Genomic DNA, 115,343 nt, shown 5'->3' on the forward strand with positions numbered 1-115,343 from the left:
CATGGAGAGTTCGTCTTTTGCCTTTTGCTGCTGATGGTATAAGGTGACGATATTCTTTGAAATATCGCCCAGCTCATCATTTGGAAAGGTATAATCAGTCTCCGGTATCCGGTCTTTTTCAATATTCAGGGCAAAATCACGCAACTTGGAGATGGTCCGCCCGATACTGAAAGTGAAGCGGGAGAGGACGAAGAAAAAGATCAACGTCATCAGGATCATAAAGTATATGAAATCCTTGTCCGTCGATAAGGCACTTTGTACATACGGATCATAAGGAAGTGCCGAACGGTAGATATAACTACCGATGTTGCTGGCCGAATAGAAATACCGTCTGCCTGTCGATCCGGAAGTTCGGATGGCAAACCCTTCATTATACAAACGAGCCTTACGTACTTCGCTACGATCGTTATGATTATTGAATTCTTCTGTCCCGCTATTATCGAACAAGACTTTACCTTCGGGATCTATAATGGTTACACGTAACTCTTTCTGAGGAATCTCTTCGATAAATTGTTGTACGGTTTTGTCGATATCTCCCTCTTGCTGGGTACGGCTAAACAGTTGGTAATTATAGTTACTCAATACATTATTCAACTTTTCCTGCGAAAATTCCCGTTCCCGTTGATACTGAAACAACAGGAAACAAACCGTGAATCCAAGGAACATCACAAAAATAGACCAGAATAACCGTTGGCTGAACGGTATCCGGTTTTTCATCTTTTCTACTCTTACCATAATTCAAATAACAGGATTAGCATTCAAAACAATAACCGAAGCCGAGGCGGGTGACAATGTTTTTTCCGTAAGGGCCTATCTTTTTCCGTAACCGGGTAATATTTACATCAATAGTGCGATCCAATACATACACTTCGTCTTTCCAGATACGTGACAGTATCTCTTCGCGTGAGAAAACATTCCCTTTATTTTCCAGCAGTAATTTGAGTATTTCAAATTCCTTTTTGGTCAGCGGAACTTCCTGCCCGTCGACCGATGCTTTGATACGTTTGGTGTCCAACACTAATGTTTCATAGTCGAGACGCTCGTTTGTATCGATCTTTTCCTTTTCGGTTGTTCTTCGTAACACGGCCTTAACGCGTGCGACTACCTGGCGGATCGAAAATGGTTTTGAAATATAATCGTCTGCCCCCAGGTTAAAACCTGTCAGCATATCGTTTTCCGTATCTTTGGCTGTCAGGAAGATGATCGGGATGTCGGAGGTGCTTTCTTCTTTCCTTAAAATACTCGCCATCTTGAATCCGGAGATTTCTCCCATCATGACATCCAGTAAAAGCAGCTGATAAACAGACAGGTCCTTTTTCAATGCTTCTTCCGCATTGAAAGCCGTATCCACCTCGTAACCTTCAATTTCCAGATTAAATTTGAGGATTTCGCACAAGTCCTCTTCGTCGTCTACAACAAGAATTCGGGGCATATCCATAGTCTTTTTTATTTAATTGAAATGAAAAGCTCATTTCATTGTTTACAAAATTAATTATTTTCCTGCAAAGGAAGGCATTTGGTATTTCGGCAAAGTGAAATAACTGTTACATTTATGTTACAAAAGGGTCTTTTGATGGATGTTATATCGAAAAATATTATATATTTGTATGCATTTGCCATAAGTATAAACCACTATTGATGAGTAAGATGAAATACTATTTGACTTTTTTATCGGTGTTGTTTTCCTTTTTTCAGCTAAGCGCACAACGCATTGAATTACCGGATGAGCGTATATTCCTGTTATCGGATAAACCGGTATATAAGCAGGGTGATACCATACAAATTCATGGTCAGTTGTTAGCATCCGGCAGGCAGTATGACCGGTACAGCAATTATATTTATGCAGAACTGTTCGATGAGAAAGATTCTGTTCTTATCCGGCAAAAGACGAAATGTGATGTTGACGGCGCTTTTACCTTTCCCTTTCAGACGGAGTATGATTGGCCCGGCTCTGTTTATTATTTACGAGCCTACACCCGGATGATGCAAAACTTTCATTCGGCAAGCTTTCCGCAGATAGAATTACCCATTGGAATGGAGTTGTTTATTCCGGAAGCGAATGTCCCGGGTGTAAAATGTCTTTTCTTTCCGGAAGGCGGTCAGTGGGTGAATGGAGAGGTTCAGAATATGACAGTCTACCTGGCTGATAGTCATGGTACTCCTTTGCAGGTTCCTTTTTATATACTGAATAACACCGATACGATTATCAGTACGACATCCTTATCTTCCGGTTTACAAACGATCCGTCTTCTTCCGAAGGAAGGTGATCAGTTTGTTTTGTATGCAACGTATGAGGGGGAGAAAATCCTGTTCACTTTGCCGGAAAGGATACAGGGACACACATTGCAAAGCGCTATGAACCGAAACAAAATAAGCTATAGAGTGATTTCTGACGGAGCCGGGATCACCAGCGAGCGTCTTTTTGTTTTTCGACCGGCAAACGGTCTGGAAGAGATAAAGCTGACCGAACAGCTAAATACTGGAATCTTGAGCCTGCCACCGGAAGAGACAGGGTTATTCGTTCTCTTCCTGACAGATAAATCTGCCAATGTTATAGCTCAAACTGTTCATTGGAGAAATGACGAACGCCCTTCTTTGGGACTGGATAAAAAAGAATACTTAGTCGGCGAAACGATCTGTCTGCCGGCTGATTTTTCAACCGATAGTATTCGTTTATTCCACCGTATTGTAAAAAGAAGGCAGATCGCCAAGCCTGCCATTCTACAGGCGGAGTTGGAAAACGAACTCTTTTCGCCTGTCATTTTTCCCAAACATTACCTGTCGGATGAATCCGGTATGACTAAGCCGGATATAGAAGCATGGCTGCGTACCGCCCGTTTTATTCGTTTCAATCCGACGGAGATTGTCGATAAGAGATTCAGTTATCGTTTTCAACCTGAAATAATGAATATGTTTACGGGGCGGGTTACATATAAAAGCGGTAAGCCGTTAAAGGGTGGAAGTATTGTGGCGTACAATTCGGTGACGAATCAAGTCGATGCCGGTGAAATAGATTCGAAGGGGCGTTACCTTATTTCTATAACGGACTTTAAAGAGGGTGATTACTTCTTTCTGCAGGCACATCCGGCGAAAGGTACTGCCGGTTTTTACGAATATATTCCCGACAACGATACATTCCCGTCTGTTGTCAATCGTTTGCATTATTATCGTCTGGATCATAAATATGCTGAAGTAAGTGCAAGCTATCAGGATAGTTCCGGTTTTACTTACCGGGTAGACGAGTTCGGTAACAGGGATTATATCATGCCTGAAATAACTGTAAAAGCGAGGAGCAGACAAGACAAAGCCGTATCCACCGAGAAGTTCTATAATGTCACATATCTGGATGAAGAAGAACTGGATAGACGTAACTACGTGGATATGGAAAATGTCTTTATGGATATGCCCGGTGTCTCTTTCTTTTGGTCTACCGTGAAGGATGAACAGGGTATGGATAAAAGAATGCCCCGGTTAATTAGTTCGAGGGGATTCAGTACATTGAAAGGAGGTGACCTGGTCATATTGTTAGACGGACAAAGGATCCCTTTGGAAGAAGTAGTCAATTTGCTTTCAGTCCGGGATGTCTCATCCGTTGAGTTGCTTAAACCCTGGCAAACAAATGCTGTAACGTTTGGAGCAGTCAACGGAGCTGTACTGGTTACAACCAAAAAAGAAGGACGTTCTGCCGAAATCACCAGTAAAGGCTTCTATTATTATCCCCGTGGGCTTGTGCAAGGGAAGAAATTTTCCGATAAAACTATCCAGGCTCCGTCTACCCCCGGTTTATATGACTTGCTAATTGACTTGGTGACCAACAAAAGGGAGGTCCATTCCTACAGATTACCGTTCGTTGTCCGCTGATTTGTTCCATATTATTGGGGTTGGAACTTGAAATAATAGGGTGTAACAAGAAAAAAACTTGCATAGTTAAAAAAGATGTTGTACTTTCGCGCCGGTTTAGAAGGAGAGATGCTCGAGTGGTTGAAGAGGCACGCCTGGAAAGCGTGTAAACCCCTAAAGGGTTTCGCGGGTTCGAATCCCGCTCTCTCCGCGGAAAACAATAGTGGAAGGTTAGATATCTAAGGGATGCCTACAGGCTAGATGCTTGTAGGTTTTTTTATTTTCCGATACACATATATAAATGCAGGAATCAAAAACAAGTCTGCAGCCATCCATGCCGTTGCGTCACCGAAGCAGACAGCCAGAAAACCGAATGCCGGTACTGCATAGATACTGACCAATGTCCGGGCGATCATTTCGGATACGCCGGAAAGCATTGCCAGGTTGGTGAATCCGGCTCCCTGGATTGTGTAACGAAGAATACAGAGAATACCCAGGATAGGGAAGAAGGAGCAGGAGATATGCAGGAACTGGATCGCATCTTTAATAATTTCCGTTTCTGCCGGATCGACAAATATCAGGATCAGTTCACGTGAAGCCAGCATCAATATAAGGAATGAGAAGGCAGCATAGACAAGCATCATCAATCCGCTGGCTTTGATGCCCAGCCAGATACGTTCCGGTTTGCCAGCCCCGTAATTCTGCCCGGTATAGGTAGCCATAGCAATTCCGAGACTTTCGAAAGGACAAATAAAGAAGGATTTGATACGTACGGCGGACGCATAGGCTGCAATGCACGCTGATCCTAACGCATTATTGGCACTTTGCAACATGATACTGCCAATGGCTGTGATGGAAAATTGAAGTCCCATCGGGACACCGATCCACATCAGGTTTCCTGCCAGCTTAGACTGGAACTTCCTTTCTTCCCGCGTACTTCTCAATATATCGAAACGACGGTGCATATAAACGAAACAGAGGACTGCCGATATTCCCTGGGAAAGTAGTGTGGCTATGGCCGCTCCGGCAACGCCCCATTTAAATACCAGGATGCAAACCAGGTCGAGGATCACATTCAGAATGGTGGAAAAAAGTAGGAACCAAAAAGGTGTCTTGCTATCGCCCAGTGCCCGGATAATGCTTGACAGCAGATTATAAAAGAAAGTACAAGGTACGCCGATGAAAGTAACCAGTAAATAGAAATAGGCATCTTTAAAAATATTATCCGGCGTTTGCATAACCCTCAGAATATCTTTGCAATATATACTTGTAACGACCGCAATGATAACCGACATAACAGTCGCCAGTTGTAAACTGATGGAAACATATTTCCTCATCGTGCTGTAATCCCTGGCACCGAACTTCTGTGCCACCGGAATACCGAAACCTGCACAGCATCCGTTACAAAATCCTATAATAAGAAATATGACAGACGTACTTGCTCCGACAGCAGAAAAAGCATCGATTCCCAAAAATTTACCGACAATAGCCGCGTCTATCAAAGAATAAGTTTGTTGAAGCAGATTTGCCAACAGTACCGGCATAGCAAAACTGAAGATCAAGGGCAATGCCGCCCCCGATGTCATTTCTTTTGAAGTTCCCATAACAATTTCCCTAAACAATCGCCGCAAAGGTAACTATTTTATAGTAAAAAGGATTAAGATACACTTATAAAATCTATTGCTGAGTAACCCAATAAATCATATATTTGTACGAACAAAGCAATTCATCTTATATGCATAGTTTTACAAACGCGAAACAGTTGACCGGAATGATTGTCTGTGTTACCTTATTGTTTGCTTGTCAGCCTGATAAACAGACCGGATTAAACGAAAAAGAGCTACTGGGCAAGCAACTTTTCTTTGACGAGAATCTTTCGGAACCTACAGGGCAATCCTGTGCAACCTGTCACACGGCAGAGAAAGGTTTTGCAGATATATATTCCCGTGTCACTTCTGAAGGAGCAGTCAAGGGACGCTTTAGCAATCGTAACTCGATGACCTCTGCTTATGCTTGTTATGTCCCGCCGCTGCATTACAGTGATGAGGACGAAACCTATGTCGGAGGACTTTTCTGGGACGGTCGTGTCAACACGCTGGAAGAACAGGCAGCCCAACCGTTTACGAATCCGTTGGAGATGGGGAACAACGACAATGAAATGGTTTCAGAGAAAGTCCGTCGTGCCGGTTATTATCAGGATTTGGTTAAGATCTATGGAGAGCCAGTCTCCAACGATTCTCTCTTTTCATACATAACAAATGCCATTGCCGCTTATGAACGTTCGGCTGAAATGAATCCGTTCACTTCCAAATACGATGCTTGGGAAGCGGGTAAATGTGAACTGACAGCACAGGAGCAACTCGGATTGGAACTGTTCAAGGAGAAAGGGCTTTGTGCCGAATGTCATATTTTGGAACCCGATGAACGGGCAGGAAAGGTCTTGTTCACAGACCATACCTATGACAATTTGGGTATCCCGTCTAACCCGGATAATCCTTTTTTCACTACACCGGCTCCTTATAATCCTTGTGGGCGCGATACGGTCGATATGGGGCTGGGTAGTACTCTCAAGGATATTGCCGAAGCGGGAAAGTTCCGTGTCCCGACCCTGCGAAACATAACTTTGACAGCCCCTTACGGACACAATGGTTATTTCAATACGTTGGAAGAAATAATACATTTTTATAATGTCCGTGATGTGGAAGAATATCCACAGCCTGAATTTGCCGCAACTGTCAACAGAGACGAACTAGGCAACCTCGGTCTGACACCCGAAGAAGAAGCTGCTATTATTGCTTTCCTGTCGACGCTAACAGATGGATATCGGGCGGACTAGGTTATAATCTTTCTTCTGTTTTCAAAACATTTTGCATTCTGCCATAGTTCTTTTATAAAGCAAAACATAAAAGAAAAAAATGAATATCTTTGCTTTCAATAAATAAATTCTATATAGATCATGAAAGCAAAGATATTTTTATTGTCGCTTGTCGCGTTTTTTGTCCTGTCGGCACAGGCAGCAGTTGTCGATACCATAAACGTTCGCAGTGATGCGATGAACAAGGATGTTCAGACTGTCATTGTTTTACCGGGGAGCGGGAAGACTACGGTTCCGGTTATCTATTTACTACACGGTCATGGTGGGAATGCCAAGACCTGGATCAATGTCAAGCCGAATCTGCCGGAGATCGCCGACCAGTATGGGATCATGTTTGTCTGTCCGGATGGTAAGAACAGTTGGTACTGGGATAGCCCGGTCGATCCTTCCTATCGATATGAAACATTTGTTTCCAAAGAACTGGTCAGTTACATAGATACCCATTATCCGACTGTAAAAGACCGTAAAGGGCGTGCTATCACTGGTTTGAGTATGGGAGGACATGGTGCCATGTGGCTATCTTTCCGTCATAAGGATATTTTTGGTGCGGCAGGAAGTACAAGCGGCGGTGTCGATATCCGTCCTTTTCCGAATAACTGGAATATGAGTGAGCGTTTGGGAAAGGAGAGTGAGAACCAGGAAGTATGGGATAATCATACGGTGATCAATCAGGTAGACCGCCTGAAAAATGGTGATCTGGCGTTGATCTTCGATTGCGGTTACAGCGATTTCTTCTTTGAGGTGAATAATGATTTCCATAAAAAACTGTTGAAATATAAGATCGACCATGATTTCATTGTGCGACCGGGTGCGCATAACGGTGAATACTGGAATAATTCTATCGATTACCAGATATTGTTTTTCAAGAAGTTCTTTGACAGGAAATAAAGGACCGGATAAGAGGGATAACCACTAGCTTAATTGTTGATTACATTCTTTTCATAAAACTCCAATGCACATAGATTATCCGCTATGACCTCTATTGCTACCTGTCCGCCTTGCCAGGCATAAACAGAATCGATGAAGCTATCCGTCAGGCGGATAGCTTCCGTCATGTTCAGTTCATTCATCCAGTGTTTGAGATCCTCCAGTTTTTGGAGGGTGACAGGCTGTATGTTGCGTAAGCCGGAGAAGGCGATGTCGGAAAGCAGGAGTTCCAATTCGGCAAGGAGGTTTTTAAGTATCATTTCATTCGATTTTAAGAGTTAGAAATAGAAATTGTCGGTCTCTGAAGCTGTGACGATACTGACCGGGATCAATGTATCCGGACGTTTCAGGCAAACCATATACCGCTGTTTTGCTTCTGCGTACCACTGTCCCATCTGTTCCAATCGGCGGATGGCATTCCGGTTCAGCTCGTTATATGCCAATGAACCTTCTGTTTCGTGTTGTTCATCCGCCATCGTGAAGTACAGTTTCTGTTCGGCAGTATTGAAGCTCACTTCTGAAAGATGTGCGAACGGGACCAAGGCCAGTTGTTCCGGCTGCTTCTTGCGGAAATAATCGTACCGCTGTTCGGGGCGTATTGTCAGGTCGGATAACTCAGGGATGGCAAGTAAGGTATCCAGACTGCTGATCGTAACCTTGTCGTCTATTTCACATTGCGTCTGCGAGGAGGATGAGAGACGGTTCTGCCTGTTCATTTTGAAATTACGCAAAGTCAGCGTAGATGTCGATAGCCGGGCTAATGAGATGTTGCTGCCCCAGAAACTTTGTATTTCCAGTTGGCGTCGCATATTCTCCGGCGTGACAAGTGTTTGGGTATGCTCATAATAATCAGCCATACTCGAAGTCAGGGTACAGATACTCTGTTTCTCATGGTAGAAGAAATAGGCCGTAATACCGAAATATCCTGAACGGGTCTGCCACGGATAAGCTCCCAGACCTGTAAAATGCCCGATGGGGGTTGTATAATAATCCGACCGTGTCCCTTCGATCAGTTTACTGAGCATTTCGTTGTTCTGTGTGTTCCGTAAGATCAGCCTAAGTGTGTTATGTAGCCGTGACAATGTGGCAAAGGTAGTCAAAGGCTGGAAGCCGACATGCTTGGCGAGCATATTTTCGATGTCGGAAGAAAGTGAACGGAACAAACGTGCCAGATTGCCTATCCCGCATGTCTCCAGGCGGATGGAATATTGTATGGCTGTCTCCGCCTCATTTTCCCCGCAACCGATCAACCCTTTTTCGAATATGCCGGTAATGAAGCGGGAAGTTCCCCGTAAGACGTCTATCGTCTCTTCCGTCAGCAGGGACAGTTCGGGTTGGTTGCCGTCGGATTCGGAAGATAATATACCCTGGCTACTAAGGTATGACAGGATAGCAATCAGTTTGTGTTTACACAATCCGCTTTCTCCGCATTTGCATATAGAACGATTAAGGCTGTCATCTTTTGGGAAATAGACCGTTATATTTTCTGTGTTGATGGTCGCTTCGAGCATGTCGCTTTCGATGAAGTCCGCCGTCCAACCATCCTGGATAAGACGGAGCGTATCTTCAAATAGTTTTTTGCCTGCCTGCTTGCGGAGCTGTGCCAGGTCTACCTTCTTCAACTCTTCCCAATCGTTGGCTGATGACTGTCGGGATACAGTTTCCGAAACGGCTTCCTGCTTGTTCTCTTCGGTGGCGACTTCTTCTGTCTTTTCTTCTACTTCCTTCGCCGCATAATCAGCCGCAACAAGTATTCCCATCAGGATATGTTTGCAGACTGTTTTAGAGGGACAGCTACAGGTACTTTGGGATATATTGGGATTCAGGGAGACTGTTATCTCGTCCAACTGAACTTGCAGGTGGTCGCCTGCTACGACCAGTTTGACCTGTCCTGTTGTTTCCAGGTCTTTCAGGGCACGTTTATACAAACCTTTGTTTGCCAGCGTAACCAGGAAGGCTTCGTTGGCGTAGGGGACGAACTGTCCGGCGGATGAATGGCATCCGTCTCCTTTTATGATATAATCTTTCCTATCCATTCGGCTAACTCTTCAGGGGTTATTGCAGCTACATCGGCACCCATGCCCGCAATGGTACGGGCGGCTCGGGCATCGTAACAAGGGGTACCGGAATAGTCGAGTGCAGGCAATACAAACAACTTGCTTCCGGCTTCGATAATGTCGTGGCAGGAACGGAACATATAGCTGTAATTCGTTCCGTCATACAGGTCGCTAACCAGTACCACGATTGTTTTCTGTGGTGCGGTAATCTGTTTCTTTCCGTATTCCAACGCCTTGTGTATGTCGGTTCCACCACCTAGCTGTACTTTCATCAGGATACCGACCGGATCATCGAGATAGTCGCTCAAATCGACTACCGAAGTGTCGAATATCACCAGCTTGACCGAGAGGAACGGCATTTTGGCAAAGATGGAAGCCATGACGGCGGTATAGATCACCGAATCGAGCATACTGCCACTCTCATCGACCAGGATCACGATATGCCAGGGATTGTAACGGCGTACGTTCTGATTGAAATAGAGGCGATCGGGGATGATTGTACCGTGTTCGGGACTGTAATTCTTCAGATTTTTCTCGATGGTCTGCTTGAAGTCAAAGTTCCGGAATATCTTGTAACTTGAATTGGTGTGCGGCAGTTTCTTCCCGTAGAAAGCTTTCCGTACGTTTATTTCCAGTTTCTTTTGGATATCCCGGATGACCTGTTCCACGATCGAGTAAGCCAGTTTACGGACAGGTCCCGGCATCATATTGCGGAATGTCAGAATGTTTTTCAGCAAACCGAGGTTCGGTTCGAGTTGGCTCAGGACGGATTCGTCGGTCAGCAGTTGGGTCAGGTTGTATTTATCCAACGCCTGCTTCTGCATGATCTCGACGGTCTTTTTGGGGAATAACTTCTTTACTCTTCTCAGCCATCCCGGAACAGTCAGTACGGAACCTCCGCGGCCTCCCCGGTTCGGGAAGTCGTTGCGTATTCCCTGTTCATCGGTATATTCGCGGTTGTAAAGGAAATAAAGTGCGCCGTCCAGTTCTGTATTTTCCGGATCGAGGGGCAGGCTATTTTCTGCAAAGTCACCCAGTATGAGTCGCCAGCGGTTGACTATTTCCTGTTTGTTATTCGGGTTGTCCATCATGCGATCCTCCATGTTTTAAGTGCTTCTGCGGCAAGGCTGTCCAGGCGCATGGCTTCTGTTATTTCTTCCTGCGAGACGGTGATGCTTCCTGTTAAGCGGGCTTCCGATACCTGGTGATATTCCGCTACCTGTTGTCCCAGTCGGCTGATCTCTGCCGGAAGGAAACCGGTAAAGGCATAACGCAGGTTCGGCAGGATAGTGAGGAAAGTCTCCTGGTCGGCATTGGCTATGACCCGGTTTATAGCTTCCAGGATATGCGGGTCGACAAACAATACGTCGCGGGCGATCAGGAACAATCCGCAGATAAATGAAGCGGCCTGTTCCGGGTGGGTAATGCTGCTTTCGAGGTAGGCGGCTATCTGTTGGCAAAAAGTGGCTTGTCCGGTTCGCCCTTCTTTATAATGTATAGCGAGGCATAAACCGAAAAGACGGCTGTTGCTGAAACTGTCGTTCAATACTTTCTCTACGGCAGCGATGAAGGCGGCGGTGTCGAACCAGCCTTTCGCATCCATTGTGAAACTGTAAAGGTTACGCATCTGTTCGCAGATCTCCTGTTCCTCTTCTTCCGTCGTGCTTTTCAGAGAAGGGATCAGAACGACGGCTCCTTTGAATGCGGTCCGTGCCAGTTCGGCAATGACGGGCTGGATATTCCCGTCCATCAGCTGTTGCATGTTGGCAAGGTATAACAAGCTGTTGATCAGTTTGCAAAGGTTGATAAAATTCCCTTCGCTTTCCACCACCAGCCGGATAGTATCTTCGTATTGAAGATAGAAACCTTCTATACCCATAACCTGGACGGAGAGGAGCAGTTTTCCCAATTCCTCAGCCGTCATATTATCTTTGAAATTCTTTTCTATCAGCGAATTGCAGACCTGTGATAAGGTAGCCCCGTAGACAGACAAGTCGATCAGACGGGTTTCAACGCCCGTGGCATAGCGGCATATCCATTGTTCCCGTACAAGGTTTTTATTCTTCTGATTCACATAATCGGGACCCGACTGGAGTGTGGCGAAGCCTGTTTCCAGAAACTCCATCTGATGGAGGAAGCGGCTTTTCCTGTAATGAGCCGGGTTCTTGATAATGTCGAGCGTTACTTCCTGTCGCTCGATGGTAGATGTCTTTAACCGGTGGAGCGAACACAAGACACGGAACTCGTGTACGACGGGAGGGATGCAGTCATTATCTGCGATCTTTCCTGTCCCCATGCCGGAAAGAAGACGATACAGGAAGTCCACTTCGAAGGTCGAGGTGGCATTCAGGTCACCTTTCACGAAACAGCTTCGTACACCGTCCAGCAATTCGTAAACACCTGTACTTTGCTTGCCTCTTAATACGGCCAGTGAGCGTGCCATGTTGAGGGCATTGATCTCGTCGGGTAGCGAGATCATCTGTGTCTTACGGGCATACCGGGCTGTCTTGATGATATATTCGAGGACGGTAGAGGCGAACGGGTCTTTCTTCTGCTTTTCTATCTTTTCCCAGACTTCCTGGTAGAAAGCCGGAAAAGGCATGCCGGCAGCATAACCGCTTTTGCTGTCTGCTTCCTTGAAAGTATAAGGCATCAGGTAGGAAGCGACATGTTCCCGGTTACAGGTTTTGAGCGATGGCTTTTTGTCCGATTGCAGCGCTTCCATAAGTCCGGAGATATGGAAGGCACCGGCTATTACCAATATCTTTTTATTGTCGGGTAATGCTTTCCGTATTTCTTCTGCCATATAAGTTTCCCGTAATCGGTCTTCTTTCAGGGAGATCTCGTTTTCGGGCGTTGCTAGACGCATAAAGTAACCGAGGTGGAAGAGGTTGCGGACGAAAGCCTGCGTTTCCAGGTTGGCAGCGTCCAGTTCGAAGCGGCTTTCCCAGAACTCTGCAAAACTCCGGCATCCTGCCTTACGGGCAATCATAGCCGTATAGGTATTTACTTCGTATTCTTTATTTTCGTTGTAATAGAACTGTGTCTGCGGTTCTTCCTCGATCTTGTTTATCAGACGGAGCGCATAAGGCAGGTCGATGAAACGTACCGGCGTATGGCTTCGTGTCCCTTCACGAATGGCTACCAGTTCCGGCGAATAGGCCAGGAAAGGGTAATAGGCACGATACTTTTCTTTTTCCTCGTTTACTTTTCCATCCTTGTCGTCATAGCTGTAGTAGATACAGAAGGGAGGGACCGACTGCTCGTCGGCAATGTAAGGAAGCAGTTCTGCTGAGTCCGACGGACCTTCTATCAGGATCAGTTCCGGACGGAAACGCTCGATCGTACGTCGTAGATGCAACGCACAGGCCGGGGAGTGGTGACGTACCGGAAAGTACACCACCTGTCCGTCCATATCGAAACTACCGGTGAAGAGGCGGTCTATTTCAGCCAGGTCCGGTTGTCGTAGTATTCCTTCCATTTTCCTCCTTGTCTTTCGGCTTTCAACCGGACCACACCGTTAAAGTAATCTTTCAGTTTGGGCAGATCGTCTTTGTTCTCTTTCATCACGGCACCCAGCAGGTTCTGCACGAGCGAACGCATACTGACTGTCCCGTCCCCGTAATAATAGCCGTCCAGGGCGGACTGGTAATAAACGGATACAGCTTCCGCCGTGCTCATCACGCCCGACATCTTTTGTATCTTGGCTTTCTCGAAGGAGGTGCCGTTGCGCAACTCATTGAACGTGGAAGCGAGGATATCGACCACTTCTTCCTGCATTGGCATTTCAAGGCCGTTGGCGGCGAGCATGCCTTCGCACTGGTCGGTGATGATACGGCTTTCGAGTGCCACGCTCCGGATCGGCTCTACGGTCTCGAAGTTGAAACGGCGTTTCAGGGCGCTACTCATTTCATTGATCCCTTTGTCGCGGGTGTTGGCGGTCGCTATCACGTTAAAGCCGGAAGAGGCGAAGAGCAGTCCTTCTTCTCCCAGTTCGGGGATGTTCAATACCCGGTCGCTCATGATACTGATCAGGCTGTCCTGTATTTCCAGCGGACAACGGGTGATCTCTTCGAAGCGGGTGATAATGCCTCGTTTCATACCGATGTAGACGGGAGAGGGGACAAGTGCTTCTTTGACAGGACCTTTGGCCAGGAGGAGCGCATAGTTCCAGGAGTATTTGATATTGTCCTCACTGGTTCCCGCCGTACCTTGTACCGTGTTGGTACTGATACCGCAGATGGCGGCAGAGAGCAATTCGCTTAACATGGTCTTTGCCGTGCCCGGTTCGCCGACGAGCATAAGACCCCGGTTGCCAGCAAGGGTAATAATGGAGCGTTCCACCAGTGCATCGTCGCCGAAGAACTTCGGAGTGATGGTGATCTGTCGTCCGTCCAGTTCGATCGGTTCCTTCTGTCCGAGGATAAAGGCACGGACTGCACGTGGGGAGAGCTGCCAGTTGGTGGGTCTGGCTCCCGTATCTTGTTTGCGGAGAGCGGCAAGCTCGTCGGCATACCGCATCTCCATCAAGGGTTTTTGTATTTTGTTATCCATAGATTAATCTGTTTCTTTTTGTTTTATAACTGACGGGTTAGTCTTCCAGGGAGAAGGCTTTGACCAGGATATCCAGTATACTGCTGACAAACCGTTCCGGTATGGACGATATCGGCAGCCTTTCCTCTTTGGGTAACCGGATCGTGTTGATATCTTCTCCTTCCTCTAACGCTGAAAAATATAATTCGTTCAGATGGCAATTGCCCCCTTCTATTATATAAGAAAGTTGCGCCACGACATTGAACGATCGATCCAGTATATAAAGGATATTATTCTCCATCCGGGTGGTGACATCTGCCGTTTCGAAATCATAGATGTTACTGATATATACTTTCTTCCCGGAATAACGGAAGAGAGTGTCTCCCTGTTTTTCCTCTTCTTTCAAAGGATGGACCGGAGTATTTAACTGAGGAATGAGAGGGACGATCTCGTAGTCGTCCAGCTGTTCTTTCCAGCGTGCCAGTATTTCTTCCGTCAGGTCGATCGGATGCACCAGGGAAATGCCTGCATCGTCGGGGAGGATAAACTCTTCCTCGTAAGCAGTGGTAAATGTACCGTCTTCCATGTATCGGAAGGAGTTTTGAAGCTTCCTCTCTTTGTAGACACCCCAGATAAGTCCTTTTGCCAGATAACGCATGACTGGGTTTTCGATGAAAGTAGCCAACCAGGAATTTTTGGACCAACTCCGTCCGTTCTTCAGGGCTTGTTCCAGACGCTTTCTTTGGATATTGGTCTGTGTTTTGACCTGTTTCTTTAGCCCGGCAAGTTCAGCCCTGGCTTTTTCTGCTTTTTCCCGGTCATCTCTTTTAGTGGGGGCAGGGAGGGATTTGCTTACTTTCTGCTTTTCAACATCCAATACCGAGACAGTGAAGTCCGGCATCAATGTTACATGGAAAGTGCGTGTACCATAGTCTACCACTTTTTCACCCAGCCGGTCGAATCCGAAAGTCGGGATGATCTGGTCGGCCAGGACTTCGACGGGCAGTCTTTTCCGGACAGCCGCCTGCCGGAATGCTTCCCAGGCAGAACGTTTGTACGTGCCGCTCGGAGCAGTCTCCATCCATTCATTCAGGAGAATAAGAGCATTCGGACTGGCTTTTAATCCCAGCAGCTTCATCGTGAATCTGACAAGTTGTTTGCGGGCAGCCTTCGACCATGCTTTGATCCGCGGAGCTAACCGGGCGATCTGTTCTTCTCCCCCGTAAAAACAATAGGGGAGCAGGAGCATTCTTCTGCCGGCTTCCGCTCCGTCCGACAACCAATACTGATACAGTTCTTCCAAAGCTGCCTGCCATTCTTTTTCATCGAGGAAAGGAACGATCGCATCACAGGCATGCAGGCGGGTTACCTGGACAAGCGATGCGTATTCGCTTAAGATGTACCGGATCACATGACGGGGGACGAACTCGTCCACATCGGTTTCGTTCGCCCAATGAATCCTGGTATAAGGCTTTTGCGGTAACCAGGCTATTTGCTGCGTACAATACAGTTCGATATGTTCGCTGCAATAGTCGAGAACGGCTTTCTTGTTCCTGAACCTGATTTTAGCGGCGGAGGCATGTGAGTTATCCCAGTATTTGAATAGCTGTCTGCTCCAGTTCCGCAACTCTTCATCCAGTTCCGGATATAATTGTTCCAGCAGAGGGCGGGTTTTCTTTTCCTTGTTGAGGATGATCTTTTCGATTTTCCTGCGGATCAGCTTTGAGTTTTCTTTCAGTAGCTCCAGCAACTGTCCGTAGTCCTGCAAGCCGCAATCGGAAAACAGCTTATCCAACCAGATCAGTTTCTTTTTAAGTGGAATATCGCTATATAAATAGTCGTATGCTGCCTGTTTGTTTTTACGAATCAACTCGTCGATGGGGATCTCCCTCGCTGTGTTCAGAAGTTCCCAGTCGGAAGTACTATATGCTTCGCAATAGGTGTCGAATAATGCTGCTAAATCCGGTTGTTGCTTTTTCTTCATATCCTTTTTATTCTTCTTTCAATACATCAAAAATACCCAGTACGCTGCAAAGGAAACGGGCGGGAACGCTTTCGGGAGAGAGGATTACGTTGTTCTTCGGCTCGTCGTCGGTCGTTTGGTCTTCTCCCATACGGTACAAAATAACGTCTCCGAGCGTTACGTCATCGTCATACTCCTGTCCCATGTACATGTATTCGAAATTCAGCAGGGCTGCAATATTCAGAAACTTGTCCACGAGGTGATAACAGGTGTAGCTTCCTGCATCCCAGACTTCTCCGCGCACCATGTTGTGCTTCCTGGCAATACCGCTTATCTTTCCTGACTTGACAATCAGACCGTTGTAACGCGTGATCTTGTTGCCATTCGTCTCTTTTTCTCCTAAAACAATTATAGGAGCAGTTAGTTGCGGGATGGGCTGTACTATTTCATAATCATCCAGTTGTTCCTTCCAGCCGGCAAGAACATCTTCTTCCAGTTCAATGGGGTGAACGAGTGTGATAGCAGCCTTTTCGGGTAATGTATATTCTTCTTCATCCACCGTATTGAATGTGCCGTCTTCCATATAACGGAATGTACCGGTCAGTTTGTCCCCGTCGTACACACCCCATATCAACCCGGTAGCGAAGCGGTGCATGATCGGGTTTTCCACAAAGAGCGTGTTCCAGGAATCGACCGTCCAGCGGCGTCCGTTCATTAGTACTTTCTCCAGGCGGTTGGTTTGTGACTGTACGGTGGCTTTGATCTGTTTCTTTAATTCGGAAAATTCTTTTTTGGCAGCCGTTGCTTTTACTGCATCGTCGTTTGCTTCGGGAGCTGGCATGGACTTGATCGTCTTTTGTTTCTCGTTGTCGAAGATAGACAGCGAGAAGTCGGGCATCAGTGTAACCGTGAAGTTTCGCGGACCGTAATCGAGTATCTTTTCTCCTTCTTTGTTGAAACCCAACATGGGGACTATCTTGTCGGAGAGTTCGTCTTCCGGTATTTCCAGTGCTTTGGCGGCAAACGTAAAGGCGGCTTTTGCTGCATTCTTTACTTGGTTGTTCGGGAACTTGACAGAGATACCGTCGATCATAACCAGTGCTACGCTTCCTCCGTTCATGGCAATGGCATTGACAACGAAGGCAGCAATGGCACCGCGTGATGCTTCGGCCCAGTCTTTCAACTGTGTTTTCAAGCGAAGGATCTGTGTGTCGGAACCGTAGATGCAATACGGAACCATGATCATCTTCTTTTTGGCTTCCGCACCGTTCTCTTTCCAGAACAGATAAATATTTTCCATCATCTGTTGGAAGTCGGGGGCGTGCAATTGTTCTACCACTTTATCGCAGGCTTTGACCTTATAGGCTTCTTCCAGGCTCAGGTATTCGGAAAGGATATAACGAGTGACGATGGCCGGTGCTTTCTCCGCCATATCGGCAAAGCGGACATCGGTGAACATGTCTTCGGGTATCCAGGCGATGAACTTTTCATTGTCGTTGTCGAAGTTGTCGTTGCAGTATTCGACGACGCTTTCTTTCGTGAAGGTGAAGTCGGCACCGAACTTCCGTTCGTTATCCCAACGTTTGATGATGCGCTTTCCGGCAGCCAATGCGTCTCCTTTCAGTTTGGGCAGGCTTGATTCCAGCAATGGGCGGGTTGCTTCTTCGTGGCCGTTTATCAATTCTTCGGCTGTTTTGCGGAGTATCTTCGATTTATTGGATAATAATCCGATGAGCGGTTTGATATCGGTCAGTTTGCAGGTGCCGTAGATCATGTCGAGCCAGTTTTGTGTCTCTTCGATCGACAGTTCGCCGCTGTTTAATAGATCCAGTGCGGTTGACTGATTGTCGATGATATCTTCTTTTTCCAGAGTATCCTGCATCCGGTACGGGTTATAGGCATAGGCTTTGAAGACTTGGGCGTACGTAAAATTGCTTGCCGTGTTCAATAGAAGCTGCAGACTTTTACGGGATGGACGGTTCAGCCACTTTTTCCGTGTCTCAAGGAAAATATAAGCCGTAAGGATTGGATTGTTTACCGTGACACTTGTACGAATCTGGATCATTAATATATTGATAAATCGCTTGGCCAGTTCCGACTGTTCGTATAAAAGGGCCAAAGCTCCGATCATTAGGCCCGGAGCATTTCCTCCGTAGTTATATCCGAAGTTACTGCAAAGTTTTAATCGGTTTTCCCAGGCAGTCTGCGGAGTGGATTCATTCATGGCTGCCGAGATCAGGTTGTCGGCATTGCCTAAAGATTCTCCCAGAATATTCAGCATGCAACGGGCCTGCAGCTCCTTACTTGTAGCCAGTTCTTCCGTTCCCTCGCCATTCTCTAAAAGGATTGCCAATAGATAAAGGCTGTTTACCGCTTGCTGGACGGCAGTTGTTTCTGCCAACATCCGGTAGACAGTCATGAACAGTTCTTTGTTCTCTTTATACAATGTGTGAAACAGTGAGGGTTTGTCTATATCGTTATCTTCGGTCAGGACCAGATAGTAATATATGTCCAGCGGTGCCTCGATCGATTGCAGGAATGCGGGCATTTTATGCGGGTTGAGATGATAGAACAACGCGCGTGCCGAGATCTTATCTTTGAGGGAGTGGAGTAAACGCTCCTTTAATTCGGGGCTGAACTTATAGCTGAAATACAGGATATATGTAAAGCTCGGACCGGAATATTTGCCGGTTAAAGCTGTCAACACCGGCAGGTAACGGGCATATTTACCGGCATCCTGCTCCAATAACAGTATCATCAGATATAATGCCAGATACAGTTCGTGGTTGCTGTTTCGTTGTTCCTCCAGTTCTTTCAGCTTGTTGGAAAGAAGTTGGTCGGCAAAAGCCTCCGATTCTGCCGGGCAATATTTAAGCAATATCTCTGCTATTTCGTATAATTCCGGGCCTTGTGCTTTGTGACGGCTTACCGACTCTTTGATTAAGTTCTTGAAGTCGTGGCCGTAGCCGATACGCAGGCAGAGTTCCAACTCGTCTTTCAAGCCCCATTTATGGATAGGTCCGTCACGGCGTATCTTTGAGATGATAACTAGCATGCGGCGTGCCAGTTCTGCATTTTCTCCGTTCAACTCGTGTAGGAGCCAGCCGTCGTAACTGACATATATTTTGGGGCCCGAAATAATCACTTCGGGTACCTGATCGATCTTCTCTTCCAGATATTCATATACTTTAGGGGTAAAGGCGCATTTGTAATATCCTTGCTCATAGATCCTGGACCATTGTTCGAGCATTTGTTCTTTTGTCATGGTATCTTTAAAGTTTGCTTTGATTTAATATAAAAGCAAATGTATAAAAAATATTTTGTAATTTTGCACCTTCTAAACAATATGGGTGTGAGAGAAACAATGAATAAATATCTGAAATGGTTGTTACCGGTGATTTTTATCGCCTACTACAGCAGTATCACGTTGTTTATTCATGTCCATATCGAACATGGCACGACGATTGTCCATTCGCATCCCTTTGGAAAGCTGAAGGGCGGTGTCTGCCACCATCATGCTTCCTTATCTGAAATACAACTATTCCACATACTGACGACTCTCAGTGTGGAAGACGGAGCCGTACATGCCCTCTATCTGAATTTTAGCGCACAACAAATAGCTGAAATAGTTGAACAGCCGGTTTATCCGGACTATATGCTCCCCGACAAAGGGCTGCTTTCTCTTCGCGCTCCTCCCGTTTTCTGATAACAGATAGTAATACTTTAATTGATAAGGATAGGTGTTTCTAATGAAAACATACTCTCTTTTTAACTTTTTGACCTTGGTCGAAAATGTATTTGACCCAGGCCAAAAACATGTTTGACCAAGGTGAAAAATGTATTCGACCTGGGTCGAATATATAAAATGTCAGGTACTTTGGCTTAAAAAGTATTGTGCCTTACATTATAACATTACCTATTTATCAGAACAAATCGCAATGAATAAGATTTTTACTCTTATACTATGCCTGTGCTGTGTCTTTACGACTGCATGGGCTGATGATGCTCCGTCGCTGAACCCGTCGGATGCCAATATCGTAGGACATATATTGGACAAGAAAACAGGGGAGCATCTTTCTTTTATTAATGTATTCCTGAAAGGAACAACGATCGGTACGTCGACCGATGCAACCGGTCATTATTATCTGAAAAACCTGCCTGAAGGCAAGTTTACACTGGTGATGAAAACATTGGGTTTTAAAACTGTTGAGAAACCTGTTACTTTAAAGAAAGGAAAAACACTGGAAATAAATTTCGATGCGGAAGAAGACCTGGTGGCATTAGACGGGGTGGTCGTATCGGCAAACCGTAATGAGACAACGCGCCGTCTGGCTCCTTCGCTTGTGAATGTGCTCGACTCGAAAACCTTTGAAACAACGCATGCCACTTCCCTGGCGGACGGACTGAACTTCCAGCCGGGTGTACGTGTGGAAAACAACTGTCAGAATTGCGGATTCCAGCAAGTTCGTATCAACGGACTAGAAGGTCCTTACACGCAGATACTGGTGGATAGCCGTCCGATATTCAGTGCGCTGACCGGTGTATACGGGCTGGAGCAGATTCCGGCGAATATGATCGAGCGGGTGGAGATCATGCGTGGGGGAGGTTCTGCCTTGTTCGGTTCTTCCGCTATTGCCGGTACAATCAATATCATTACAAAGGAACCTTTGAGAAATTCCGCACAGATATCCCATTCACTAACAATGGTCGGCAGCGACCGTCCGGACAATAACACGACCATTAATGCTTCGCTGGTGACTGACGACCATAAGGCAGGTATCTATATGTTCGGGCAGAACCGTTACCGCGGTGCTTACGATCATGATGGCGACGGCTTTACCGAATTAGGTAAACTGAATGCCCGTACGCTGGGCTTCCGATCTTATCTGAAGACGAGCATGTATTCGAAGCTGACTTTCGAATATCATAATATCAATGAATACCGTCGTGGCGGTAACTTATTGGACCTGCCTCCCCATGAAGCGGATATCGCCGAACAGACAGAGCATAATATCAATGGCGGCGGTTTGAAATTCGACCTCTTTTCGAAAGATTATAAACATCGTTTGAACGTGTACACTTCAGCCCAGCATACACAGAGAAGCAGTTATTACGGTGCCGAAAAGAATCCGAATGCATACGGAAGTACGACCGATATGACCTTTGTGGGTGGTGCGCAGTATTCATACGAATGGGACAAATGCCTGTTCATGCCGGCTGAATTTACCGGCGGTGCTGAATATAACTATGATGATTTGCAGGATAAGATGCTGGGTTATCATCGTACGATCGAGCAGACTGTACATATCGGAAGTGTGTTCCTGCAAAACGAATGGAAGAATGAGAAATGGAGCTTTCTTGTCGGAGCCCGTATGGATAAACATAACCTGATCGATCATGCCATATTCAGCCCGCGTGCCAATGTGCGTTTCAATCCGATCAGCGATGTGAATCTGCGTATGTCGTATTCAAGCGGTTTCCGTGCGCCGCAGGCATTCGATGAGGATTTGCATATCACGGCTGTAGGTGGTGATGTGGCTATCATACAGATATCTCCGGACCTGAAAGAGGAAAATTCGCAGAGTGTAAGTCTTTCTGCTGATTTCTATCGCCGTTTCGGTCCGGTTCAGACCAATTTTCTGATAGAAGGTTTCTATACGGATTTACGAAATGTATTCATTTTGGAAGAGATTGGCCGTGATGATGATAACAACCTGCTGATGGAACGGCGCAACGGGAAAGGTGCCCGTGTAATGGGTATTAACCTGGAAGCAAAGGCGGTATATTCATGGATGCAGATACAGGCGGGTGCAACAATTCAGCGTAGCCGTTACAAAGAGCCGGAAAGCTGGAGCGAGAATAAAAACCTGGTACCTCAGAAGAAGATGTTCCGTTCGCCGGATGTGTATGGTTATTTTACCTCTTCATTTACTCCGGTAAAACGCTTTACCGCTTCGTTGACCGGAACGTATACCGGAAGTATGCTGGTGCAGCACCTGGCAGGCTATATTCCGGAAGACAGGGAGGAGACGACGAAGGATTTCTTTGATCTGAATGTGAAAGTGGCCTACGATTTCCCTCTCTACAAGTCTGTTACTTTGCAGGTGAATGCGGGTGTTCAGAATATCTTTAACTCTTATCAGGATGACTTTGACAAGGGGCCCCAGCGTGATGCCGGATATATCTATGGTCCCGGTATTCCGCGCAGTTATTTTATCGGATGTAAGATCAGTTATTGACAGGCTGATATAAAATATTCGGGAAAGCCCGGTAGAAGTTCCTTGCTTTTACCGGGCTTTATGTTTACTTTAGCGGCAATTTAATAAATCTGATATAACATGAATTTAAGTGATCCCAAGGATTGTCTGTATTGCACGAACAATCAGACATTACACGATCTGATGATCGAAATAGCTCCTTTATCCGTATCCAGACTGTTTCTTTTCAAGGAACAAACTTACTATGGACGTTGCCTGGTTTCTTACAAGGACCATGTACATGATCTGAATATGTTAAGCGATGAGGACAGGAATGCGTTTATGGCGGATGTGGTAAAGGTAACACGTGCCATGCAGAAGGTTTTCAATCCACAAAAAATAAATTACGGTGCTTATTCCGATAAACTTTCTCATCTTCATTTCCACCTGGCTCCTAAATATGAGGATGGTCCCGACTTCGGAGGAACGTTCATAATGAACCCTCAAAAGGTCTATTTGTCGGATCAGGAATATGAAGGAATGATTGCGAAGTTAAAGGATGCGTTGGTATAAAAATAAAAACAAAAGGAAAGCTGCCGGGCTTTCCTTTGTTGTTTATTTTAGTTGTTCAATAAAGCTTTTTGGATTCTGGCTGTTAGGCCAAATGCAAACAATGTAGATTGTCTTTTTTTCTACATAGTAAAGGATTTTATGGTTTCTATGTTCGACAAAGGAACGATAATTTCTTTTACATGTTTCGGTTTCCGGTTCATAAGATCCCATATTGGGATTTAATGCCAGCAAGTCTACGGTTTCTAAAATGCCATTAATGAATTTATCCGCAGCTCTAAGTCCCATTTCTTTTTTGTACCAGGCATAAATTGTTCGAGCTTGTTTTCTTGCTGTGCGTTTCCATGCAATAACTAAAGATTCCTCCATGAAGCGACAGCTTTTCGCATTTCATCTTGTGTGTAATAGACAGAATCTTCCTCTGCCAACCTAAGACTTTCCATCTTTTCTTCATGGGACAACGGGTGCATGGCACTTTCTATCTCTTCATCGGTAACGAAGTCTATCTCGTCAACAGTTACTCTACGGGATATTTTATATTTGTTAGATGCAATCCGTTTGATATACTTCTTTACTCTCTCGATACTTTCTGTGTCAAGGTTGATAATTTCGTTGAACAGTTCCAGGTGTTCACCCTGTAATTCCATTACTTTCATATGTTTGCTCCTTTCGGTTTTGATGAAGTACAAATGTATTTATTTTTTTGATAAGAACAATGAAATAACTCTTTTCTTTCAGGGGGCAGTGGTCACATGGCAATTATACTTGGTGAAGCGAAACCTTACGGAGCGGATCTTGATCCGCTCCGGTATAATAGTGGCGATATCCATGCGACCTGAACCATGTCGCTCCCGGATAATCTAACCTTTCAAACTTTTATTTATTTCATCAATATAATTGAGAATTTCTTCTCGACCCTCTTTTTTCTCGGAAGAGGATAGGAGGATAGGAGGTAGTTCTTCCCAGCTTTCCAGTAATTTATCCTGATAGGCCTTTAGGTTCTCCTTCAGACGTCCTTTGCTTATTTTGTCGATCTTGGTGAAGATGATTGAGAAAGGTACGCCATTTTCTCCCAGCCATTCCATAAACTCCAGGTCGATCTTTTGTGCTTCGTGACGGCAGTCGAGTAACACAAAGAGATTGGTTAGTTGTTCGCGTTCCAGTATATAATCTTCAATAATCCGCTGGATATTCTCCCGTCCTTCTTTGCCGCGCTGGGCAAAACCGTAACCGGGAAGGTCGACCAGAAACCAGTTGTTGTTGATTATAAAATGATTGATAAGCAAAGTCTTTCCCGGCTTCTGTGAAGTCATCGCCAAACCTTTCTTACCTGTCAGCATATTGATAAGGGAGGATTTGCCAACATTGCTTCGCCCGATAAAGGCATACTCCGGAAAGTTACCTGCGGGGCATTTCTTTACGTCTGTGTTACTGATAACAAATTCTGCACTTTTGATTTCCATATTCTTACGTTTTTATTGTTTTGTGTTTGACTGAAGCCGCCCATAGTCCGAAGAATGTGATTGCTCCGTTCAGCATCAGCATTTCATAACCGAAGGCGTAGCTTGTATGTTGTTTCACCAGCTGATCCGTCGTAAAACAGATCAGCGGTGAGAAGATACATATATAAGGAACATATTTGTCGCGCGGATGTTTTTTAGTGAACAGGCCAAAGACAAATAATCCCAGTAAAGGACCGTACGTATAGGAAGCGATCATATAGATGGCGTCGATTACGCTACGACTGTTTACCGCCTTAAAGATAAGGATAATCAGGGTAAATAAGACAGAAATAAGCAAATGGCTCATCAGGCGGGTACGCTTTGCCCGTGTCGCTTCTTCTTTTTCCACACCCAGGATATCGACGCAGAATGAAGTGGTCAGCGCTGTTAATGCCGAATCTGCACTGCTGAATGCCGCCGCTATGATACCGATCGTAAAGAAGATCAGGATGGAATGTCCCAATATACCGGAAGTACAGAACATCGGCAGGATATCGTCGTTCAGTACCGGCAATTCAATATGCTGCTGTGAGGCAAGGCTCAGCAACAATACGCCGAGAGCTAGAAACAGGAAGTTGACCGGTGTAAAGGCAAAGCCATAGGTATACATATTCTTTTGTGCATCTTTCAGACTTTTGCAGGAAAGGTTCTTTTGCATCATATCCTGATCGAGTCCGGTCATGACAATAGTGATAAAGATACCGCTGAAAAACTGTTTTACGAAATGTTGCGTACTATGCCAGTCGTCGAACTCAAAAATACGGAAATGCGGACTCTCGGTCAGTGTCCGTACCATACCGCCCATATCGAGCTCCATAGCGTCTTTCACTTTCCATATAATAACGACCAGCATGGCAACCAGGCAAAGCGCCTGTAGCGTATCGGTCCAGATAATCGTCTTTATGCCGCTGCGATACGTATATAGCCATACCAGGAAAATGCTGATAATGACAGTTACCCAAAAAGGGATATTCCAGGTACTGAATACGTAATGCTGCAGGATCAGAACAACCAGGTAAAGCCGTGCCGCCGCCCCGACAATCTTCGAAAGCAGGAAGAAAGACGCTCCAGTCTTATAACTTCTCCGCCCGATACGGTCTCCGAGATACGAATAGATCGATGTCAGTTGAAGTTTATAATAAAGAGGCAACAGAACTTGGGCTATGAGTATGTATCCGAAGAAAAAGCCGAAAACCGTCTGCATATACGTCATGTCTATGCTACGGACCATTCCCGGGACGGAGACGAAAGTCACGCCGGAAAGCGATGTCCCGATCATTCCGATGGAAACGATATACCACGGCGATTTGCGGTTACCCAGAAAGAAGGCATCATTACTTGTACTTTTTCTACCCGTAATCCAGGCAATCAGCAACAGTATGCCAAAATAAACGGCAATTATAGAAAGGATGATATAGCTGTTCATTAACCGGTATTTAATTAAGTAGAGCAGGGGCGTCTGATCCCTGGTCGAACGTTCGGATACAAAGATAATAACATTTTATCGGCATTTTCCCCCGTTTTGTGGGGAAAATACCCTTATTAATCTATTTTCCTTGTTTAGTTGCAGAGTTATTTATTCCTTTGTATTCAGTTAGAGCTCGTGAGAGTAAAGACAACCCGGCTACCTTTAGGTGCCGGGAAAGATAGGTAAACACAGAAAAAGGCCGCTATCGTGAGATTAGCGACCTTTTTAGCTTTTAACAGGTTCATTCGAAATCCGGAAAGGAGCTAATATCTTTTTTCTATCGTCGCTCCCCGGAAATAATGAGCCAGTATTTCCGTATAAGAATATCCTTGTTCACCCATGACTGCCGCACCGATCTGGCAAAGTCCCACACCATGTCCCCAGCCTGCCCCTGTTAGTACGAAACGCTGTGGAATGCTAGCATGCATATCCTCTTTGTCTACCACAAAAGCCGAACTGTACAGGTGAGTCTCCGACAAAGTCCGCCGTATTTCCAGTTCCTTGCCGATGGTATATATACGGCGTGTACCTACGATCCGTAACTTTTCGATGCGTCCGGAAGTCCCTCTTTCCAAAGGAATCAGGTCCAGTATCTCGCCGAAGTCGATGCCGCTCTTTCGGTGGATCAGTTCGGCAAGTTCTTCCTGTGTATAGGTCACTTTCCAACGGTAGAAGTTGGTTGTTTCCTGGTCGTAATTGTTCAGTACCTGGCTCAATATCTTTTTATCCGTTGTGTTGCAAAATGCATCGGGCGTGTTGCGTATCCACATTTCAGCTTCGACCGGATCGGTCAGATCGGGAAAGGAAGTCTCGCGGCTGTCGCGCACGGCTGTCAGATAGGAGTGAGGAACAGGTTCCCAGCAATGTTCGAACTGCTCGGTCACGCCTCCGCAACATTTAGAGAAGCGGGTATCGCAAATCGACTCGCCGTCGGTCAGTATTTCGCCGCGGGTTTCGTGGATCACCTCTTTCACTATCGGAGTGGAAGCACGGGTGATACCCTGGTAACGCTGGCAGTGATCGTCGGCACAGACATCGAACATATGATGGTCTTCACGATCGTACCAACGAACCAGTTGTTCGTGGTCGTGTTCACAACTCTTGTATTTATCCGGAGCATTTCCCAGGCGGAACGTCTTTTCTATCTGCGCCAGCAGCCAGCTGCGGGAGATTACGGCATGAGCTTTCAACAACTCTTTCGAAGCTGTGGCACTCATTTCCGACGAGATCACGCTGGTAAGATATTCTTCCACGTCGATACTGTTGATCACAACGATCCCCTCATTTCCCGCAACCAGGTTAAGCGCCCCTTTGAAGCGCTGATCTTCCTGTCTTTGCCAGTGAAAATCAACTCCGATCGTGACGGCCTTCAGATCGAACGATGATTCGGGCGAAGCCGGTTCAAAGAACAGTTCCTTGTACAGCTTGCCGTTGTATACAATATTTCCGTTGACGAACAACGCCCGTTGTTCTCCCGTTAGAAAAGAGCTGCTCTCCGTATGGATATATTCTCCGTTGAATACGAACGAGAGCGCCTTCTCCGTCATAATCCCAACATTAACTAGCGGTGCATCCATTATTTATATTATTCTTTTTTCGCTTTCATAGAGCTTATCGCCAGGTAAGCCATCAATGCAATATACATAAGAACAGCCAGAGGTTCGGCAAAGTTCCCTTCCAGCCATTTTTCATTCACCAGGTTGATGCCCCCGAAACGCAGTGCTGCGCTGATAACACCCATCAAGGCTCCGCCGGCAATGAATCCGGAAGCAAGCAATGTCCCTTTTTCAAGACGAGCGGTGTTCAATGCTTTGTCCTTACTCCGGCTTCCTACATACCAGCTGATAGCTCCGCCGATCAGCAGCGGTGTATTCAGTTCCATCGGAATGAACATACCCAATGCGAAGGCGAGTGCCGGAATCTTGCAGAAATTCAGAATGATAGCCAATACAGCCCCGATGCCATACAATACCCAGGGAGCCCCCGAACCACTCATCAACGGTTCGATAACGGCTGCCATCGCATTTGCCTGAGGAGCTGCCAGCTGTCCGGTGGTAAACCCGTAAGTTTGGTTCAGGATCAGGATAACGCCGCCTACGGTAGCTGCAGAAACCAGCGTACCGAGGAATTTCCAGGTTTGCTGTTTAGCCGGTGTACTTCCCAGCCAGTAACCGATTTTCAGGTCGGTAATGAAACCTCCCGCCATGGAAAGTGCCGTACATACCACACCTCCGATGATTAGTGCCGACACCATACCGGCTGTCCCTTTTAGTCCGGCGGCAACCAGGATGATCGACGACAGGATCAATGTCATCAATGTCATTCCCGAAACCGGATTGGTTCCGACAATAGCGATCGCATTGGCGGCAACGGTCGTAAACAGGAAAGCGATAATCCCAACGATCAGCAGACCGATCAGCGCATAATACCAGTTATCCAGTACACCGAAATGGAAGAATAAATAGGTCACGATCAGCGTCGCGAAGATACCGATCGAAATGATCTTCATGGATAAATCTTTCTGTGTGCGTATGGTTTCCGTATCGGCTTCCGTATTTTTTCCTTTCAGTTCTTTGGCGGCAAGTCCTACGGCTCCCCGGATAATTCCCCAGGAATTGATAATACCGATCACACCGGCTGTGGCGATACCCCCGATACCGATATGACGGGCATAAGTCGTAAAGATTTGTTCGGCACTCATGCTTCCGACTGTAGCCGTGATCGCATCGTTACCTAATGTCAGTACGTCTGCACCGAAAAAGACAGACATCAACGGAATGATCACCAGCCAGACCAGGAATGAACCGGCACAGATGATCATGGAATATTTCAGTCCGATAATATAGCCGAGGCCCAATACGGCAGCTCCTGTGTTTACTTTCAATACGACCTTAGCCTTGTCTGCCAGCATTTCACCGGCGCTGACGATCCGTGTGCTTATCGTTTCGCTCCACCATCCGAATGTGGCGATGATAAAATCATATAAACCTCCGATCAGTCCTGCCATGATAAGCGGCTTTGCCTGGTTTCCGCCTTTTTCACCGGAAACGAGTACCTGTGTGGTTGCTGTCGCTTCCGGGAACGGATATTTACCGTGCATGTCCGAAACGAAATATTTCCGGAAAGGAATCAGCAACAGGATACCGAGGATACCGCCCAACAACGAGCTCATGAATACTTCAAAAAAGTTGATGGTGATTTCCGGATATTTATCCTGTAGGATGTATAAGGCGGGAAGAGTAAAAATAGCTCCGGCTACGATCACGCCGCTACAAGCTCCGATAGACTGGATAATTACATTTTCCCCTAATGCATTCTTTCTTTTGAAACCGCTCGACAGTCCGACGGCAATGATGGCGATCGGTATGGCGGCTTCGAATACCTGTCCGACTTTCAACCCTAGATAAGCAGCTGCCGCACTGAATATCACAGCCATCACAAGTCCCCAGAATACAGACCAGGGTGTCACTTCTTTGTACTGTTTATTGGGTGACATGATAGGGTTATATACTTCTCCTTCTTTGAGTTCTCTATAGGCATTTTCCGGTAGCCCGCTTACCTTTTCTTCATCTTCCTTTTTCACTGTGAGTATTATTTTTAGTTAGATTTAATCCGTTACTTACAAGATTACAAAGCTAGGTTATTTCTTTTAATGCACAAAAGAAATTTACTTCTGATAAATTTCTTTCGTTGCGATAGGGGTTTTGAATTTATTCGTGTCTTATCGATATAATCATAAAATAAAAGAGAATGAAAAAATTAGTACTTTGTATTTGTTTATTACCAGTTATTAGTTTTGCCCAGCAAACATCGGGGCATTTTTTGAAAGTATTTAACCGGACAACACAAACCGTTTCATCGTTAAGGATGTCGAATACAGCCTTGGATTCGACATATACTTATCAGGGGAGTGATAGTAAGTTGACGGATATCGCCTATTATACTTATGATGAATCCGGTAGAAAAATAAAAATGGAAACGAAGTCTGCTTATAGTTCTGATGGTGACCTGAGCCTTTCCTCGAAAACAGAATATATTTATCCTGAAAACATTGGAAATACTTCTTATGAAACGGAAGAAAGAGTCTATTCCTATAAAGACGGGGAGTGGATGCCGGTTTATAAAACTTTCAATACTTATAATGCTTCTGCTATCCAAACGGCAATGAGAAGCTACCGGAATGAAAATGGTGAATGGGTAAAAGACTGGATTTGGGCGACTGTTGAGTCTGACGATAAAGGAAATCCTCTGGTTGTGATGGATACTACTTTTCATGCGGATGGAAGTCTTGAAATTTACAAAATGGATGCGGTTTATAGTGATGGCGGTCTTGTTTTAGGCGGAACTAATTATGATTGGAGTGAAGAATTGAAGGATTGGATCCCTTCACAAAAGGCACAACTAACCTATGACGATCAGGGCAATGTAATCAGTCAATATACTGAATTTATGGAAGATGGTGAGTGGATCTTTGGTTTTGAATATACGTATCAATATGATGAGCATCGGAATATGATACGTGAAACGGATAAGGAAAACGATGGCTTTACTTTCTATATTCGGTTCCAAAACTTCTATTCCGACAATACGATTACGCATAATGAAACTATACGAGTTGATCGTGATTATAAGATCGCAGTGAATTCTTCTTCCCGCACCCTGGAATTTGATTTAGGAGATATTGAGGAAGGAAAGGTAAGTGTTATAAATGCATCCGGTGCTATTGTCCGTCGGGCAACAGTTCGTAACAGTCAGCATAGCATTCCGCTAAACACTCTTGCTTCCGGTTTTTACATAATTCATATTTATACCTCTCAGGGAGAACAGTCCCGCCGGGTAATTATTCGATAATATAGAATTCTATCTACAGAGGATAATGGAAGATTTGTACCATAATATATGAGAACTGATTCTTATATATTATGGTACTATCTTCTTGTAATATATGATACTGATCGCTTCTCTGCAGAAGTTTTCAGTTCTTTCTTATTCTTTTTCCTGTTTTTTATGCAGGCTTCTCAGTTCGAAAGAGAGCATTACGCGGAAGATACCGATGATAAGCAGTGCATAAGCGATCATGTAAACAAGCGTGAAGACGCCTAAGCCCGGTTGCCATATGATGGCGATGCTACAGATAATAGCCAGGATTCCGAATGCCATATACCAACCCCAGTTTCCGGTTCCGAACCGTTTCAGGTCCATGGCGTAACCGGTGGAAGAGAAACCTCTGAACATCAGCCAGAATGCTAGAATAAACGGCAGGACAGTCATGCTCAACCCCGGACTTGCCATCAGGTAAATACCCAGTATCAGGTCGATAATACCGCCCGCCAGATACCAGCCCCAACTGGAAATATGCTTCCGGTTGGATACGGCAAAAAGGATTTCAAGCGTACCGCTTACGAACATAGCGACGCTGAACAGGATGCTTAAAGCGACATAACTTGCCATTGGTGTAAACATCAGGCATATGGCAATCAGGATATATAATAATCCCAGTAAAAGTGAAACCCACCAGTTTTTTACGGCGGAACTAATTCTTTCGTCAAATGTATTCATATCAAGTTATTATTAAAATTATTTCTACTGTAACAAGAGGGTAGAATGAAAGGTTGCAATGATGCATGCAAATATGACTTCTTTTATCTTTCATCATCTTTCAAAAAACTTATTTTATATACATTATAAACGGTTATACAGCAGAATGCCTTATTCCCTTTAAACACATCGGAAAGAGGTCTTTTGCGGATAAGGACAAATCGAATATTTTATATACATTTGTACCCTATATTTAATAATTTAAAAGTCTGAACCTATGAAAGGAATAGTACTGGCCGGAGGCTCCGGTACCCGTTTGTACCCGATTACGAAAGGTGTGTCGAAGCAATTATTGCCAATTTATGATAAACCGATGATCTATTATCCGATCTCTGTCCTGATGCTTGCCGGGATACGGGAGATACTGATCATTTCCACCCCGCAGGATTTACCGGGATTCCGACGGCTGCTGGGAGATGGTTCGGATTACGGCGTGCATTTCGAATATGCCGAACAACCTTCGCCCGACGGACTGGCACAAGCTTTTATCATAGGGGATAAATTCATTGGAAATGACTCTGTTTGCCTGGTGTTGGGCGACAATATCTTTTACGGACAGAGCTTTACGGCTATGTTAAAAGAGGCCGTTAACAATGTGGAGAACGAACAAAAAGCGACTGTGTTCGGTTACTACGTCAACGATCCGGAACGCTATGGTGTCGCCGAATTTGATACTGACGGAAATGTGCTGAGCATTGAAGAAAAACCTCAGTCTCCCAAGTCGAATTATGCTGTTGTCGGACTCTATTTTTATCCGAATAAAGTAGTCGGAGTGGCGAAACAGATTCAGCCGTCGGCTCGCGGAGAACTGGAGATCACGACAGTGAATCAGGAATTTCTGAAAGACGGCGAACTGAAAGTACAGTTGTTGGGACGCGGTTTTGCATGGCTCGATACCGGCACGCACGATTCTCTGTCGGAAGCCTCCACTTTCGTGGAAGTGATCGAGAAACGCCAGGGGTTGAAGGTGGCCTGCCTGGAAGAAATTGCTTACCGGAGAGGTTGGATCGATGACGCGAAGCTGAAAGCAACAGCAGCTCCGATGGTTAAAAACCAGTACGGTCAATATTTATTGAAATTGATAAAGGAATGAATAAAGACAGTAAAATATTTGTAGCGGGACATCGGGGACTGGTCGGTTCGGCCATCCTGAAGAACCTGAAACAGAAAGGGTATACAAACTTTATTTTGCGCACCCATGCTGAACTGGACCTGACGGACCAGCGTGCGGTGAATGATTTCTTTGCCACTGAGAAGCCGGAATATGTCTTCCTGTCGGCAGCCCATGTAGGAGGTATCATGGCGAACAGCCTGTATCGTGCAGATTTTATTTATATCAATCTGATGATACAGAATAATGTGATCCATGCTTCTTATATGAATAATGTAAAGAAGTTGTTGTTTTTGGGAAGTACCTGTATCTATCCGCGTGAAGCCCCGCAGCCGATGCCGGAAGATTGTTTGCTGACATCTCCGCTGGAATATACCAACGAACCGTATGCGATCGCAAAGATTGCCGGTATAAAGATGTGCGAAAGTTATAACCTGCAATATGGAACGAACTATATAGCCGTGATGCCGACCAACCTCTATGGTCCGAATGATAACTTTAATCTTGAAACTTCGCATGTACTTCCTGCCATGATTCGTAAAATCCATCTCGCCAAATGTCTTCATTCGGGTGATTGGGAGGCTTTGTGTAAGGATTTAAATACCCGTCCGGTAGAAGGAATATCGGGGAATGCCCCGGAGAAAGAGATCCTGACAATTCTGGAAAAATACGGTATTTACCCCGGAAAAGTGCAGCTATGGGGTACGGGAAAACCTCTTCGCGAATTTTTATGGAGTGAAGAAATGGCGGATGCATCTGTCTATGTCATGGAGCATATTGATTTCTCCGATGTACGTCCGGAAGGAAACGAAGTGCGTAATACCCATATTAATATAGGTACGGGAAAGGAATTATCCATCCGGGAAGTAGCCATGTTGATACAGGATACGGTCGGCTTCAAAGGTGAACTTGCTTTTGATGCATCCAAACCCGACGGGACGTTGCGGAAGCTTACGGATGTAAGCAAGTTGCATGCATTGGGCTGGCATCATCAGATCGAAATCAATGAAGGCGTAGAGCTTTTATATAATTGGTATTTAAACAAACAATAATAAACATCGTATTTAATGAGTAAAGTTGCTTTAATAACGGGTATAACAGGGCAGGATGGCGCTTATCTGGCAGAATATCTTGTGAAAAAAGGATATACGGTACATGGTATCAAGCGTCGTTCATCCATGTTCAATACGGATCGTATCGATCACCTGTATCAGGATCCACATGTCGAGAACCGGAATCTGATCCTTCATTACGGTGATCTGACCGACAGTCTGAATCTGACCCGTATTATTGGCGAAGTACAGCCGGATGAAATATACAACCTGGCTGCCATGAGCCATGTGAAAGTAAGTTTCGATACGCCGGAATATACAGCTAATGCCGACGGGTTAGGCGTTCTGCGTATTCTGGAAGCTGTCCGCCTTTTGAATCTGATTCCTAAAACCCGTATTTACCAGGCTTCCACTTCTGAGTTATACGGGCTGGTTCAGGAAGTTCCTCAGAAAGAAACAACGCCTTTTTACCCCAGAAGTCCGTATGCCGTAGCCAAACTATATGGTTACTGGATTACGGTCAACTACCGCGAAGCCTATAAGATGCATGCCTCGAACGGTATTTTATTCAACCATGAATCACCTCTTCGCGGAGAAACTTTTGTGACTCGTAAAGTAACCCGGGCTGTGTCGCGTATCGCTTTGGGAATGCAGGACAAAGTTTATATGGGTAATTTATCTTCCAAACGCGACTGGGGACATGCTAAAGATTATGTACGCGCGATGCATGCCATTCTTCAGCAGGATGAACCTTCTGATTATGTAATAGCTACTGGAATTACGACGACTATTCGTGATTTTATCCTGAAAGCATTTAAAGAAATAGGCGTTGAAATTATTTTCAAAGGGGAAAATGTTAATGAGGTCGCAGTATTAAACTATATTGACGAAAAAATGTTTATAGAGAAAGTAGGTGAGGCTTATCTCGAACATTTTAAAGGACGAATGGGTGAGGAAGTTGTTGGTATTGACCCTCAATACTTTCGTCCGACCGAGGTAGACCTGCTTATCGGGGATGCAACCAAGGCTCGTGCCCGCTTGGGATGGGAGCCGAAATACACCCTTGATGCTCTGATTCAGGATATGATGCAAAATGATATTAAGCTGATGAAAAAAGAATCTTACCTGAAAGAAGGTGGATATAAAATTCTGAATTATTTTGAATAAATTAAGAACAAAATGTAGATTAATTTTGTTTTAGTTAAAAAAAGAGTTAATTTTGCTCTATATTTGAGCGTTATCTAAGGTAATTGATTGTTTAATTAAAATGTTGATGAATATGAAGACTAAAGTATTACTTTTAGCTTTGTTGTCAGGTTTTGTTTTCTCTGTGTCTGCACAGGAATTTAAACCACAAGTTGGTTTTAGTACTGAAAAAGGTTATAAGACAAATTTCAAGAAAAACAAAGCTGGCGACAATTGGTTTATTTCTGTTGCCGGTGGTGCAAGTATTTTGTTAGGTGACCAAAATAATAAAGCGGATTTTGGAAACCGTCTGAATTTTGCTCCACAGTTCTCATTTGGTAAATGGTTCAATCCGTATCTGGCTTTCCGTACTCAGTTGAACGGAGGTATCCTTCACGGATTTGAAGGTAACAATGCAGAGTTTATGCAGCATAACAAATATGCAGCAGCTCATGTAGACTTGTTATGGGATGTTACCAATTTTTGGGGTGTATATAATGAAAAAAGAGTATTCCGTTTGATTCCTTGGGTAGGTTTCGGTTATGCACAGCGTTTCGAAAACCAGGGTCGTGCAAGAACAGAATCTCCTACATTGAATGCAGGTATCCTTACTGCTTTCCGTTTAAGCAAACGTGTTGACTTGAACGTGGAAGTTCAGGGCTCTTTGCTGAACGAACAGTTCAACCGTGTTAATATGTTCCACCTGACTGACGGTATCGCTCAGTTAAGTGCTGGTTTGACATTCAAACTGGGTAAAACTGATTTCGAAGTATTGGAACCGATGGATTACGCATTGTTGAACGACCTGAACAATCAGATCAATTCACTGCGTGCTGCTAATGATGAATTGAGCAAACGTCCGGAATCCTGTCCTGAATGCGAAGAAGTTGTAACGAATGTAGTTAATAACTATGTAGACAATGTAGTTTACTTCCGTCTGAACAGTGCTAAGATCGATAAGAATCAGCAGATCAATATTTACAATACTGCTGAGTTTGTAAAAGAAAACAATGCTCCTATCAAGGTGATCGGTTATGCAGACAAGAAGACAGGAACAAGCTCATATAATATGCAGCTTTCTGAAAAACGTGCAAAAGCTGTAGCTAAAGAGTTAATTGAAAAATATGGTGTTTCTTCTGAACAGATCTCGATCGAATACAGAGGCTCAGACGAACAGCCGTACAGCGAAAACAACTGGAACCGTGTTGTTATCATGCGTGCAAACAATTAATTAATTTCGATTATATCCTAAAAAGGCTGCACATTATGTTGTGCAGCCTTTTTTTTGCACGGAATATTCATTACTTTTGTGGAATTTTAGAACACAGTTATGGAATTCGACAAAAAACATGGTTACCTTATCCAATGGCTGATAGGAATAGGAGATTTGTTAGTATTAAACCTATTGTTCTTCGCTGTTTATAATGGATTAGATATATTATATACAAAAGCGCTGTCTTATAGTTTAAGAGAGGTGGTGCTTTTGTTGAATTTTTGCTATTTCTTTTCTCTTTATTTTGTTCCCATGCAATTGCATGTGGCTGTTGTTTTTATCGATAAAATCGTCCAAAGGGCCTTTGCGCTGGTTTCCATATTGGTATTTTTATTTGCTACCTGTCTGATATTTTTAAATATAGGCGATGCTCTGGCTACTTTCCTGATTGTGTATTATCTTATAACGATTGTCATTTTTGCACTTTGGCGTGTGTTGGTTCGTGTTACGTTGAAGATGTATCGTAGGAAAGGGCATAATTTCAAGAAAATTATTATTGTCGGTGCCGGAAAGAACGGTATGGAATTGTATCGGGTCATGAAAGATGATCTTTCTTATGGATTCCATGTGATGGGTTTTTTCGATGATAATTTATCTTTACAGAGTGTTTTGCCCAATTATTTGGGTATGACTCATGAAGTGGAGGATTATGTACTTGCTAATGATATAGACGAGATTTATTGTACTTTGCCGGGAACACAGGATGAAAAGATCCTGCGGATTATCAATTTTGCGGAAAAGCATATGATTCGCTTTTACATCGTTCCCGAGTTCTACAGGAATATCAAGAAGAGTCTTGTGATGGAAATAATGGAGTCTATTCCGTTATTGGCGATTCGTCGCGAACCGTTGCAGGCTGCTTATAATCGTGCATTAAAAAGATCCTTTGATATTGTTTTTTCATTGGGAGTTCTGTTGACTGTTTATCCGGTATTATATATCATTGTCGGAGCATTGATAAAAATAACTTCTCCGGGACCGATCTTTTTTAAACAGAAAAGGACTGGTCTGTACGGGCAGGAGTTTGAGTGCTATAAATTCCGTACTATGCGGGTAAATTCCGATGCGGATAAATTGCAGGCGGTAAAAGACGATCCCCGTAAAACGCGTGTCGGAGACTTTCTGCGCCGTACAAACCTGGATGAATTTCCGCAGTTTATCAATGTACTGAGAGGGGAAATGTCGGTAGTCGGTCCCCGTCCTCATATGCTGAAGCATACCGAACAGTATTCGGCTCTTATCGATAAATATATGGTGCGTCATTTGGTGAAGCCGGGGGTTACAGGATGGGCGCAGGTAACCGGTTATCGCGGAGAAACAAAGACATTGGAACAGATGGAAGGCCGTGTCAAAAGAGATGTGTGGTACATCGAGAACTGGTCGTTTTTCCTGGATCTGAAGATCATTGTGGTGACGGTTTTGAATATGTCGAAAGGAGAAAAGAATGCTTATTAAATTTATAAATTGCACACTTTTTGTGTATTTGTGTAATATAAATCCATATTTGTGCTATCTTTGCAACCGATGGGAAGGATACTAGCAATTGATTATGGTCGGAAACGGACCGGAATAGCAGTTACGGACACCTTGCAAATGATTGCAAACGGGTTGACGACAGTGCCGAGTGGTGAACTTGTTTCCTGGTTGTCAGCTTATGTGTCAAAGGAACCGGTTGAACTGTTTGTGGTCGGCCAGCCGAAACAGATGAATAATGAACCTTCGGAAAATATGAAGTATGTGGAAGCATTCGTTACACATCTGAAACGGACAATTCCGGATATCCCGGTTGAATATTACGATGAACGTTTTACATCTGTCCTGGCGCATAAAGCCATGCTGGACGGAGGTTTGAAGAAGAAAAAAAGACAGGATAAAGGGTTGGTGGATGAAATCAGTGCCGTTATTATCCTGCAATCATATTTAGAAAATAAAAAATATCAGTTATAGTTTATGATTTTACCAGTATATTTATATGGACAGCCCGTATTAAGAAAAGAGGCTGAAGATGTACCCAAAGATTATCCGGATTTAAAGCAGTTAGTAGCAAATATGTTCGACACGATGTATAATGCCGATGGAGTAGGTTTGGCCGCTCCTCAGGTTGGTCTGTCGCTCCGTTTGCTGGTGATCGATGCTGATGTAATGGGAGATGATTTCCCCGAATGCAAAGGTTTCAAGCGTGCCATGATCAATCCGGACATTGTAGAACGTAGTGAAGAAGAAATTTCCATGGAAGAAGGTTGTTTAAGCCTGCCGGGCGTACATGAAAAAGTATCCCGTGCCAGCAAGATCCGTGTGAAATATCTGGATGAAAACCTGGAAGAACATGACGAAGTGGTCGATGGTTTTGCAGCCCGTGTTGTACAGCATGAATGCGAGCACCTGGAAGGTCATGTCTTCATCGACAATGTGTCGGCTATCCGCCGCCAGTTGAATAAAGGAAAACTAAATAGTATTATTAAAGGGACTGCTCGTTGTTCGTACAGAGCAAAAGCTGTCGGTAAATAATAAAAATCTATTAAATAATATGACAGATTTAAGTAAAAACATTCAGGCCCTCAGGGAGAAGAAAGCCGTCGTTGAGATGGGTGGAGGCGAAGCTGCTATCGAAAAGCAGATCGCGATGGGTAAATTGACTGCCCGTGATCGTATTCTTTCCTTGCTGGACAAGAACTCTTTTCATGAGTACGATTTGTTTGTAAAGCATGATGGCCGCGACTTCGGAATGGATAAGAAAGACTTTCCGGGTGATGGTGTAGTTACAGGTACGGGTACTATTTTCGGTGCTCCGGTATGTATCTATGCACAGGACTTCACTGTTGCCGGTGGTTCATTAGGTTTGCAACATGCTCGCAAGATCACAAAGATCATGGATCATGCACTGAAGATGAAATGTCCGATCATCGGTATCAATGACTCGGGTGGTGCACGTATTCAGGAAGGTGTTGGCGCTTTGGCCGGATATGGTGAAATATTCTATAGAAATACAATCGCATCAGGTGTTATCCCTCAGATCTCGTTGATCCTGGGACCGTGTGCCGGTGGTGCCGTTTATTCTCCTGCCTTGACAGACTTCGTGTTCGTGGTAGAAAACATCTCCAAGATGTTCATCACCGGTCCGAATGTGATCAAGACTGTTTTGGGCGAAGACATCTCTATGGAAGACCTGGGTGGTGCCCGTGTTCATGCTGAAACAACAGGTAACGCTCATTTCTATGCCTTGAGCGAACAGGAATGTTTCGAACAGGTTAAACGTCTGGTAAGCTTTATCCCCTGGAACAACCAGCAGCGTGCCAAGACTGTTGAACCGAAAGAACCGACAGCTATGTTGAACATCGAAGAAGTGGTTCCTGCCGATCCTAAGCAGCCGTACGATGTACGCGATGTGATCAAATGTATTGTCGATGATTCTGACTTCCTCGAAGTTCAGGAATTGTGGGCTGCCAATATCGTAGTCGGCTTTGGCCGTATGGCAGGCGAGACGGTCGGTTTCGTAGCTAACCAGCCGATGGTACTGGCGGGTGTATTGGATTGCGACAGTGCCGATAAAGCTGCTCGCTTCATCCGTTTCTGCGACTCATTCAATATTCCTATTATTACATTGGAAGATATGCCGGGTTATCTGCCGGGCGTAGACCAGGAACATGCCGGTGTGATCCGTCACGGAGCGAAGGTACTGTATGCTTATTCTGAAGCTACTGTTCCTAAGATCACAGTGATTTTACGTAAGGCTTACGGTGGTGGTTATATCGCTATGAACTCACGTCACCTGGGTGCTGACTTTATGTTCGCATGGCCGAGTGCAGAGATCGCTGTTATGGGACCGGAAGGTGCAGCAAACATTATCTTCCGTAAGGAAATCATGGAAGCTGAAGACCAGAATGCAATGCGTCAGGAAAAAGTAAAAGAGTATATTGAGAAGTTTGCTAATCCTTATGTGGCTGCTTCAAAAGGATTTATTGATTCTGTTATCGAGCCGAAAGAAACACGCGCGTTGTTGCTCCACGCTCTGAAACTTTCTATTTTGAAAGAGGAATACAGACCGGCTAAAAAGCACGGAATCCCTCCGTTCTAATTAAATCCGTACATATACTTTTGGAAAATATGGAAAATAAAGAAAATGAATATGTAGATTTTGTAGTTACCGCCCGTAAATACAAAACGCTGCTGACAGAGAAATATAAGAACCGTAAGATGTGGCATAAGCCCTTCGTCGGTGATGTGATTTCCAATCTTCCGGGAACCATCGTGAAGATTTATGTGGAGCAGGGCCAGGAAGTTGAAGCCGGCCAGTTGCTTCTCATTCATCAGGCGATGAAGATGTACAACCGGATCGTAGCTCCGATATCCGGAGTGATCACCGAGTTGGATGTAAAGGAAGGCGATAAGATCACAAAAGATCATTTGATGGTTAAAATACAGCCGAAGTAAGCAACGGCTATATTTGAATAAGTGAAAGGAGCTGCGTCAAAAAAAATTGATGCAGCTCCTTTTCTGTATGATTCTGTATAGACATATCACCTTTTAAGATACTTTTAGCTCCGAACCTTTTAACATTCGTCCGAATTGCTTATTTTTGTTCGCTGAACAAAGAGGGGTGTCGAAAGTCCGTTGAAATCTTTTGACGCACCTCTTTTTAACACTTAAGGCAATCTGATGAAAAAAATAGTTCTTTTTCTGACCTTTATAACATTTTCGTTGGCGATGTCGGCCCAGATCAATACGGACCGTGTGCTGGCTATCGGACGTAATGCATTATATTTTGAAGATTATGTGCTGTCCATACAGTATTTTAATCAGGTGATCAAAGCGAAGCCCTGGATTGCAGAACCCTATTTTTATCGTGCTGTAGCTAAAATTAATCTCGATGACTACAAAGGGGCGGAAGAAGACTGCTCTTTGTGTCTTGAACGGAATCCTTTTTTAGTACAGGCATATTATGCCCGCGGTATCGCTCGCCAGAGTCAGGAGAAATATGCAGACGCGATTGCAGATTATGACAAGGGGCTGGAGTTTAAGCCAGAAGACCGGCAGATGCTTGTCAATAAAGCCGTAGCCAATATCCAGCGGAAAGACTATGACGATGCGGAAAAGACATTCGATGTGCTGATGAAAGCACATCCTAAATATTCTATGAATTACTTGACTCGTGGTGCGATGTACAGCGAGAAGGGTGACACCGTGAAAGCACTTGCCGATTACAATAAGGCGATTGAAATGGATCCTTATTATGCTCCGTCATACGGGAACCGTGCTATTTTGCTTTATCAGACTAATGATCTGGACGGTGCACTGGCCGATTTGAATGAAGCAATCCGTTTGAATACGCGTGAAAGCGGTTATTATATAAACCGTGGTTTGGTACGCTACCAAAAGAACGATCTTCGTGGGGCGATGGACGATTACGACCAGGTAATCAGTATGGATAAAAACAATCTGATAGCCCGTTTCAACCGTGGATTGCTCCGTTACCAGGTAGGTGACAACAACCGTGCCATCGAAGATTTCGATGTGGTTCTTCAGTTGGAACCGGATAACTACATGGCCTATTATAACCGTGCTCTTCTGCGTTTTGAAACAGGTGATTACCGGGGAGCTGTAAGTGATTTCGATGCCGTTTTGGGACAATATCCAAACTTTACTCCGGGGTATTATAGCCGTTCGGAGGCAAAGCGTAAGATGAACGATCAGGTAGGTGCCGACCGTGATTACTGGACTGCCATCGAAATGGAGAACAATGCCAAGAAAGGATCTTCCGGTCAGTCGGGTAACGCTATGGCATCCAACAACACTGATGAAAATACACGTGAGAAATCAGATAAAAATATCAGTAAGTTTAACCGTCTGGTAGTATACGACAAGGATGAAGAACGCAGGAACAAATATCAAAGCGATGTCCGTGGACGTGTGCAGGATCGTAATGTACGTGTAGACCTTGAACCCCAGTTTGTCCTGACTTATTATGAGAAGATAGACCCGGTCAAGAAACTAGTCTATTACGATAAGATGATCGAGGAATATAACGCCCGTATGGTTCTCTCCCGTAAGTTGCGCATCACGAATGAAGAAGCAGCTCTTACCGAAGATCAGATATCCGTGCATTTCGCATCTATCAATGATTATTCATCCAAGATAGAAGCTCAGCCGAACAATGCGGATGCATGGTTTGGACGTGCGGTCGATTATATGTTGGTACAGGACTTTTCCGAAGCTATTAAGGATTTCAACAAGGTAGTGGAACTTGATCCGACCTACACCATGGCTTATTTTAATCGTGCGGTAGTACGCTACAAGCAGTTGGTTTATAATATGTCGCAGGCGACTACTACCGATGATCTGGCTATGTCGATGGGTAGCATGAACTTCAAGATGGGACAGAGTGCTGCACCGAAATCTCCTGTATCCGATCCGACCTCTGCCGAGGTAAAAGATAAGAAGAGAGCTTACGAGCATGAAATGATTACACGCGATTACGATATGGTTATCCGTCTGAATCCGGGTTTTGTATACGCCTATTTCAACCGTGGAAACCTGCGCTGTGTACAGCGTGATTTCCGGGCTGCCATACAGGATTTTGACGAGGCTATCAAGCGTGATCCCGATTTCGCGGAAGCTTATTTCAACCGCGGACTGGCCCGCTTGTCTTTGGGAGATGCCAACCAGGGTATTGCCGACTTGAGTAAAGCCGGCGAACTGGGCATTATTAATGCCTATAGTATCATCAAACGTATGACAAGCAATTGATATAAATCAGATTTTTAGAATCAAAACAGGTATGTTTTCCAACAAAACATGCCTGTTTTGGGTTTAAAGCATATATCTTTTAGGTTAAAAATATCATTTTACGAAAAAGAATGCTAAATTTGCATCCTAATTATAAAGAATTATAGAGAACAGATTATGATAAAGATTACATTTCCGGATAATTCCGTAAGAGAATACGCTGAAGGAACTACTGCCATGCAGATCGCAGAAAGTATCAGTTCCCGTTTAGCTCAGGAAGTTTTGGCCGCGAGTGTGAACGGAGAAACATGGGACCTGTCTCGTCCTATTATGCAGGATTCATCAGTGAAACTGCTGAAGTGGGATGACGAAGAAGGTAAGCATGCATTCTGGCACTCAAGTGCCCACCTGATGGCAGAGGCCCTGCAGGAACTTTATCCAGGTATCAAGTTCGGTATCGGTCCGGCTATCGAAAATGGATTCTACTATGACGTAGATCCGGGTGAAGCTACAATCAAAGAAGGCGATTTTGCTGCTATTGAAGCAAAAATGCTTGAACTGGTAGCCAGAAAAGAAGAAATCAAACGTCAGGATATTTCCAAGGCTGATGCCCTGAAAATGTTCGGTGACAGAGGTGAAGAATATAAAACTGAGTTGATCAGTGAATTGGAAGACGGTAAGATTACCACTTATACACAGGGCTCTTTTACCGACCTGTGCCGTGGTCCTCACTTGCCTAACACATCCTATCTGAAAGCTGTTAAGATTCTGAGCGTAGCCGGTGCTTACTGGCGTGGCGATGAAAAACGTAAACAGTTGGTTCGTTTGTATGGTATCACTTTCCCGAAAAAGAAAATGCTGGATGAATACCTGGCATTGATGGAAGAAGCTAAAAAACGTGACCACCGTAAGATCGGTAAAGAATTGGAATTGTTTACATTCTCTACTGCAGTAGGAGCAGGTCTGCCTTTATGGTTGCCTCGCGGTACTCAGTTGCGTCTGAAATTGGAAGATTTCCTGAAACGTATCCAGAAGAAATACGGTTATCAGCAGGTGATGACTCCGCACATCGGAGGAAAACAGTTGTATGTAACTTCCGGTCACTATGCAAAATACGGTAAGGATTCATTCCAGCCGATCCATACTCCGCAGGAAGGCGAAGAATTTCTGTTGAAACCGATGAACTGTCCTCACCACTGTGAGATCTTCAAGTCGTTCCCGCGTTCATACAAAGATCTGCCTTTGCGTTTTGCTGAGTTCGGAACTGTATATCGTTACGAACAGAGCGGTGAGTTGCACGGTTTGACAAGGGTTCGTGGTTTTACGCAGGATGATGCTCACCTGTTCTGTCGTCCGGATCAGTTGAAAGACGAATTCCTGAAGGTAATGGATATTATCTTTATCATCTTTAAGGCGTTGGATTTCGAAAACTTCGAAGCACAGATTTCCTTGCGTGATAAAGTAAACAGAGATAAATATATCGGTTCGGAAGAAAACTGGGAAAAAGCAGAAACAGCGATCATTGAAGCTTGTCAGGAAAAAGGCCTGAAGGCGAAGATCGAATATGGTGAAGCAGCTTTCTATGGTCCGAAGCTCGACTTTATGGTGAAAGATGCGATCGGTCGTCGTTGGCAGCTGGGAACTATCCAGGTAGACTATAACCTGCCGGAACGTTTCGAACTGGAATATACGGGCGAAGACAACAAAAAGCATCGTCCTGTAATGATCCATCGTGCACCGTTCGGTTCAATGGAACGTTTCGTAGCTGTATTGATCGAGCATACAGGCGGTAAGTTCCCGCTGTGGCTGACTCCGGATCAGGTATGTATCATGCCTATCAGTGAAAAATTCAATGAGTATGCCTGGGATATCGCCCGTCAATTGGAAGAACAGGATATTCGTGTGCTGGTAGACGACAGAAACGAGAAAATTGGTCGTAAAATTCGTGATAACGAGTTGAAACGCATTCCTTATATGCTCATCGTCGGAGAAAAAGAAGCAGAAAATAATGAAGTTTCTGTAAGAAAACAGGGCGAAGGTGATAAAGGTTCGATGAAAATTGCTACCTTTGCAGCGCTTTTGAACGATGAAGTAGAGGACATGATGAATCGTTGGCAAAAAAGTAATAAATAAATAACTAATAACGAGGAGAATAAATCTTTTTGAATGAAGAATGACAATCTGAAAGAACAGTATAGAATCAACGAACGTATTCGTGTTCGTGAAGTTCGTCTAGTAGGTGACAATGTAGAACAGGGCGTATACCCGACATCGCAGGCTTTAAAAATAGCTGAAGATTTGGGACTGGACCTGGTTGAGATTTCACCCAATGCTGCGCCCCCCGTTTGTAGAGTAACCGATTACCAGAAATTCCTCTATCAGCAGAAGAAAAGACAGAAAGAGCAGAAAGCGAAGTCAGTTAAGGTTGTAGTGAAGGAGATTCGTTTCGGACCTCAGACTGACGATCATGATTATAACTTTAAACTGAAGCATGCCAAAGGATTTTTGGAAGAAGGTTCTAAGGTGAAAGCCTATGTGTTCTTTAAAGGACGCTCGATCCTTTTCAAGGAGCAGGGGGAAGTATTGTTACTTCGTTTTGCCAATGATTTGGAAGACTACGGTAAAGTAGAACAATTGCCGGTATTGGAAGGTAAACGCATGATCATCATGCTGACACCGAAAAAGGCCGGAGCTCCTGCTACCGCTCCGAAACCAGCAGCTTCCGGTGAGCCTGCAAAGCCTGTGGTTAAGAAAGTTATAACTTTGAAGCCGAGAAATGAATCCGGCGCAGAAGGAAACAAAGAATAAAAAAACCGCCCGTTAGAGGGTGTCAAGTTTAATAATTAAAACAAAATTGGAAAATGCCTAAGATGAAGACTAATTCCGGTGCCAAAAAGAGGTTCGCCCTTACCGGAACAGGAAAGATCAAAAGAAAACACGCTTTTAAAAGTCATATTTTGACTAAGAAGACTAAAAAAGCTAAGAGAAACCTTACTCACACTGGCCTTGTTGCTTCTGTAGATGTAAACACTGTTAAGCTAATGCTTGGCATGAAGTAATCTTCTTAAATTAAGCGAGTTTTACAAAGATTTTTATTAACCGAATGTATTTAGCAAGTAAGATCATCTAAAGGATGACGCTAACATTCAAAACAGATTAGAATTATGCCTAGATCAGTAAATCATGTTGCTTCAAGAGCAAAAAGAAAACGGATTTTAAAACTTACCAGAGGTTATTATGGTGCACGTAAGAATGTGTGGACCGTAGCTAAAAATACCTGGGAAAAAGGTTTGACTTATGCATTCCGTGACCGTCGTAACAAGAAACGTAACTTCCGCGCATTGTGGATCCAGCGTATCAATGCTGCCGCTCGTCTGGAAGGTATGTCTTACTCACGTTTGATGGGCGCTTTGCATGCTGCAGGTATCGAGATCAACCGTAAAGTGTTGGCAGACCTGGCTGTAAACCATCCGGAAGCTTTCAAAGCAATCGTAGCGAAAGTAAAGTAAATTGATATATAAATGTCAATAGAAGAAGGGTCCCGATATCGGGACCCTTTTTTTGTTAGCTTTTTACAATTCATACCTTCTGAAACACTGACACTTCACTTTTTTATTCATTATTTAAGGGGAAAATATTGACATTTTGTTTGGAAGATTCAAAGGCTTTACATATCTTTGTAATAAGAAAAATGAGTTAGCCGCACTTGTTCGATTGGGAAACTCATCAGTTTATTTTAATTCCGAGACATAGCTCTTGTCGCCAATGGCGGGCCGCACCCTTCGGGGCATGCATCGCACAGCGGATTACAAAGGTGGCAAAGCACTCAAATCCTGTCATACGGAGTTTGTTCATATCTACGGTGCGGCTTTCTTCTCATATAAAGGGAAAATCTCTTACAGGATTTTCCCTTTTTTTTGTATATTTACCGCACCAAGAATAAATACACAAAAAAATAAAGTATGATGTTATTGCCAAAACAATCGCGCATGACGATGGCGGGTCTTACCATTGCATGTTCTTTGTTCCTTGCGGCTTGCGCTCCGAAGGAAACAGTGCAGTTGAATGTAATCCCTTTGCCGGCACAGCTTGCTGCGTCAGGTGGTTTTTTCAAAGTTGACAGTGCAGCAGTCTTCTCAGCGGAAAAACCTGCAAATGTTCATTTTACCGTGGACCAATCCATAGGCGGAAATCCGGAAGGATACCAGCTTACAGTATCTGACAAAGGTATCGACCTGAAAGCGGCTACCGAAACTGGACTCTTTTACGGAGAACAAACTCTCCGCCAGTTATTTACCCCCCAGGGCATTCCTTATGTTTCCATACAGGACGAACCTCGTCTCAAGTATCGCGGATTACATTTGGACGTATCCCGCCATTTCTTCCCGAAAGAAGAAGTATTCAAGTTGCTGGATGTGATGTCCTTTTACAAGCTCAATAACCTGCATATGCATCTTACGGATGCCGGTGGCTGGCGTATCCGGATGGATAAATATCCCAGGCTGACGACAGAGACTGCTTTCCGTACGGAATCCGACTGGCGGAAATGGTGGGACGGAAAAGACCGTAAATACCTTCCCGAGGGGACTGAGGGAGCTTATGGCGGCTACTATACCAAGGATGATGTACGCGAGATCGTTGCTTATGCAGCCTCTAAACATATAAATGTAATACCTGAGATCGAATTTCCCGGTCATTCCGAAGAAGTGCTGTTCGCTTATCCGGAGTTAAGCTGTTCCGGTCAACCTTATAAGAATGGCGATTTTTGTATCGGCAATCCGAAGTCATTTACCTTTATGGAAGATGTGCTGGATGAAGTGATCGAACTTTTCCCCTCTGAATATATCCATGTAGGAGGTGATGAAGCTGGTAAAGGAGCCTGGAAAACCTGTCCTAAATGCCAGGCTTTGATGAAAAAGAACGGCATGAAGAGTGTGGATGAGCTGCAGAGCTATATGATACATAAGGCAGAAGAACATCTGATCTCCAAAGGCCGTAAGCTGATCGGCTGGGACGAGATACTGGAAGGTGGTCTTGCTCCGGAAGCGACCGTTATGTCCTGGCGGGGTGAAAGCGGTGGAATCAAATCGGCCCGTATGGGACATGATGTCGTGATGACACCGGGTAATTATATGTATTTGGACTTTTATCAGGCTGACCCGAAAACACAGCCTTATGCTATAGGCGGCTATACCCCGATCAAGAAAGTATATAGCTACAATCCTGTTCCGGTCGATTCGCTGACTGCAGAGGAAAGCCGGCACATCATGGGTGTACAGGCCAACACCTGGACAGAATATATCACCAATGAGAAACATCTGGAATATATGATGTTCCCCCGTGCACTAGCTGTTGCCGAGATAGGCTGGACTCCCCAGGAGAAACGCGAATGGAATGACTTCAAACCGCGTATGAATGCTCATATTTCGAAATTGCAACAGATGGGTATCAACACCTTTACCCTTTCTGACGAACTGGAAGTGACCATGTCTGTCGATACGGTCAATAAACAGATCGAAGTATTCCTGGATGCCGAGAAATATCCGGCAGAGATCCGCTATACGACAGACGGTACGGTTCCGACTGCTTCTTCCGCTCTTTATGACGGTATGATTTTGGTGAAAGACTCTGCAGATGTCAAGGCTGCTATCTTCCGCAACGGCGAGTTGCAGGGAACCCCGACAGAAAAGAAAGTCGACTATCACCGCGCGATCAATAAGCCTATACATTATAATAGTAAGTTATATTCCGGTTATATGGCAGGAGGTATGAATGCCTTGATCGACGGATACCGTGGCGGACTGACTTATCTGGATGGCCGCTGGCAGGGATACTTGAACGACCTCGACTGTGTGATCGATATGGAGGAAGTGACCGATATCCGCAAAGTATCCGCCCGCTTCATGCAATTGATCGGTCCGGGTGTTTACCAACCGGCAAGTGTCGAGCTGCTGACTTCCGAAGACGGAACGAACTTCACTTCCAGGGGAATTATCCCGACAACCATTTCCAACAAGGATTCCGATCTCTCTTTCCAGGAATATACCTTCCAGGGAGACTGGAAAGCCCGTTACGTCCGCCTGAAAGCCGACGAAGCCAACAAAGGATTTATCTTTGTGGATGAAATCGTTGTCTGGTAAGTTTGTATTCTCATTGGCATATTGACACATTTTCAAATTAGCATATTATTAATTAATTAAATAAATCGAGAATGAAGAAGCAAGTAATGAGCCTCCTGCTGTGTGGTAGCCTGATGGCGGCAGCACAACAGCCGGTAGATTATGTAAACCCGTTTATCGGGACCAGCAACTACGGGACGACCAATCCCGGAGCTATCTGTCCCCAGGGTATGATGAGTGTCACTCCGTTCAATGTGATGGGATCGGAGAGTAACCGTTTCGATAAAGACAGCCAGTGGTGGTCCACTCCATACTCTTCCGACAATGATTTCATGACAGGGTTTGCCCATGTCAATTTGAGCGGTGTCGGTTGTCCTGAACTGGGCAGTCTTTTGCTGATGCCTACAGCGGGCGATCTGAAGGTCGATTACCGTGAGTATGGCAGTAAGTATAAAGACGAAGTAGCCCATCCGGGGTATTACAGCAATGTCCTGACAAAATATAATATCAAGACAGAAGCGACAGCCACTATGCGTACTGGCCTTAGCCGTTTCACTTTCCCGAAAGGTCAGGGCAATATCCTCCTGAACCTGGGTGAAGGATTGACCAACGAAACCGGTGCGACTGTCCGTATCGTCAACGAAACCGAGATTGAAGGAAGTAAGTTGCTGGGCACTTTCTGCTATAATCCGCAGGCGGTATTCCCGATCTATTTCGTTATGAAAGTCAGCAAAGCCCCCAAGTCGATGGGATACTGGAAGAAACAGCGTGAGATGAAAGGCGTGGAAGCAGAATGGGATATTTATTCCGGCAAATATAAATTGTATACCAAGTATAACCGCGACATGAGCGGTGACGATATTGGTGTATGGTTTACCTACGATACGGAAGAAAACGAAGCCATCGAGGTGAAGATGGGTGTCTCTTTCGTCAGCATCGAAAATGCCCGCCTGAATATGAACACCGAACAGCCGGACTTCAACTTCGATAAAGTCAAAGCGGCAGCCAGCAATATGTGGAACAGCGATCTGTCCCGCGTAAAGGTGGAAGGTGGCTCCAAAGACGATAAAACGATCTTCTATACAGCTTTGTATCACCTGTTGATCCATCCGAACATTATCCAGGACGTAAACGGAGAATATCCGATGATGGAAAGCCTGAAAGTAGGTCATACGACAGGCAACCGTTACACGGTGTTCTCCTTGTGGGATACCTACCGTAACGTAAGTACCCTGATGACTCTTCTTTTCCCCGAACGCCAGCTCGACATTATCCGTACGATGGTCGATATGTATAAGGAAAGCGGATGGCTGCCCAAGTGGGAGCTTTACGGACGTGAGACCCTCACGATGGAAGGCGATCCTTCTATACCTTATATAGTGGATGCCTGGATGCGCGGTCTTCGTGATTTCGACGTTGAAACTGCTTACGAAGCGATGCGTAAAGGGGCTACGACTCCGGGTGAGTTCAATCTGCTTCGTCCGGACAATAACGATTATATGAGCAAGGGCTATGTTCCTCTGCGTGAACAATACGACAACTCGGTATCCCATGCCCTGGAATATTATATCGCCGACTGGAATCTTTCCCAGTTTGCCAAAGCTTTAGGAAAGAAAGAAGATGCCAAACTTTTCTATGACCGTTCGATGGGATATAAGAACTATTACAGCAAAGAGTTCGGAACCCTTCGTCCGCTTTTGCCTGACGGTACATTCTATTCTCCGTTCAACCCGAAACAGGGAGAGAACTTCGAACCGAATCCTGGTTTCCATGAAGGAAGTGCCTGGAACTATACATTCTATGTTCCTCACGATATCCCTGGCCTGGTTAAGCTGATGGGTGGTCAGAAGAAGTTTGTCGATAAACTGCAGATGGTGTTCGACGAAGGCCACTACGATATGGCTAACGAACCAGATATCGCTTATCCTTATCTGTTCAGCTACTTCAAAGGCGAAGCATGGCGTACCCAAAAAACAGTCCGCGAATTGTTAAGCAAGTATTATCACAATGCACCGAATGGCCTTCCTGGCAATGACGATACCGGAACAATGTCTACCTGGGCTGTATTCTCCATGATGGGATTCTATCCTGCTTGTCCGGGAGATATGGACTATGTACTAACTTCACCGACCTTCAACAAGGTAACCATCGATTTGAATAAGAAATTCTATCCCAAAGGTGAGTTGGTAATCGAATCTATGCACCAGATACCGGAAGACATCTACATCAAAGATGTGACTGCCGACGGAAAGAAACTGAAAGGTTACACCATTTCACAGGAAGAGCTGGTAAATGCCGGAACGTTGAAATTTACATTGGAAGATACACATAAATAAAAGATAGCTATTTTTTAGAAGAAAGCCCTGGGGAGTAATAATGCTTCTCAGGGCTTTTTTGTATTGAAAAAACTATGTTGTATATAAATATAGAGGGTTGATATGTTTCAAAATGTAAATATTTTAAGGTTTTGAAAAGCCCTAAAATTCAAAATGACTAGAAAAAACGTTCCTTTTTTCTAGTCATTTTTTTTGTGCTGCAAATGTAATCGATATTTGTTGAAATACAAAGCATTTCGGTAATTTTATCTATTTGTTATTCAATGTTTTAATCTACTTTTTTCAAGATACCGCATCAATCATGGGTTAACAAAAATTCACCAAACAAAAATGACTAGAAAAAAGGAACGTTTTTTTTAGTCATTCCAATAACCTTTAAGTATAAGTTATTCAGATGTTTATGTAGGTTGGCCGTTTGGGACTGACGAACTTTTTTACATAATACCCCTAATTTACAACTTATGATTATCAATGATTTTGCACTAGTATTGTCGCGAGTTAAATTTTTTAACCGTTGGATTGTCTTATTTATTGATTTATTTCTGTCAATACTGGCTACTTCGACCTCTCTGTCGTTCTTGTGGTATATCCTGGGAACAAAGCTTGTAGACGAATCCATTTTCCACATATTATTTATATCCTTTTGTGCCAGTCTGTGCAGTTTCTACCTATGCCGGACCTATAAAGGTGTGATCCGTCATTCCGCATTTACGGAAGCCGGTCGCCTGGCATTATCCTCTTTAATAAAGATACTCTTCATTGTTGTTTTAGTCTATATGACTACAACGCTTCAATCTCCCCGTGAATTGGCGTTAGGAGCCGTAGTCGATTTATTTCTGACATTCTTTCTTTTAACAATTCTCCGTGTATTCATGATTGTTTTCTATGCAATCATAGTCAATAGTGTTTCTTCTAACCAAGGGAATTTATTGATTTATCAGGGAGACAAAACCGGAACTTTTTTATTCGATGTTTCCCTGAGTGACAAACTGTTGTATAAAGTATCGGGATTCCTGCGTTTTGGTGATCGAACCTCCTTGCGTGCAGGTAAATACAGTATCTATTCGATCAAGGAGCAGGTCGATTTCAACAATTTGGTAAACCGGAAAAATATCAAGGCTATTCTGTTCACCGACTATCGTTTGGTAAAGGAGGAGAGTGAACGTCTGGTCCGTTACTGTGAGAAGAAAAAAGTTCGTATGTTGATACTTCCTTCGGTCGACGAACTGAAAAAAGGAAAAATCAACTTTCATAACCTGCCTGAAGTACATATAGAAGATTTGCTGGGTCGTGAGGAGATTTGTATCAATATGACAGAGATCGTCGCTTCCCTGAAAGGAAAAGTCGTATTAGTCACCGGAGCAGCCGGTTCTATAGGCAGCGAACTTTGCCGTCAGTTATGTACCTTCGACCTGAAGCAGCTGGTTCTGTTTGACAGTGCCGAAACCCCCATGCACAATATACGTCTGGAACTGGAAGAAAAATTCCCTCAGGTAGAATTTACTCCTGTAATGGGAGATATCCGGATGATTGATCGTGTTGAATCTGTTTTCCGTCGTTTTCAGCCTCAGTATGTATTTCATGCTGCCGCCTATAAGCATGTACCTCTGATGGAGGAGAATCCTTGCGAAGCCGTTCATACGAATGTATACGGTACGCGTAATGTAGCGGATATGGCAGTCAGGTATAATGTCGATAAGTTCATTATGGTTTCTACCGACAAAGCTGTCAATCCGACGAATGTGATGGGAGCTTCCAAGCGTCTGGCAGAAATCTATGTACAAAGCCTGAGCATCGCTATCAGTAAAGGTTTGCATCCGGGTAAAACCCATTTTATCACAACCCGTTTTGGAAATGTATTAGGCAGTAACGGCTCCGTCATTCCCCGTTTCCGTGAGCAATTAGCGAAAGGTGGTCCTTTAACAGTCACCCATCCGGACATTATCCGTTATTTCATGACGATCCCGGAGGCATGTCGTTTGGTACTGGAAGCAGCCTTTATGGGTAAGGGAAATGAGATATTTGTCTTTGATATGGGTTCTCCTGTAAAGATCGCCGATCTGGCTCGTCGTATGATTGAACTGGCAGGTCTTATCCCCGATGAAGATATAGAAATCCAGTACACCGGTCTTCGTCCCGGCGAGAAACTATATGAAGAACTTCTGGCAACGAAAGAGAATACCCTCCCTACGAATAACGCTAAAATATATCGTGCCCAGGTGAGAGAATATGATTTCAAAGAAATTGATGAATTGATGGAATCATTGGTGCACCTAGCTATTTGTGTAGATAAGATCGGAACTGTGAAGATGATGAAGGATATTGTTCCGGAGTTTAAGAGTAAGAATTCGAAGTACGAAGTTTTAGATAAATAGATTGGTAGCTAATTTGTTGATATGTTATGTGTTAATATTGATATAACTGGTTCTTTAAATGAATTACAAATAAGGGTATAAAACCTAAGATAAAAAACAAACAATATAATTATGACAATTTATAAAATTTGTGTAATTGGTCTCGGTTACGTTGGACTGCCTTTGGCAAGACTTTTTTCAACAAAATATGAAACTATTGGTTTTGATATGAATCAGCATCGTGTCGATGCACTTATGACAGGTCATGATGCAACTCTTGAAGTGAGCGATGAACTTCTTCAGGATGCAATCAACAACCATGGTTTCAAGTGTACCACAAACCTTGAGGACATCAGGGATTGTAACGTTTATATCGTTGCTGTACCTACTCCAGTCAACGAGGATAATACACCAGATCTCAAGCCTCTTTGGAAGGCAAGCGATTCTGTAGGTCAGGTTATTTCTAAGGATGACATTGTAATCTATGAGTCTACTGTTTACCCTGGTGTAACAGAAGAGGAATGTATTCCTGTTATAGAGAAGGTATCTGGCCTCAAGTTCAATGTTGACTTCTATGCTGGCTACTCTCCGGAACGAATCAACCCCGGGGATAAGGAGCATACTGTAGAGAAAATCTGCAAGGTAACGTCTGGTTCTACTCCTGAGATTGCTGACATTGTAGATAGTCTTTATAACAGTGTTCTCTTAAATGGTACCCACAAGGCTTCAAGCATCAAGGTTGCAGAGGCATCTAAGATTATCGAGAATTCACAGCGTGACGTCAATATTGCCTTCATGAATGAGTTGGCTAAGATTTTCAATGCAATGGGGGTTGATACTCATGATGTTATCGAAGCTGCATCTTCGAAGTGGAACTTCATCAAGTTAAACCCAGGTCTCGTTGGAGGTCACTGTATCTCTGTTGATCCATACTACCTTATTCAGAAGGCGCAGGTTTATGGCGTGCTTCCTCGCATCATGCATTCTGCTCGCCGCTTAAACGATGGTATGGGAGCTTATGTGGCAAGCCAAACTGTGAAGTGCATGAATAGGAAGGGGGTTATGGTAAAGGATGCCAAGATACTTATTCTTGGTATTACTTTCAAAGAGAACTGTCCTGATGTTCGTAACACTAAGATTGTTGATATCTATCAGACTCTTGAAGAATTCACTAAAAATATCACTGTTTATGATCCATGGGCTAACCCTGAGAAGGTTAAGCGTGAATACAGCATTGATATTGTTACAGAACTCCCTACTGGCGAGAAGTATGATGCAATAATCAACGCTGTTGCACACAATCAGTTTATAAACCTTGATATTCGCTCACTCTGCAAGGATAATGGTGTGGTTTATGATGTTAAGGGTATTTTACCACGCGATATTATTGATGCAAGATTGTAATATTATATTTCATAAATAATGTCTTTAGTGCGGGCATCTGTATATAATCATTGGCTGGTGCTAATCGTTCACAGAATACTGAGGTTTTAATTACAGGGATGTATTGTAATGAGATTTTGATTTTAACAGACTAGATACAAACTGTGATCTTGTAGAGTAATAAATCACAGATTTTACTGATTAACACAGAAAGTATCATGAATTTAAGAACTGATTATTACAATGTAAAAAGGCAAGATTATGGCAAATCGAAGCTGTTAATCATTGCAGGTATTGGTGATGAGGAGAACTTCTCACTAGTAGTTGGCAGTGCAGTTAATATGGTGAAAGATGGTCGCTGTGGTAACCTTGTGTATGTAGAGGTGGCTAGCAGCGAGGTTGTGAAGATTATTCAGAGCTACACAGACATTGTGAACAAAATGGGTGGGAAAAGTTTAAAAAACTGATCATAATGGAGGAAAAGCCTTTAATTTCTATTATTACGATTACTCGTAATAGAGCATCATTAATTCATAAATGCATAAGGAGTATTCAGAAGCAGACATATACTAATTATGAACATATTATAGTTGATGGAAATTCAAGTGATAATACTTCCGAGGTTGTAGCAGCATATACTAAAAAGGATAGCAAGATTAAGTACATTTATTTGAATTATTGTGGAGCTGAACAACTTCATCAAGGCTTTTTGGCATCAAAAGGTCAATACATCACATTTTTGGATGATGATGACGAATATCTTCCACATAATCTAGAAAAAAAATTGGAACTTTTATCTTCGTTAGATTCTACGTTCGGGTTTATTTATGGTCCAATGGATTATTTCAATGCTTCGAGTGGTGAATTTTTATATACCCATAAAGCTACTTATGAGGGTGGTAAAGAAATCCTCCCTTTTGCTGTAGCTGATAGTGTCGTATGTGGTACACCCTCGATGATGTTTAGAAGATGTGCTTTTGAAAGCATAGGGGGATCATATATTGACGGAATTGGTAACAATTTCTCAGATTGGGCATTGGCTACAAAAGCTTTGGCAATGGGGTGGAAAGTAAAGAGATATGATCAATCTTTGGTAAAGATATACCAGCACCCATTGGCAAGATTATCAGATAATACGATCAAAGGGGTTGAAGGTGCAAAGAAGATGCTACTGTTTCATAGCTATTTTTTGTCAGTATACGATGATGTAATAAAAGTAAATCCTAAATCTGCTGCAATTCATTATCGTGGTTTGGTTGGGGCGAATCTTCGTCTTAGGAATTTTAAAGAAGCTTGTAAAAACTATATCAGACTACTTAAAGTTTCTAAAACCCTTAAAAACCTTGTTTATCCGCTCCATATTTTAATAATAATGTATAAAGAATAGAAGTATGGATTACAATGTTTTAAATTCAATTCAAAATAAAGAAAGAATAGCTATCGTTTGTATAGGGTATAACCGTTTAGATTCTATCATTCGGTTAGTCTCCTCTATAGAGAAAGCTTCGTTCCCATCAAATGACATCCCTATTGTGTTTTGTATAGATGCAAGTAGAGATATACTCTTATATGATTATGTAAGAAATTACCAGTGGAAACATGGTGAGAAATATGTTTTTATTCAAGAAGAACGTTTAGGTCTAAAAGATCATATTTTGAAATGTGGTCGGCTTACTAAATATTTCAAAGCAATTATAATATTAGAAGACGACTCTTATGTTGCTCCCAATTTTTATAATTACACAGTTGCTGCAGTTGATAAATATGGTCATGATGAGTTGATTTCTGGAATTTCTTTATATATCTCTCATAATTACGAGTATGTAAATATTCCATTCTTCCCATTGAATAATGGGGCTGATGTATTTCTTTTACAAGATGTTCAGACCCGTGGTGAATGCTTTACAGATTTTATGTGGGATCGATTTGAACGTTGGATGATAAGCAATAAAGATCGTGACTATGCGGATGTTTCTATGCCAGAAAGTATAAAAAAATGGTCTAGAGCTTGGTCACGTTTTTATTATGCTTATATGGTAGAGAGTTGGACGTTCTTTGTGTATCCCTATGTATCGTTTGTTACAAACATGGGGGCAATTGGAGAACATGCCGATATTGAGACGAATTTAGCTCAAGTTTCATTGGAATTAGGTTTTAAGGAGTATAAAATGTTAGATACTAATGTTTTGGTAAAATATGACTCTTTTGGGAATAACTGTGATTTTTATAAGTGGGCTGGGGTACCTGAAGAAGATTTGTGCTTAGATATATATGGCAATAACCCAAACATCAAAAAGAAACGATATATCGTATCGTGTAGGAGACTTCCATATAAAGTAATTAAATCTTGGGGATTAAGAATGTATCCTATTGAGATGAATGCTATTGCCCAGATACAAGGTTCTGGTCTTATGGTTTTTGATACATCCGAAAAAGGTAAAGGTAATAGTAGCTTCTCATATGATGCATTGTCTTATGTTTATTGTAAGCACAATCCAAAACTGATGGTTATGTATTGTGCAAAGTGGATTCTTGTTATGGTAAGACATAAGATAAAAAAAACGTGGAAAATATTATTTAGGAAAAAGAAGTAGATATGGATATTTCTTTATTGAAATCTAAGCTACTATATTATTCTTGGAGTATTCATTTTAGATTGCAACAAATCTTTCATGAAAAAAGAACAGGTGCTGCTATTGTGATGTTTCATCATGTAGGGGATGATGTTTCCAATGATATTATTGACTCATGTAAATGTACAAATGCTGAGTTTAGAAGTTTTGTTGAACTTATTAAATCTAACAGGTGGGTGGTCTCTTTTGATGAGATGCTAGACAAAGTTCAGCAAGGCGAGAATAATCTAGTAGTAATATCTTTTGACGATGTACCTGATAATTTTTATTTGAATGCGTATCCCTTGTTGAAAGAAAACAAACTTCCATTTATACTATACGTTACTACTGGATTTATAGACAAGCCTGGTTTTTTATCTTCTTCTCAATTAGAGATATTATCCAAAGACCCTTTATGTACGATAGGTGCTCATACAATGTCGCATCCTACGTTAAGTAAAAAATCTGTGAATTTGGATGTTGAAATTAGAGATTGTAAAAAAAGAATTGAAGCTATAATTAAGAAAGAGATTAGACATTTTGCATATCCCTTTGGAGTACCACCATCTATTAATATGGACGTTGTAAAATATACATCATTGTGTAATCAATATAATACAGCTTGCTCAACGTTTCCTGGATTGGTATACAAAAGATCTTTAAAAAGTCTTTTTATTTTACCTCGAATTCATCATAAATTATATATAAAAAAATTCAATCATAAATAATATGAAAATATTCCATCCTTCAGATTTTTTATGCGCTAACCTTTATAAGTTGGGTAAAACAGGTATACTATTATGGTACAAATATGCTTATTGGAGGGTTCGAGGTAAATGGCCTGGCTTAAAAAAACCGAAAGATTTGTCAGAGCATATTTTGTCTGATATGGTAAAGTCATCGTTTGTTAGATATGCGGATTTGGCTGATAAGGTGAGAGTTCGTGAATATATTAAGTCAAAAGGCTTAGAGGGGCATTTGTTAGATGTATATGGTGCGTGGGAGACTGGCGACCAAATAAATTTTGATCTTTTACCAAATAAATTTGCTCTGAAGCCTAATAATGGATCTGGTGGACACTTTTTTTGTCACGATAAATCTGCGATCAATATAGAAGAAGTGCGTAAGATTATGGATAAGTCAATTGTTCTTGAGAATTCAGCATATCATTATGAACCTCATTACTTTGCTATAAAGCCTTTAATCTATGCGGAAGAGTTGATTGATGTTGGCGAAGGTCAGTTCCCTATAGATTATAAATTTATGTGTGTAAAAGGTAAAATAGGAGATATTTCTGTAATGGTTAATAGAGACGAAGTTGGCGGGCATAAAATATGCAGACTTGATGAAAAATGGAATGTTTTGCCTTATACAAAAGAGTCATATAAATCCTCAAGTATTCCTGAAAAACCTAAGTGTTTTTCGGAGATGGTGGAAATTGCAAAAATATTATCAAGCGATTTTGAATGTGTACGTGTAGATTTATATGAATATAAAGATAAAGTTTATTTTGGGGAATTAACATTTAGTCCAGCAGGTGGCATTCTGTTTTCATATAATCAATTTGGTCTTGATGAGATTGGAAAGTTGTTTAATAGATAATAACCTTTCAATATGCAAATGAATCTTTTAAAGGGATATTATCAAAGTTACTATGCATATATAAAAAATGCAAGTATTTATCTCACTGCAACAATTGTTTCGTCATTATTAGCTGTTGTAATAAATCCTCTGTTAGCATTAAATTTGTCAGCAGAGGATTATGCAACTCTAGGTTATTATAGTGGTTATGCTAACCTATTCACGCCATTAATCGGATTTTTTATTATTGATTATTATCTTCGGAATAGGTATTTATTAAAAGGAGAAGATTTGCTAAAACTAAAATCTTCATTATTGAAATTATTGATTTTATTTTCAGGAGGTTCTTCAATAATCTGTTTTTGTATTTTGTGGGTATATATGAACACCTATGATGCAAGTATACCTTTTTGGCCTTTTGCATTATTAAAAATGGCTCAAATCTATACAAGTTTTGTATACTCGTTCAAACTAGCTGATTATAAAATTGATGGTAATGCTAAGGGCTTTTTTAAGATTTCATTAATACAGGCTGTAATTGCCACTATTTTATCTATTACTTTTGTGGTTGTACTTAAATGGGGTGCTTTTGGTTACATGGTAGGTCAGTTATTGGTGAACACTATCTTTTTAGGATATTGCCTATGGTCATATCGGGATGTTATTATTCTTAGGAATGATACATCAATACTTAATTCCTTAATTAAATATTCTACACCTTTAGCTATGGCGGGTGCATTAGGATTCTTTGCAAATGGATATGATAAAATTTATTTGGAACGCAATAAGGATTTATATGCACTTGGCATATATGCGATCGCATTTCAAATGTCTAGTTATCTTAATATATTTGCTACAGCTATTAAGTCTACTTTTCAGCCTGATATATTTAAAGCTATTGCTGAAAAAAACCTTCGCAAGGTTGTAAAAATGATAACTCTCGTTGTTGCTTTCGTCTCTGTAGTTGTAATGCTATTTGTTTTATTTTGTCCGATTTTAATAAATATTCTAACTGCTGGTCGTTATGACGAGTCGACTGATCTAACGCGTATACTATCGCTTTCCATCATTACGTCTACCATATATTATCAGATATCCCAAGTAACTTATGGCTCTGGACTGTCTAACATCACCCTTATTAATAAGATCATTGGTAGCGTACTTACAGTTCTATTATTTTCTTATGTAATACCACAATATGGCGCACAAGGTGCTGCATGGGGGACTGTAATAAGCTATTTATTATTTGCATTAGGCAATGTAATACTTCTATGTATAAATAAAAATAAGTTCTTAAAATGAGAGATCTTAAAATACTACATATTCAGGATACATGCACAGGCTGTGGCGCATGTGTCAGTGTATGTCCTAAACAATGCCTTACAATGGTGGAAGATACGGATGGTTTCTACTATCCGTATCAGGTAACCGATTCGTGTGTTGAGTGCCATCTTTGCGAAAAGGCTTGTCACATAATTACACAGGCTAACAATCTGTCTGAAGTTTCGAACGATACATATATCTTTTGGCAGAAGGATGAACACGTTCGCCAGATGTCTAGTTCAGGGGGGGCATTTTCGTTGTTTGCTCAATATGTTATTGATAATGGTGGAATCGTATTTGGCAGTCGGTATAATTCAGAACGTGAAAGATTGGAAGTCACTAGCAGTGACGATTGTGGCCTAGCACCATTAAGAAAGTCAAAATACGTAGAATCATATGTTGGTGACAGCTTTAGAGAAATTGCCCAACAACTGAAAGCTAATAGAATGGTTTTATATTGTGGAACTCCTTGTCAGGCTGCAGGTTTACGTCAATATTTATCATTAAGAAAAATCTCTGATAAAAAATTGTTACTGATAGACTTTGCTTGTCACGGTGTACCCACTAACAAGTTGTTTACTGCATTTAAAAGAACTTTGGAAGATTCAAAATCAAAAGTTACAGCTGTAGATTTTCGTTATAAGGCATTAAATGACAAAAATGATAATTGGCACAGTGCTACAATGAAGGTGGATTATAAATCCGGGAATAAAAAGATTATATATACCAATTCATCTTTTTATTTTGGATATTATTATTTTTTTTATTGTTCTATATGTTTGAGATTGAGTTGTTATAACTGTCATCAAGTAGATCATTCTGAGGCAGATGTAACAATTGGTGATTTTTGGGATATTTATAAATATAAGAAAGAACTTGACGATAATAAAGGAATATCGTTTCTTAAATTTAATAACCCCAAATGGGTCGGTTTGTTTAAAGATTTGGCAAGCACCCATTTTGTTGAGAAATTACCAAATGGAGTTTTGACTGATCCATATAACAAAAGAAATAAATTGCGTTTATTAGCTGAGCGCGAGAAGTTTCTAGGGTTAATGCGCAAGTTTGGCTATAAAAAAGCAAAACGTAAGTATTACGGTGTAAAAGGTTATGTGAAATATTACATAATATTTTCTTTAAAGGCATTGATTAGAAGACTGATATTAAAAATAGAGCTGTGAAAAGGGTAGGAATCTATACATATATGCTCAACAACTATGGAGCAGTGTTACAAGCGTATGCGTTACAGACATTTTTGAGTAAATATAAGAACTGCGAGGTTGAGATTATTAATTTCAAAACAGACAAACACTTACGGGCTGATAGACTTTTTAAACCTAGAGAAGGTCTGTTACGAAACCTGGTGTTTGTTTTTTTAACCTTGTTACATTATTGTGCTTTATCAAAACGTAGAAAAAGAACACATAAGTTTAAACAGGATTTTTATAACTTATCCCAAACGTATAGTTCTGTAGACGAACTCCTAAGTAATCCACCTAAGAAGGATATTCATGTTTCGGGGAGTGATCAGGTGTTTAATCCAACGAGTGAGTATATGCCTATATATTACCTTCAATTCCCTAAAGGTGACTCTAAAAAAGTTGCTTATGCTCCTAGTTTTGGAATTTCAAAATTCACTCAACAACAGAAGGAGTCTATTCGTAATTTCATATGTGATTTTGATGCGCTTAGTTGTAGAGAAGTAACCGGTGCGAATTTATTATCAGAGCTCACAGGTAAGGAGATACCTGTTGTAGTAGATCCTACACTACTATTGTCTTCATCTGATTGGAGCAAAATTGCTGTGCAACCTAATATTAAGGTAAAGTATATTTTTGTTTATGATTTGAATGGTGGTAATAATCTAATTCATATAGCAAAAAGAATACAGCAGGTTACTGGGTATAAAATAATTTGCGTTACAGGTAATATCGCGAAATTTTACAAAGGCTGTACTCAAGTGTATTCAGCTGGACCTTGTGAATTTGTCGGTTGGTTCAAAAATGCTGAATATGTGGTTACTGATTCTTTTCACGGTACAATGTTTTCTCTTATTTGGGGTAAACCGTTTTTTACATATATTGCTACAATGTCATCTGCCACTCGTATTTACAGTATATTAAGTCAACTAGGATTGAGAGACAGAATAGTTGAAAATGGTAAAGTATCTGAATTTACATATAATCAGCCACAAGAATTTCAAGCTATAGATTATTCTAGGATATTAGTAAATTCTATCCGCTTTATAAATAATGAAATACTAAATGAAAAAATCCAGTAAGTTATATACTGTTATATTGGGACTTTTATTCATAGTATTATGTTTGTTTGAGGCTAATTCTATGATATTTATGGTATATGCTAATTTTTCACCGATTCTTGCTGTTTTACGCGCAATAATTGTATTATTAGCTATATATGTTTTTTCTAGATCTCCAATTCTATACAAAAATACTTTGCTAAAATGCTTTTTGTTTTGGACTATCTATTGTTGGATATTCTGTTTAATAGGTTTGGGAGGGGAGGAAAAGTCTGCTGTATTTCGTATTGTAATATTTGAGGCTGTTTATTTTGTCGTCTTTTACTCAACATTGATGAGTGAAAAATCTAATGTTATCATAGAATTAGGAATTACTTCTTTATTACTAATTGCTTGTTATTATCTGCTACAGAATAGTTTGTATGTTGAGTTCTTGTTTGGTCGAGAATTTACTATTACAAATCTTGTTTTTTGGCCTCTTTGCTGTGTCCCTGGTATCTTTTTGATTCGTAATAATGTATGGCGTTATTTGCTATTATTTATAGCTATTATAGCATGCATATTTGGTATGAAGAGGAGTGCGTTAATTTCAATATTTTTAATTATATTTGTTTTCTTAATTCATGAATTTATAGGGAAAAATAAACCGTTTAAAACGAAATTTATCTTATTAATAGCAGGGGGGATTGGTGTATATGTTATTCAGCATTATTTCAGTGACTTTATTGAGCTAAATTTGGATAGAATTAGTGCTATTGAGAGTGATCGAGGATCGGGTAGAGATCACGTGTGGAAAGATTCTTTAAATGCTATTGAAAATGGTAATATCCTTGAGATTATATTTGGTTCTGGAGTTGATAGTACCTGGGCAAGAGCCCATCATACAACCTCGCATAATGACTTCCTGACTTTATTTATCGAATTCGGATTGGTAGGTGTTATACTATATTTTATTTTTTGGATACATATAATCAAATTATACTTGTTTACAAGGAAAAGAACTCCTGAATATGTAATGAGTGTAATAGCTTCAATCGTAATTTTGTTGGTAGTAGGTAGTGTTGGAGACTTATTTACTTCATATGCTTATTTCCCTTTTATTACAGCTGTTTTAGGTTACGTAGATGCTAAATGTATATCTCTTAGACGTAATTATTTATGCAAGAATTGAAGTACAATCTTCTTGTAAAATAGATTTCTGCTATATAGTTTTACCTCCTCACCTAAATATGTAAAAATGAATATTCCAAAAATTCTGATTGTATCCAATCAGTGCTTATCTAAATGCACATCTAATGGTCGTTCTTTAGGTAGTTTGTTACAGGGATGGCCTAAGTGTAAAATTGCTCAATTTTGTTTAAATTTAGAATTTCCTGATTTGGATTTATGTGATAATTATTTTTGTATAACAGACAAGGATGCTGTAGATTCATTATTTTATAATATATCCACTTATAATGAATTAAAAGTAAAATCAGATGTACAAAAATCTAATAAACCAACTCGTTCGAAGAATTCGTTATTAATGTTAGTACGCGAATTTATATGGAGAACTAATCAATGGAAAAAATTTGGATTTAATAAATGGGTTAATAATTTCAATCCAGATATTGTTTTACTTCAGAGTGGAGATTCGGCTTTTATGTTGCAAATTGCACGAATTATTTCTCAAAATAGAAAGATTCCATTGCTTATATATAATACAGAGGGGTATTATTTTTTTAAGAAACCTTGGATTAGGAAACATTGGTTAGACTTTATATTTTTCCCAATTATAAGGACGTTATATCGAAGAGAATTCAGAAAACTTATAGCATCTGCTTCAGCATCATTATATTTGAATTGCGAGTTGAGAAATGATTATGATGCAGAATTTGGAACATTTAGTGATGTTATATACACGGGAAGTAATTTTGAATTTAAGCCAAAAGTATTCAATTCAACTAAACCAAGTTTTTGTTATCTAGGTAATCTAGGGTTAAATAGGTATAAGGCATTAATCGAAATAGCGGATGCATTAAATGCAATTAATCCAACATACTCTCTTGACGTGTACGGGAATTTAAGACCAGGTACAGAACATGTATTTGATGATGTTGCTGCTATTTCGTATCATGGATTGATTTCTTATGACGAAGTGCAAAAAGTTATTCGAAATAGTGATATCCTCTTTCACGCAGAAGTTAATGAAGAACAATGGCAAGAAGCCTTAAGGTATGGATTCTCAACCAAAATAGCTGATTCGATTTCAAGTGGTCATAACTTTATGCTCTATGCACCTCAAAACATTTCATGTTCAAAATATATAATAGCATCGGGGGCCGCATGGTATGTTAGTGAAAAAAAGGATTTGGAGCCAACTCTACGAACATTGATGACTGACTCAAGCGCACGTGAAGCAGTGTTGAGTAAAGCAAAAGAGGTTGCTTCGATAAATCATAATGCAAGTCGTAATGCAGAGAAGTTCCAAAATTGGATTAGGAAATATTATAATGAATCAAAATGATCGATAAGTCTTTCTCTCTCTCAATGTCTGTCTATAAAAACGACAATCCGGAGTTTTTTAAACAGGCAGTGGAGAGTGCGACAATAAAGCAAACATTACCTCCATCAGAGATAGTTTTAGTTGTAGATGGTCCTATACCGGCATCTATAGATTGTGTAATAAATGAGTTGCTGGTAGAACTTCCTATACCATTAAACGTGATACGTTTGGTACAGAATGTTGGTCATGCACGTTCGCGGCAAACTGGATTGGAAGCTACAAAATGTTCGGTTGTAGCAATAATGGATAGTGATGATATTTGTCATCCAGATCGTTTTGCCAAACAAATTAGTTACATGAAGTCACATCCAGATTTGGATGTGATAGGTTCCCAGATAACGGAGTTTGTTGGTAGTGAAAACAATATTGTTGGTATTCGTATCTGCCCAGAAAATGATAAGGATATTAAGAGATATCTTAAGGCTCGCTGTCCAATGAATCTCGTGACTGTAATATTTAAAAAAGATAGTGTGCAAAAAGTTGGTGGTTTTATTGACTGGTTCTGTGAGGAGGATTATTACCTGTGGGTACGTCTGGCTGAGAATGGTTTTAAGTTCGGAAATTTGAATGAAAATCTGGTTAATGTGCGAGTCGGGCAAGAGATGTATGGTCGTCGTGGTAGTTGGAGATATTTTAAGAGTGAAGCTAAGTTGCAGTGGTACATGCTACGTCATAGGGTGATAGGTTTATCTCGTTTCTTATTCAACATATTGGTACGTTTTGTAGTACAAGTCTGTATGCCGAATTGGTTACGTGGTTTTATATTCCAGAAATTATTTAGAAAATAATAGATATTATGGTTGGTGAAAAATTTAAGATTGGTTACACAACAGGTGTGTTTGACATGTTTCATATAGGTCATTTAAATATCCTTCGCCGTGCAAAGGAGCAATGTGAGTATCTCATTGTTGGTGTTAGTACTGATGAATTAGTGAAAACTTATAAAAATAAAACACCCATTATTCCTTTTGAGGAACGTAAAGCTATTGTAGAGGCGGTTCGTTATGTGGATAAGGTTGTTGCACAGACAAGCATGGACAAGATGGAGGCATGGGATGCTATTCATTTTGATGTAATGTTTCATGGTGATGATTGGAAAGGAAGTGCAATGTATGAAGAGATACAGGCTAAATTTAAAACAATAGGTTGTCATTTGGTTTTTTTGCCTCATACTTCAGGTACCTCTTCTACCGAGTTACGACATAAACTCCAGGAATAATATATGACAATTTCTGAAGTAGCAAATAAATGTTGTGGTTGTCGTGCATGTGAATTGGTGTGTCCAACACAGGCTATTACTATAGAAAAAGATAAACTAGCTTTTGAGATACCAATAATTAATACAAATAAATGTGTTGATTGTAGTAGGTGTATAAAAGTATGTCCGGTACTTAATAAGGAGAAGGTAGAACATACAGAACATTTGAGATGTGGTATGGCATATGCTTTAGATTCAACAATAAAGTTTAAAGGATCGAGTGGTGGTTTATTTGGACTTTTTGCAAAAAAAGTATTGGAAGAGAATGGTATTGTTTTTGGTGCTGCTTTTGACAAGCAACACCAATTGTATACAAGTTCTGCTACTACAGTAGCAGAACTTGAACCTCTGTATAAATCGAAATATCTTCTTTGTAATACAAATAAGAAGTTTTTTCATATAAAAAAAGAACTTGAAGCAGGACGAAAAGTACTTTATTGTTCTTCTCCATGTCAATTAGCAGCATTGAAATTATACTTGAATAAAGATTATGAGAATTTATATCTTGTTGAATTCTTGTGTCATGGGGTTGGTAGTCAAACAATGTTGGATAAATCTATCAAATATACTGAGAAGAAGAAAAATGTGAAGATTAAGAAAATTATATTGCGTTATAAAGCTAAAAGGGCTTCTTCTCATTATTATTATTACTGTTACGAGAAAAATGGGAGAAAATATGAAAAAAAAGATATTCATCTAACTTTCCCATATTATAATGCGTATGGAAAACGTCTGGTATGTCGGGAATCATGTTTTGATTGCATTTTTGCATCACCTAATCGGATTGGAGATATTACTATTGGAGATTTTCACACAATAGAAAAATTTGATAAAACGATTGACAGATTTGCTGGTGTATCTATGTTTGTATGTAATACATCTAAAGGAATAGATATGCTGGATAATATCAAAAACGAGTTGTTTCTCAAAGATATGCCTTGGAAGGTGATTGTTGAAAATAACCGTTTTAGTAATGAAGAATCAAAACCTAAGGATTGGTCTGATTTCCTTCAGTTATCAATGATTGATTATGATATGGCTGTTGAAAAATATTTGAATCCATATAAAGATTGGAGATATTATTATTACATGTGTCCGGAATCTATTCGAAACTTAGGACGTAAAATATTTAAAATATAGTCTATGGAAAATTTGATGCGAACAGAATTGTGTGATGATTATGGATTTCTGGAATTGCAGAATGTTATATTGAATATAGCAAAAGATATTGATATTTTATGTGAGCAAAATAATATTCAATATTGTCTTATGGGAGGAAGCGCTCTTGGGGCTAAACGGCATGGAGGTTTTATTCCTTGGGATGATGATTTAGATTTCTTTATGACCCCTGATAATTATGAAAAATTTCGTGATGTTTTTAATCAAGAAGGAGATAAAAACAAATATTATATTCAGGAGTTAGGTGCTGCTGGTGGGAGGATTATTACAGCTAAAGTACGTCTAAATAACTCTTATTATGAAGAAGAGATTCTAAAAAATTGGAATATTCATCATGGTATTTATATTGATATATTCATACTTCATGTATGTCCTGAGAATAAGATAAAACGTTACTGGCAATATTTTTGGGCAAAATATCTTATCATTAAGGGACTAGCTAATAAAAATTACAATCGTAGAGGAAGATTTATAAATACATTTATCAAATGTGTGGGGATTGTTTTACCGAAACGTTTCTTGTTAGGATATGGTTTGAAACAAATCTATCGGTTTCGTAATGAGCATTCAAATTTTCTATGTAATTATTTGGGTAAAGCTTTAATGAAGTCGGGGACATATCAGAAAAAGTATTTTGAAGGTGTGAAGCGTGTGCCATTTGAAACAATCACATTAAATGCTCCAATTCGTATTGAGGATTTTTTGAAAGATCGTTTTGGAGATTATATGAAGCCGCCTTCTGCAGAACGCATAAAATATGAGCAACATTCTTCTACTTGGAATTTGAATCCTTGTGTGTATACAAATTTGTCGGATGAAAAGTATTTATTTTAAAGGAAAGATAGTATGTATCTGAAATGGATATTTGATAGAATTGTATCTTTTATCGGTTTGTTATTGCTGTGGCCCATATTGTTGATTGTGTTTATATTAATACGTGTCAAAATGCCTGGAGGACCGGTTTTCTTTACACAACAACGTGTTGGTAAGCATGGTCGGTTATTTACTATGGTGAAATTTCGTAGTATGATTGTAGAACATGATGGTTCATCTATTAGTGTAGCAGGTGAGAGTCGTATAACTCCGTTGGGAGAGAAATTACGTAAATACAAATTAGATGAATTGCCGGAATTATGGAATGTCTTAATTGGTGATATGAGTTTTGTTGGTCCGCGTCCAGATGTTCCTGGTTATGCAGATCGGTTAGAGGAAGAGGATCGTGAAATATTAAATTTGCGTCCAGGTATTACTGGGCCTGCTAGTTTAAAATATCGTAACGAAGAGAAGATTCTTTCAAAGCAAATTAATCCACAGAAATATAACGATGAAGTGATTTATCCAGATAAGGTTCGCATTAATAGATACTATTTGCATCATTATTCTTTTGTAAAAGATATTCAAATGATTGTCTGCACAGTATTAGGTAGACGAATGATATACAATAATGAATTAATATAAATATCATTTATATGTTAAACAAACGAATCTACCTTTGTCTCGCCCATATGAGCGGCAAAGAGCAAGCCTTCATAAAAGAAGCTTTTGATACTAATTGGGTAGTTCCACTCGGTCCGAATGTAAATGGCTTTGAAAAAGATCTGGAAACATTTGTAGGAAATGATAAACATGTTGTTGCCCTCTCAGCCGGTACAGCAGCCGTCCATCTAGCCCTCTTAGCCTGTGGTGTCGGTCCAGGCGATGAAGTGATTGTACAAAGTTTTACATTCTGTGCCTCTTCACACCCTGTTACTTATTTGGGAGCTACTCCGGTTTTTGTCGATTCAGAGGCAGACACTTGGAATATGGAACCAGAACTGCTGGAGAAAGCAATTGTTGACCGAATTGCGGTTACAGGTAAGAAACCGAAGGCAATTGTCCCCGTTTATCTGTATGGTATGCCTGCTAAGATTGAAGAGATTATGGCTGTGGCAAACAAATATGATATCCCAGTTATTGAGGATGCTGCCGAAGGATTGGGTAGCCGGTATGACGGACAGGTTTGTGGTACGTTCGGACGGTATGGGGTACTTTCTTTCAACGGGAATAAGATGATTACGACTTCCGGAGGTGGTGCATTAATTTGCCCGGATGAAGAGACAAAAAAGAAAATCATGTTCTATGCTACCCAGGCTCGCGAGTCATATCCTTATTACCAGCATGAAGAGATCGGTTATAATTACCGTATGTCGAATATCTGTGCCGGTATTGGACGCGGACAAATGACTGTACTGGAAGAGCATATCGCTCACCACCAGCACACTTGCCATCTTTACAAGGAGTTGCTTGCCGGCGTGGAAGGAATCGTACTGCATGAGAATCCCTCTTCCCGGTTCGATAGCAACTATTGGCTGAATACAATCCTGCTTGATCCATCTTTGCATGTGAGAGGCGAAGAACATGCCTATGAAGCGACTGTACAGGGAGCCGTAGGAGGTGCGGCCGGTGTAACACACGAGGCTTCCTCCTTGCATACAAACTCGGAACCAAACCCGAATGTGGAAGCGATGCGCATGGCATTGGATGCTGCCGGTATTGAATCGCGTCCATTATGGAAACCGATGCACTTGCAGCCCGTATATAAGAACAATCCTTGTTATGTGAATGGTGTGAGCGAATCTTTGTTCAAACAAGGTCTATGTTTACCAAGTGGTCCTTGTGTGACGGATGAAGATGTGGATTATATCGTTCAGGAAATCAAGAAGTCTATTTTGTAATGAATTTATTAGAATTTTAATAGAATATATATGTCAGTATTCAAAGACAAAACCCTCCTAATCACCGGCGGCACCGGTTCTTTCGGTAATGCCGTTCTTCGGCGTTTCTTGGATTCCGATATCAAGGAAATCCGAATCTTTAGCCGAGATGAAAAGAAGCAGGACGATATGCGTCACGCTTTACAAAATCCTAAAGTGAAATTCTATATTGGGAATGTGCGTAATAAAACATCTGTGGATATCGCTATGCGCGGTGTAGATTATGTGTTTAGTGCAGCAGCATTAAAGCAAGTTCCCAGTTGCGAATTCTTTCCGATGGAAGCTACCCGTACAAATGTGGAAGGGACGGAGAATGTGCTGCTTTCCGCTATTGAACATGGCGTAAAGAATGTAGTCGTCCTTTCTACGGATAAGGCCGCTTATCCGATCAATGCGATGGGTATCTCCAAGGCGTTGATGGAAAAGGTGGCGATTGCTAAAGGACGTGAGTTGGGCGAAGGGGCGCAGACTACCATCTGCTGTACCCGCTACGGCAATGTGATGGCAAGCCGTGGTTCGGTTATCCCTCTTTGGGTGGAACAGATAGAACATGGAAAACCGATCACTATTACCGATCCGGAAATGACCCGCTTCATGATGACCCTGGATGATGCCGTAGATTTGGTGATCTATGCCTTTACACATGGCCATAACGGTGATCTGTTTGTTCAAAAAGCTCCGGCAGCTACTCTATCTGTTCTGGCACAAGCCTTGAAAGAGACATACGCACAGATCGATCCGAAGTATCTGGATACGGAAGTGAAGGTAATCGGTACGCGTCACGGAGAGAAACTGTATGAAACACTGGTAACACGTGAAGAGATGGCGAAAGCGATCGATATGGGAGAGTATTACCGCATTCCTTGTGATACACGCGATCTGAATTATGACAAGTTCTTTACCGAAGGCAGCGAATGTCTCTCTAAGATAGAAGATTATCATAGCCATAATACCACACGTCTGGATGTGGAAGGCATGAAAAAACTATTACTCCACTTACGTTTCATTCAGGAAGATCTTGGACTGATCGAACGGGCAAAACCAAGAGAAATCAGAAGCGAATAAATCAATTTTAATGTAATGAACATATTAGTTACTGGTGCCAAAGGATTCGTCGGTCGGAACCTTGTTTCCCAACTCTATAATATCCAATCGGGGAAAGCCCGGAATTATCCTGTTTCGGGAACTGATCTAAAGGTCTTCGAATATGATATAGACAGCGATCCGGCTGAGTTGGATGTCTATTGTAAGAAAGCTGATTTCGTCTTTAACCTGGCGGGTGTGAACCGTCCGAAAGATCAGGCGGAATTTATGAAGGGTAACTTCGGTTTTGCATCTACTTTACTGGATACATTGAAAAAGTATAACAATACTTGCCCGGTGATGATCTCATCATCTACGCAGGCGGCATTGGATAATCCGTATGGCGAATCGAAAAGGGCAGGAGAGAACCTGTTGTTCGAGTATGCGAAAGAAACCGGAGCAAAAGTATTGGTTTATCGCTTCCCGAATGTGTTCGGAAAATGGTGCAGACCCAATTATAACAGTGCGGTGGCTACTTTCTGTAACAATATAGCCAATGATCTGCCTATCCGGGTGAATGATCCGAGTGTGGTGATGAATCTGGTCTATGTGGATGATGTAGTAGACGAATTGATTGCCGCTTTATCTGGTAATGAACATCATGAAGGAGATTATTGTGCAGTACCAGCCGTTCATACGATTACGCTAGGAGGTATTGTCGATCTGCTTTATTCATTCAAAGAGATGCCGGGTAACTTAGGTGTACCCGATCTGGGTGATCCTTTTACGAAGAAGTTATATTCGACTTATCTATCTTATTTACCGAAAGAGAAATTCAGCTATCCGGTACAGATGAAAACAGATGATCGCGGTAGTTTTACAGAGATCATCCGTACGCCGGATCGTGGTCAGTTCTCTGTGAACATTTCTAAACCGGGGGTAACTAAGGGGCAACATTGGCATCATACCAAGAATGAAAAATTTGTGGTCGTAAGCGGGCATGGCTTGATCCGGCTTCGTAAGATCGGAACAGATGAAGTGATCGATTTTGAAGTTAGTGGAGAAAAGATAGAAGTTGTAGAAATGATTCCCGGCTATACACATAATATCATTAATCTTTCCGATACGGAAGAGTTGGTGACTTTTATGTGGGCCAATGAACCATTCGATCCAAACCGTCCGGATACTTATTTTGAGGAAGTATAAAAGATAGAATTATGAATAAATTAAAATTAATGACTATTATCGGCACCCGTCCGGAGATCATCCGGTTGGCAGCCGTTATCAAGCGATGCGATCAGTACTTCGATCAAATCCTGGTCCATACCGGACAGAATTACGATTATACACTGAACCAGGTCTTTTTTGATGATTTGGGACTTCGTGCTCCTAACTATTATTTGGATGCAGTGGGTACGGACTTGGGGGAAACAATAGGAAATATCATTGCCAAATCGTATAAATTGATGGTGGAGGTGAAGCCCGATGCCGTTTTGGTGCTGGGAGATACAAATTCTTGCCTGTCGGTTATCGGGGCGAAGCGTTTGCATATTCCTATCTTCCACATGGAGGCCGGTAACCGTTGTTTCGATGAATGTCTTCCGGAGGAAACAAACCGTCGCATTGTGGATGTGACAGCCGATGTCAATATGTGTTACTCCGAACATGCACGTCGGTATCTAAATGCTGCCGGTACACCGAGAGAACGTACCTATGTAGTCGGTTCACCTATGGCAGAGGTATTGCATAATAACCTGGAAAAGATCAAGGCTAGCGATGTACTGGAACGTTTGGGATTGAAGAAAGGAGAATACATTTTACTGTCTGCCCATAGGGAAGAGAATATCGACACGGAAACCAACTTCTTCAACCTGATGAATGCGGTAAATGCGATGGCCGAGAAGTATGATATGCCCATCCTGTACTCTTGTCACCCTCGTTCAAAGAAATATATCGAACAACGTGGTTTCCGGTTCGATCCGCGTGTGATACAACATGAACCGTTGGGATTCCATGATTACAATCATCTTCAGATGAATGCTTTCGCTGTGGTATCCGATTCGGGTACGCTGCCTGAGGAAAGCAGTTTCTTCTTGTCTGTCGGTAATCCTATTCCTGCGGTATGTATCCGTACGAGTACGGAGCGTCCGGAAGCATTGGATAAGGGGAATTTCATCTTGGCAGGCATTACGACAGAACAAGTGTTACAAGCTGTGGATGTAGCTGTCGAGATGAATAAAGACGGTGCTTTAGGAATCCCCGTTCCTAATTATGTGGATGAAAATGTATCGGTGAAGGTAGTCAAGCTAATACAAAGCTATACCGGAGTCGTTAATAAAATGGTTTGGAGAAAATATTAAAATCACAGTTATGCAACTTATTAACTCTACCTTATTAAACGAAGTAACCAAGCAAGCCCAGGACTCTCCGCGCTTGCGTATGAATTATAACTTTCACGATTCTTTGGATGCGGAGGCACAACGCCTTTTGAATGCATTGGAACCGGGTACAATATTGCCTATCCATCGCCATCCGCATACGGCAGAAACCTATCTGTTGCTGCGGGGGAAGATTCGGGTGATGTTCTATAATGACATGAAAGAAGAAACCGAATCAACTGAATTGGATCCTCAGACAGGAAATTATGGTGTACATATCCCTGCCGGCCAGTGGCATACATTGGAAGTACTGGAAGCCGGTTCTGTATTGTTTGAAGTAAAAGACGGTCCTTATACTCCATTAGGGGAAAACGATGTATTGAAGTAAGAATTTTTTTATTGGATTCCGATCGTATAAAAGTTGATTAAAAAAAGCTGTGGTTCCGGAAATAGTTCATACATTTGCCCGTATATTCTAAATAATATATGACTATGAAGAAAAAGAACGTAGAATACCAACATTCAGAAAGTGAAGGATCTTCACTGCAGGAACCTGTAGCTGTATACCAGCGAGATATTTCATTAAGACAAATACCTGAACATATTGTAAAAGATATAGAGGTAAGTAAAGAAGAATATCAAAAAGGACTGGCTGTTCCTGTCTCAGAGTTTATGAGGAAATATAGGAATGTATAATCTTGTAATTACTCCTAGGGCACAATGTGCTATTGACAATACATGTAATATAATTTTAAATGCGTGGGGAGTTAAATGCTATAATAACCTGATAGATGAATTGGAACGTTGTTTTAAAATAATACAATGTTATCCGTTGGCATTTCAGGAAAGTTCCCGATATTCTGGAATTAGACAGTGTGTCGTTACTTCCTTGAATATCTTATATTATATGATTGAAGGAGATGATGTAGTTATTTTAGCATTTGAAGATACACGAATGGACCCTGATAAAGTTTTTGATTTATAAGAACAGGGAGTGCATCACCTGACACACCCCCTGTCTCCCTTAAAAGGGAAGGATCGCTTACGCAATAAACCATTTATACAAACACCCAACCCCGCCCATCAGCATCAGGCTATATCCCGACATTCCGAGCCAGTCGGCTCCGGATGGCAGAGCTTTTTGCCGGTTTCCCCAGTCTCCCTGGGCGAGAGCGAGAGTATCGCCCCGATGCAGGTCAGGGTCACTTCCGTTTCCCTCATCAGGAGGGAGAGGAGGCTCAGGAGGAGCAGGCAGAGGATGAGGACAGGGGCAGTCACCGGCTGCCGGTTTTCGCTTGCGGGGGAAGATGATCCGGGCAAGGCTGGTGAGGAAGTTGAGAATTGTTTCAAGGACATTCATGGAATTTGAAAATTATAAATTGAAAATTAATTGGCCGGTAACCGCTCGATTGACCGGCAGATCGACACCAGCATCCGCTGATAAGCAGCGCGGTTGTCGCCATTTACTTCGCTGATGTATTTGCTGTAAGCGATCTCCTTGGCGTAGGCTTCGGGATGGAAGGTGAGGGTTGCGGCTATGGGATAAGCCGAGTGGATCAAACGGGCAAAGTCGAGGAAGCTATCTTCGGCAGTGAGATACCGGCGGAACCAGAGAGCCGGACGGTCTCCTGTGGCAGACAAGTCTGTGCGGCCACCATCCCAGAAAGGATTCGGACGGCCGTAGGCAGTGATACCGAAAAAGTTGTTATACTCCACGGCCAGCGAGCTTTCGCCCCAACCCGTTTCAATGGCCGACTGGGCCAGGAGGATGATCGGATTCATCCCGAACCGCTCTCCCGCCTTTTGGGCGAGAGGCAGATACTGTTTGATGTAATTTTGCTTTGTCATAACATTATTCGATTACCGGACGGTCGTCTTCCCCGCCTGAGGGAGGAGTCACTGAACCGGGAAGGGTCCATTTTTCAAAACTGGCATCGCGAACAAGATTCATCAACATCGTTCCCGGATAGAAAACGATATGAGCACGGTTGAACAAAGAGGTCTTAAACTCTTCTTCTGTAGTAGCCCCTTTACTGCCGGCTACCATACGGAAGCTGCCGAAATCGCCCAGATGGATCGATTCGCCATCGGCAAGGGATTCATTCATGACGGTGATAAAACCGTCTAAAACAAGTAGGATATCACCGCGGCTGGCTGTGCTGTATTTGCTGATACGGGCGCAGATACGGTTGAGATCTACTTTTTTGGTAATACTGGTCTGGGCAAAGTAGAGCTCGGTTCCTTCGGCAGCCCCCTTGCTCATGTCCTTACGTTTTACAAGTCTGTACTTTAATGGCATAGTCGGGAAATTAAAAATTAATAATTGAAAATTGTTGGTTATCGATAACATTACAAAGGTACGGCGGCCTGAAAACCCACAGACAGATAGGTGCAGCAAGAGTGGAATAGGAGCAGATAACGACAGTTAATTAACAGGCTTCAGAACACGGGTGTTTCAACGTTAAAACATATATGTTTTAAACGCGAAACATGTATGTTTTACATATAAAGGATATATCATTTCACAATCTCGCAGGCTATATGGATGCCTAATTGGAGAATGAATATGATTAACAAAATAAACAAGCAAATTGAACAACGGATAATCGCTTTTTTAAAAAGACCGTCCGTGAAATAACAGGGAAATATTTGTCGTATCCTTCCCTGGAGGAATCGATTGGAAGAGTGAAGAATAACAGCCATTATATTTTATTGCTGGCTTTATTGTTGGGTGATCCGGAGATAAGGGAAAAGAAAACATGGAACGTTTTGGCTAAATCGTTTTTTACGAATTACAGGGAGATGATATTGCTGTATTGCGGATATGATATCGGACCGGCTAATTTGGAGCGTATCCGGGTAATGGAGCCGAAATTATTTATCGAGTATATGTCGGGAATGTTTCGAAACGGCATGTTTGAAGAGAGTTCGTATGAGGAATTGGCTGAATTTATCAATTTGGTGTTTGATACGGGTTACGAACAGAGTTCTATTTGCAACCTGCTGAAAGTGGCTCATGAGGATTATCAGCATATCCATGATGGGATCAGGATGGAAATAAAGCGGGAACCTGCCAGGAGAGAAGGAATTTAAATAATTAACCGGTTGATATATTGCCTGTTGGATTGTGAAATATACGCGAAAAACAGTTTTTTATATACGAAAGCTACTGTCTACCTTTGTTTTAGTCGTTGATATACGGTCTTGTTTTCCGAAAAAATGGAAAAATCTTGTATTTATAAATTTCTTATAAAAAGAAATACTTCTTACTATATTAAAGAGGAACCGCTTCCGGTCGGATAGAAAGCAAATAGCGTGTAAGGAAGAAGCAAGATAATTCAATGATTTTTGCAAATAGAAATCGTATAACAACGTAAATACTAACAGATATTAATATTTACGGTTATGAACAAAGATCTTCAAAACAGTAGCCGGGTAACAGATTTCCTGGGAAAAGCGTTTGTCAAAATGCCGCGCAAGTTATTAAACCTGTCTTTGCATCCGGAGAAAAAAAAGCGTCAGTTGGCCTGTATGTATATGGCGCTGATCACATTGAGTTTCTTTCGTGATGGAACTGTGATGCTGGGAAAAAACAAACATGTCTGCCGCAGGGGAGAATATGTGGGTACTCATTCGGAACTGGCTCGTTTCACGGCTATCAGTCTCGGTTCGGTAGGCTATTATCTGAAGATGCTTGAAATGGACAAACTGATCGTGTTGAACGTCGTAAAGGGAGGTACCCGTATCGGGATTTGCAATTATGATCTTTTTTCCGGGCACGAACCGGAAATGAATGGCTGGCAGGATGCTTCGGCCGGAGAAGCCGGGCGCAGGATGGCCGACGTGGAACGTGCGATGGGAGGTCGGAACATGCAGGATTTGAATCCGGAGGAAAGGGGGAATGCCTGATGGATGCGGATAAGACGAATAATATGGAAATGGGCGGTATGACCATTGTCGAACTGGAAAGTACGCTGGTTTGTTGCCTGATGACTTCATTGGATGCTCCGATGCAGGTCTCCACGATGTTACGTGAGGAGATGTTTTCGGATAAATCGCTGGGATTTATCTTCGGTGTAATCTTGGATTTGTACGATCAGGGCGTGCAGCCGGATATGGTGACGGTAGAAACCGGAATGCGCCGGCAGGATGAAGCCCGCTGGAAGGAACTGAATGGACTGTCGTTCCTGCTTCCGGCGATGCTGAATGTGCGCAATGCGGAGAATGTAATACGTTATGCCGAAGAGGTGAAACGGCAATATAAGTTACGCTGCCTGATGCAGTTGTTCGTGACGTTAAATTTTAGTTCCGGGAAATTCGATGCCGATCCCGACAAGCTGATTGCGGAAGCGGAACAGTCGTTGCAGGAGCTTCGGCGCGACACAGCCGGTGGAAAAGCGATGCGTACGGTAGGAGAATTGGCGGAAGAAGCTTTGCAATGGCATAGCAGGCGTGCCGGGGCATCGGAGGATGTGACCCGTTTGTTGACCGGGATAGAGGAGCTCGACTATGTAACGGGAGGTTTGCACAGGGGCGAAATCATCATTCTAGGGGGCCGTCCGAGTGATGGGAAGACTGCGGTGGCACTTCATATAGCCGTCAATGCAGCGAAGGAAGGGAAGCATGTCTGTTTGTTCAGCCTCGAAATGTCGGATTTGCAGATGCTGAACCGTATCCTGGCCGGTATGACGGATGTGGATCCGAACCATTTGCGGATCAGCGGACTGACCGGGAAGGAACTGGAGCAATTGAAAGAGGCAAGCCGCAAACTGGAACATCTTCCTCTCTATATGGATTATACGCCTTGCAACACCGTCAGCGATATACGTGCCAAGGTGATGCTGAAAAGCAAACAAGGGGAATGTGATTTGGTGGTGATCGATTATTTGCACCTGCTGTCGTCTGTCCGACAGAAGAATGAAACGCAGGATCAGGTCGTGGGGCGTAATGTGGTAGCCCTGAAACAGCTGGCCCTGGAGGCCGATTGTCCGGTACTGCTTGTTTCGCAGATGAACCGGGCCTGTGATACACGTGCTGACAGGGCACATATCCCGGTGATGAGCGACCTGAGAGATTCGGGTACGATCGAGCAGGTGGCGGATTGTGTCGTGTTTGTTTACCGTCCCGAGAAGCATGGCATTACGAAAGATGAACGGACGGGTGAAAGCCTGGTAGGAGTAGGCAAACTCTATATTGTGAAGAACAGGAACGGGGCGACCGGCATTGCACGGTTCCGTTATAATCCTTCGTATACAAAAATCACAAACTATTGTAATACCGTAACATCATGACGCATCAGGAAATAAATCATATAAAACAGTCGGCTCCGCAGATCGAAGAGGTCATCGGACGATATGTGCTGCTGACACGGAAAGGCAAAAGCCTGCTGGGGCTTTGTCCGTTCCATGAAGATCATCATCCTTCTTTGGTTGTTAACCAGGAGAAGCAATATTTTACCTGTTTTGCATGCGGGGAGAAAGGGGATGTGATCCATTTTTTACAGAAGATAGAAGGGCTGTCGTTTAAGGAAGCGGTTAAGAAATTAAAAATTGAAAATGGAACATTGAAAATTAAATCCGAAGTCAAACCCGGAGTCAAATTGACAAACCCCGTTTGTGAAACAGAAAAATTTTCAATTTTCAATTCTCAATTTTCAATTGAAAAAAACCTTCAGTTTTTTTCGTCTCTCCTTCCTGCCGCTTCCGGAGATTCGGACCTGACTCCGACCTGGCTTGATTTTGAGGTAGGAACTTCCCCGGCTATGGTTGCCGGGGAATGGAAAGCGATGCGTAACCGGCTGGTATTCCCGATACGGGATGAAGAAGGTATACTGGTAGGATTTGGAGCGCGTCGACTGACGGAGGCACCGGGCTCTCCCAAATATATCAATTCGCCGACCAGTGAACTTTATCGTAAGAACGAGCTTCTTTACGGATTGAATATCGCCCGCAAGGCAATTAGGGAAAAAGGATATGCCATACTGGTGGAAGGCTACAAAGACGTGCTGGCGATGCATGCAGCGGGATTCGGAAATACAGTGGCGCTTTGTGGAACGGCTTTATGCGACGGCCATATTGCGCTGCTGAAGAAATATACATCGCGGGTATTGGTGATGCTGGATGCGGATACGGCTGGAAGAAATGCTTCGGAAAAGGCCGTTTCGCTTCTAAGGATGCAGGGTATACGGGCTTACGGGGTAGAATTGCCGGAGGGGGAAGATCCCGACTCGTTGTTCCGGCTTTGGGGAAAAGAGCGGTTTATCGGTTATCTCCGGAAAAAGCTTGCAGAGGACTCGCCTTCGGAAGAGGCTTTGTTATTGGAACGTATCCGGACAGGGATACAGACGTTGTCTGGCATTACGGATATGACGGAAAGGATGCAGGCGCTTCGTCGCTTGAATACCGGGATTGCTTACCTGACCGGTCTGTCGCAGAGGCAGAAACGTCCGGCCACTATGGATTGGAGGTGGGCATGAAACGGGAAGATGAAAAAGACAAGAAAAAATCTATGGAAGAAGAAGAGGAAAAGAAGTGGAAGAACCGCAGTTTTACCTGGATGGAACTAGGCGTGTTGTATAGTCCGACACTGACTCCCGCGGCTGCTTCCCGTCGGTTGAAAGCCTGGGTGATGGCGAATGGCGGTCTGATCCGTAGCCTGACAAAGACAGGCTGGAACCGTACACAACGTATTCTGACACCACGTCAGGTAGGGTGTATTGTGGAGGTGCTCGGGGAACCTTAAAAAAATGTGTTTATGATGAATATATCGATCCGGTTTAAGAAACTGATTCTGTCTGCCTGTTGGCTGCTGATGGCAGTCGGTCTTCACGCCCAACATTCGATGGGAGTGACGGGGTTATTGAATATCCCGACGGCGGATATGCAGGCGGACGGGACATTTATGGCGGGGGTGAATTACCTGCCGGAACAGATGCTTCCCGAGCATTGGGATTATAATTCGGGGAATTATTTCCTGAATATGACTTTTCTGCCTTGCCTGGAAATAGGGTATCGCTGTACGCTGCTGAAACTCAAGACTGGGAAGTGGAACCAGGATCGTTCGGTGTCGCTCAGGATACGTCCGCTGAAAGAGGGGAAATACTGGCCGTCGGTGGTCGTGGGGAGCAATGACGCTTTGACGACCGGGCAGCTGAATACGTTCAGTGAAGTTTCCGGTAACCGTTATTTCTCGTCGGTGTACGGAGTAGCGACGAAGCATTTCCTGCCCGGCGGTCATGACCTGGCATTCACGTTCGGATGGAATATCCCGTTCCGCAAACATGCCGTTCGTGACGGGGTTTTCGGAGGAATGAGTTATTCACCGGCCTTCTGCCGTCCGCTTTCCCTGATGGCGGAGTATGACGGAAACGCGGTGAATATGGGCGGGAGTGTCCGGCTTTTCAATCATTTTACGGTGCATGTGTTTTGCTATGACCTGGAAGCGGTGTCGTGCGGGGTACGGTACGAACTGGTGTTACTGGGTAAGAAAGGGGGCAGACCATGAGGCGGAGGTGTTGGATGACGAGTCTCCTGCTGTTGTGGGGGATGGCTGTGGCTGTACAGGGGCAGCATTCGCAAAATCATCTGCCTACGGGCAGGTCGGTGGAGGAAGCGGCAGAGCAGGTGTTGTTGTCGCTGGGTATGGAGGAAGTGAGGGTGGCGCAGACCGATTCGGTTTGCACTGTCGCTTACGAGGATAATATTTACCGGGGGACTTACCGGGGACTGGCTGCGGTGGCGGAGAGCTTGCGGAAACTGCCGGAGGCGGAACAGGCTGTCCGATATGAGCTGGTGGTGCTGGATGACCGGATACCGCGGTTGCTGCTGACATTGCCCCGGGAGGTGGAGGCCCTGGAGGTCAGCTACGATACGGACGAGGCGATGCGCCGGTTGAAAGGGAAGGAGAGCCGGAACCGGATGGCGGGACGGGTCGATGTGGTCCTGTATCCGGAGTTGTTCCTGCAAAATTCGTGGCTCGACAAGTTGTATGGGGTGGCAGTCAATTTCTCGCCTGCCATCGAGATGGACCTTTGGAAAGGGGCGGTACTGACAGGGCAGGTGATATTGCCGCTTTATACGAATATGACGGATTATCGGAAATACATACGTCCGGGAGTGATCATGCTCCGGCAGGAGTTCCGTTTGCCGGGCGGTGTGCTGGGACGGCTGACGGCGGGTAACTTTACGGGTAACCGGATGGGGGTGGACGCCGCTTTGCGTTATCAGCCTGCCCGGGGACGGTGGATGGTCGGGGCGAATGTCGGACTGACCGGATCGAGTACTTGCTATGGCGGGGAATGGGTGGTGTCAACCTGGAGGAAAGTGACGGGATCGGTATGGGGACGATATAATGAACCGCGGTATGATTTGCAGATCGACCTGGCGGCTGTGCGGCTGGTGTACGGAGATATGGGGGCACGGCTGGATTGCCGCCGTCATTTCGGAGAGGTGACGGTCGGTGTGTATGGGATGCTGACCGGCGGGGAGGTGAATGGCGGTTTCCATTTTGCTATTCCCATTCCGGGGACGAAGCGGGGGAAACGCCGGGCGGTCCGTTTCCGCTTACCGGAATACTTCGCCCATGAATACAGGGCGCGGCATGGTGGTTCCTACGGCGATGAGCTGCTGGGCTACAGCTATGAGGTCCGTCCCGATGAGAACGGCAGCCGGGGGTATGATGCACCGGACTTCGTTCGAAAAGAGGTTTTAAAGCTCATTACGAAATAATGGGTCAATGTGCCAATTCTGATAAATTCCGAATCTATTGCTATCTCCATTGGCAAATTGGCACATTATTGAAAACTAAACTTAAAATATATCCTAAATATTAATATTAAACTTATCAAGTATGAAAACAACTAATTATTGTTCGTTGGGCCTGTTGGCTGCAACGCTGGTGTTTGGCGGATTATTTTTTAATTCCTGTAAAGACGATGAAGTGGAACCCGTTCCGGAAATCGTGGAAAACCCGCTGGAGAAAGATGCCTATTTCATCACCGGTAAGGTGACGGACGGGGCAAATGCCCTGGTTGATGTAGCTGTATCGGCCGGAAGTGTATCAGCGAAAACCGATGCAGCAGGTACTTACCTGATAGAAGTGACCAAGAAAGGTACATTTGAACTGAGCTTCGCAAAAGACGGCTATATCACGATCGGGAATGAAGTAACCATCGACAACGATGCCGATAAAGGAACCATCGTCTCTTATTCACAGGTATTGACAAAGAAAGCGGATGCTGTCAAAGTCGATCCGGAGAAAGATACGCAGGTGACTGCTTCGGAGGATGTCGATGTGGCTATCCCTGCCGGGGCTGTGAAGACGGAAACAGATGTGACGATTACTCCGTTTGTACCTGCTGCCGATAAGAAGGTGAAAGAGGCTGCCGATAAGGCGATCGCTACTTCTACTCCGGTGGAAACATCGTCTGCCCTCTCTTTGACCAGCCTGAGTTGTGAACCGGACGGTCTGACATTCGACAAGCCTGTAGAGATAAAGGTGAAGGCGGAAGAGGCTGAGAACGGCGTTTATTTCACGAAAGCGAAACATTATGTAAACGGTACGGAAGAAGGGGAAGCCGATTTCGATGCGGAAAATAAATCGTATGTGATTCGCCTGAATGGTTTCTCCGTGCATGAAGTGAAGGTCGCTACCGACTTTTCTGCCGAATCGGGTAGTGAATCCGTTTTCTCCGAAGTGATAGATAACCTGGGAAAGACGACTGCCGTATCGAAGAAGTTCTCTTTCAAGATGAAAGACGGCTGGAGGATCGTATCCAAGAGCGCAGGTGTGACAGGCGGTATCGAGGCAAAGCTGATGGCTGCCCTGACTAATACGTTATCCAGCGGTGAAGGTATCTCTGAAACGGAAATATCCAAAGAGGTGGCAGTATGCGGGGATATGAAGATGTCGGTTGCTTTCAAGCAGGCATTGGTGAAGTATACTTTCCAGGTAGAGACAAGTGCAGGGACTGAAAGCATTACTGCCGAAAAATACGGAACCGTGTCACAAAGCATCGAAAAGGAACAGGGTAATATGAAACCCGAACATAACTAAAATCTCGTAAATGAATATGATGAGAAAATATGTGACCTGTCTGTTGGTGTGTGTGGCGGTATTTTTTACCGCCTGCACATCGACAAAAAAGATACTCTATTTACAGGATGTCGTCCCGTTGAAGCAGCAGGAGATCGAGCAGAAATACGAAGTGATTATCCATAGCGATGACCTGCTGGCTATCATGGTGAACAGCCGCGATCCGGAACTGGCACTGCCTTTCAATATGCCGATGGTGACCTATCAGCTGGGATCGAACAGTACCGGACAACAGCGCGTCCTGGGATACCTGGTCGATACGAACGGGGATATCGATTTCCCGATCCTTGGAAAGATCCATGTGGAGGGGCTGACCCGTATGCAGTTGACGGAGCTGGTGAAGAACAAGCTGATAGAAGGGGATCTGATCAAAGACCCGATCGTGACGGTACAGTTCCTGAACTTTAAGGTGTCCGTCATGGGAGAGGTGGGCCGTCCGGGTAGTTTTACTATCTCCGGCGACCGTATTACGCTGCTGGAAGCGTTGAGTATGGCGGGCGACCTGACCATCTACGGACGACGTGACCGGGTAGGCGTGATCCGTGAAAACAACGGAAAGCGTACGATCCTTTTCCACGACCTGCGCTCGGCGGAGATATTTAATTCGCCCTGTTATTATCTGCAGCAGAACGATATCGTGTATGTGGAACCGAATAAAGCGAAGTCGGGACAGAGCGGCATCAACCAGAATAACACAATCGGAGTCTGGGTTTCCGTCATCTCCCTCCTGACGACCATCGCAGTATTAATCTTTAAATAACCGGATGATCCAATGAATTCTGAACAAGAAACAACTTATCTGCGTGAAGAAGAAAACGAACTGAATCTAAGGGATCTTTTCAATATTGTCCGGGCTAACTGGTATTGGTTTCTCTTGTCTGTCCTGCTCTGTAGCGGGGCGGCATTCCTGTATCTGAAATGGGCACCGAAAGTGTATACGCGTACGGCTTCCGTTCTGATCAAGGATAATGCAAAGGGGGGCGGTCTCAGTGAGTCGGCTGCTTTTGAAGAGCTGAACATGTTCAATGTAAAAAGTAATGTGGACAACGAGGTACTGGTATTCAAGTCGAAGCGTTTGATGAATATTGTTGCCGAACGGCTGAATCTGGATGTCAGCTATACGGTGAAGGAGGGATTGCGTACGGTGGAGCTGTATACGCAGTCGCCCGTTGCCGTACAGTTTCCGGAAACGGAGGCGGTACAGGCGTTTTCTTTGACGGTGACCCCTTTGTCGGAAAAGGAGGTGATGCTGTCGGACTTCTCCACGGACGAAGGAAAGATGCAGAAGATCGCGCTGAACGATACGGTAACTACACCTGTCGGCAAGCTGGTGGTGACTCCGACGCTGTATTACTCGGATAAATACTTCGGCAAGCCGGTCGCTGTCGGCAAGAAGAACCGGGAGGATGTTACTTTGAGCTATAGCAATGCGCTGCAGGTGGCACTGGCTAGTAAGACGGCGACGATCATTAACCTGACTTTGCAGGATGTCTCCATCCCGCGTGCGGAAGATGTACTGAACATGCTGATCGCCGTTTACAACGAGGATGCGATCAACGACAAGAACCAGGTGACGGTGAACACGTCCAACTTCATCAATGACCGTCTGATCATTATTGAAAAGGAGCTGGGGAGCGTGGATGCTGATATCGAGACTTATAAGCGCGAAAACCAGTTGACGGACATCAGTTCGGAAACGGGTATGTACCTGCAGGAAAGCAGCCAGTACAGCAAAGAGGGGTTGGGGCTGGAGAACCAGCGGACGCTTGCCAAATATATCCGCGATTATCTGACCGATCCGCATAAAAGTTCGGATCTGATACCTGCCAATACGGGCATCGCCGATGTGAATATCGAGGGACAGATCAGCGAGTACAACAACCTGTTGCTGAAACGGGATAAACTGATCAGCAACAGCAGTAACAAGAATCCGGTGGTGATGGACCTGAACAATTCGCTGAATGCGATGAAACAGACCATTATCCGGGCGGTGGACAACCTGATTGTCGGTCTGAATATCAAGATCAAGAATATCAAGGAGCGGGAGGTACAGACGACACGCCGTATCTCGGCAGTTCCGACGCAGCAGAAATATGTGCTGTCGGTCGAACGCCAGCAGAAGATCAAGGAAGAGCTGTATCTTTACCTGTTGAACAAGCGGGAAGAGAACGCCTTGTCGCAGGCGATTACGGAAAGTAATGCCCGTGTGATCGATGCGGCACAGGGAAGCCGGCTTCCGGTGGCTCCGAAGTCGATGATGATCCTGTTGGCGGCTATGGTGTTGGGGCTGGCTATTCCGGCGGGCGTGATCTGGCTGCAAGTGGTCATGAATACGACTGTGCGTACGCGTAAGGATGTGGAGGATGCCGTATCGATTCCGTTTTTGGGAGAGATCCCTTTGCGCGACAAGAAGAATAAGGATGAGATAGTCGTGCGTGAAAACGGTCGCGACAGTATCTCGGAGGCTTTCCGTATCGTGCGTACGAATATGGATTTCATGCGTGTGAAAGCGAAAGAGATGAAAGTGGTGATGTTCACTTCTTTCAATCCGAATGCGGGTAAGACCTTTGTGTCGATGAACCTCGCCATGAGCTTTGCACTGACCAGCAAGAAGGTGATACTGATCGACCTCGATATCCGTAAGGGTACCCTTACAAGCCATGTTAGCGGCGCCGCTAACATGGGGGTAACTAATTATTTATCCGGGAAGGTGGATGATATAGATGCCATCATTCAGAAAGGGGAACTTGCGGAAAACCTGGATATTATCCATACAGGACCGGTTCCTCCCAATCCTTCGGAACTTTTGTTGAGTAACCGTCTGGATACTTTAATGGAGGCGCTGAAGGAACGGTATGACTATATCATTCTGGATAATGTGCCTGCCGGTATGGTTGCCGATGCTGCCATTGTGAATCGGGTGGCCGACCTGACAATTTATATCCTGCGTGCCAGATTGATGGACCGCCGTCAGCTACCGGAACTGGAAAAGCTGTACAGACAGGAGAAATTCAAAAATATGTGTCTGATCCTGAATGGTGTACGCTATAACCATTCAGGTTATGGCTATGGTTACGGATATGGTTACGGGTATGGTTATGGTTATGGGTACGGCTATGGAAATGAAAAGAAAAAATAATTATAGGTTTTCGTCATGTTGACCTGGATTGTACCGAAGAGAAACATTCTTTATACCACATTGCTTGAGGGAATGACAGATGTGCATGCACATCTGCTTCCCGGTGTGGACGGAGGATCGGAGTCTTTGATGGACTCGATGGCTGCCTTGAAGAGAATGAAGGAGGTGGGGGTGAAACGCATCTTCCTTACTCCCCATATCGCAGATGAGTGCAAGAATAATTCGCCGGAACTTTTACAGGCTAAATATTCTATTCTGAAAGAGTGTTGTCCGCCGGATATGGAATTATACCTGGCTGGCGAATATATGCTGGATAGTGGGTTTGATGCCCGTAAAAGGGGAGAAATACTGACTTTCCCCGGAAAGCAGATATTGGTGGAGACTTCCTGTTCGTCGGCTCCGGAGAGATTCCTGACATTTTTATTCGATCTGGTCCTGGAGGGATATAAACCTGTTATCGCGCATCCGGAGCTGTATCGGTACATGACACAGGATGATTATTATTTTCTGAAAGACAAGGGGTATAAATTTCAGTTGAATTTGTTCTCGTTGGCCGGACTGTATGGGAAACTGTCCAGGACGGTTGCCCGTAATTTACTGGATAAAGGGTTTTACGATTATGTCGGTTCGGATTTTCGCCGGCTGGGTGATTATGAGAAAGGCTTGAAAAAACTGTATTTGTCAGCGAACCGGATACGGCAGGTCGGTGAACTGTTTGAAAATAACGATTCGCTTTGGCACAGCGGATCACTGCCAAAACAAATAATTTAATTTATAAGAGAGATATGATGAACAAAAGAGAGTTGATATATTCTATTGCAGAGCAGACGGGATATACGCAGACTGAAGTACGTAACATATTGAACACATTTATAAGTACTGTCTTTGAAGAGGTGAAATCGGATCATAAGGTGAGGATCGGAGGACTTGGGGTCTTTTCTCTTCTGTACCAGAAGTCGCGCCCTGTACGTAACCCGCAAACCATGGAGCCGATCGTACTTGCACCTAGAAATTCGGTGAAGTTCCGACCGGCAGATGATTTGGTCCGAAAGCTGAACGGAGAAGAAAAGTAAATATGATCAGAACCACTTGATCTTCCTGAAAATAAAGAATGCCAGTGCCGACAAGGTGATGGAAAAGAGTACGATCACGACAAATCCGTGTGGCAATTCTTCTACATAGTTGATCACATTCATCCCGTAGAAGCTGGCTATCAGTGTCGGAACCATCAGGATGATCGATATGGAGGTCATGCGTTTCATGATGGTGTTCACATTGTTGGAGATGATGGAGGCGAAGGCATCCATCGTTCCGGTAAGGATATCGCTGTAGATGTTCACTGTGAGATGCGCCTGCTTCAACTCGGTTTCCACATCTTCCACCAGTTCGGCATCCATATACATCGGTTCCTGGAAAATACTTTGCAGCTTCGAGAGCATCACTTCATTTCCACGGATGGACGTATTGAAATAAACCATACTTTTCTCCAGCTTCATCAACCGCAGCAGGTCTTCGTTGCGGATACTTTTCTCCAACGCTTTTTCGGCACGTGCCACTTCGTTGTTGATCTGTTTCAGATATTTCAGGAACCAGACGGCAGACGAATGGATCAGTCGCAGGATCAGGTCGTATTTATGACGTACGACGAGCTCCTTACGACGGCTGTAACGAATGAAATCGGGCAATAACTCCGTCTTATGATAACAGACGGAGATAATGATCTCGTTATTCGTGATGATGCCGATCGGGACAGTTGTAAAAGGAATACCGCTTTCGGTGCTCTGTACCGGGATACGCAGGATTGTCAGCAACCAGTTCCCTTCATACTCGATACGCGGACGTTCGTCGGTATCTTCGATATCGCTCAGGAATGATTGGGGTACGTGAAATTGGTTTAAAAGGTATTGGATATCTTCGGGGGTAGGGCATTCTACATTTACCCAGCAGTCGGGAAGCCACTTGTCTTTTTCCACAAAGCCGGCTTCACAATAAAGAAACGATCTCATTATTGCCTCCTTTCGTTGTTGATACGAACAGAGGTAATAAGAAACCTCCGTCCGCTAATTTTTACTTGTTAATGTTTCTCGCGGAATACTGTCGTCCATAATTAGTTAATTACTTTTTACGGCTGCAAAGGTAGAAAAAAGGAATGAATACCAAATAAAAATCGTATTTTTGGCATTCGAAAATTACTAAAGAGAATGGCAGAAGGAACTAAAAATACCGGAAGAGGAAACTCCGGAAAGGGGAAACAAAAACCTGTTGTAGTGTCTGATATGGGACGTCTGCAGCCACAGGCTCGTGAGTTGGAAGAGGCCGTTTTAGGTGCCTTGATGCTTGAAAAAGATGCTTATTCGATCATCAGTGAGATCTTGAAGCCGGAATGCTTTTACGAAAAGTCGCACGAGATGATCTATGCGGCTATTGTGGATCTGGCAGCCAGCCAGCGGCCGGTCGACATGCTGACGGTGACGGAGCAGTTGAGGAAGCGCGGCGAACTGGACCAGGTAGGCGGACCGTTTTATATCTCGCAGCTGACCAGCAAGGTTGCCAGTAGTGCGCATATCGAATATCATGCCCGTATCATCGCCCAGAAATACCTGGCGAGAGAGTTGATCTCTTTCACTGCGATGATCCAGGGAAAGGCTTTTGACGAAACGATCGACGTGGAAGACCTGATGCAGGAAGCGGAAGGTAAACTGTTTGAGATATCCCAGCGGAATGTAAAGAAGGACGTAACCCAGATCAATCCCGTTATTAAGGATGCGATGGATTTGTTGCAGAAAGCGGCGAACCAGAAGGAGGGTCTGAGCGGTACGCGTACCGGTTTCGATGCGCTGGATAAGATTACTTCGGGATGGCAGAATTCCGACTTGATCATTATCGCTGCCCGTCCTGCGATGGGTAAGACGGCGTTCGTTCTTTCCATGGCGAAGAATATGGCGGTGAACCATAATGTGCCGGTTGCTTTGTTCTCGCTTGAAATGAGTAACGTCCAGTTGGTAAACCGTCTGATCGTAAACGTATGTGAGATCCCGGGCGAGAAGATCAAGAGCGGACGTTTGGAAAGTTATGAGTGGGAACAGCTGGACTTCAAGATCAAGGAGTTGTATGATGCACCTATCTATGTGGACGATACGCCGAGTCTTTCGGTGTTTGAGTTGCGTACCAAGGCACGCCGTCTGGTGCGTGAGCATGGGGTACGATGTATCATCATCGACTACCTTCAGTTGATGAATGCGAGTGGTATGAGTTTCGGTAGCCGTGAGCAGGAGGTAAGTACGATCTCCCGTTCATTGAAAGGGTTGGCGAAGGAGTTGAACATACCGATTATCGCACTGTCGCAGTTGAATCGTGGTGTGGAAAGCCGTCAGGGAGCCGAAGGAAAGCGTCCGCAGTTGGCCGACCTTCGTGAATCAGGAGCGATCGAACAGGATGCGGATATGGTTTGCTTTATCCACCGTCCGGAATATTATAAGATCACGGAAGATGAGCGTGGTAACTCGCTGGTCGGCCTGGCAGAGATCATTATCGCCAAGCATCGTAACGGTGCGACAGGTGATGTGCGTCTGCGGTTTAAAGGTGATTATGCGAAGTTTATGAATATAGATGAGGATGTTGCCGTGCGCGAGTTCTCATCGAATATGAACAGTGAGGATCCGTTACCTCCGATACCGCCTGCCGGTGCAGATTTCCTGAACCAGGGTAGCAGCAGCGAGGTTCCGTTCTGATCAGTCGAGGATAAGATCATGTGCGGCCTGTTCCCGGATTTGCGAAGGGGACAGGCTTTTTTATTCGCTTTATGTTCTCTTTTTGTTTGCTTTATGTTACCTTTGTGATTGTTGTATGATATAATATCAGGTTTATGAAACGTCCGGAAATAGTGAAAGCAATAAAGAAAGTATTAAAACAGGTGGCTCCCGATGCTACTGCAATTCTTTATGGCAGTGAAGCACGTGGCGACGCACGGCCTGATAGTGATATAGACTTCTTCCTTTTCCCAATTTCCCTATAATTTCCCCTTTCACAGAAAAAATAGAACAGACTTGCAGATGAATATGGACGGTATCAAAGCCGATGCTAATGATACAATGGATATCACGGTCCGTTTCAAAGTAAAAGATACACCCGAAGACGTAGCCCGCTTGATGGATGAATATAATAAATAGATTTAATAATCTTAAAAATCAAAGATCATGAATGAAGAAACAAAGAAACAGGAAAATCCCGAACAGGAGCCTGAACAAGGTAATTCTGCTGACAAGCCAGTAGTGGAGCAAGCGATTACAAATCTGATAAAAAAACCTCAGGTTCAATCTGTAGATGGTGGCAATGATACACCCGCACCAAATCCTGATCCCCAAAAGAATGTTGGTGATAGTGCGGCTGATAAATTCAAAGGATTACCTATGCGTGAATTAATCGGTGGCCCGTTGTTTGCCGCTGCCGAGGCACAGGAGAAGCTTGCTGCTATTGCATTAGATTATTACAATAAAATTGCATTCTATGGAGAGGGTGAAGAAGGAACAAAGGGAGATACACGTATCTTAAAGTTCAAACTAAATCGCCCTGTTGAACAAGACGGAGCAATTAAACCAATGGAGCAAACAGTGGAGGCTCCCTTTATCGGATTAGTACCTATTCCATCCTTGTTGATTGACCGTGTCGATATCGATTTCCAGATGGAAGTGACGGAGACAAATTCAGAAAAGTCTACCTCCTCTGCAGATGTATCCACCAATATTCAGCCAAATGGTTCTTCCCGTGAAAATACCCGTTCAACGAATCAGACTGCAAAGTATCAGGTGCATGTGTCAGCCAGCCAGCAACGTCAAACTGAAGGTTTATCGAAGCTGATGGATATTATGGCAAGTTGCATCGAGCCGATACCGGCATCAGCTAAGCCTGAGCCTGACCCTAAACCTGAGTCTTAAAGGTTTTGATAATTAATTGTTTAATCAGGAAGAGGACGGGATGTGAGCGTCCTTTTTTCTTTTTAAATTGAAAAACACATGATGGATAGTGTTGAAAAATTGGTGTTCTATGGGGAATAGAAAAAATCGTTCGATTTGCCTGTCTCTTCCTATACGCCCGGTTTGCTGGCTTCGCCGCTTCATTTTTGGATACCCGAATTTGTAACTTTTCTTGCGGGGAAGGAGCTGATTATGCAGGAGGCATTGTTCTCTACAGCGATTGATGGGGAACGTTGTGCGGAAAGACTAGGAGGTGTGCCTAAAAAACAAATAGTAAGCGAGTTTTTGTTTTGACACACCGCCTTCCTAAAATCAAGATCAACTATTTATTTGTTTTTCGATCTCATTCAGCAGATTAACCCTTTCCAGCGAGAATGTGGTATCATGTGTCTGTAGATATTCCAGCAATTCTTTTGCCCGGCGGAGTATATCCGGTTGGTTCTTCGGTTGCAGGTAGCTACTTTCGATCAAGGTTTTGATCGCTATTTCAAGACGTAGGATACCGCTCTTCTCTTCGCTGTCGAGGAAACGGAGGATATCGTCGGGAGCTGTTGTCATCAGGAAATCCTGATCTAGTTTCAGGTTCTCGAAAACGGTCTGTATCAGCTCCGGATTCTTTCCGGCAGCATTGTTATTTCGATTGAAGATTACCTGGGCAATCATCTTGCCCAGTTCTTCTATCTGTACCATGATTAAATCTCTTTTCAGCATATTGGATGAATTTTATTCTATTGTAACACTAATGATCCGTATATCTTTTTTGGGGCGGTCATATTGATCTTTCGGCTGGTTGGCAATAACATCCAACACATCGAAGCCTTCTGTCAGTTCACCGAAGATCGTATAAATACCGTCCAGGTGATGGCATCCGCCGACTGTCGTGTATGCTTTCCGTTCTTCTTCTGTAAAGATCAGGTGACCCGGTGTCGCCAAAATCATGGAATCAATTTGGGCATTCACTGCTGTTACTCGTTTGTTATATTCCCGTTTGTTGCTTTGTTTCAACATTTTCAGGTCTACGGCAATAGGACGGTAGTACTTATCCAGCGCCTTTTTCCGTATATCCTGGTTGGCGATCAGCTCCAGAGTATCCAGTTCCCCGTTGCGATATACTTTTCCCTGTACGATAAAGAATTGCGACATATCCGATTTCTTTTCCGGATTGACATCGTCATTTTGGCGCGGGGCAGCGAGAGCACCTCTCTTGTGGAAATATTTATCTTTCAGCTCCGGCATGATCTCCGCTGACGAATCGCCGAAACCACAACGTGCCCCGGCGGGAGCGTTTTTTGAATCGGGCGCTCCTCCCTGGATCATGAACTCTTTGATAACACGAGTAAAAAGTGTACCGTTGAACTCTCCCTGTTGGGCGCGGTTGATAAATGTACGTACATGGTTCGGTACATCGTCGTATAGCCGGGCCTTCATGGTCCCGACGTTCGTTTTGATAGTCACTGCTTTTTCTGAGCTTTGAGCGTTAAGACTTGCAGCTGCCAGTAAGAAAGCCAGTGTCAAGCTGTATAATCTTTTCATGAACATTTATTTTTTTCTCGGGTAAAGATAGTGTTTATGTTGTTAAACACAAACTTAATGGCTACCTTTGCGAACTTTATTTGATGGCGAAAAGATTTTTTAATATAATATTATGAATTGGATCAATGATTTGTTATGGGGAGAAGGCATTGGGCACTCCATCCTGCTGCTGTCGTTTGTTATTGCGGCGGGTATTCAGTTAGGAAAAATTAAAGTGTTTGGTGTATCGCTGGGGATTACACTGGTTCTGTTCGTGGGGATTATTCTCGGACACTTTGGTTTTACAATCAATCACAATGTGATTCACTTTTTCAAAGAATTCGGTTTGATACTGTTTGTCTACTCGGTGGGTATGCAGGTTGGTCCGGGATTCTTCTCTTCATTTAAAAAAGGAGGTGTTACATTGAATATGCTGGCTTGCGGAATTGTATTTCTGGGAGTTCTTACGGCTATTATTCTCCATTATGTTACGAATATCCCGATGTCGACGATGGTGGGGATTCTGTCGGGTGCAGTAACTAATACTCCTGGTCTGGGTGCGGCACAACAGGCTTATTCGGACATGCATGGAATTACAGACAATACGATTGCATTGGGATATGCTGTTGCTTATCCATTGGGTGTGATTGGTATTATTCTTTCCATCATTTTTGTTCGTTACGTCTTTCGTGTCAATTTCGATAAGGAAAACGAACAGTTGAATAACGAAGATACTTCGCATGCTAACGAGGCTAAGCCTGTTTCTTTGATTGTAAAGAACCCGGCAGTGTTTGGTAAAACAATCGGAGAGTTATCTGCTTTATTGGAACATCGTGATTTTGTTATATCTCGTATATGGCATGACAGTAACAAGCAAATAGAGATTGCTTCAGCCAATGTCCGTTTGCAAGAAAATGATAAGATATTCGTTATTACAACTGAACAGGATGCGGAAACGATTAAAACCTTTGTCGGCGAAGAGATCGATATGGAGCGTAAACAGTGGATTCGTATGGAAAGCCAGTTTATCAATCGCCGTATCCTGATCACAAAACCGGAGCTGAATGGTAAGCGTTTGGGGCAACTAAAATTACGTAAATTGTATGGAATCAATATTACCCGTATAACCCGTGCCGGTGTGGATTTGGTGGCAACTCCGACTTTGACGCTTCAGGTGGGCGACCGTGTGAATGTAGTGGGTACTGAAACTGCTGTAACCAATGTGGAAAAGGTGCTGGGTAACTCTATGAAGCGTCTGAACGAACCGAATTTGATCACTATTTTTGTCGGTATCGCTTTAGGTATTATCCTGGGAAGTATTCCTATCACTTTCCCTGGTATTCCTCAGCCGGTAAAACTTGGATTGGCAGGCGGTCCGCTGATCGTAGCTATCCTGATCAGTCGTTTCGGATATAAGTATAAGTTAATCACCTATACGACTCAAAGTGCCAACCTGATGTTGCGTGAGATCGGTATTACTTTATTCCTTGCTTGTGTCGGTATCAGTGCAGGAGACGGTTTTGTCGACACGATCGTAAATAATGGAGGTTTCGCCTGGATCGGTTATGGTTTTATTATTACTACTGTACCTTTGCTTATCATCGGTTGTATCGGTCGTTATTTCTGCAAAGTAAATTATTTCACGTTAATGGGTCTGATTGCCGGTAGTACGACCGACCCGCCTGCATTGGCTTATTCCAATGCAACGGCAGGAAATGATGCTCCTTCTGTGGGTTATGCAACAGTTTATCCGCTGACCATGTTTCTGCGTGTGTTGACTGCACAGTTGCTGATATTGTTCTTTGCGTAAATAAATAAATTCAATAAATATTCGCCATACTCACCAATGGTTCGTATAATTTCTCGATATCCTGTGCATCAATTTCTAGTGTGAGTTGGTCGCCAGGCAGGATCGTTTGGCCGGCAGGAGGGAAGTCCTTGCGGTCGCGGTGGATGTTGATGATGATACAGTTGTTTGGCAGGTGTAGTGTGTTTACTTGTTTCCCGTCGAAATAAGAACCTGCCATCACTTCAACATCGAGCTTTAGCCGTTTTTCCTCCTGGAAGATCGGCTTTTTGATCATCTCTTCGTAAAACATCACATTGAAAGGCTTTATTTCCAGAAGTTCCGTGAAATAGTAAGTTAATCCTCCGACAACGATCGAAGGGTAGAAAACTTCGAAATGACCGGTAATCTCTGTGATCAGAATAATGGCAGTGATAGGAGTACGCACTACGGCAACTAGAAAAGCAGCCATCCCGATCAGCATGACATAACTGATATTCTCCGGTGCTATAATGCCCTGTTGTACCAGTAACAAGGCACATATCTTTCCCAATAATCCGCCGGTAACCAATGTCGGGATAAAACTTCCTCCCGGGAGTCCCGATGAAAAAGAGTAGACGGTGAATACCATATGCAGCAACATCATTCCGGTAATCCATAAAATACTTTCTTTTCCGCCTAATGCCTGTTGCATCAGGAACTGTTCGCCGCCGCCGGTCAGGTCCGTCAGTGTCAATGAAATGGCATATGCCATGATCAGTAACCCCAGCAGCTTGATATATTCAGGTTGTTTTATGGCAGGATACAGCCTTTTCACATAAAGCATCAGCAATGAGTAGAACTTGCCGAAAACGGAGACGATAACAGCGAACAGGAGAAATAGCTTGAGTTGTACTTCGAATGAAAGATCCGGAGCGACCGCATTTATTTCGTGGTAAGGATTTATTGGAAATATCATATTGGCAATGCCTCCGGCAACAACCCCTGCCAGAATGGTCGTGATGGCTGTCTTGGGAGCATCGAAACGTTCGATCGACTCGATCACCAGGGTGGCAGCGGCTAATGGAGCGGCAAAAGCTGCCGCCAATCCGGCACCTGCCCCTGCTGCCAGCAATTGTTTCCGTTCACCGCTCAGGATATGTCCCCATTTGCCGACGAGGTCACCGATGTACGATCCCATCTGGACAGACGGTCCCTCACGTCCCATGGACAGACCGCTGCTCAATGTCAGTACTCCACCGGCAAACTTAGCCAGCAATTGTCGTAGAGAGTGCTTGTATACGATCCTGCCATTGATCGCCCCTCGTGTCTGTGAAATACCTCCGCCCGATATATAAGGCCAGCGTTTTACCAGCCAGGAAACGAAAATGAGTACGCCCCAGAAGATGAAAAATGCGATAACGTGAAGATACCAGGGAGGAGACGACTCGAAGAAGTCTTTCCGGTAGTTGTAGAAAAGCTGTAATAAATAGTGATAAGGAACTGCTACCAACCCGGTTAGCAACCCTACGATAAGGCTCACGAAATAGAGCCTGGCATCTACCAGTTTCAGCTTTAATATCCTCCAGTTTACCTTCATAAGCTCGATAAAAACAAGACTGAATCGGCTTTGGTTTAGAGAAAATAGTATCTTTGTGTATTGTTGAATTAAAATAGAATAGATTATTATGGATACCCCGAGATACAAAACGATTATCAGTGTATTAAACTCATCCTGTGAAGGTTTCGATGAATATGTGGAAATGAGCAAGCGGATCAGCCTGTTTATTGAAACAGACGGAGCAAGTGAATCCGGCGGGATGATGGATGAAAGTTATATAGGGCAGTTTGCTGTTCTTCAAGATAAGCTTTATAAACTGGCACTGGAAAAGAAAAAGAACGAATCGTGTTAAAAGTGTTATTATGAAAAAGAAATGGTTGTGTTTGATTTTTAGTTTAGGACTGGTGGTGCAAAGTGGGTTTGCACAGGAAAAAACGCTGAAGATGTGGTATGACGAACCTTCGGACGACTGGATGAAATCGTTGCCCATCGGCAACGGACGGTTGAGCGGAATGGTGTTCGGAGGCATAGAAAAAGATAATATAGCCTTCAACGAGATCACGCTCTGGTCCGGACAGCCCGATCCGGAACAGGAGAAACCTTTCGGAAAAGAGGCATGGAGAAATATACAGCAGATGTTTCTGGATGGTAAGTTGGAAGAAGGGAATGCCCTGGCTTCGGAAAAGCTGGTCGGCGTTCGCAATTCTTTTGGAACACATGTCCCTTTCGGTGATATAGAACTGACTTTCAAGCAAGGAAACGGAGCGGTAGAAAGTTATATCCGTTCGCTTGATCTTGCCAGGGGAGTTGCATCCGTAACCTATCAGCAGGGTGGTGTGACCTATACTCGTGAATACTTTTGCTCCAATCCGGCTAATGTTCTGGTGGTACGTCTTAGTGCATCAGAGAAAGGAAAACAGCATTTGGAAGTCGGTTTGAATCCGTTAAGGAAATCTGTTGTAACGACGGAAGGAGATGCCGTCTCTTTTTCCGGACAGGTAGATTTTCCAACCTTTGGTCCCGGCGGTGTAAACTTCTACGGGAAAGTGAAAGTCCTGGCAGAAGGAGGCACTATCAGACAGAATAAGGAAAGCCTGTCTGTGGAAAATGCCGATGAAGTAGTCCTTATAGCAGACCTTCGTACGGATTTTGTGCCGGGAGATATGAAGGAGATGGTTTTGTCTACAGTGGATGATGCCGGAAAGAAAGGAGTTGAAACATTAAAGCAGGAACATGAAGCGGATTTCGGTCGCCTGTTCAACCGTGTCGCTCTTTCTTTGGGTACAGCGAAGAATGATATTGCTACGGATGAGCGTCTGAAATTGCTGAAAGAAGGGAATAACGACCCGGATCTGATAGCTCTGTTTTGCCAGTACGGACGCTATCTGCTGATCTCTTCATCACGCGAAAATTCTCCGTTGCCTGCCAACCTTCAGGGAATATGGAACGATAACCTGGCATGCAATATGGAATGGAGTTGCGACTATCACCTGGATATTAATACACAGCAGAACTACTGGGCTGCCAATGTCGGCAATCTCAGCGAGTGTAATGTTCCTCTGTTCAATTATATAGGTACATTGGCCGAAGCCGGAGCAAAAACAGCAAAGACTGTTTATGGCTGTGACGGCTGGGTCGCTCATACGATGGCGAACGTATGGGGATTTACAGCTCCGGGCTGGGGAACAGGCTGGGGACTTCATCCTACGGGCGGTGCGTGGCTGGCATCTCATCTATGGGATTATTATCGTTTTACTAAAGACGAAGTGTTCCTGCTGAGAGCCTATCCGGTTCTGAAACAATCTGCTTTGTTCTTTCTTGACTATATGATAGAGGATCCGAATAGCGGTTATCTGGTTACCGGACCGTCTACTTCACCCGAAAATGCATTCCTTTGGAACGGCAAACAGTTGCCGCTTTCCATGATGCCGACTTGTGACAGGGTGATTGTTTATGAGATATTGAATGCCTGCCAGAGCGCTGCAGAGTTATTACAGGTAGATGAAGAATTAAGAGGTCGTGTGATCGATGCTCTCGACCGGTTACCTCCTTTTAAAATAGGGAAATACGGCCAGCTTCAGGAATGGCAGGAAGACTATGAAGAGGCTGTTCCTAACCACCGCCATACCAGCCATCTGCTGGCTTTGTATCCGTATGCACAGATAACACCGGAAGAAACACCCGAGTTAGCAAAAGCCGCTGCTGTGACTATCGAACGGCGCTTGAATGCAGCCGACTGGGAAGATGTGGAATGGAGCAGGGCGAATATGATTAATTTCTTTGCCCGTTTGAAAGATAGCCGGAAAGCCAGGGAAAGTGTGCTGGGGTTGATCAACGACCTGAGCCGTGAGAATATGCTGACGATCTCTCCGAAAGGCATAGCCGGTGCTCCGACGGATATATTTGTTTTTGACGGAAATGAAGCCGGTGCTGCCGGTATTATGGAGATGTTGCTTCAAAGCCATGAAGAATATGTGGAACTTCTCCCATGCTTGCCGGAAGAATGGAACACTGGCAGTTATAAAGGTTTGTGTGCCCGCGGAGGTTTTCAGGTAGATCTATCCTGGAATGACGGAGCCGTAAAACATGCACAGGTTACAGCTACAAACGATAACACCTTAAAGTTGAAGTTACCCGAACGGACCGGACGTGAGAAATATTATAAAAACAAGAAAATGTTCGATCCGATCCTTCTCCCTTATGGCATCGTCAGAGTAGATTTGCAAAAGGGAGATATCTTTGAAGTCGCTTATAATTGATTGAAGTCTGATGCCGGGTTAATCCAGCATCAGACTCATATAGGCTTCCCGGTTCGGGTATCCCATAACGATCCGGGTAAATGTTTGAATATCCATATCCTTCAGGTTTTGTTCCGTAAAAGGACTCTCCTTATGCGTAGACAGCCAGTGGTGTCTTAACCGTTCGGTGTCGATAACGCGTGCCATGCCGAAGGGACGTGTAGCCGGTACGACCGGAGGTGTTTTGTAAGTCGCCCGGTTCACATTGTTCTGTAAGGTTGCTTCTTGCAGTAAAAGGTTTGCCACCCGGTCGTCATCGTAGAAGAACTCTTTTACATATACCTGCTTTTTCTCTTTCGGAAGCGTAGCGTCCGGCGGGAGAACGAAAGCCATGCCGATCGGCTGGTCTTTTTCATTCAAAGCGGTAAGCATTTGTCCTCCGTCCAGTTGCAAATCGCGCAGGATCGTAATGAAATCGTCCTGGGTATGCAGGACACAGCATTTTCTTTCACGGATTTTCCGGTTGAAGTAATCATATAATTTATTGATGGAAGGGACTTTTGGCGGAACGACTGTGATCTGCGGTGCATAGACCGGTGTCTCCGGACGTATGTAAAGCTCTTCGGAGCAATCGAACGCTTCCGTATATCCTTGTTCCCTGTAATAGTCGAACAACCAGGGATCAGCGGGGATCAGGGCGGTTACGGCAACCGACCGGTATTTCATTTCTTCAAATGCATTCTGCAAAAGTTCCCGCATAAGACCTTTACCCCGCATGGATGGGAGGGTGCAAGCTCCGGAAATATAAGCCACGGATATCTCTGTACCGTAATAGGTCATTGTGTAAGGCAGCATCTGCAAGGCAGATACCACCTGTCCGTTCTTTTCGATGACCAGTGTGTTTTCTTCTTTGTACACCCGGTCGAAATAAAGGCGAATAAACTCTTCCGAATCATTGAACGAGAGACGCCATAGATCGATTATTTGCTGCTTGTTCATCTTGTTTATTGTTTTGCGTTTTCTTAATCGCGGCACTCTTCTCTAATAGTATGACCGGGTTGTAAGAAAGTTTTGCTTGCCGCAACCCCGGGATACCGAGATCCTCTTCGCGGTTCACGTAGATGAATTTTTCCGGCAGGCGTGAAGCGAATTCCTGGTTGATAACAGTGTAAGCCCCCTCATAGTTCACATCCGCTTTTTCTACATGTACTCCGAACGTGTCATGGTTGATCGGTGCTCCGAAGGTGAAGGCGATCACTTTCCCGTCTACCAGCAGTGCACCTCCGAGTAAGCCCAGTTCGTCGAAGTGGTTGAGTGCGTACGTCATGGAAATACGTTCGTAGTTCAAGTCTTCGGCATCGTCTTCCGTCTTGTTTGCCTTGTACCAGGTACATTCCAGTTTCAGGCACTGCGTGATCAGATCGGGAGTGATAGGAGCATATTCGTATTCATATCTTTTTTTGAAATTATTAATATGGTTGCGCTTCGACTGATACTTTTTGCCTTTCAGCAAAGACAGGTCTTCACGCAGGTAGATATAGTCGAAATAATCGCGTTCGGGGATATAGAAGAATCCGCCGGGCAGCGCCTGTTCCAGCATATCTTTGGCATCCGGTGTGACACCCAACATGCAAAGCGGGTGCCCATGTGCCAGGGAGTCCGTTTCGAGTAACTCCAATGCATGTTTCAGGTCACCCCTTCCGGCAGGTGTCATGTAAACGAGACGGCTTTTATCTTCTATCCAAAAACGGATCAGCAAAAAATCATCGACAACGGCAAATTCGGTTTCATACAGAAAACGCCAGCTGCAAATGTTGGCAAACGAGTAATCGCAATTGCGATAGTTATGAGGATAAATGAATGATGTGATAAGCTCTTTATCCTCTATTTTAATTGGTTTAAAAGGAATCTTCATACTTTTCTTTTTGTCGTACAAATATAAAACTAATAAGTGTCCGCTAATGTTTAAAACGGAAATATTAAAGGCAGTACAAAGATCATAATAATTCCCATAATAATCTGCAGGGGTAACCCGACTTTCACATAATCCATAAACGTATACTTACCAGCCGACATCACAAGCGCATTGGGCGGTGTGGAGAATGGCGAGGCAAAACACATACTGGCTCCGACCGTTACAGCAAGCAGGAACGGATAAGGACTTACGCCTAAAGAAAGGGCTGACTGTAAAGCGATAGGTGCTACCAGTACGGCTGTTGCCGTATTACTGATGAACATCGTCAGTAGTGAAGTCGTGAAATAGATACCCGCCATCAGGACAAGCGGTCCGTAATTACCCAGGCCCCCAACCAGCTTTTCAGAGATCAGCGACGAGGCTCCTGTCTTTTCCAGTGCCAGCGACATCGGTAGCATGGCGGCGATCAGGACGATACTTTCCCAGTTGATCGTCTTATACGCATCTTCCACGTTCCGGAAACATCCGGTCAGTACCATTAATATGGCAGCTATCAATACGGCAGCGACAGGTGGGATAGGTATAAAGTCGAAAACCATGGCTGCGATCATCAGGATCATGATACCGGCAGCAACGGGCGCTTTGTAGTCGAGTGTGACTTTAGATGCCTCTTCGACAGGTTGTCCCAATACTACCCATTGCGATTGTTTCTTGCTCATACGGGCAATATCATCCCAGTTCCCTTGAATAAGCAGAAGATCTCCCGCGTGCATCTTTACATCTTTTACGTCGGACAGGATATACTCGTTACCCCGTTCTATTCCCAGGATATTGACGGAATATTTATCGCGGAAACCGGAATCTTTGACAGCCCTGTTGATCAGCTTGGAATCGGGCAACAATAAAACTTCTGCGATGCCGATTTCACGGATGCTCAGTTTTTCATTATCGCCGGTAAATTCGGAAACCTTGGATTCGGTCAGGTCCAGATGATTTTCTTCTACGAACTTATTAATATTATCGAAGCTGCCGAATACATATAATATATCTTCTTCCTGTATTTCGGTATTAGGACCTGCCAGCTTTTGGTCGACTGTTTTCATGAAACGGCTCTGTGAGGAAGATTTACGTCTGATCTCCAGAATCGTCAGATTGTATAGGCTGGTGATGTTCAGTTCCTGTAGTTTCTTGTTCCGTATTCGTGAATCTTTATGGACACGTACACGGTACAGATTATCGGAAAGGCTATACTTGTTTGCCAGTTCCTGCGGTGAACGTCCGGTAGACGCATCGTTCTTTTTAGTATCTTCTTTTTTGGAAAGGAACCATTTGCTGAGCGGGATCAGGATAATGATACCGACAGTTATACAGACAATACCGATCGGAGTGAATGAAAAGAAGGACAGGTCATTATAACCTGCATTGGAAAGTGCTTCCTGCACAACAAGGTTGGGAGGAGTACCGATCAGAGTCGCCATACCTCCCATACTGCTTGCAAATGCCAGCGGCATAAGGAAACGGCTCGGGCTGATATTGGCATTTACAGCCATGCTGACAACGATAGGGAGCATCAGGGCTACGGTCCCTGTGTTGCTGACGAAAGCCCCGATAAAGGCTGTCACCAACATGATCAGAATGAAAAGTTTGATCTCGCTGGTACCTGCCAGCTGCAATATTTTACTGCCGATCATTTTTGCCAGGCCGGTCTTGAAGATCGCACCGCCTACCACAAACAACCCAACCATCATGATAACGACGGAATTGGAGAAACCGGAAAGGGCTTCTTCGGGAGTCAGGATGTTGAACACCATTAAAAGGACCAGGGCACATAGTGCAACAAGGTCAGAACGTATTTTCCCATTAACAAAAAAGACTGCCGACAAGGCTAGAATAATAAGAGTTGTTATCATAAAATGTTTTTAAGATGGTTTTTACTAAAGATAAAATCCCACTGTAATATAAACCGGAAAGTTCGTTTATATGTTTACCCCAATACTTATTTTAGTACAAAAATAGTAGAAACAATGGAATGACAGAGAAAATACATAAATAATTGCATGGCAATGATGAAAATACTATCTTCGCAGGATTGTTAACAACGACTGATGTGAAGAAATGAAGAAGTGTTTTTATCTTATTGTGGCCTTATTGTGTTTTAGTCTGTCTGTTTCCGCTGCTCCGATATCCCGTATCAAGGGGAAAATTGTGGATGCCGGAACAAATCAGCCATTAGATTTTGCGGATGTGCTCCTGTTTAAAAAAGGAGAGAGTAATCCTGTGTTCCATGCTTTGCCTGACAGGGACGGAAGTTTTGGTATTACAGATGTGCAGAACGGAGAATATAGCCTGATGATCCGGCTGGTAGGGTATGATCTGTTTACCCGTCCGGAGATCGTGCTGGCATCATCGTCTGCCATAGTCGACCTGGGAACGATTGCCATGAAACCGCTGGAAGTCGGTCTGGCGGAGGTAGAGGTCGTAGCGCAGAAAAAGCAGGTGATATATAAGCTCGACAAGAAAGTGATCGAAGCCTCTTCGAATATGCTGGCGAGTGGAGGAACGGCTGTCGATATTCTGGAAAATACACCTTCTATCCGTGTGGATGCGGAGGGGGAGGTCTCTTTCCGTGGGAGTACAGGCTTTGCTGTTTATGTGGACGGTAAGCCGAGTGTTTTCAGCGGGACCCAGGCTTTGGAACAGATCCCTTCCGGACATATTGAAAATATAGAAATCATTACTACCCCGTCGGCACGTCATGATACGGGGGGCGATGTCGGGATTATTAATATCATCACTAAGAAACATGCACAGCACGGATTCAGCGGAATGGTGAACCTTACAGGAAGTACTTTCCTGTCACGTGGAGTCGATTTCCTGCTTACCCAACAGAACAAATCTTCCCGCTGGTATTTTGGCGGAGGCTGGACCGACCGTTTGCGGAAAAGTGATTTTGATCAGGAAAAGACAACGATCGTGGCCGATACGGCAACAACCTCCCATTCGAAGGGACCCCGTGAGAGTAATAATTTCAACTATTCCTTAAAAGCGGGTTGGATGTATACTTTGCCCCATACCACATTCAATGCCGATCTGGAAGGTGGTTACGGCGGTCGTACCCGTACCGGGGATTTGGACTATACGGAAGAACGTATGGTCGATAAGAAGCCTTTTGAAAAAGGAGATTATTACAGTCGTGACGATTACGACCTGCATGAAACTTATTTTCAGGGGAGTGTGGGTTTTGACCATCAATTCAATGATAACGGCCATCAGCTTACAGGAAGTTTTTATCTGAAATATGGTGGAAATGCAATGGAATATTTCCAAAGCGACCTTTTCAACAAGAATAATGAACGCGAACAGGGACACCGTGCCTGGGAGGACGAACATCGCTGGACGGTGCGTGGAAATCTGGATTATATGTATCCTTATAGTAAAACCGGACACATCGAGGCTGGCTATCAGTATTTTTCCTATCTGGAGGACGGCGATTACAGCATGCAGTTCTGGAGCCCCGAGAAACAAGAATTTTACTGGAGGGATGATATCTACAATACTTTTTATTTCCAGCACGGCATCAATTCGATCTATGCTATTGTCGGCGACAGCTATAAGTCGTTCGATTTCCAGGCTGGTGTAAGAGGGGAACATACACATCGTGTTCTACGCAGTTCGATTCCCGGAAAGAACCGTGAATATAATAAATTCGAGTTTTTCCCTTCGGTTCATCTGGGATATACTTTCCCGAAAGATCATAAATTGATGGCATCCTATTCACGTCGTATCACACGTCCGGAGCTTTTCTTTATGGAACCTTATATTACGTATCGTGACTATTATTCTGCCGAGATCGGTAACCCAGATATCCGTTCGGAATATATCAATTCTTTTGAGCTTAACTATAAGAAGAATATCGGCGACCATACGGTTTCCGCCACAGTCTTTCACCGTAGTCGGAAAGATAAGATAGAACGGTTACGTGTTCCTTATCAGGCAGGTGTGACATTGGATTCTATGGCAAATGTGGGGCATGATTATTCTACAGGACTGGAGTTGAGCGGTCAGGTTCAGCTGACCCGTTGGTGGAATGTGAATCTGAACGGTAGCCTATATCATTATAAGGTAAAGAATCAGTACAAACAGGATGGAACGAATGAGAAAAGTACCAATTACGATATTATCTGGAATAACGCTTTCGATCTGGGTAAATCGACCCGTATCCAGTTGGATGGGAATTTTGTCGGACCGTCGGTTACTACACAGGGGCGAACAGATGCTTTCTGGTATGTGAATCTGGCTGTCCGCCAACAATTGATGAATCGTAAACTGTCGGCTACGCTTGCTTTCCGTGACGTCTTCAATTCTGCGCGTTACGTAAGCAAGATTACTACTTCCGACTTACAATCCATTACCCGTATCCGTCCGAATTATCCGCTTATTACGTTGACATTGAGTTATACATTCAATAACTTCAAAGCGAAGACTGCCCAGCGGAAAGAAGATCACGATCTGTTTGAAGGGACGAATCATTAATACAAGCCTACTTTCTTCCCTCTTTCCATGCTGTTGTTCACTCCGGAGATTATGCTCCACTTATACTGATAGGCTTATTGATCATCGTAAAAAATAAAACAGGAAAGGATTATTTCTTTGTTTTGGGTACAGTTTTATTGAATAATGTCTTATTTTGTGCACTGGCGGGCGTACTTTGGAGTACAAATAATAAACTTATAATAAAAAAATGACAACAATTAGAAACAATGGCCCTTTGATGGCTGAGATTGGCCGTATCGCTGAGGTGGCAGGTTATCTTTGGACAAATGGATGGGCGGAACGAAACGGAGGAAATATATCTGTAAACCTGACTGGTTTATTGACATCGGAAGAGATGGTTTTGCCTGCTCTTGCTCTTGCGACTCCATTGCAGGAAGCAATGACGGCTTTGGGAGGACACGTATTTTATGTGACCGGAACAGGGAAGCGGATGCGTTATGTGGCACAGGATCCGTTTGCGAATGGTGCGTTGATCCGGATTGCCCCGGATGGAAAAAGCTATGAGGTCATAGCCGAACAACTGGTTGCTCCGACCTCGGAACTGCCGTCTCACTTGTTGATGCATAACTATCTTCGCTCATCAGGTCGTGATAACAGGGTCGTTTTGCATACGCATCCGACCGAACTGATCGGTATGACACATTGTAAACCTTTCCTCGATTCCAAAGTGCTTACCCGTACATTGTGGAGTATGATCCCGGAATGCCGGATCATTGTTCCGAAAGGGGTAGGGATTGTTCCTTACGAAACACCCGGCACGATCGAACTGGCTCATGCTACGATCAGACAGCTCGAAAAACATGATGTGGTATTTTGGGAGAAACATGGAATATTAGCGGTAGGCGAGGACCTGATCGAATGTTTTGATGCGATCGATACTTTAAGCAAATCATCGAAAATCTATCTGAGTGCCCGTATGGCTGGGTTTGAACCGACAGGTATGACCGATCAGCAGTTGGATGATCTGGTTCCGGCATTCGGTTTATAATGATTTCCATTCTGTATAAAAAGTCATATTATGAGAAAATATCTGTTACTATGTGTGTTTGCCGGATTTTTGGTTTCTGCGGAAGCAAAAACGAAAATGGATTGGAAAGCGCATTGGATTAATACCGAACAATGCCAAAGTGCAAGTAATACCTGGCTGGCTTATCGTAAAACGGTAAACCTGACCGATGTACCCCGGACACTGACGGCGCATATTGCTGCCGATAGTAAGTATTGGCTGTGGATCAACGGACAGATGGTCGTATTTGAAGGTGGTTTGAAACGAGGACCTTCTCCTTACGATACTTATTATGATTCGGTAGAGATAGCTCCTTATCTTACTACCGGAGAAAATACAATTGCAGTTCTTGTATGGCATTTTGGAAAGAATGGTTTCAGCCATGTGAATAGCGGGTTGGCTGCTTTGTTATTTGAAGCTGTAGCTCCCGGAATAGAGATCGTATCGGATAAAAGTTGGAATTGCAGGGTTTATGATGCTTATCAGAACACTGAGGCTCCTCATCCGAATTACCGGTTGTCGGAGAGTAATATCCGCTTTGATGCCCGCAGAGCATTGGAAGGATGGAACCAGCCCGGATATAAAAATTCGTTTCCCGGAGCAGAGATCGCTTCGATAGTGGGTAAAGCCCCTTTAGGGGAGTTGGTTGAGCGTCCGATACCGTTGTTCAAGGATTATGGTCTGAGGGAGTATCCGGATGTCCGGCAATCGGCAAATGGAGATACCTTGTTTTGCCGTTTGCCATATAACTGTCAGTTTACACCTTATCTGAAGGTTGAGGCGGCTGATGGTGCTACGATTCATATGCAGACGGATAATTATTGGGGGGGAGGACCTGAGAATGTCCGTGCCGAATATATTACCCGTAACGGAATACAGGAATATGAAAGTTTCGGCTGGATGAGCGGTCATGAGATGTGGTATATTCTTCCCAAAGGAGTGAAAGTGTTGAACGTTAAATATCGTGAGACAGGTTATGATACAGAGTTTGCCGGAGCGTTCCAATGTAACGATCCGTTCCTGAATGAACTTTGGAAACGCTCGGCGAGGACCTTGTATATTACAATGCGCGATAACTATATGGATTGTCCCGAGCGGGAACGAGCTCAATGGTGGGGTGACGAAGTGAATGAGTTGGGCGAAGCCTTCTATGCTCTTTCTCCTTCTTCGCATAAGCTGGCTGTCAAAGGTATTTACGAATTGATGAACTGGCAGCGTCCGGACGGTTCTTTATTTGCTCCGGTACCTGCCGGGAACTGGTCGAAAGAACTACCTTTGCAGATGCTGGCATCAGTGGGCTGGTATGGTTTCTATACGCAATATTATTATAGTGGCGACAGTACGTTTGTTCCTGTCATTTATGATCGTTTGCATCGCTATCTGCATGAAACATGGACAGTCGATAAAAGTGGCCTGCCTGTCGAACGCAGCGGAGAATGGAGTTGGGGCGATTGGGGTGAACAGATCGACATGGGGGTTCTGACAAACTGTTGGTATTACCTGGCTCTGAAAACAGAAAAGGAATTTGCCTTGCAGTTGGGAAAGAAAGAGGATGCAGAAGAGATATCCCGTATGATGTATAGTATCGAACAGTGTTTTAATACAAAATTCTGGACAGGCACGGCTTACCGGTCTCCGGGGTATAGGGGTGAGGATGACGATCGGTCGCAGGCTATGGCGGTTTTATCCGGACTGGCTCCGGAAGAGAAATATCCGGCCCTTCTGAAAGTTTTGAAAAAAGAATATCATGCCAGTCCGTATATGGAAAAGTATGTATTGGAAGCTCTGTTCCGGATGAATGCTCCTGATGTTGCCCTGCAAAGGATGAGAGACCGGTATGCCGGTATGTTAAGCTATAAGGAATATACAACCTTATTTGAAGGCTGGGGTGTCGGTGCTGAAGGATTTGGAGGCGGAACGATCAACCATGCATGGAGCGGTGGTCCGTTAACGTTATTGAGTCAGAAGGTTTGTGGTATCGAGCCGACCTCTCCCGGCTTCCGCACATTTCGTGTAAAACCTCAAATGGGGGCTCTGACTGAAGCATCGGCTATAGTTCCTACTCATTATGGGGATATAAAGGTAAAATTATGTAAGTCGGGACGAAATATACTGGTCGAAATAGAGGTGCCTGAACAGGTAAGTGCAGAGGTTGTTTCTCCTAAAGGGAAAATACAGAAAATAGGCTCCGGTTCTTATAATTTAAAGTGTCCCTTTTAATCGGGGCACTTTTTGTATTAATTCTGACGAATGATTTAAGTTTTATATATTGTTTCCTAACCTTACATTATCTACTTTTGCCCCGGAGAATAAAACGATTATTTATCAATGGCAAAAAGGAAAGGTAAAGCAAAATCGCGGAAAAAAAAGAGTCAGGAGCCATCCTGGGTTTCTGTAATCCGGCGTACTTTTGTTCTTGCGGCTTTGCTTGTGATTTGTTTTATTGGAGTTTTGTACGTATACAATTATTTATATCCTGTTTCCGAAAAGAAATCCGTAGTTGTGGAGCAGAAGAAACCGGCTGCTCCCGTATCCCCATCCGTACCGGGTGAAATAAAACCTTCCGTACCGAAAGCTGCAACATTTAAAATACCGGCAAATGCCGAGATCCCGAAATTACAGGCGAAACGTTCTGAACAGGTGATTCGTCATGAAGGATATACTGTTTCCTATAATTCCGATTACAAAATAGCCAATTGGGTTGCTTATGAGCTTACTAGCGAAGAGGCTAAAAGTAAGAAGGCGGAGCGCTCGAATAAGTTCGTCCCCGATCCGGCTGTTAAAGGAGCGACGGCTACGAATGAAGATTATACGCGTACGGGTTATGACCGGGGACATCTGGCTCCTGCCGGTGATATGAAATGGTCGGCAAAGGCGATGCGTGAATCGTTTTATTTCAGTAATATCTGTCCGCAAAAACCAGGATTGAACCGGGGGATTTGGAAAGAACTGGAGGAACAGAGCCGTTTGTGGGCAAAAGACTACGGGTCTTTATTGATTGCTACCGGTCCTGTGATCACGGATGGCATGAAGCAAATGGGGAAAAACAGAGTTGGAGTTCCCGGAGCATTTTACAAAGTGATTTGCTACGTTTCGGGAAATGAATATAAAGCAATTGCATTTATCCTGGAAAACAGAGACTACAAAAAGACATCTTTGAAGTCGATGGCTATTCCTGTGGATAGCGTGGAAAAGGTGACAGGCATAGATTTTTTCCCTGCAGTTCCTGATGAACAGGAAAAAAGAATGGAAGCAAAAATAGATTGGGACAGTTGGTCCTTTTGATACAAGCAAATTTTACAAGCAGAAGCAAATGTGATGTGTTGCCACCCGGTACTGAAGGGGCGCAGAAGTTGAAACAATTAGTAGAAAATGAATGTTGTATAGCTATGACTTAACGCGTAGTTTATATGACTTTGTATGAGCATATAATTAACAAAAAATCAATAACAAAATGCAAGTTATCATGAATGGTAAATTAATTCCCGTTTTTGTGTTGGCAGCATTGATGTCTTGTAGTCAACCTCCGGTGAAAGAGCAGGGGCCTCGTCCGGTGAAGTTGGCGGAAGTAACATCTTTGAATGTTGTGGAAAAGTCGTTCAGCGGCGTTGTTTCGCCTGACCAGTTCAGCGACCTGGCGTTTAAGATGTCCGGACCACTTATTTCTTTGAACGTGGAAGAAGGGCAGAAGGTTCGTACCGGACAAGTAGTAGCAGAAATAGATCCACAGGATTTTAAGTGGGATTATGAAGCAAAGAAGGCTTCTTTCCAGACTGCACAGGCTCAGTTACAGCGTGCAGAAAGACTATTGGCAAAACAGGCCATCTCTCAACAGGAATATGAATCGACAAAGGCTGCCTATTCCAATGCGCAGGCTGCTTTCGAAAATTCACAGAATACTTTAGAGCAGACAAAGCTGAGAGCTCCTTTCGACGGATTCATCCAGAAGAAGTATGTAGAGAATTATCAGAAAGTCCAGATGGGACAGGGGATTGTATGCCTGATCAATCCGAATAAGTTACAGGTCCAGTTCACTATGCCTGAAACTAATATTACTTATTTTTCAACACCTTACACGATTTATGTAGAGTTTGACAATTACAAAGGTGTCCGTTTTAAAGCGAAAGTAAAGGAATATGTGGAAGCTTCTCCTGATGGTTCGGGGGTACCTGTATTTCTTTACATCGATGATCCGGCATTTAATTTGGAAAAGTATAAGATCGCTGTCGGCTTTTCTTGTCGTGTGATTCTGAATATCGAAAGCCAAAGTTTCAATGAAGGAGCGGTATTGGTTCCTTTATCTGCTGTAGTAGCCGACGAAGTAAACAGTGATAATAAATTTGTATTTGTATATAATCCGCAGACGCAGAAAGTAGAGCACCGTAAAATCACAGAAAAAGAACTGGTGGGAAAAGACGGTGTTGTTGTTACAGAAGGTTTGAAAGCAGGTGAACGGATCGTTACTGCCGGAGTAACCCGCCTGGTAGAAGGACAACAAGTAAAAGTATTAACAGATTAAGAAGATAAACAATGAATATTCCAAAATATTCTTTAGAGAATAGTAAGATCATATACTTCTTCTTGGCTGTCATGCTGATAGGTGGTATATATTCTTTCTTCAAATTACCGAAAAAGGAAGATGCCCCCTTTGTAATCAAACAGGCTGTGTTGGTTACGCAATATCCGGGAGCAACACCTTTTGAAGTGGAAAAGCTGATCACAGAACCCATCGAAAGGGAAATCCAGTCGATGTCTGATGTGTTTCAGATCAAGTCGGAATCCTATTTCGGGATGTCTAAGATTTCTATTGAACTGCAACCCACTTTGGATCCGGATTATATGCCTGTCAAGTGGGATGAACTTCGCCGTAAAGTAAATAACATACAGCCGCGCCTTCCGAGCGGAGCGTCCTCTATTTCTGTGAGCGATGACTTTGGTGATGTATTCGGTATTTACTATGCACTGACAGCCGATGACGGTTATACATATGATGAACTGAGAGACTGGGCACAGAAGATCAAAACAGAACTGTCTCCTGTTCCGGGGGTTCAGAAAGTCTATCTGTTCGGTGAGCAGACACAGGTGATAAATGTAAAGATTTCTGTTCCTAAGCTGGCAAACCTCGGGATCGATCCTAACTCGATCCAGCAAGTGTTACAGACACAGAATCTGCTGGTGAATACGGGAGAGATCAATACCGGTGAATATGATCTGCGTGTCAGGGCTGAAGGTACTTATAAAGATATTCAGGACATCCGTGATCAGCTGATTGTCACAAAAAGCGGAGGTGAAGTCCGGCTGGGTGATATTGCTGTTGTTGAACGGGGATATATGGATCCTCCGTCGAATCTGATGCGTGTGGACGGTAAACGTGCGATCGGTATCGGTGTGGCTACCGGTGCGAAAGACGATGTGGTGGCTGTCGGTAATGATGTTGCCAGTCATTTGGATGAAATGCAGGAACTTTTTCCTGTCGGGATGGATTTGAAAACGATCTATCCGGAAAATAAGATTGCCGATGAAGCGAACAATGGTTTTATCCTGAATCTGATCGAATCTTTACTGATTGTAATTGTAGTCATCTTCCTGGTGATGGGGTCGCGTGCCGGTATGCTGGTAGGTAGCTCGCTTCTGTTCTCCGTTGGTGGTACATTATTATTAATGTTGATCTGGGGAGTCGGTCTGAACCGAACATCATTGGCGGCATTTATCATTGCAATGGGTATGTTGGTGGATAATGCGATTGTGGTAACGGATAATGCACAGGTAGGTATCAAGCGCGGTTTATCTCGTTACCAGGCATTGATAGAGGGAGCTACCAAGCCTCAGTGGGCATTGTTGGGAGCAACCTTTATTGCGGTCTGTTCATTCTTGCCTATGTACCTGGCTCCGGCATCAGTAGCCGAGATCGTTAAACCATTGTTTATTGTGCTGGCCGTTTCGCTGGGATTAAGCTGGGTGCTGGCTTTGACTCAGACGACTACGTTCGGTAACTTTATTCTGAAAGAAGCCAAGCCGGGAGAATCACAGGATCCGTACGATACAAAGTTGTATCATAAATTTGAAAATGTTCTCGGACGACTGATCAAGCGTAGATATATTACAATTACTTCTGTCGTTGCGATGTTGTTCCTGTCTCTGTTTATCATGGCAATTATGCCACAAAGTTTCTTCCCGATCATGAACAAACCTTATTTCCGTGCCGATCTTATCTTCCCGGAAGGCTATAGTATCCGTGATGTGGAACGGAATGTAAAATCGATAGAAGAGTATCTGAGCAAGAATGAAAATATCAAATCATATTCGTTTACACTGGGAGGTTCTCCGGTTCGTTACTATCTGGCAAGTTCGTCAGTAGGACCGAAGCCTAACTTTGCCAATGTGCTGATCGAGACTAAGAATGCAGAAGATGCACAGGCAGAAGAAGGTAAATTCTACGATTATATGGTTGCCAATTATCCGAGTATCCTGACTCGTTCAGCCTTGTTTGCATTGTCTCCTGTGCCTGATGCAGCCATAGAGATTGGTTTTATCGGGGATAATGTGGATACGCTGGCGGCATTGACAGAACAGGTGAAGGAGATTGCCAGGAAGTATGATCAGGTGATGGAAGTTCGTGACAGCTGGGGTAACAAGGTGCCGGTATGGAAACCTTTATATTCGCAGGAAAAGGGATTACGTTTGGGTATTACCCGTCAGCAGGTTGCTTATTCATTGCGTTCGGCAACGAATGGTGTACCTTTGGGTGAATACCGTGAAGGGGATGTTTTCATGCCTATCTTGTTGAAAGATGCAGATAAAGATTCGATCAGCCTGAACGATTTGAAGAGTTTGCCTGTTTATAGTGCCAAAGGACGTTCTGTAAAGGTGGAACAGGTGATCGATGATTTCTCATTGGATTATGATTATGCAGTGGTGAAGCGTTTTAATCGTCAGCCTTATATGATGATGCAGTGCGAGCCGAAGCGTGGTGCTAATACCATGGCTGCTTTCAGCCATCTGTGGGAGGAAGTACAGCAGCAGGTCAAGGTACCGGAAGGTTACAAGCTTCAGTATTTTGGTGAACAGAATGAACAGGATAAAGGTAATAAGGCGATTGCTGCCAATATTCCTTTGATGTTTGGTTTGATTTACGTGACATTGTTGTTCCTGTTCCCGAAATATTACCGGAAACCGGTTTTGATTATGGCTATGTTGCCGCTTATTTTTATCGGTGTTGTACTGGGATTGCTGGTGTTCGGAAAATCGCTCGACTTCTTTGCTATGCTGGGATTGCTGGGACTGATCGGTATGAATATCAAGAATGCAATTGTGCTTGTCGATGAGATCGGGTTACAGATGAATAGTGGTCTGGAGCCGGTCAAAGCTGTAGTTGAAGCGACTAAAACACGTATTGTCCCTGTAACAATGGCTTCGGGTACGACCATTTTGGGTATGCTTCCTTTGTTGGGAGATGCGATGTTTGCCGGCATGGCTGCAACGATTATGGGGGGGCTGTTCGTTTCAACAATCCTGACCATCTTCGTGCTTCCGGTCACCTATTGTATATTCTTTAAGATTAAATCTGAATAAGACATGAAAAGTAAACTGATAATAGGTTGTATGTTATTGGGTGCCCTGGCTGCAAAAGCACAGGTGCAGCCCATCTCGGCAACCGAATATAAAGAAAAAGTACTGGAATACAGTCGCCAGATCAAGCAGAGTTCGGAAGAACGGATAGCTATGCAGCATGCTATAAAGGCAGCTAAAACGGCATTCTTTCCGGCTGTGGATTTTTCCGGTAGTTACCAATATCGTATAAACAAGTATGAATTGGGGATGGGGGAAGGTATCCCTGGTATCGAAATGGATCATAATACCTATAGCCTGGGAGCTACGGTGAGCCAGCCTATCTATGCCGGCGGACAGATCTATAACAACTATAAAGCTGCAGAGATACAGGGACAGATTGCTGATGAGGCGGAAGAACTGACGACTGACAATATTGTCTATGCTGCCGATATGAACTATTGGTCTGTGGCAGCCCGCAAAGGTATGTATGATGTCATGACACAATATGTTGATATTGTACAGGAGCTGGCAAATGTGTTGACTCTCCGTTTTCAGGATG

At 43.6% G+C, this 115,343-nt stretch carries 96 protein-coding genes, 1 tRNA gene and 3 pseudogenes (1 of these 100 running past the window's edge); 73 read left to right on the top strand and 27 right to left on the bottom strand.

Annotated elements, in window-relative coordinates:
* Positions 1–735: pseudogene (locus tag DXD68_RS00005) on the bottom strand (two-component sensor histidine kinase); the annotation flags it as partial.
* Positions 736–751: 16 nt separating this feature from the next.
* Positions 752–1,438 (bottom strand): response regulator transcription factor, encoded by a 687-nt coding sequence (locus DXD68_RS00010; RefSeq protein ID WP_122359734.1) that lies wholly within the window; start codon positions 1,436–1,438, stop codon positions 752–754.
* Positions 1,439–1,638: 200 nt separating this feature from the next.
* Between DXD68_RS00010 and DXD68_RS00015 the strand changes: the two genes are divergently transcribed.
* Both DXD68_RS00015 and DXD68_RS00020 read left to right on the top strand, forming a co-directional pair.
* Complete coding sequence (locus DXD68_RS00015; protein WP_122359735.1) at positions 1,639–3,861, top strand: TonB-dependent receptor plug domain-containing protein; 2,223 nt, start codon at positions 1,639–1,641, stop codon at positions 3,859–3,861.
* 102 nt (positions 3,862–3,963) lie between these two features.
* Positions 3,964–4,051 (top strand) — tRNA-Ser (locus DXD68_RS00020).
* Positions 4,052–4,097: 46 nt separating this feature from the next.
* On the opposite strand, the gene DXD68_RS00025 is transcribed toward DXD68_RS00020, so the two are convergent.
* The gene (locus DXD68_RS00025; RefSeq protein WP_122359736.1) at positions 4,098–5,444 is read right to left on the bottom strand and encodes an MATE family efflux transporter; all 1,347 of its coding nucleotides are present in this window, start codon (positions 5,442–5,444) and stop codon (positions 4,098–4,100) included.
* A 131-nt stretch (positions 5,445–5,575) separates the two neighbouring features.
* Here DXD68_RS00025 and DXD68_RS00030 point away from each other — a divergent pair, with 131 nt between their 5' ends.
* Positions 5,576–6,676 carry a cytochrome-c peroxidase gene (locus DXD68_RS00030; RefSeq protein ID WP_410510704.1) on the top strand — a complete coding sequence of 367 codons (1,101 nt, stop codon included), beginning with the start codon at positions 5,576–5,578 and terminating at the stop codon, positions 6,674–6,676.
* A gap of 120 nt (positions 6,677–6,796) precedes the next feature.
* Positions 6,797–7,603: an alpha/beta hydrolase gene (locus DXD68_RS00035; RefSeq protein WP_122359737.1), complete on the top strand. Its 807-nt coding sequence runs from the start codon at positions 6,797–6,799 to the stop codon at positions 7,601–7,603.
* Positions 7,604–7,632: 29 nt separating this feature from the next.
* Here the strand turns inward: DXD68_RS00035 and DXD68_RS00040 are convergent, their stop codons facing one another.
* The 7 genes from DXD68_RS00040 to DXD68_RS00070 are packed head-to-tail and all read right to left on the bottom strand — an operon-like array spanning position 7,633 to position 19,460.
* On the bottom strand, positions 7,633–7,902 hold the full coding sequence (locus DXD68_RS00040; protein ID WP_122359738.1) for a hypothetical protein: 270 nt from the start codon (positions 7,900–7,902) through the stop codon (positions 7,633–7,635).
* Positions 7,903–7,920: 18 nt separating this feature from the next.
* Entirely contained in the window at positions 7,921–9,678 is a 1,758-nt protein-coding gene (locus DXD68_RS00045; protein ID WP_122359739.1) for an SWIM zinc finger family protein, read from the bottom strand.
* Positions 9,654–10,802, bottom strand: coding sequence for a VWA domain-containing protein (locus DXD68_RS00050; protein WP_122359740.1), 1,149 nt, complete (start codon positions 10,800–10,802; stop codon positions 9,654–9,656). The genes DXD68_RS00045 and DXD68_RS00050 overlap by 25 nt, the downstream gene beginning before the upstream one ends.
* Positions 10,787–13,180 (bottom strand): DUF5682 family protein, encoded by a 2,394-nt coding sequence (locus tag DXD68_RS00055; RefSeq protein WP_122359741.1) that lies wholly within the window; start codon positions 13,178–13,180, stop codon positions 10,787–10,789. The genes DXD68_RS00050 and DXD68_RS00055 overlap by 16 nt, the downstream gene beginning before the upstream one ends.
* Complete coding sequence (locus tag DXD68_RS00060) at positions 13,141–14,253, bottom strand: ATP-binding protein (protein ID WP_233576945.1); 1,113 nt, start codon at positions 14,251–14,253, stop codon at positions 13,141–13,143. The genes DXD68_RS00055 and DXD68_RS00060 overlap by 40 nt, the downstream gene beginning before the upstream one ends.
* A 37-nt stretch (positions 14,254–14,290) precedes the next feature.
* A complete protein-coding gene (locus tag DXD68_RS00065) occupies positions 14,291–16,216 on the bottom strand; it encodes a DUF4132 domain-containing protein (protein ID WP_122359742.1) in 1,926 nt (641 codons plus the stop codon).
* A 7-nt stretch (positions 16,217–16,223) separates the two neighbouring features.
* Positions 16,224–19,460 (bottom strand): DUF4132 domain-containing protein, encoded by a 3,237-nt coding sequence (locus DXD68_RS00070; protein WP_122359743.1) that lies wholly within the window; start codon positions 19,458–19,460, stop codon positions 16,224–16,226.
* Between the two features lie 87 nt (positions 19,461–19,547).
* On the opposite strand from DXD68_RS00070, the gene DXD68_RS00075 reads away from it, so the two are divergent.
* From DXD68_RS00075 to DXD68_RS00085, 3 genes are all read left to right on the top strand, one after another.
* Positions 19,548–19,901, top strand: coding sequence for a hypothetical protein (locus DXD68_RS00075; RefSeq protein ID WP_233576946.1), 354 nt, complete (start codon positions 19,548–19,550; stop codon positions 19,899–19,901).
* A gap of 232 nt (positions 19,902–20,133) precedes the next feature.
* Complete coding sequence (locus DXD68_RS00080; RefSeq protein WP_122359745.1) at positions 20,134–22,434, top strand: TonB-dependent receptor; 2,301 nt, start codon at positions 20,134–20,136, stop codon at positions 22,432–22,434.
* 99 nt (positions 22,435–22,533) lie between these two features.
* Positions 22,534–22,965, top strand: coding sequence for an HIT family protein (locus tag DXD68_RS00085; protein WP_122359746.1), 432 nt, complete (start codon positions 22,534–22,536; stop codon positions 22,963–22,965).
* Positions 22,966–23,007: 42 nt separating this feature from the next.
* Here DXD68_RS00085 and DXD68_RS00090 read toward each other — a convergent pair whose 3' ends face one another.
* The 6 genes from DXD68_RS00090 to DXD68_RS00115 form a co-directional block, all read right to left on the bottom strand.
* Positions 23,008–23,331: a type II toxin-antitoxin system RelE/ParE family toxin gene (locus DXD68_RS00090; protein ID WP_122359747.1), complete on the bottom strand. Its 324-nt coding sequence runs from the start codon at positions 23,329–23,331 to the stop codon at positions 23,008–23,010.
* On the bottom strand, positions 23,316–23,618 hold the full coding sequence (locus DXD68_RS00095) for a hypothetical protein (RefSeq protein ID WP_233576948.1): 303 nt from the start codon (positions 23,616–23,618) through the stop codon (positions 23,316–23,318). The genes DXD68_RS00090 and DXD68_RS00095 overlap by 16 nt, the downstream gene beginning before the upstream one ends.
* Before the next feature lie 204 nt (positions 23,619–23,822).
* Positions 23,823–24,425 carry a ribosome biogenesis GTP-binding protein YihA/YsxC gene (gene yihA, locus DXD68_RS00100; RefSeq protein WP_122359748.1) on the bottom strand — a complete coding sequence of 201 codons (603 nt, stop codon included), beginning with the start codon at positions 24,423–24,425 and terminating at the stop codon, positions 23,823–23,825.
* Between the two features lie 4 nt (positions 24,426–24,429).
* The gene (locus tag DXD68_RS00105) at positions 24,430–25,890 is read right to left on the bottom strand and encodes a sodium:solute symporter (protein WP_122359749.1); all 1,461 of its coding nucleotides are present in this window, start codon (positions 25,888–25,890) and stop codon (positions 24,430–24,432) included.
* Positions 25,891–26,195: 305 nt separating this feature from the next.
* Positions 26,196–27,509, bottom strand: coding sequence for a SpoIID/LytB domain-containing protein (locus DXD68_RS00110; RefSeq protein WP_122359750.1), 1,314 nt, complete (start codon positions 27,507–27,509; stop codon positions 26,196–26,198).
* A gap of 8 nt (positions 27,510–27,517) precedes the next feature.
* The gene (locus tag DXD68_RS00115; RefSeq protein ID WP_122359751.1) at positions 27,518–29,515 is read right to left on the bottom strand and encodes an OPT family oligopeptide transporter; all 1,998 of its coding nucleotides are present in this window, start codon (positions 29,513–29,515) and stop codon (positions 27,518–27,520) included.
* Positions 29,516–29,682: 167 nt separating this feature from the next.
* Here DXD68_RS00115 and DXD68_RS00120 point away from each other — a divergent pair, with 167 nt between their 5' ends.
* Positions 29,683–30,783, top strand: coding sequence for a T9SS type A sorting domain-containing protein (locus DXD68_RS00120; protein WP_122359752.1), 1,101 nt, complete (start codon positions 29,683–29,685; stop codon positions 30,781–30,783).
* Positions 30,784–30,918: 135 nt separating this feature from the next.
* On the opposite strand, the gene DXD68_RS00125 is transcribed toward DXD68_RS00120, so the two are convergent.
* A complete protein-coding gene (locus DXD68_RS00125) occupies positions 30,919–31,491 on the bottom strand; it encodes an HdeD family acid-resistance protein (protein WP_122359753.1) in 573 nt (190 codons plus the stop codon).
* A 256-nt stretch (positions 31,492–31,747) separates the two neighbouring features.
* Between DXD68_RS00125 and rfbA the strand changes: the two genes are divergently transcribed.
* From rfbA to DXD68_RS00325, 39 genes are all read left to right on the top strand, one after another.
* A complete protein-coding gene (gene rfbA, locus DXD68_RS00130) occupies positions 31,748–32,623 on the top strand; it encodes a glucose-1-phosphate thymidylyltransferase RfbA (RefSeq protein ID WP_122359754.1) in 876 nt (291 codons plus the stop codon).
* Positions 32,620–33,693, top strand: coding sequence for a GDP-L-fucose synthase family protein (locus tag DXD68_RS00135; RefSeq protein ID WP_122359755.1), 1,074 nt, complete (start codon positions 32,620–32,622; stop codon positions 33,691–33,693). Before rfbA ends, DXD68_RS00135 begins: the two co-directional genes overlap by 4 nt.
* Before the next feature lie 15 nt (positions 33,694–33,708).
* Positions 33,709–34,860 carry a GDP-mannose 4,6-dehydratase gene (gmd, locus tag DXD68_RS00140; RefSeq protein WP_122359756.1) on the top strand — a complete coding sequence of 384 codons (1,152 nt, stop codon included), beginning with the start codon at positions 33,709–33,711 and terminating at the stop codon, positions 34,858–34,860.
* 112 nt (positions 34,861–34,972) lie between these two features.
* Entirely contained in the window at positions 34,973–36,109 is a 1,137-nt protein-coding gene (locus tag DXD68_RS00145) for an OmpA family protein (RefSeq protein WP_122360470.1), read from the top strand.
* 99 nt (positions 36,110–36,208) lie between these two features.
* Entirely contained in the window at positions 36,209–37,606 is a 1,398-nt protein-coding gene (locus DXD68_RS00150) for an undecaprenyl-phosphate glucose phosphotransferase (RefSeq protein ID WP_122359757.1), read from the top strand.
* Positions 37,607–37,675: 69 nt separating this feature from the next.
* The gene (gene ruvX, locus DXD68_RS00155; protein WP_122359758.1) at positions 37,676–38,098 is read left to right on the top strand and encodes a Holliday junction resolvase RuvX; all 423 of its coding nucleotides are present in this window, start codon (positions 37,676–37,678) and stop codon (positions 38,096–38,098) included.
* A 3-nt stretch (positions 38,099–38,101) separates the two neighbouring features.
* Positions 38,102–38,659 (top strand): peptide deformylase, encoded by a 558-nt coding sequence (gene def / locus DXD68_RS00160; protein WP_122359759.1) that lies wholly within the window; start codon positions 38,102–38,104, stop codon positions 38,657–38,659.
* Positions 38,660–38,678: 19 nt separating this feature from the next.
* Positions 38,679–40,226, top strand: coding sequence for an acyl-CoA carboxylase subunit beta (locus DXD68_RS00165; RefSeq protein WP_122359760.1), 1,548 nt, complete (start codon positions 38,679–38,681; stop codon positions 40,224–40,226).
* Positions 40,227–40,255: 29 nt separating this feature from the next.
* Positions 40,256–40,582 carry an acetyl-CoA carboxylase biotin carboxyl carrier protein subunit gene (locus tag DXD68_RS00170; RefSeq protein ID WP_122359761.1) on the top strand — a complete coding sequence of 109 codons (327 nt, stop codon included), beginning with the start codon at positions 40,256–40,258 and terminating at the stop codon, positions 40,580–40,582.
* A 225-nt stretch (positions 40,583–40,807) separates the two neighbouring features.
* Positions 40,808–42,895, top strand: coding sequence for a tetratricopeptide repeat protein (locus DXD68_RS00175; protein ID WP_122359762.1), 2,088 nt, complete (start codon positions 40,808–40,810; stop codon positions 42,893–42,895).
* A gap of 156 nt (positions 42,896–43,051) precedes the next feature.
* Positions 43,052–45,007: a threonine--tRNA ligase gene (gene thrS / locus DXD68_RS00180; RefSeq protein WP_122359763.1), complete on the top strand. Its 1,956-nt coding sequence runs from the start codon at positions 43,052–43,054 to the stop codon at positions 45,005–45,007.
* 33 nt (positions 45,008–45,040) lie between these two features.
* Positions 45,041–45,682 carry a translation initiation factor IF-3 gene (infC, locus tag DXD68_RS00185; protein WP_122359764.1) on the top strand — a complete coding sequence of 214 codons (642 nt, stop codon included), beginning with the start codon at positions 45,041–45,043 and terminating at the stop codon, positions 45,680–45,682.
* A 53-nt stretch (positions 45,683–45,735) separates the two neighbouring features.
* A complete protein-coding gene (gene rpmI / locus DXD68_RS00190) occupies positions 45,736–45,933 on the top strand; it encodes a 50S ribosomal protein L35 (RefSeq protein WP_122359765.1) in 198 nt (65 codons plus the stop codon).
* A gap of 105 nt (positions 45,934–46,038) precedes the next feature.
* Entirely contained in the window at positions 46,039–46,383 is a 345-nt protein-coding gene (rplT, locus tag DXD68_RS00195; RefSeq protein WP_022455800.1) for a 50S ribosomal protein L20, read from the top strand.
* Between the two features lie 456 nt (positions 46,384–46,839).
* Complete coding sequence (locus DXD68_RS00205; protein ID WP_122360471.1) at positions 46,840–49,014, top strand: beta-N-acetylhexosaminidase; 2,175 nt, start codon at positions 46,840–46,842, stop codon at positions 49,012–49,014.
* Between the two features lie 71 nt (positions 49,015–49,085).
* Positions 49,086–51,329 (top strand): GH92 family glycosyl hydrolase, encoded by a 2,244-nt coding sequence (locus DXD68_RS00210; RefSeq protein WP_122359766.1) that lies wholly within the window; start codon positions 49,086–49,088, stop codon positions 51,327–51,329.
* Between the two features lie 461 nt (positions 51,330–51,790).
* A complete protein-coding gene (locus DXD68_RS00215) occupies positions 51,791–53,704 on the top strand; it encodes a UDP-N-acetylglucosamine 4,6-dehydratase family protein (RefSeq protein ID WP_122359767.1) in 1,914 nt (637 codons plus the stop codon).
* Positions 53,705–53,815: 111 nt separating this feature from the next.
* Positions 53,816–55,087 carry a nucleotide sugar dehydrogenase gene (locus tag DXD68_RS00220; protein WP_122359768.1) on the top strand — a complete coding sequence of 424 codons (1,272 nt, stop codon included), beginning with the start codon at positions 53,816–53,818 and terminating at the stop codon, positions 55,085–55,087.
* 197 nt (positions 55,088–55,284) lie between these two features.
* Complete coding sequence (locus DXD68_RS00225; protein WP_122359769.1) at positions 55,285–55,533, top strand: hypothetical protein; 249 nt, start codon at positions 55,285–55,287, stop codon at positions 55,531–55,533.
* 5 nt (positions 55,534–55,538) lie between these two features.
* Positions 55,539–56,453 carry a glycosyltransferase family 2 protein gene (locus tag DXD68_RS00230; RefSeq protein ID WP_122359770.1) on the top strand — a complete coding sequence of 305 codons (915 nt, stop codon included), beginning with the start codon at positions 55,539–55,541 and terminating at the stop codon, positions 56,451–56,453.
* Between the two features lie 4 nt (positions 56,454–56,457).
* A complete protein-coding gene (locus DXD68_RS00235; protein ID WP_122359771.1) occupies positions 56,458–57,660 on the top strand; it encodes a glycosyltransferase family 2 protein in 1,203 nt (400 codons plus the stop codon).
* 2 nt (positions 57,661–57,662) lie between these two features.
* Positions 57,663–58,406: a polysaccharide deacetylase family protein gene (locus DXD68_RS00240; protein WP_122359772.1), complete on the top strand. Its 744-nt coding sequence runs from the start codon at positions 57,663–57,665 to the stop codon at positions 58,404–58,406.
* Position 58,407: 1 nt separating this feature from the next.
* Positions 58,408–59,280: an ATP-grasp fold amidoligase family protein gene (locus tag DXD68_RS00245; protein WP_122359773.1), complete on the top strand. Its 873-nt coding sequence runs from the start codon at positions 58,408–58,410 to the stop codon at positions 59,278–59,280.
* Positions 59,281–59,292: 12 nt separating this feature from the next.
* A complete protein-coding gene (locus tag DXD68_RS00250; RefSeq protein ID WP_122359774.1) occupies positions 59,293–60,561 on the top strand; it encodes a lipopolysaccharide biosynthesis protein in 1,269 nt (422 codons plus the stop codon).
* Complete coding sequence (locus DXD68_RS00255) at positions 60,558–61,763, top strand: Coenzyme F420 hydrogenase/dehydrogenase, beta subunit C-terminal domain (protein WP_122359775.1); 1,206 nt, start codon at positions 60,558–60,560, stop codon at positions 61,761–61,763. Before DXD68_RS00250 ends, DXD68_RS00255 begins: the two co-directional genes overlap by 4 nt.
* Positions 61,760–62,863, top strand: a complete 1,104-nt coding sequence (locus tag DXD68_RS00260) for a polysaccharide pyruvyl transferase family protein (protein ID WP_147382965.1) — start codon at positions 61,760–61,762, stop codon at positions 62,861–62,863. Before DXD68_RS00255 ends, DXD68_RS00260 begins: the two co-directional genes overlap by 4 nt.
* The gene (locus DXD68_RS00265) at positions 62,847–64,013 is read left to right on the top strand and encodes an O-antigen ligase family protein (RefSeq protein WP_122359777.1); all 1,167 of its coding nucleotides are present in this window, start codon (positions 62,847–62,849) and stop codon (positions 64,011–64,013) included. The genes DXD68_RS00260 and DXD68_RS00265 overlap by 17 nt, the downstream gene beginning before the upstream one ends.
* A gap of 66 nt (positions 64,014–64,079) precedes the next feature.
* Positions 64,080–65,348 carry a glycosyltransferase gene (locus DXD68_RS00270; protein WP_147382966.1) on the top strand — a complete coding sequence of 423 codons (1,269 nt, stop codon included), beginning with the start codon at positions 64,080–64,082 and terminating at the stop codon, positions 65,346–65,348.
* The gene (locus DXD68_RS00275; protein WP_122359779.1) at positions 65,345–66,175 is read left to right on the top strand and encodes a glycosyltransferase; all 831 of its coding nucleotides are present in this window, start codon (positions 65,345–65,347) and stop codon (positions 66,173–66,175) included. The genes DXD68_RS00270 and DXD68_RS00275 overlap by 4 nt, the downstream gene beginning before the upstream one ends.
* Positions 66,176–66,183: 8 nt before the next feature.
* Positions 66,184–66,606, top strand: a complete 423-nt coding sequence (locus DXD68_RS00280; RefSeq protein ID WP_122359780.1) for an adenylyltransferase/cytidyltransferase family protein — start codon at positions 66,184–66,186, stop codon at positions 66,604–66,606.
* Positions 66,607–66,609: 3 nt separating this feature from the next.
* Complete coding sequence (locus DXD68_RS00285) at positions 66,610–67,785, top strand: Coenzyme F420 hydrogenase/dehydrogenase, beta subunit C-terminal domain (RefSeq protein WP_122359781.1); 1,176 nt, start codon at positions 66,610–66,612, stop codon at positions 67,783–67,785.
* A 3-nt stretch (positions 67,786–67,788) separates the two neighbouring features.
* Positions 67,789–68,658 carry a phosphorylcholine transferase LicD gene (locus tag DXD68_RS00290; protein ID WP_122359782.1) on the top strand — a complete coding sequence of 290 codons (870 nt, stop codon included), beginning with the start codon at positions 67,789–67,791 and terminating at the stop codon, positions 68,656–68,658.
* Positions 68,659–68,670: 12 nt separating this feature from the next.
* Positions 68,671–69,282 carry a sugar transferase gene (locus tag DXD68_RS00295; protein WP_122359783.1) on the top strand — a complete coding sequence of 204 codons (612 nt, stop codon included), beginning with the start codon at positions 68,671–68,673 and terminating at the stop codon, positions 69,280–69,282.
* Positions 69,283–69,293: 11 nt separating this feature from the next.
* Complete coding sequence (locus tag DXD68_RS00300) at positions 69,294–70,538, top strand: DegT/DnrJ/EryC1/StrS family aminotransferase (protein WP_122359784.1); 1,245 nt, start codon at positions 69,294–69,296, stop codon at positions 70,536–70,538.
* Positions 70,539–70,568: 30 nt separating this feature from the next.
* Positions 70,569–71,642, top strand: a complete 1,074-nt coding sequence (locus DXD68_RS00305; RefSeq protein WP_122359785.1) for a polysaccharide biosynthesis protein — start codon at positions 70,569–70,571, stop codon at positions 71,640–71,642.
* A 15-nt stretch (positions 71,643–71,657) separates the two neighbouring features.
* Complete coding sequence (locus DXD68_RS00310; protein ID WP_122359786.1) at positions 71,658–72,806, top strand: capsular polysaccharide biosynthesis protein CapF; 1,149 nt, start codon at positions 71,658–71,660, stop codon at positions 72,804–72,806.
* An 11-nt stretch (positions 72,807–72,817) separates the two neighbouring features.
* Positions 72,818–73,960 (top strand): non-hydrolyzing UDP-N-acetylglucosamine 2-epimerase, encoded by a 1,143-nt coding sequence (gene wecB / locus DXD68_RS00315; protein ID WP_122359787.1) that lies wholly within the window; start codon positions 72,818–72,820, stop codon positions 73,958–73,960.
* 10 nt (positions 73,961–73,970) lie between these two features.
* Positions 73,971–74,366: a WbuC family cupin fold metalloprotein gene (locus DXD68_RS00320; RefSeq protein ID WP_122359788.1), complete on the top strand. Its 396-nt coding sequence runs from the start codon at positions 73,971–73,973 to the stop codon at positions 74,364–74,366.
* A gap of 104 nt (positions 74,367–74,470) precedes the next feature.
* Positions 74,471–74,674: a hypothetical protein gene (locus DXD68_RS00325; protein WP_075557285.1), complete on the top strand. Its 204-nt coding sequence runs from the start codon at positions 74,471–74,473 to the stop codon at positions 74,672–74,674.
* Positions 74,675–75,020: 346 nt separating this feature from the next.
* Here the strand turns inward: DXD68_RS00325 and DXD68_RS00335 are convergent, their stop codons facing one another.
* From DXD68_RS00335 to DXD68_RS00345, 3 genes are read right to left on the bottom strand one after another with little or no spacing between them, the layout of a single operon-like run.
* Positions 75,021–75,338, bottom strand: a complete 318-nt coding sequence (locus DXD68_RS00335) for a hypothetical protein (protein WP_122359790.1) — start codon at positions 75,336–75,338, stop codon at positions 75,021–75,023.
* 26 nt (positions 75,339–75,364) lie between these two features.
* Positions 75,365–75,826 (bottom strand): glucosaminidase domain-containing protein, encoded by a 462-nt coding sequence (locus DXD68_RS00340; RefSeq protein WP_075557287.1) that lies wholly within the window; start codon positions 75,824–75,826, stop codon positions 75,365–75,367.
* 4 nt (positions 75,827–75,830) lie between these two features.
* Positions 75,831–76,277, bottom strand: coding sequence for an HU family DNA-binding protein (locus DXD68_RS00345; protein WP_075557288.1), 447 nt, complete (start codon positions 76,275–76,277; stop codon positions 75,831–75,833).
* A gap of 350 nt (positions 76,278–76,627) precedes the next feature.
* Here DXD68_RS00345 and DXD68_RS00350 point away from each other — a divergent pair, with 350 nt between their 5' ends.
* The 12 genes from DXD68_RS00350 (at position 76,628) to DXD68_RS00405 (ending at position 88,282) form a co-directional block, all read left to right on the top strand.
* Entirely contained in the window at positions 76,628–77,071 is a 444-nt protein-coding gene (locus DXD68_RS00350) for a hypothetical protein (RefSeq protein ID WP_122359791.1), read from the top strand.
* Between the two features lie 312 nt (positions 77,072–77,383).
* The gene (locus DXD68_RS00355; protein WP_122359792.1) at positions 77,384–77,887 is read left to right on the top strand and encodes a hypothetical protein; all 504 of its coding nucleotides are present in this window, start codon (positions 77,384–77,386) and stop codon (positions 77,885–77,887) included.
* Positions 77,887–79,269 carry a replicative DNA helicase gene (locus tag DXD68_RS00360; RefSeq protein WP_233576952.1) on the top strand — a complete coding sequence of 461 codons (1,383 nt, stop codon included), beginning with the start codon at positions 77,887–77,889 and terminating at the stop codon, positions 79,267–79,269. Before DXD68_RS00355 ends, DXD68_RS00360 begins: the two co-directional genes overlap by 1 nt.
* The gene (locus DXD68_RS00365) at positions 79,266–80,453 is read left to right on the top strand and encodes a DNA primase (RefSeq protein WP_122359793.1); all 1,188 of its coding nucleotides are present in this window, start codon (positions 79,266–79,268) and stop codon (positions 80,451–80,453) included. The genes DXD68_RS00360 and DXD68_RS00365 overlap by 4 nt, the downstream gene beginning before the upstream one ends.
* Positions 80,450–80,719, top strand: a complete 270-nt coding sequence (locus tag DXD68_RS00370; RefSeq protein ID WP_122359794.1) for a DUF4248 domain-containing protein — start codon at positions 80,450–80,452, stop codon at positions 80,717–80,719. Before DXD68_RS00365 ends, DXD68_RS00370 begins: the two co-directional genes overlap by 4 nt.
* 12 nt (positions 80,720–80,731) lie before the next feature.
* Positions 80,732–81,481 (top strand): YjbH domain-containing protein, encoded by a 750-nt coding sequence (locus tag DXD68_RS00375; protein ID WP_410510705.1) that lies wholly within the window; start codon positions 80,732–80,734, stop codon positions 81,479–81,481.
* Entirely contained in the window at positions 81,478–82,704 is a 1,227-nt protein-coding gene (locus DXD68_RS24685) for a YjbH domain-containing protein (protein ID WP_262706959.1), read from the top strand. Before DXD68_RS00375 ends, DXD68_RS24685 begins: the two co-directional genes overlap by 4 nt.
* 121 nt (positions 82,705–82,825) lie before the next feature.
* Positions 82,826–84,031 carry a carboxypeptidase-like regulatory domain-containing protein gene (locus tag DXD68_RS00385; protein ID WP_122359795.1) on the top strand — a complete coding sequence of 402 codons (1,206 nt, stop codon included), beginning with the start codon at positions 82,826–82,828 and terminating at the stop codon, positions 84,029–84,031.
* Positions 84,032–84,047: 16 nt separating this feature from the next.
* The gene (locus DXD68_RS00390) at positions 84,048–84,830 is read left to right on the top strand and encodes a polysaccharide biosynthesis/export family protein (RefSeq protein WP_122360474.1); all 783 of its coding nucleotides are present in this window, start codon (positions 84,048–84,050) and stop codon (positions 84,828–84,830) included.
* A gap of 12 nt (positions 84,831–84,842) precedes the next feature.
* Entirely contained in the window at positions 84,843–87,209 is a 2,367-nt protein-coding gene (locus DXD68_RS00395; protein ID WP_122359796.1) for a GumC family protein, read from the top strand.
* Between the two features lie 15 nt (positions 87,210–87,224).
* A complete protein-coding gene (locus tag DXD68_RS00400; protein WP_122359797.1) occupies positions 87,225–87,980 on the top strand; it encodes a tyrosine-protein phosphatase in 756 nt (251 codons plus the stop codon).
* Positions 87,981–87,994: 14 nt separating this feature from the next.
* Positions 87,995–88,282 carry an HU family DNA-binding protein gene (locus tag DXD68_RS00405; protein WP_122359798.1) on the top strand — a complete coding sequence of 96 codons (288 nt, stop codon included), beginning with the start codon at positions 87,995–87,997 and terminating at the stop codon, positions 88,280–88,282.
* Positions 88,283–88,288: 6 nt separating this feature from the next.
* Here the strand turns inward: DXD68_RS00405 and DXD68_RS00410 are convergent, their stop codons facing one another.
* The gene (locus tag DXD68_RS00410; protein ID WP_122359799.1) at positions 88,289–89,215 is read right to left on the bottom strand and encodes a magnesium transporter CorA family protein; all 927 of its coding nucleotides are present in this window, start codon (positions 89,213–89,215) and stop codon (positions 88,289–88,291) included.
* Between the two features lie 195 nt (positions 89,216–89,410).
* Here DXD68_RS00410 and dnaB point away from each other — a divergent pair, with 195 nt between their 5' ends.
* The 4 genes and pseudogenes from dnaB to DXD68_RS24370 form a co-directional block, all read left to right on the top strand.
* Complete coding sequence (gene dnaB, locus DXD68_RS00415) at positions 89,411–90,940, top strand: replicative DNA helicase (protein ID WP_075557304.1); 1,530 nt, start codon at positions 89,411–89,413, stop codon at positions 90,938–90,940.
* 134 nt (positions 90,941–91,074) lie between these two features.
* Positions 91,075–91,206: pseudogene (locus DXD68_RS00420) on the top strand (nucleotidyltransferase domain-containing protein); the annotation flags it as partial.
* A gap of 199 nt (positions 91,207–91,405) precedes the next feature.
* A complete protein-coding gene (locus DXD68_RS00425; RefSeq protein ID WP_122359801.1) occupies positions 91,406–92,143 on the top strand; it encodes a DUF2589 domain-containing protein in 738 nt (245 codons plus the stop codon).
* A 120-nt stretch (positions 92,144–92,263) separates the two neighbouring features.
* Positions 92,264–92,476: pseudogene (locus DXD68_RS24370) on the top strand (hypothetical protein); the annotation flags it as partial.
* A 24-nt stretch (positions 92,477–92,500) separates the two neighbouring features.
* On the opposite strand, the gene DXD68_RS00435 reads toward DXD68_RS24370, so the two are convergent.
* Both DXD68_RS00435 and DXD68_RS00440 read right to left on the bottom strand, forming a co-directional pair.
* Positions 92,501–92,893, bottom strand: a complete 393-nt coding sequence (locus DXD68_RS00435; RefSeq protein WP_122359802.1) for a hypothetical protein — start codon at positions 92,891–92,893, stop codon at positions 92,501–92,503.
* 12 nt (positions 92,894–92,905) lie between these two features.
* Complete coding sequence (locus DXD68_RS00440; protein WP_122360475.1) at positions 92,906–93,715, bottom strand: peptidylprolyl isomerase; 810 nt, start codon at positions 93,713–93,715, stop codon at positions 92,906–92,908.
* A 112-nt stretch (positions 93,716–93,827) separates the two neighbouring features.
* On the opposite strand from DXD68_RS00440, the gene DXD68_RS00445 reads away from it, so the two are divergent.
* On the top strand, positions 93,828–95,504 hold the full coding sequence (locus tag DXD68_RS00445) for a putative transporter (protein ID WP_122359803.1): 1,677 nt from the start codon (positions 93,828–93,830) through the stop codon (positions 95,502–95,504).
* A gap of 10 nt (positions 95,505–95,514) precedes the next feature.
* Here the strand turns inward: DXD68_RS00445 and DXD68_RS00450 are convergent, their stop codons facing one another.
* Positions 95,515–97,059: a ClC family H(+)/Cl(-) exchange transporter gene (locus DXD68_RS00450; protein WP_122359804.1), complete on the bottom strand. Its 1,545-nt coding sequence runs from the start codon at positions 97,057–97,059 to the stop codon at positions 95,515–95,517.
* Positions 97,060–97,147: 88 nt separating this feature from the next.
* On the opposite strand from DXD68_RS00450, the gene DXD68_RS00455 reads away from it, so the two are divergent.
* Complete coding sequence (locus DXD68_RS00455; RefSeq protein ID WP_122359805.1) at positions 97,148–97,372, top strand: hypothetical protein; 225 nt, start codon at positions 97,148–97,150, stop codon at positions 97,370–97,372.
* 10 nt (positions 97,373–97,382) lie between these two features.
* Positions 97,383–99,779, top strand: a complete 2,397-nt coding sequence (locus tag DXD68_RS00460; RefSeq protein ID WP_122359806.1) for a glycosyl hydrolase family 95 catalytic domain-containing protein — start codon at positions 97,383–97,385, stop codon at positions 99,777–99,779.
* 18 nt (positions 99,780–99,797) lie between these two features.
* Here DXD68_RS00460 and DXD68_RS00465 read toward each other — a convergent pair whose 3' ends face one another.
* From DXD68_RS00465 to DXD68_RS00475, 3 genes are read right to left on the bottom strand one after another with little or no spacing between them, the layout of a single operon-like run.
* Positions 99,798–100,757: a GNAT family N-acetyltransferase gene (locus DXD68_RS00465; protein ID WP_122359807.1), complete on the bottom strand. Its 960-nt coding sequence runs from the start codon at positions 100,755–100,757 to the stop codon at positions 99,798–99,800.
* The gene (locus tag DXD68_RS00470; RefSeq protein ID WP_122359808.1) at positions 100,711–101,673 is read right to left on the bottom strand and encodes a DUF2156 domain-containing protein; all 963 of its coding nucleotides are present in this window, start codon (positions 101,671–101,673) and stop codon (positions 100,711–100,713) included. The genes DXD68_RS00465 and DXD68_RS00470 overlap by 47 nt, the downstream gene beginning before the upstream one ends.
* 50 nt (positions 101,674–101,723) lie before the next feature.
* Positions 101,724–103,583 carry an SLC13 family permease gene (locus DXD68_RS00475; protein ID WP_122359809.1) on the bottom strand — a complete coding sequence of 620 codons (1,860 nt, stop codon included), beginning with the start codon at positions 103,581–103,583 and terminating at the stop codon, positions 101,724–101,726.
* A 205-nt stretch (positions 103,584–103,788) separates the two neighbouring features.
* Between DXD68_RS00475 and DXD68_RS00480 the strand changes: the two genes are divergently transcribed.
* The 7 genes from DXD68_RS00480 to DXD68_RS00510 form a co-directional block, all read left to right on the top strand.
* Entirely contained in the window at positions 103,789–106,206 is a 2,418-nt protein-coding gene (locus DXD68_RS00480; RefSeq protein WP_122359810.1) for an outer membrane beta-barrel family protein, read from the top strand.
* A gap of 208 nt (positions 106,207–106,414) precedes the next feature.
* Positions 106,415–107,215, top strand: coding sequence for a rhamnulose-1-phosphate aldolase (gene rhaD / locus DXD68_RS00485; RefSeq protein ID WP_122359811.1), 801 nt, complete (start codon positions 106,415–106,417; stop codon positions 107,213–107,215).
* A 30-nt stretch (positions 107,216–107,245) separates the two neighbouring features.
* The gene (locus tag DXD68_RS00490) at positions 107,246–109,453 is read left to right on the top strand and encodes an alpha-L-rhamnosidase C-terminal domain-containing protein (RefSeq protein ID WP_122359812.1); all 2,208 of its coding nucleotides are present in this window, start codon (positions 107,246–107,248) and stop codon (positions 109,451–109,453) included.
* A gap of 108 nt (positions 109,454–109,561) precedes the next feature.
* A complete protein-coding gene (locus DXD68_RS00495) occupies positions 109,562–110,518 on the top strand; it encodes a DNA/RNA non-specific endonuclease (RefSeq protein ID WP_122359813.1) in 957 nt (318 codons plus the stop codon).
* A gap of 181 nt (positions 110,519–110,699) precedes the next feature.
* Positions 110,700–111,752, top strand: coding sequence for an efflux RND transporter periplasmic adaptor subunit (locus DXD68_RS00500; RefSeq protein ID WP_122360476.1), 1,053 nt, complete (start codon positions 110,700–110,702; stop codon positions 111,750–111,752).
* An 11-nt stretch (positions 111,753–111,763) separates the two neighbouring features.
* Positions 111,764–114,805: an efflux RND transporter permease subunit gene (locus DXD68_RS00505; RefSeq protein WP_122359814.1), complete on the top strand. Its 3,042-nt coding sequence runs from the start codon at positions 111,764–111,766 to the stop codon at positions 114,803–114,805.
* A gap of 3 nt (positions 114,806–114,808) precedes the next feature.
* Positions 114,809–115,343, top strand: the 5' end (the start) of a protein-coding gene (locus DXD68_RS00510) for a TolC family protein (RefSeq protein ID WP_122359815.1). It continues 761 nt past the right edge of the window; the window shows 535 of its 1,296 coding nt (coding positions 1–535); the start codon lies at positions 114,809–114,811; its stop codon lies beyond the right edge, outside the window.

It is taken from the genome of Parabacteroides sp. TM07-1AC, assembly GCF_003480915.1.
GTDB lineage: Bacteria > Bacteroidota > Bacteroidia > Bacteroidales > Tannerellaceae > Parabacteroides > Parabacteroides chongii.

Coding starts and splice junctions, on each gene's coding strand:
- DXD68_RS00230 (WP_122359770.1), top strand. CDS start 55,539: ATGGAGGAAAAGCCTTTAATTTCTATTATTACGATTACTCGTAATAGA.
- DXD68_RS00490 (WP_122359812.1), top strand. CDS start 107,246: ATGAGAAAATATCTGTTACTATGTGTGTTTGCCGGATTTTTGGTTTCT.
- DXD68_RS00025 (WP_122359736.1), bottom strand. CDS start 5,444: ATGGGAACTTCAAAAGAAATGACATCGGGGGCGGCATTGCCCTTGATC.
- DXD68_RS00055 (WP_122359741.1), bottom strand. CDS start 13,180: ATGGAAGGAATACTACGACAACCGGACCTGGCTGAAATAGACCGCCTC.
- DXD68_RS00455 (WP_122359805.1), top strand. CDS start 97,148: ATGGATACCCCGAGATACAAAACGATTATCAGTGTATTAAACTCATCC.
- DXD68_RS00210 (WP_122359766.1), top strand. CDS start 49,086: ATGAAGAAGCAAGTAATGAGCCTCCTGCTGTGTGGTAGCCTGATGGCG.
- DXD68_RS00095 (WP_233576948.1), bottom strand. CDS start 23,618: ATGAAAGTAATGGAATTACAGGGTGAACACCTGGAACTGTTCAACGAA.
- DXD68_RS00340 (WP_075557287.1), bottom strand. CDS start 75,826: ATGACAAAGCAAAATTACATCAAACAGTATCTGCCTCTCGCCCAAAAG.
- rfbA (WP_122359754.1), top strand. CDS start 31,748: ATGAAAGGAATAGTACTGGCCGGAGGCTCCGGTACCCGTTTGTACCCG.
- DXD68_RS00310 (WP_122359786.1), top strand. CDS start 71,658: ATGAACATATTAGTTACTGGTGCCAAAGGATTCGTCGGTCGGAACCTT.
- DXD68_RS00400 (WP_122359797.1), top strand. CDS start 87,225: ATGTTGACCTGGATTGTACCGAAGAGAAACATTCTTTATACCACATTG.
- DXD68_RS00235 (WP_122359771.1), top strand. CDS start 56,458: ATGGATTACAATGTTTTAAATTCAATTCAAAATAAAGAAAGAATAGCT.
- DXD68_RS00125 (WP_122359753.1), bottom strand. CDS start 31,491: ATGAATACATTTGACGAAAGAATTAGTTCCGCCGTAAAAAACTGGTGG.
- DXD68_RS00505 (WP_122359814.1), top strand. CDS start 111,764: ATGAATATTCCAAAATATTCTTTAGAGAATAGTAAGATCATATACTTC.
- DXD68_RS00295 (WP_122359783.1), top strand. CDS start 68,671: ATGTATCTGAAATGGATATTTGATAGAATTGTATCTTTTATCGGTTTG.
- def (WP_122359759.1), top strand. CDS start 38,102: ATGATTTTACCAGTATATTTATATGGACAGCCCGTATTAAGAAAAGAG.
- DXD68_RS00390 (WP_122360474.1), top strand. CDS start 84,048: ATGATGAGAAAATATGTGACCTGTCTGTTGGTGTGTGTGGCGGTATTT.
- DXD68_RS00345 (WP_075557288.1), bottom strand. CDS start 76,277: ATGCCATTAAAGTACAGACTTGTAAAACGTAAGGACATGAGCAAGGGG.
- DXD68_RS00290 (WP_122359782.1), top strand. CDS start 67,789: ATGGAAAATTTGATGCGAACAGAATTGTGTGATGATTATGGATTTCTG.
- DXD68_RS00150 (WP_122359757.1), top strand. CDS start 36,209: ATGGAATTCGACAAAAAACATGGTTACCTTATCCAATGGCTGATAGGA.
- DXD68_RS00355 (WP_122359792.1), top strand. CDS start 77,384: ATGAACAAAGATCTTCAAAACAGTAGCCGGGTAACAGATTTCCTGGGA.
- DXD68_RS00405 (WP_122359798.1), top strand. CDS start 87,995: ATGATGAACAAAAGAGAGTTGATATATTCTATTGCAGAGCAGACGGGA.
- DXD68_RS00460 (WP_122359806.1), top strand. CDS start 97,383: ATGAAAAAGAAATGGTTGTGTTTGATTTTTAGTTTAGGACTGGTGGTG.
- DXD68_RS00170 (WP_122359761.1), top strand. CDS start 40,256: ATGGAAAATAAAGAAAATGAATATGTAGATTTTGTAGTTACCGCCCGT.
- DXD68_RS00385 (WP_122359795.1), top strand. CDS start 82,826: ATGAAAACAACTAATTATTGTTCGTTGGGCCTGTTGGCTGCAACGCTG.
- gmd (WP_122359756.1), top strand. CDS start 33,709: ATGAGTAAAGTTGCTTTAATAACGGGTATAACAGGGCAGGATGGCGCT.
- DXD68_RS00320 (WP_122359788.1), top strand. CDS start 73,971: ATGCAACTTATTAACTCTACCTTATTAAACGAAGTAACCAAGCAAGCC.
- DXD68_RS00120 (WP_122359752.1), top strand. CDS start 29,683: ATGAAAAAATTAGTACTTTGTATTTGTTTATTACCAGTTATTAGTTTT.
- DXD68_RS00015 (WP_122359735.1), top strand. CDS start 1,639: ATGAGTAAGATGAAATACTATTTGACTTTTTTATCGGTGTTGTTTTCC.
- DXD68_RS00135 (WP_122359755.1), top strand. CDS start 32,620: ATGAATAAAGACAGTAAAATATTTGTAGCGGGACATCGGGGACTGGTC.
- DXD68_RS00225 (WP_122359769.1), top strand. CDS start 55,285: ATGAATTTAAGAACTGATTATTACAATGTAAAAAGGCAAGATTATGGC.
- DXD68_RS00370 (WP_122359794.1), top strand. CDS start 80,450: ATGAAACGGGAAGATGAAAAAGACAAGAAAAAATCTATGGAAGAAGAA.
- DXD68_RS00175 (WP_122359762.1), top strand. CDS start 40,808: ATGAAAAAAATAGTTCTTTTTCTGACCTTTATAACATTTTCGTTGGCG.
- DXD68_RS00110 (WP_122359750.1), bottom strand. CDS start 27,509: ATGGATGCACCGCTAGTTAATGTTGGGATTATGACGGAGAAGGCGCTC.
- DXD68_RS00300 (WP_122359784.1), top strand. CDS start 69,294: ATGTTAAACAAACGAATCTACCTTTGTCTCGCCCATATGAGCGGCAAA.
- DXD68_RS00270 (WP_147382966.1), top strand. CDS start 64,080: ATGAATATTCCAAAAATTCTGATTGTATCCAATCAGTGCTTATCTAAA.
- DXD68_RS00010 (WP_122359734.1), bottom strand. CDS start 1,438: ATGGATATGCCCCGAATTCTTGTTGTAGACGACGAAGAGGACTTGTGC.
- DXD68_RS00495 (WP_122359813.1), top strand. CDS start 109,562: ATGGCAAAAAGGAAAGGTAAAGCAAAATCGCGGAAAAAAAAGAGTCAG.
- rplT (WP_022455800.1), top strand. CDS start 46,039: ATGCCTAGATCAGTAAATCATGTTGCTTCAAGAGCAAAAAGAAAACGG.
- DXD68_RS00435 (WP_122359802.1), bottom strand. CDS start 92,893: ATGCTGAAAAGAGATTTAATCATGGTACAGATAGAAGAACTGGGCAAG.
- DXD68_RS00105 (WP_122359749.1), bottom strand. CDS start 25,890: ATGAACAGCTATATCATCCTTTCTATAATTGCCGTTTATTTTGGCATA.
- DXD68_RS00045 (WP_122359739.1), bottom strand. CDS start 9,678: ATGGATAGGAAAGATTATATCATAAAAGGAGACGGATGCCATTCATCC.
- DXD68_RS00465 (WP_122359807.1), bottom strand. CDS start 100,757: ATGAACAAGCAGCAAATAATCGATCTATGGCGTCTCTCGTTCAATGAT.
- DXD68_RS00285 (WP_122359781.1), top strand. CDS start 66,610: ATGACAATTTCTGAAGTAGCAAATAAATGTTGTGGTTGTCGTGCATGT.
- wecB (WP_122359787.1), top strand. CDS start 72,818: ATGAATAAATTAAAATTAATGACTATTATCGGCACCCGTCCGGAGATC.
- DXD68_RS00440 (WP_122360475.1), bottom strand. CDS start 93,715: ATGAAAAGATTATACAGCTTGACACTGGCTTTCTTACTGGCAGCTGCA.
- DXD68_RS00065 (WP_122359742.1), bottom strand. CDS start 16,216: ATGAAGAAAAAGCAACAACCGGATTTAGCAGCATTATTCGACACCTAT.
- DXD68_RS00335 (WP_122359790.1), bottom strand. CDS start 75,338: ATGAATGTCCTTGAAACAATTCTCAACTTCCTCACCAGCCTTGCCCGG.
- infC (WP_122359764.1), top strand. CDS start 45,041: ATGAAGAATGACAATCTGAAAGAACAGTATAGAATCAACGAACGTATT.
- DXD68_RS00470 (WP_122359808.1), bottom strand. CDS start 101,673: ATGAAGATTCCTTTTAAACCAATTAAAATAGAGGATAAAGAGCTTATC.
- dnaB (WP_075557304.1), top strand. CDS start 89,411: ATGGCAGAAGGAACTAAAAATACCGGAAGAGGAAACTCCGGAAAGGGG.
- DXD68_RS00375 (WP_410510705.1), top strand. CDS start 80,732: ATGATGAATATATCGATCCGGTTTAAGAAACTGATTCTGTCTGCCTGT.
- DXD68_RS00050 (WP_122359740.1), bottom strand. CDS start 10,802: ATGGAGGATCGCATGATGGACAACCCGAATAACAAACAGGAAATAGTC.
- DXD68_RS00250 (WP_122359774.1), top strand. CDS start 59,293: ATGCAAATGAATCTTTTAAAGGGATATTATCAAAGTTACTATGCATAT.
- DXD68_RS00500 (WP_122360476.1), top strand. CDS start 110,700: ATGAATGGTAAATTAATTCCCGTTTTTGTGTTGGCAGCATTGATGTCT.
- DXD68_RS00275 (WP_122359779.1), top strand. CDS start 65,345: ATGATCGATAAGTCTTTCTCTCTCTCAATGTCTGTCTATAAAAACGAC.
- DXD68_RS00090 (WP_122359747.1), bottom strand. CDS start 23,331: ATGGAGGAATCTTTAGTTATTGCATGGAAACGCACAGCAAGAAAACAA.
- DXD68_RS00255 (WP_122359775.1), top strand. CDS start 60,558: ATGAGAGATCTTAAAATACTACATATTCAGGATACATGCACAGGCTGT.
- DXD68_RS00220 (WP_122359768.1), top strand. CDS start 53,816: ATGACAATTTATAAAATTTGTGTAATTGGTCTCGGTTACGTTGGACTG.
- DXD68_RS00030 (WP_410510704.1), top strand. CDS start 5,576: ATGCATAGTTTTACAAACGCGAAACAGTTGACCGGAATGATTGTCTGT.
- yihA (WP_122359748.1), bottom strand. CDS start 24,425: ATGGAAATCAAAAGTGCAGAATTTGTTATCAGTAACACAGACGTAAAG.
- thrS (WP_122359763.1), top strand. CDS start 43,052: ATGATAAAGATTACATTTCCGGATAATTCCGTAAGAGAATACGCTGAA.
- DXD68_RS00305 (WP_122359785.1), top strand. CDS start 70,569: ATGTCAGTATTCAAAGACAAAACCCTCCTAATCACCGGCGGCACCGGT.
- DXD68_RS00080 (WP_122359745.1), top strand. CDS start 20,134: ATGAATAAGATTTTTACTCTTATACTATGCCTGTGCTGTGTCTTTACG.
- DXD68_RS00215 (WP_122359767.1), top strand. CDS start 51,791: ATGATTATCAATGATTTTGCACTAGTATTGTCGCGAGTTAAATTTTTT.
- DXD68_RS00410 (WP_122359799.1), bottom strand. CDS start 89,215: ATGAGATCGTTTCTTTATTGTGAAGCCGGCTTTGTGGAAAAAGACAAG.
- DXD68_RS00395 (WP_122359796.1), top strand. CDS start 84,843: ATGAATTCTGAACAAGAAACAACTTATCTGCGTGAAGAAGAAAACGAA.
- DXD68_RS00425 (WP_122359801.1), top strand. CDS start 91,406: ATGAATGAAGAAACAAAGAAACAGGAAAATCCCGAACAGGAGCCTGAA.
- rpmI (WP_122359765.1), top strand. CDS start 45,736: ATGCCTAAGATGAAGACTAATTCCGGTGCCAAAAAGAGGTTCGCCCTT.
- DXD68_RS00450 (WP_122359804.1), bottom strand. CDS start 97,059: ATGAAGGTAAACTGGAGGATATTAAAGCTGAAACTGGTAGATGCCAGG.
- DXD68_RS00085 (WP_122359746.1), top strand. CDS start 22,534: ATGAATTTAAGTGATCCCAAGGATTGTCTGTATTGCACGAACAATCAG.
- DXD68_RS24685 (WP_262706959.1), top strand. CDS start 81,478: ATGAGGCGGAGGTGTTGGATGACGAGTCTCCTGCTGTTGTGGGGGATG.
- DXD68_RS00265 (WP_122359777.1), top strand. CDS start 62,847: ATGAAAAAATCCAGTAAGTTATATACTGTTATATTGGGACTTTTATTC.
- DXD68_RS00145 (WP_122360470.1), top strand. CDS start 34,973: ATGAAGACTAAAGTATTACTTTTAGCTTTGTTGTCAGGTTTTGTTTTC.
- DXD68_RS00245 (WP_122359773.1), top strand. CDS start 58,408: ATGAAAATATTCCATCCTTCAGATTTTTTATGCGCTAACCTTTATAAG.
- ruvX (WP_122359758.1), top strand. CDS start 37,676: ATGGGAAGGATACTAGCAATTGATTATGGTCGGAAACGGACCGGAATA.
- rhaD (WP_122359811.1), top strand. CDS start 106,415: ATGACAACAATTAGAAACAATGGCCCTTTGATGGCTGAGATTGGCCGT.
- DXD68_RS00365 (WP_122359793.1), top strand. CDS start 79,266: ATGACGCATCAGGAAATAAATCATATAAAACAGTCGGCTCCGCAGATC.
- DXD68_RS00060 (WP_233576945.1), bottom strand. CDS start 14,253: ATGGATAACAAAATACAAAAACCCTTGATGGAGATGCGGTATGCCGAC.
- DXD68_RS00040 (WP_122359738.1), bottom strand. CDS start 7,902: ATGATACTTAAAAACCTCCTTGCCGAATTGGAACTCCTGCTTTCCGAC.
- DXD68_RS00240 (WP_122359772.1), top strand. CDS start 57,663: ATGGATATTTCTTTATTGAAATCTAAGCTACTATATTATTCTTGGAGT.
- DXD68_RS00035 (WP_122359737.1), top strand. CDS start 6,797: ATGAAAGCAAAGATATTTTTATTGTCGCTTGTCGCGTTTTTTGTCCTG.
- DXD68_RS00205 (WP_122360471.1), top strand. CDS start 46,840: ATGTTATTGCCAAAACAATCGCGCATGACGATGGCGGGTCTTACCATT.
- DXD68_RS00445 (WP_122359803.1), top strand. CDS start 93,828: ATGAATTGGATCAATGATTTGTTATGGGGAGAAGGCATTGGGCACTCC.
- DXD68_RS00475 (WP_122359809.1), bottom strand. CDS start 103,583: ATGATAACAACTCTTATTATTCTAGCCTTGTCGGCAGTCTTTTTTGTT.
- DXD68_RS00070 (WP_122359743.1), bottom strand. CDS start 19,460: ATGACAAAAGAACAAATGCTCGAACAATGGTCCAGGATCTATGAGCAA.
- DXD68_RS00165 (WP_122359760.1), top strand. CDS start 38,679: ATGACAGATTTAAGTAAAAACATTCAGGCCCTCAGGGAGAAGAAAGCC.
- DXD68_RS00280 (WP_122359780.1), top strand. CDS start 66,184: ATGGTTGGTGAAAAATTTAAGATTGGTTACACAACAGGTGTGTTTGAC.
- DXD68_RS00360 (WP_233576952.1), top strand. CDS start 77,887: ATGGATGCGGATAAGACGAATAATATGGAAATGGGCGGTATGACCATT.
- DXD68_RS00325 (WP_075557285.1), top strand. CDS start 74,471: ATGAAGAAAAAGAACGTAGAATACCAACATTCAGAAAGTGAAGGATCT.
- DXD68_RS00480 (WP_122359810.1), top strand. CDS start 103,789: ATGAAGAAGTGTTTTTATCTTATTGTGGCCTTATTGTGTTTTAGTCTG.